General features: G+C 60.5%; 100 protein-coding genes and 2 pseudogenes (1 of these 102 only partly in view). 42 read left to right on the top strand and 60 right to left on the bottom strand.

Going from position 1 to position 115343, the window contains the following annotated elements; translation table 11 throughout:
• Positions 1 to 120: 120 nt before the first annotated feature.
• The 6 genes from DFO46_RS20040 (at position 121) to DFO46_RS20010 (ending at position 10175) form a co-directional block, all read left to right on the top strand.
• Positions 121 to 1599, top strand: a complete 1479-nt coding sequence (locus DFO46_RS20040; RefSeq protein ID WP_210210644.1) for an aldehyde dehydrogenase — start codon at positions 121 to 123, stop codon at positions 1597 to 1599.
• Positions 1600 to 2461: 862 nt separating this feature from the next.
• Positions 2462 to 4171 (top strand): potassium-transporting ATPase subunit KdpA, encoded by a 1710-nt coding sequence (gene kdpA / locus DFO46_RS20030; RefSeq protein WP_120278782.1) that lies wholly within the window; start codon positions 2462 to 2464, stop codon positions 4169 to 4171.
• Positions 4172 to 4181: 10 nt separating this feature from the next.
• Entirely contained in the window at positions 4182 to 6218 is a 2037-nt protein-coding gene (gene kdpB / locus DFO46_RS20025) for a potassium-transporting ATPase subunit KdpB (RefSeq protein ID WP_120278781.1), read from the top strand.
• A 2-nt stretch (positions 6219 to 6220) separates the two neighbouring features.
• The gene (gene kdpC, locus DFO46_RS20020) at positions 6221 to 6784 is read left to right on the top strand and encodes a potassium-transporting ATPase subunit KdpC (protein WP_120278780.1); all 564 of its coding nucleotides are present in this window, start codon (positions 6221 to 6223) and stop codon (positions 6782 to 6784) included.
• A gap of 14 nt (positions 6785 to 6798) precedes the next feature.
• Positions 6799 to 9489 carry a sensor histidine kinase KdpD gene (locus tag DFO46_RS20015; RefSeq protein WP_120278779.1) on the top strand — a complete coding sequence of 897 codons (2691 nt, stop codon included), beginning with the start codon at positions 6799 to 6801 and terminating at the stop codon, positions 9487 to 9489.
• Positions 9486 to 10175 carry a response regulator gene (locus tag DFO46_RS20010; RefSeq protein ID WP_110792710.1) on the top strand — a complete coding sequence of 230 codons (690 nt, stop codon included), beginning with the start codon at positions 9486 to 9488 and terminating at the stop codon, positions 10173 to 10175. The genes DFO46_RS20015 and DFO46_RS20010 overlap by 4 nt, the downstream gene beginning before the upstream one ends.
• Positions 10176 to 10217: 42 nt before the next feature.
• Here the strand turns inward: DFO46_RS20010 and DFO46_RS20005 are convergent, their stop codons facing one another.
• From DFO46_RS20005 to DFO46_RS19975, 7 genes are all read right to left on the bottom strand, one after another.
• On the bottom strand, positions 10218 to 11105 hold the full coding sequence (locus tag DFO46_RS20005) for an SMP-30/gluconolactonase/LRE family protein (RefSeq protein WP_120278778.1): 888 nt from the start codon (positions 11103 to 11105) through the stop codon (positions 10218 to 10220).
• Between the two features lie 24 nt (positions 11106 to 11129).
• Positions 11130 to 11897 (bottom strand): 2-oxo-tetronate isomerase, encoded by a 768-nt coding sequence (otnI, locus tag DFO46_RS20000; RefSeq protein WP_120278777.1) that lies wholly within the window; start codon positions 11895 to 11897, stop codon positions 11130 to 11132.
• Between the two features lies 1 nt (position 11898).
• Positions 11899 to 12813 (bottom strand): L-threonate dehydrogenase, encoded by a 915-nt coding sequence (gene ltnD, locus DFO46_RS19995; protein WP_120278776.1) that lies wholly within the window; start codon positions 12811 to 12813, stop codon positions 11899 to 11901.
• Positions 12813 to 13787: an ABC transporter permease gene (locus DFO46_RS19990; RefSeq protein ID WP_120278775.1), complete on the bottom strand. Its 975-nt coding sequence runs from the start codon at positions 13785 to 13787 to the stop codon at positions 12813 to 12815. Before DFO46_RS19990 ends, ltnD begins: the two co-directional genes overlap by 1 nt.
• The gene (locus tag DFO46_RS19985) at positions 13784 to 14752 is read right to left on the bottom strand and encodes an ABC transporter permease (RefSeq protein ID WP_120278774.1); all 969 of its coding nucleotides are present in this window, start codon (positions 14750 to 14752) and stop codon (positions 13784 to 13786) included. The genes DFO46_RS19990 and DFO46_RS19985 overlap by 4 nt, the downstream gene beginning before the upstream one ends.
• Positions 14749 to 16269 carry a sugar ABC transporter ATP-binding protein gene (locus tag DFO46_RS19980; protein WP_120278773.1) on the bottom strand — a complete coding sequence of 507 codons (1521 nt, stop codon included), beginning with the start codon at positions 16267 to 16269 and terminating at the stop codon, positions 14749 to 14751. Before DFO46_RS19980 ends, DFO46_RS19985 begins: the two co-directional genes overlap by 4 nt.
• Positions 16270 to 16342: 73 nt before the next feature.
• Positions 16343 to 17461: a sugar ABC transporter substrate-binding protein gene (locus DFO46_RS19975; RefSeq protein ID WP_183041970.1), complete on the bottom strand. Its 1119-nt coding sequence runs from the start codon at positions 17459 to 17461 to the stop codon at positions 16343 to 16345.
• Positions 17462 to 17659: 198 nt separating this feature from the next.
• Here DFO46_RS19975 and DFO46_RS19970 point away from each other — a divergent pair, with 198 nt between their 5' ends.
• The 5 genes from DFO46_RS19970 to DFO46_RS19950 all read left to right on the top strand — a co-directional run bounded on the left by DFO46_RS19970 (position 17660) and on the right by DFO46_RS19950 (position 22842).
• Positions 17660 to 18661 (top strand): LacI family DNA-binding transcriptional regulator, encoded by a 1002-nt coding sequence (locus DFO46_RS19970; protein WP_120278771.1) that lies wholly within the window; start codon positions 17660 to 17662, stop codon positions 18659 to 18661.
• Positions 18662 to 18690: 29 nt separating this feature from the next.
• Entirely contained in the window at positions 18691 to 19956 is a 1266-nt protein-coding gene (gene otnK, locus DFO46_RS19965; RefSeq protein WP_120278770.1) for a 3-oxo-tetronate kinase, read from the top strand.
• Positions 19953 to 20594, top strand: coding sequence for a 3-oxo-tetronate 4-phosphate decarboxylase (gene otnC, locus DFO46_RS19960; RefSeq protein ID WP_120278769.1), 642 nt, complete (start codon positions 19953 to 19955; stop codon positions 20592 to 20594). Before otnK ends, otnC begins: the two co-directional genes overlap by 4 nt.
• Positions 20595 to 21085: 491 nt before the next feature.
• Complete coding sequence (locus DFO46_RS19955; RefSeq protein ID WP_120278768.1) at positions 21086 to 22114, top strand: four-carbon acid sugar kinase family protein; 1029 nt, start codon at positions 21086 to 21088, stop codon at positions 22112 to 22114.
• 2 nt (positions 22115 to 22116) lie between these two features.
• Positions 22117 to 22842: a FadR/GntR family transcriptional regulator gene (locus tag DFO46_RS19950; protein WP_120278767.1), complete on the top strand. Its 726-nt coding sequence runs from the start codon at positions 22117 to 22119 to the stop codon at positions 22840 to 22842.
• An 81-nt stretch (positions 22843 to 22923) separates the two neighbouring features.
• On the opposite strand, the gene DFO46_RS19945 is transcribed toward DFO46_RS19950, so the two are convergent.
• Genes DFO46_RS19945 through DFO46_RS19935 form a run of 3 tightly spaced genes read right to left on the bottom strand, consistent with a single transcriptional unit; the run spans position 22924 to position 26190 of the window.
• Positions 22924 to 24045: an iron-containing alcohol dehydrogenase gene (locus DFO46_RS19945; protein WP_120278766.1), complete on the bottom strand. Its 1122-nt coding sequence runs from the start codon at positions 24043 to 24045 to the stop codon at positions 22924 to 22926.
• The gene (pdxA, locus tag DFO46_RS19940) at positions 24042 to 24998 is read right to left on the bottom strand and encodes a 4-hydroxythreonine-4-phosphate dehydrogenase PdxA (RefSeq protein ID WP_110792696.1); all 957 of its coding nucleotides are present in this window, start codon (positions 24996 to 24998) and stop codon (positions 24042 to 24044) included. Before pdxA ends, DFO46_RS19945 begins: the two co-directional genes overlap by 4 nt.
• Before the next feature lies 1 nt (position 24999).
• Positions 25000 to 26190 (bottom strand): exo-alpha-sialidase, encoded by a 1191-nt coding sequence (locus DFO46_RS19935; RefSeq protein ID WP_120278765.1) that lies wholly within the window; start codon positions 26188 to 26190, stop codon positions 25000 to 25002.
• A 233-nt stretch (positions 26191 to 26423) separates the two neighbouring features.
• Between DFO46_RS19935 and DFO46_RS19930 the strand changes: the two genes are divergently transcribed.
• The 6 genes from DFO46_RS19930 (at position 26424) to DFO46_RS19905 (ending at position 33276) form a co-directional block, all read left to right on the top strand.
• Positions 26424 to 27299, top strand: coding sequence for a DMT family transporter (locus DFO46_RS19930; protein ID WP_120278764.1), 876 nt, complete (start codon positions 26424 to 26426; stop codon positions 27297 to 27299).
• 23 nt (positions 27300 to 27322) lie between these two features.
• Positions 27323 to 28822 (top strand): ABC transporter substrate-binding protein, encoded by a 1500-nt coding sequence (locus tag DFO46_RS19925; protein WP_183041969.1) that lies wholly within the window; start codon positions 27323 to 27325, stop codon positions 28820 to 28822.
• Positions 28823 to 28904: 82 nt separating this feature from the next.
• Positions 28905 to 29819, top strand: coding sequence for an ABC transporter permease (locus DFO46_RS19920; protein WP_110792692.1), 915 nt, complete (start codon positions 28905 to 28907; stop codon positions 29817 to 29819).
• A gap of 10 nt (positions 29820 to 29829) precedes the next feature.
• Positions 29830 to 30747, top strand: a complete 918-nt coding sequence (locus DFO46_RS19915; RefSeq protein ID WP_120278762.1) for an ABC transporter permease — start codon at positions 29830 to 29832, stop codon at positions 30745 to 30747.
• Positions 30740 to 32359, top strand: a complete 1620-nt coding sequence (locus DFO46_RS19910) for an ABC transporter ATP-binding protein (RefSeq protein ID WP_120278761.1) — start codon at positions 30740 to 30742, stop codon at positions 32357 to 32359. Before DFO46_RS19915 ends, DFO46_RS19910 begins: the two co-directional genes overlap by 8 nt.
• A 26-nt stretch (positions 32360 to 32385) precedes the next feature.
• The gene (locus tag DFO46_RS19905; RefSeq protein WP_120278760.1) at positions 32386 to 33276 is read left to right on the top strand and encodes a dihydrodipicolinate synthase family protein; all 891 of its coding nucleotides are present in this window, start codon (positions 32386 to 32388) and stop codon (positions 33274 to 33276) included.
• A 40-nt stretch (positions 33277 to 33316) separates the two neighbouring features.
• Here DFO46_RS19905 and DFO46_RS19900 read toward each other — a convergent pair whose 3' ends face one another.
• The 7 genes from DFO46_RS19900 to DFO46_RS19870 are packed head-to-tail and all read right to left on the bottom strand — an operon-like array spanning position 33317 to position 41074.
• Positions 33317 to 34810: a M81 family metallopeptidase gene (locus DFO46_RS19900; RefSeq protein WP_120278759.1), complete on the bottom strand. Its 1494-nt coding sequence runs from the start codon at positions 34808 to 34810 to the stop codon at positions 33317 to 33319.
• A 21-nt stretch (positions 34811 to 34831) separates the two neighbouring features.
• Positions 34832 to 35779 (bottom strand): ABC transporter ATP-binding protein, encoded by a 948-nt coding sequence (locus tag DFO46_RS19895; protein ID WP_120278758.1) that lies wholly within the window; start codon positions 35777 to 35779, stop codon positions 34832 to 34834.
• The gene (locus DFO46_RS19890) at positions 35776 to 36741 is read right to left on the bottom strand and encodes an ABC transporter ATP-binding protein (RefSeq protein ID WP_120278757.1); all 966 of its coding nucleotides are present in this window, start codon (positions 36739 to 36741) and stop codon (positions 35776 to 35778) included. The genes DFO46_RS19895 and DFO46_RS19890 overlap by 4 nt, the downstream gene beginning before the upstream one ends.
• Complete coding sequence (locus DFO46_RS19885; RefSeq protein WP_245422662.1) at positions 36738 to 37619, bottom strand: ABC transporter permease; 882 nt, start codon at positions 37617 to 37619, stop codon at positions 36738 to 36740. The genes DFO46_RS19890 and DFO46_RS19885 overlap by 4 nt, the downstream gene beginning before the upstream one ends.
• Complete coding sequence (locus tag DFO46_RS19880; RefSeq protein ID WP_120278756.1) at positions 37616 to 38542, bottom strand: ABC transporter permease; 927 nt, start codon at positions 38540 to 38542, stop codon at positions 37616 to 37618. Before DFO46_RS19880 ends, DFO46_RS19885 begins: the two co-directional genes overlap by 4 nt.
• Positions 38543 to 38570: 28 nt before the next feature.
• Positions 38571 to 40154 (bottom strand): ABC transporter substrate-binding protein, encoded by a 1584-nt coding sequence (locus DFO46_RS19875; protein WP_120278755.1) that lies wholly within the window; start codon positions 40152 to 40154, stop codon positions 38571 to 38573.
• Positions 40155 to 40189: 35 nt separating this feature from the next.
• Positions 40190 to 41074, bottom strand: a complete 885-nt coding sequence (locus DFO46_RS19870; protein ID WP_110792683.1) for a MurR/RpiR family transcriptional regulator — start codon at positions 41072 to 41074, stop codon at positions 40190 to 40192.
• Between the two features lie 159 nt (positions 41075 to 41233).
• Between DFO46_RS19870 and menC the strand changes: the two genes are divergently transcribed.
• Both menC and DFO46_RS19860 read left to right on the top strand, forming a co-directional pair.
• Positions 41234 to 42376, top strand: coding sequence for an o-succinylbenzoate synthase (gene menC / locus DFO46_RS19865; protein ID WP_120278966.1), 1143 nt, complete (start codon positions 41234 to 41236; stop codon positions 42374 to 42376).
• Positions 42373 to 43080: a GNAT family N-acetyltransferase gene (locus DFO46_RS19860; protein ID WP_120278754.1), complete on the top strand. Its 708-nt coding sequence runs from the start codon at positions 42373 to 42375 to the stop codon at positions 43078 to 43080. Before menC ends, DFO46_RS19860 begins: the two co-directional genes overlap by 4 nt.
• A gap of 722 nt (positions 43081 to 43802) precedes the next feature.
• Here DFO46_RS19860 and DFO46_RS19855 read toward each other — a convergent pair.
• Entirely contained in the window at positions 43803 to 44630 is an 828-nt protein-coding gene (locus tag DFO46_RS19855) for an SDR family oxidoreductase (RefSeq protein WP_120278965.1), read from the bottom strand.
• A 267-nt stretch (positions 44631 to 44897) separates the two neighbouring features.
• Between DFO46_RS19855 and DFO46_RS19850 the strand changes: the two genes are divergently transcribed.
• The 6 genes from DFO46_RS19850 (at position 44898) to DFO46_RS19825 (ending at position 51564) form a co-directional block, all read left to right on the top strand.
• Positions 44898 to 45152, top strand: a complete 255-nt coding sequence (locus DFO46_RS19850) for a WGR domain-containing protein (RefSeq protein WP_120278753.1) — start codon at positions 44898 to 44900, stop codon at positions 45150 to 45152.
• Positions 45153 to 46162: 1010 nt separating this feature from the next.
• Positions 46163 to 47761 (top strand): ABC transporter substrate-binding protein, encoded by a 1599-nt coding sequence (locus DFO46_RS19845; protein WP_120278752.1) that lies wholly within the window; start codon positions 46163 to 46165, stop codon positions 47759 to 47761.
• A gap of 171 nt (positions 47762 to 47932) precedes the next feature.
• Entirely contained in the window at positions 47933 to 48937 is a 1005-nt protein-coding gene (locus DFO46_RS19840; protein ID WP_110792679.1) for an ABC transporter permease subunit, read from the top strand.
• A 14-nt stretch (positions 48938 to 48951) separates the two neighbouring features.
• Positions 48952 to 49860 carry an ABC transporter permease subunit gene (locus tag DFO46_RS19835; protein ID WP_110792678.1) on the top strand — a complete coding sequence of 303 codons (909 nt, stop codon included), beginning with the start codon at positions 48952 to 48954 and terminating at the stop codon, positions 49858 to 49860.
• Position 49861: 1 nt separating this feature from the next.
• Positions 49862 to 50710 (top strand): ABC transporter ATP-binding protein, encoded by an 849-nt coding sequence (locus DFO46_RS19830; protein ID WP_110792677.1) that lies wholly within the window; start codon positions 49862 to 49864, stop codon positions 50708 to 50710.
• Complete coding sequence (locus tag DFO46_RS19825) at positions 50707 to 51564, top strand: dipeptide ABC transporter ATP-binding protein (protein ID WP_120278751.1); 858 nt, start codon at positions 50707 to 50709, stop codon at positions 51562 to 51564. Before DFO46_RS19830 ends, DFO46_RS19825 begins: the two co-directional genes overlap by 4 nt.
• Positions 51565 to 51619: 55 nt before the next feature.
• On the opposite strand, the gene DFO46_RS19820 is transcribed toward DFO46_RS19825, so the two are convergent.
• Positions 51620 to 52084, bottom strand: coding sequence for an Lrp/AsnC ligand binding domain-containing protein (locus DFO46_RS19820; protein WP_110792675.1), 465 nt, complete (start codon positions 52082 to 52084; stop codon positions 51620 to 51622).
• Between the two features lie 173 nt (positions 52085 to 52257).
• On the opposite strand from DFO46_RS19820, the gene DFO46_RS19815 reads away from it, so the two are divergent.
• Together DFO46_RS19815 and DFO46_RS19810 are read left to right on the top strand one after the other, a co-directional pair.
• Entirely contained in the window at positions 52258 to 53430 is a 1173-nt protein-coding gene (locus DFO46_RS19815) for an amino acid aminotransferase (RefSeq protein WP_120278750.1), read from the top strand.
• A 4-nt stretch (positions 53431 to 53434) separates the two neighbouring features.
• Positions 53435 to 54064, top strand: coding sequence for a YitT family protein (locus DFO46_RS19810; protein ID WP_120278749.1), 630 nt, complete (start codon positions 53435 to 53437; stop codon positions 54062 to 54064).
• Between the two features lie 15 nt (positions 54065 to 54079).
• On the opposite strand, the gene DFO46_RS19805 is transcribed toward DFO46_RS19810, so the two are convergent.
• The 4 genes from DFO46_RS19805 to DFO46_RS19790 form a co-directional block, all read right to left on the bottom strand.
• Positions 54080 to 54832, bottom strand: a complete 753-nt coding sequence (locus DFO46_RS19805) for an ABC transporter ATP-binding protein (RefSeq protein ID WP_120278748.1) — start codon at positions 54830 to 54832, stop codon at positions 54080 to 54082.
• Positions 54826 to 55893 (bottom strand): iron ABC transporter permease, encoded by a 1068-nt coding sequence (locus DFO46_RS19800; RefSeq protein ID WP_110792669.1) that lies wholly within the window; start codon positions 55891 to 55893, stop codon positions 54826 to 54828. Before DFO46_RS19800 ends, DFO46_RS19805 begins: the two co-directional genes overlap by 7 nt.
• Entirely contained in the window at positions 55893 to 57026 is a 1134-nt protein-coding gene (locus DFO46_RS19795; protein WP_120278747.1) for an ABC transporter substrate-binding protein, read from the bottom strand. The genes DFO46_RS19800 and DFO46_RS19795 overlap by 1 nt, the downstream gene beginning before the upstream one ends.
• 67 nt (positions 57027 to 57093) lie before the next feature.
• Positions 57094 to 58239, bottom strand: a complete 1146-nt coding sequence (locus DFO46_RS19790; protein WP_110792667.1) for an ABC transporter substrate-binding protein — start codon at positions 58237 to 58239, stop codon at positions 57094 to 57096.
• A 109-nt stretch (positions 58240 to 58348) separates the two neighbouring features.
• Between DFO46_RS19790 and DFO46_RS19785 the strand changes: the two genes are divergently transcribed.
• The 5 genes and pseudogenes from DFO46_RS19785 to DFO46_RS19765 all read left to right on the top strand — a co-directional run bounded on the left by DFO46_RS19785 (position 58349) and on the right by DFO46_RS19765 (position 62545).
• The gene (locus DFO46_RS19785; RefSeq protein WP_120278746.1) at positions 58349 to 59152 is read left to right on the top strand and encodes a class I SAM-dependent methyltransferase; all 804 of its coding nucleotides are present in this window, start codon (positions 58349 to 58351) and stop codon (positions 59150 to 59152) included.
• A 14-nt stretch (positions 59153 to 59166) separates the two neighbouring features.
• Positions 59167 to 59351: pseudogene (locus tag DFO46_RS24170) on the top strand (AbrB family transcriptional regulator).
• The gene (locus tag DFO46_RS19775) at positions 59348 to 59692 is read left to right on the top strand and encodes a type II toxin-antitoxin system VapC family toxin (RefSeq protein WP_120278745.1); all 345 of its coding nucleotides are present in this window, start codon (positions 59348 to 59350) and stop codon (positions 59690 to 59692) included. Before DFO46_RS24170 ends, DFO46_RS19775 begins: the two are co-directional and overlap by 4 nt.
• Before the next feature lie 205 nt (positions 59693 to 59897).
• Positions 59898 to 61418, top strand: coding sequence for an aromatic amino acid ammonia-lyase (locus tag DFO46_RS19770; protein ID WP_245422661.1), 1521 nt, complete (start codon positions 59898 to 59900; stop codon positions 61416 to 61418).
• Between the two features lie 206 nt (positions 61419 to 61624).
• Positions 61625 to 62545, top strand: a complete 921-nt coding sequence (locus DFO46_RS19765; protein ID WP_120278964.1) for a sugar kinase — start codon at positions 61625 to 61627, stop codon at positions 62543 to 62545.
• 12 nt (positions 62546 to 62557) lie between these two features.
• Here DFO46_RS19765 and DFO46_RS23965 read toward each other — a convergent pair whose 3' ends face one another.
• The gene (locus tag DFO46_RS23965) at positions 62558 to 62713 is read right to left on the bottom strand and encodes a hypothetical protein (protein WP_183041968.1); all 156 of its coding nucleotides are present in this window, start codon (positions 62711 to 62713) and stop codon (positions 62558 to 62560) included.
• A 271-nt stretch (positions 62714 to 62984) separates the two neighbouring features.
• Between DFO46_RS23965 and DFO46_RS19760 the strand changes: the two genes are divergently transcribed.
• Entirely contained in the window at positions 62985 to 64094 is a 1110-nt protein-coding gene (locus tag DFO46_RS19760) for a PAS domain-containing protein (protein WP_245422660.1), read from the top strand.
• Positions 64095 to 64159: 65 nt separating this feature from the next.
• On the opposite strand, the gene DFO46_RS19755 is transcribed toward DFO46_RS19760, so the two are convergent.
• Both DFO46_RS19755 and DFO46_RS19750 read right to left on the bottom strand, forming a co-directional pair.
• Positions 64160 to 64426, bottom strand: a complete 267-nt coding sequence (locus DFO46_RS19755; protein ID WP_120278743.1) for a PepSY domain-containing protein — start codon at positions 64424 to 64426, stop codon at positions 64160 to 64162.
• Between the two features lie 161 nt (positions 64427 to 64587).
• Positions 64588 to 64813: pseudogene (locus tag DFO46_RS19750) on the bottom strand (helix-turn-helix domain-containing protein); the annotation flags it as partial.
• A gap of 185 nt (positions 64814 to 64998) precedes the next feature.
• Here DFO46_RS19750 and DFO46_RS19745 point away from each other — a divergent pair.
• The 5 genes from DFO46_RS19745 (at position 64999) to ggt (ending at position 69725) form a co-directional block, all read left to right on the top strand.
• Positions 64999 to 65670 (top strand): GntR family transcriptional regulator, encoded by a 672-nt coding sequence (locus tag DFO46_RS19745; protein ID WP_120278741.1) that lies wholly within the window; start codon positions 64999 to 65001, stop codon positions 65668 to 65670.
• 92 nt (positions 65671 to 65762) lie between these two features.
• Complete coding sequence (locus DFO46_RS19740) at positions 65763 to 66614, top strand: transporter substrate-binding domain-containing protein (RefSeq protein WP_120278740.1); 852 nt, start codon at positions 65763 to 65765, stop codon at positions 66612 to 66614.
• 74 nt (positions 66615 to 66688) lie between these two features.
• Positions 66689 to 67402, top strand: a complete 714-nt coding sequence (locus tag DFO46_RS19735) for an ABC transporter permease subunit (RefSeq protein ID WP_120278739.1) — start codon at positions 66689 to 66691, stop codon at positions 67400 to 67402.
• Positions 67399 to 68091, top strand: coding sequence for an ABC transporter permease (locus DFO46_RS19730; RefSeq protein ID WP_110792658.1), 693 nt, complete (start codon positions 67399 to 67401; stop codon positions 68089 to 68091). Before DFO46_RS19735 ends, DFO46_RS19730 begins: the two co-directional genes overlap by 4 nt.
• 38 nt (positions 68092 to 68129) lie before the next feature.
• The gene (gene ggt / locus DFO46_RS19725; RefSeq protein WP_120278738.1) at positions 68130 to 69725 is read left to right on the top strand and encodes a gamma-glutamyltransferase; all 1596 of its coding nucleotides are present in this window, start codon (positions 68130 to 68132) and stop codon (positions 69723 to 69725) included.
• A 262-nt stretch (positions 69726 to 69987) separates the two neighbouring features.
• On the opposite strand, the gene DFO46_RS19720 is transcribed toward ggt, so the two are convergent.
• From DFO46_RS19720 to DFO46_RS19570, 29 genes are all read right to left on the bottom strand, one after another.
• Complete coding sequence (locus DFO46_RS19720) at positions 69988 to 70959, bottom strand: acetylxylan esterase (protein ID WP_120278736.1); 972 nt, start codon at positions 70957 to 70959, stop codon at positions 69988 to 69990.
• A 409-nt stretch (positions 70960 to 71368) separates the two neighbouring features.
• Positions 71369 to 72172 (bottom strand): ABC transporter permease, encoded by an 804-nt coding sequence (locus tag DFO46_RS19710; protein WP_110792654.1) that lies wholly within the window; start codon positions 72170 to 72172, stop codon positions 71369 to 71371.
• Between the two features lie 2 nt (positions 72173 to 72174).
• Positions 72175 to 73065, bottom strand: a complete 891-nt coding sequence (locus DFO46_RS19705; RefSeq protein ID WP_120278733.1) for an ABC transporter permease subunit — start codon at positions 73063 to 73065, stop codon at positions 72175 to 72177.
• A 5-nt stretch (positions 73066 to 73070) separates the two neighbouring features.
• Positions 73071 to 74138, bottom strand: a complete 1068-nt coding sequence (locus tag DFO46_RS19700) for an ABC transporter ATP-binding protein (protein WP_120278732.1) — start codon at positions 74136 to 74138, stop codon at positions 73071 to 73073.
• A gap of 22 nt (positions 74139 to 74160) precedes the next feature.
• Positions 74161 to 75264, bottom strand: coding sequence for a polyamine ABC transporter substrate-binding protein (locus DFO46_RS19695; protein ID WP_120278730.1), 1104 nt, complete (start codon positions 75262 to 75264; stop codon positions 74161 to 74163).
• 313 nt (positions 75265 to 75577) lie between these two features.
• Positions 75578 to 76000 carry a MucR family transcriptional regulator gene (locus DFO46_RS19690; RefSeq protein WP_120278728.1) on the bottom strand — a complete coding sequence of 141 codons (423 nt, stop codon included), beginning with the start codon at positions 75998 to 76000 and terminating at the stop codon, positions 75578 to 75580.
• 16 nt (positions 76001 to 76016) lie between these two features.
• Positions 76017 to 76955, bottom strand: a complete 939-nt coding sequence (rfbD, locus tag DFO46_RS19685) for a dTDP-4-dehydrorhamnose reductase (protein ID WP_120278727.1) — start codon at positions 76953 to 76955, stop codon at positions 76017 to 76019.
• 62 nt (positions 76956 to 77017) lie between these two features.
• Positions 77018 to 77590 carry a dTDP-4-dehydrorhamnose 3,5-epimerase gene (gene rfbC / locus DFO46_RS19680; RefSeq protein ID WP_120278725.1) on the bottom strand — a complete coding sequence of 191 codons (573 nt, stop codon included), beginning with the start codon at positions 77588 to 77590 and terminating at the stop codon, positions 77018 to 77020.
• Positions 77580 to 78917 carry an O-antigen ligase family protein gene (locus tag DFO46_RS19675; protein ID WP_120278723.1) on the bottom strand — a complete coding sequence of 446 codons (1338 nt, stop codon included), beginning with the start codon at positions 78915 to 78917 and terminating at the stop codon, positions 77580 to 77582. The genes rfbC and DFO46_RS19675 overlap by 11 nt, the downstream gene beginning before the upstream one ends.
• Complete coding sequence (locus DFO46_RS19670; protein ID WP_120278721.1) at positions 78914 to 80062, bottom strand: hypothetical protein; 1149 nt, start codon at positions 80060 to 80062, stop codon at positions 78914 to 78916. Before DFO46_RS19670 ends, DFO46_RS19675 begins: the two co-directional genes overlap by 4 nt.
• Positions 80055 to 82328 (bottom strand): polysaccharide biosynthesis tyrosine autokinase, encoded by a 2274-nt coding sequence (locus DFO46_RS19665; protein WP_245422659.1) that lies wholly within the window; start codon positions 82326 to 82328, stop codon positions 80055 to 80057. The genes DFO46_RS19670 and DFO46_RS19665 overlap by 8 nt, the downstream gene beginning before the upstream one ends.
• A 140-nt stretch (positions 82329 to 82468) precedes the next feature.
• Positions 82469 to 83212, bottom strand: coding sequence for a polysaccharide biosynthesis/export family protein (locus DFO46_RS19660; RefSeq protein ID WP_120278718.1), 744 nt, complete (start codon positions 83210 to 83212; stop codon positions 82469 to 82471).
• Between the two features lies 1 nt (position 83213).
• Complete coding sequence (locus tag DFO46_RS19655) at positions 83214 to 84023, bottom strand: CpsB/CapC family capsule biosynthesis tyrosine phosphatase (protein WP_120278716.1); 810 nt, start codon at positions 84021 to 84023, stop codon at positions 83214 to 83216.
• Positions 84024 to 84086: 63 nt separating this feature from the next.
• Positions 84087 to 84560, bottom strand: coding sequence for a hypothetical protein (locus DFO46_RS19650; protein WP_120278714.1), 474 nt, complete (start codon positions 84558 to 84560; stop codon positions 84087 to 84089).
• Positions 84557 to 85684, bottom strand: a complete 1128-nt coding sequence (locus DFO46_RS19645) for a DUF1972 domain-containing protein (RefSeq protein WP_120278713.1) — start codon at positions 85682 to 85684, stop codon at positions 84557 to 84559. The genes DFO46_RS19650 and DFO46_RS19645 overlap by 4 nt, the downstream gene beginning before the upstream one ends.
• A complete protein-coding gene (locus DFO46_RS19640; RefSeq protein WP_120278712.1) occupies positions 85681 to 86793 on the bottom strand; it encodes a glycosyltransferase family 4 protein in 1113 nt (370 codons plus the stop codon). The genes DFO46_RS19645 and DFO46_RS19640 overlap by 4 nt, the downstream gene beginning before the upstream one ends.
• A complete protein-coding gene (locus tag DFO46_RS19635) occupies positions 86790 to 88190 on the bottom strand; it encodes a hypothetical protein (RefSeq protein ID WP_120278711.1) in 1401 nt (466 codons plus the stop codon). Before DFO46_RS19635 ends, DFO46_RS19640 begins: the two co-directional genes overlap by 4 nt.
• Entirely contained in the window at positions 88187 to 89191 is a 1005-nt protein-coding gene (locus DFO46_RS19630) for a glycosyltransferase family 2 protein (RefSeq protein WP_183041967.1), read from the bottom strand. Before DFO46_RS19630 ends, DFO46_RS19635 begins: the two co-directional genes overlap by 4 nt.
• Positions 89188 to 90411 (bottom strand): glycosyltransferase family 4 protein, encoded by a 1224-nt coding sequence (locus DFO46_RS19625; RefSeq protein ID WP_183041966.1) that lies wholly within the window; start codon positions 90409 to 90411, stop codon positions 89188 to 89190. The genes DFO46_RS19630 and DFO46_RS19625 overlap by 4 nt, the downstream gene beginning before the upstream one ends.
• Complete coding sequence (locus DFO46_RS19620) at positions 90408 to 91688, bottom strand: hypothetical protein (RefSeq protein ID WP_120278706.1); 1281 nt, start codon at positions 91686 to 91688, stop codon at positions 90408 to 90410. The genes DFO46_RS19625 and DFO46_RS19620 overlap by 4 nt, the downstream gene beginning before the upstream one ends.
• Positions 91685 to 92608: a glycosyltransferase family 2 protein gene (locus tag DFO46_RS19615; RefSeq protein WP_120278704.1), complete on the bottom strand. Its 924-nt coding sequence runs from the start codon at positions 92606 to 92608 to the stop codon at positions 91685 to 91687. Before DFO46_RS19615 ends, DFO46_RS19620 begins: the two co-directional genes overlap by 4 nt.
• Positions 92602 to 93780 (bottom strand): phosphotransferase, encoded by a 1179-nt coding sequence (locus DFO46_RS19610; protein WP_120278703.1) that lies wholly within the window; start codon positions 93778 to 93780, stop codon positions 92602 to 92604. Before DFO46_RS19610 ends, DFO46_RS19615 begins: the two co-directional genes overlap by 7 nt.
• A 262-nt stretch (positions 93781 to 94042) precedes the next feature.
• Entirely contained in the window at positions 94043 to 95668 is a 1626-nt protein-coding gene (locus DFO46_RS19600; RefSeq protein ID WP_210210643.1) for a hypothetical protein, read from the bottom strand.
• Positions 95669 to 95786: 118 nt separating this feature from the next.
• Complete coding sequence (gene rfbA / locus DFO46_RS19595) at positions 95787 to 96659, bottom strand: glucose-1-phosphate thymidylyltransferase RfbA (RefSeq protein ID WP_110792633.1); 873 nt, start codon at positions 96657 to 96659, stop codon at positions 95787 to 95789.
• Between the two features lie 69 nt (positions 96660 to 96728).
• The gene (gene rfbB, locus DFO46_RS19590; protein WP_120278698.1) at positions 96729 to 97778 is read right to left on the bottom strand and encodes a dTDP-glucose 4,6-dehydratase; all 1050 of its coding nucleotides are present in this window, start codon (positions 97776 to 97778) and stop codon (positions 96729 to 96731) included.
• A 98-nt stretch (positions 97779 to 97876) separates the two neighbouring features.
• On the bottom strand, positions 97877 to 99160 hold the full coding sequence (locus DFO46_RS19585) for a sugar transferase (protein ID WP_120278697.1): 1284 nt from the start codon (positions 99158 to 99160) through the stop codon (positions 97877 to 97879).
• Between the two features lie 96 nt (positions 99161 to 99256).
• Positions 99257 to 99712, bottom strand: a complete 456-nt coding sequence (locus DFO46_RS19580; protein WP_120278695.1) for a hypothetical protein — start codon at positions 99710 to 99712, stop codon at positions 99257 to 99259.
• Positions 99709 to 100899 carry an EAL domain-containing protein gene (locus DFO46_RS19575; RefSeq protein ID WP_183041965.1) on the bottom strand — a complete coding sequence of 397 codons (1191 nt, stop codon included), beginning with the start codon at positions 100897 to 100899 and terminating at the stop codon, positions 99709 to 99711. The genes DFO46_RS19580 and DFO46_RS19575 overlap by 4 nt, the downstream gene beginning before the upstream one ends.
• 346 nt (positions 100900 to 101245) lie before the next feature.
• A complete protein-coding gene (locus tag DFO46_RS19570; protein ID WP_245422673.1) occupies positions 101246 to 103972 on the bottom strand; it encodes an autotransporter domain-containing protein in 2727 nt (908 codons plus the stop codon).
• A gap of 796 nt (positions 103973 to 104768) precedes the next feature.
• On the opposite strand from DFO46_RS19570, the gene DFO46_RS19565 reads away from it, so the two are divergent.
• A complete protein-coding gene (locus DFO46_RS19565; RefSeq protein WP_110792627.1) occupies positions 104769 to 105386 on the top strand; it encodes a recombinase family protein in 618 nt (205 codons plus the stop codon).
• A gap of 217 nt (positions 105387 to 105603) precedes the next feature.
• Here DFO46_RS19565 and DFO46_RS19560 read toward each other — a convergent pair whose 3' ends face one another.
• The 5 genes from DFO46_RS19560 to DFO46_RS19540 all read right to left on the bottom strand — a co-directional run bounded on the left by DFO46_RS19560 (position 105604) and on the right by DFO46_RS19540 (position 111812).
• Positions 105604 to 106287 (bottom strand): recombinase family protein, encoded by a 684-nt coding sequence (locus tag DFO46_RS19560; protein ID WP_348627758.1) that lies wholly within the window; start codon positions 106285 to 106287, stop codon positions 105604 to 105606.
• A gap of 442 nt (positions 106288 to 106729) precedes the next feature.
• The gene (locus DFO46_RS19555) at positions 106730 to 107587 is read right to left on the bottom strand and encodes an alanine racemase (RefSeq protein WP_348627757.1); all 858 of its coding nucleotides are present in this window, start codon (positions 107585 to 107587) and stop codon (positions 106730 to 106732) included.
• A gap of 305 nt (positions 107588 to 107892) precedes the next feature.
• On the bottom strand, positions 107893 to 109182 hold the full coding sequence (locus DFO46_RS19550) for a D-arabinono-1,4-lactone oxidase (RefSeq protein ID WP_120278688.1): 1290 nt from the start codon (positions 109180 to 109182) through the stop codon (positions 107893 to 107895).
• 64 nt (positions 109183 to 109246) lie between these two features.
• A complete protein-coding gene (locus tag DFO46_RS19545) occupies positions 109247 to 110662 on the bottom strand; it encodes a coniferyl aldehyde dehydrogenase (protein WP_120278686.1) in 1416 nt (471 codons plus the stop codon).
• Positions 110663 to 110666: 4 nt separating this feature from the next.
• Positions 110667 to 111812, bottom strand: coding sequence for an MFS transporter (locus DFO46_RS19540; RefSeq protein ID WP_120278684.1), 1146 nt, complete (start codon positions 111810 to 111812; stop codon positions 110667 to 110669).
• Between the two features lie 243 nt (positions 111813 to 112055).
• Here DFO46_RS19540 and DFO46_RS19535 point away from each other — a divergent pair, with 243 nt between their 5' ends.
• From DFO46_RS19535 to DFO46_RS19525, 3 genes are all read left to right on the top strand, one after another.
• Entirely contained in the window at positions 112056 to 113096 is a 1041-nt protein-coding gene (locus DFO46_RS19535) for an AraC family transcriptional regulator (RefSeq protein WP_110794047.1), read from the top strand.
• A 108-nt stretch (positions 113097 to 113204) separates the two neighbouring features.
• Positions 113205 to 114803 carry an FGGY-family carbohydrate kinase gene (locus DFO46_RS19530; RefSeq protein ID WP_120278683.1) on the top strand — a complete coding sequence of 533 codons (1599 nt, stop codon included), beginning with the start codon at positions 113205 to 113207 and terminating at the stop codon, positions 114801 to 114803.
• Positions 114796 to 115343, top strand: the 5' portion of a protein-coding gene (locus DFO46_RS19525) for a class II aldolase/adducin family protein (RefSeq protein ID WP_120278681.1). Its footprint extends 106 nt past the window's final position; 548 of the gene's 654 nt are visible here — the first part of the coding sequence; its start codon is at positions 114796 to 114798; its stop codon lies off the right edge, out of view. Before DFO46_RS19530 ends, DFO46_RS19525 begins: the two co-directional genes overlap by 8 nt.

Raw genomic sequence — 115343 nt, 5'->3', positions numbered from 1 at the left:
ACGACCGAGGCAACGGCCTGAGCGAGGGAAAGTTACCGCTTGAACGCACCGGCACGCGATGGTATCAAACTCCATAAAATAGAACAATGGTCTGTCTGATAGAACATTTGGGAGCCGATGATGGTCAAAGCGTATTCGATGCTGATCGACGGAAAATGGGTGGCCGCCACCGGCGGCGCAACGCTGGACAGCTACAATCCCTACAATCAGGAGGTATGGGCAACGATACCCGATGCGCAGCCCGACGATGCAAGACTTGCCATCAGCGCCGCCCACGACGCCTTTCACAACGGGTGGAAGCAAACCAGCGGCCAAGATCGGGCTGAGCTTTTGCTGAAGCTTGCCGATTTGATCGTATCGGAAGGTCCGGAGCTTGCCAGGGTCGACAGCACGGACAACGGAAAGGTCATCCGCGAAACCAGCGCCCAGATGAAATTTGCGGCACGCAATTATCGGTATTTCGCGGGGATGGCTGACAAGCTGCAGGGCGCTGTCGTGCCATTGGATAATACAGAGATGTTCGACTACACGCTGATCGAGCCTCTGGGAGTCGCAGTTCTGATCACGGCGTGGAACTCCCCCATCCCACTGCTTGCAAACAAGCTCGCCCCGGCCTTGGCTGCCGGCAATTCGGTCGTGATCAAGCCATCGGAATATGCCAGCGCTTCAACGCTTGAGATGGCAGCACTGATCGAAAAGGCAGGCTTCCCCAAGGGAGTTGTGAACGTCGTGACGGGGGGAGCACAGGTCGGCGCAGCTTTGACACGCGATCCCCGGGTGAAGAAGATCAGCTTTACGGGCGGCCTCTCGACGGCGCGACACATCCTGCGTGACGCCGCTCAGAACCTGACACCTGTCACGACAGAACTTGGAGGGAAATCACCGAATATCATATTCGCGGATGCCGATCTGGACGCTGCCGCCACCGGAGCGGTCGCCGGAATTTTTGGTGCCGCCGGGCAGACTTGCATCGCGGGATCACGATTGCTCCTGCAACGTGAAATCTATGACGCCGTATGTGACAAGATCCTAGCCATCGTTAAACGCATTGTCCTTGGCAATCCATTGGATCCGGCAACAGAAATGGGTCCCGTGGCAAACCTTGCCCAGCTCGAACGGATCTCCTCCATGGTAGATGAGGCCCGTGCCCAAGGGGCCAAAGTCGCAATCGGGGGAAAGCCCGCATCACGTGAAGGCTTGGGCAATGGCTACTTCTACGAACCGACCGTTATCGTTGATGCAGACCCCTCTCTGCGCATATGCCAGGAGGAAGTGTTCGGCCCGGTTCTCTGCGTCATTCCCTTCACCGATGAAGCGGATGCGTTGCGTATCGCAAACGCAAGTGACTACGGCCTCGCTTCTGGTGTTTGGACCAGAGACGTCAAGCGGGCTCATCGCATGGCCCGAAGGCTGGAGGCAGGCATGGTGTGGATCAACACGTATCGAGCCTCATATGTTGGCGCACCATTCGGAGGCACCAAGCTCAGCGGTCGCGGACGCGAGCGCGGGCTGCAAACCCTGATGGAATATTCACAGGTCAAGAATGTGATGCTCGATCTGTCAGATGAGGTCCGCGATCCATTTGCCATGAAACTGTGACCCGGTGATCAATGGGTGAGACGGTAGCGCAGACTGGAGTTGCCGACCTCAATGTGGTCGGCGCCTTGGTCTCGCTGCGCCCAAGGTCAGGTCGACCGGATGAGGTTATCGACGCACAGCTGCGTGTCGCCGATATTTGAAATTTCAACACTGGCAGCGATCGGTTCTCCCAAGCCCCCCGCGCCCGGCAGGTGCTGCCTCCCATAACCTGCCGGGCAAGATCTTGTTTAACAGCACGTTTTTTTCCAGGATGAGGTCAGTCGACACGTCCTTCATGGCGCGGCTTTTGCGCACAGCGCATTCACCTCGTCGCTCCTCGCGAAACGGGTGAAACCACCGGCAAGCGGCTCAGTGACTGCTTGGTCAATTCCTTCGACCAGCTGAAATTCAGCCTCCCGAATATCCCCGTTAGACTGATGAAGACGGTCCTCGTCACCAGGGCCAAAAACGGTTTTTATCCTTGGCAGGGTGATGCTTGCGGTCCATCCCCGACATGATGTCGTGCTGGGCATCCGACACAGCTGCGCAGCACCCGGCCGGGGGTGTTCATGCGTTAGTCCGGCGCGCTTCCTTATCTTTTCTTTACGTCCGGCATCACTCTTCGCAATCGAAGTCTGACCCGAAGAGCCCTTAATCCTGTGTCTGTATCAACAGGAGAAACGGACATGTCCGACTTCATCTTCATCGCGCTGGGCGCCGGCACGCTTCTCGTGCTTGCTTTTTACGCCCGCGCGCTCGACCGGCTGTGAGGGCAATGCAAAATGCTTGAACCCCTTTTCGGCCTCGCCGTTGCCGTCGCCCTTGGCATCTATCTCGTCGTGACGCTTCTGCGTCCCGAGCGTTTCTGATCGGGAGCAGCTCCATGACCATTGTCGGATGGCTGCAGATCAGCCTCCTCTTCCTCGCCGTTATCATCGTCATCAAACCACTCGGCCTCTACATGGCGCGGGTGTTTTCCGGTGAGCGGACCTTTTTGTCCCCCGTACTCGGCCGCGTCGAGCGCGACCTCTACCGGGTGAGCGGCATCAATCCTGAAAAGGAGCAGAGCTGGCTTGGCTATACGCTCGCCATGCTCGCCTTCTCGCTCGCCGGCTTCGTGGCGCTTTATGCGATGCTGCGGCTTCAGGCCTATCTACCGCTCAATCCGCAAGGCTTTGCCGGCATGGCACCGGATCTCGCCTTCAACACGGCGGTGTCCTTCGTCACCAACACCAATTGGCAGAACTATGGCGGTGAAACCACGCTCAGCCATTTCAGCCAGATGGCCGGCCTCACCGTGCAGAACTTCCTCTCGGCCGCGACCGGCATGGCGCTTGCCGTTGCTGTTACCCGAGCGCTCGCCCGCTCCAAGGTCGCAACGCTCGGCAATTTCTGGGTCGATATGACGAGAGCCACGCTCTACGTGCTGCTGCCGCTCGCCATCGTCGTTGCGCTCGCCTTCGTCGCCATGGGTCTGCCCCAGACGCTCGATGCCTCGGTCACGGCCACGACGCTCGAGGGCGCCAATCAGGTGATTTCGCTTGGGCCCGTCGCCTCGCAAGAAGCGATCAAGCAGCTCGGCACCAATGGTGGTGGCTTCTTCAACGTCAATGCCGCGCATCCCTTCGAGAACCCGACCGCCTGGTCGAACTATCTCAACATCTTCGCCATGCTGTCGATCTCGGCCGCCATGGCCTACACCTTCGGCCAGATGGTCGGAAACCGCAGACAGGGCTGGGCGCTGATCTCAGCCATGGCGTTTCTGCTCATCGCAGGCGTTGCGGTCACATACTGGGCCGAGGCCCAGGGCAACACCATCCTGACGGCAATTGGCGTCGATCCTGCGCTCGGCAACATGGAAGGCAAGGAAGTCCGCTTCGGCCAGGCCATGACGGCGCTCTATGCGGCGGTCACCACCGGTCTGTCGGATGGCGGCGTCAACGGCATGCACGGCTCGTTCACGGGCTTGGGCGGTCTCGTGCCGATGTTCCTCATTCAGCTCGGCGAAGTCCTGCCCGGCGGCGTCGGCTCCGGTCTCTACGGCATGCTGGTCTTCGCGCTGCTCTCCGTCTTCGTTGCTGGCCTCATGGTCGGCCGCACGCCGGAATTTCTCGGCAAGAAGATCGAGGGCCGCGAGATGAAGTTTGCGATGCTCGCCGTGCTCATCCTGCCGCTGGTCATCCTCGGCTTCACATCGGTCTCGGCCATGCTGCCCTTTGCGGTGGCAAGTGTCGGCACCGCTGGTCCGCACGGCCTGTCGGAAATCCTCTATGCCTACACGTCGGCAGCCGGCAACAACGGTTCGGCCTTCGGCGGGCTTACAGGCAATACGCCTTGGTACAACACCACGCTTGGCATCGCGATGCTGCTTGGCCGCTTCGCCTATGTCGTGCCGGTCATGGCGATCGCCGGATCGCTCGCCGCCAAGGTGAAGTCACCGGCCTCTGCCGGCACCTTCCCGACCGATGGCCCGCTCTTCGTCGGCCTGCTGATCGGCATCATCCTCATTCTCGGCGGCCTGCAATTCCTGCCCGCATTGGTGCTCGGCCCCATCGTCGAACACTTCGCCATGCTCGCCGGCCAGACCTTCTAAAGGACCCATCATGTCAAAAGACCACAAGGCTCCCGGTCTTCTCGACCCGTCGATCCTGTTTCCGGCGATGCGCGATGCCGTCGTCAAGCTCGATCCGCGCAAGCTGTTGCGCAACCCGGTCATCTTCGTGACCGAGATCGTCGCCGTTGTCGTGACGATCCTTTTCATCCGCGACCTCACTGGCAATCCCGGCGAGGCAGGCTTCTCCGGCCAGATCGCCGCCTGGCTCTGGTTCACCGTGCTCTTCGCCACCTTCGCTGAAGCCGTGGCGGAGGGCCGGGGCCGCGCCCAGGCCGACAGCCTGAAGAAGACCAAGTCCGAACTCGTCGCCCGTCGGCTCGGTGCCAGCGGCCAGACGGAGATGATCCCGGCCTCCAGCCTCAAGGTCGGCGACATCGTGCTGGTCGCGGCCGGTGAACTCATCCCCGGCGATGGCGAAGTGATCGAAGGTGTCGCCTCGGTCAACGAAAGCGCCATCACCGGCGAATCCGCCCCCGTCATCCGCGAATCCGGCGGTGACCGTTCGGCCGTCACCGGTGGCACGCAGGTGCTCTCGGACGAGATCAAGATCAAGATCACAGTCCAGCCGGGCTCCTCCTTTGTCGACCGCATGATCGCGTTGATCGAAGGCGCCCAGCGTCAGAAAACGCCGAACGAGATCGCCCTGTCGATCCTGCTCTCGGGCCTGACGCTGATCTTCCTCTTCGTCTGCGTCGCGATCTGGGGCCTCGCCGGCTATTCCGGCACGGTACTCTCGGTCACGGTGCTGGCCGCCCTTCTCGTCACACTGATCCCGACCACGATCGGCGGTCTGCTCTCGGCCATCGGCATCGCCGGCATGGACCGTCTGGTGCGTTTCAACGTGATCGCCACCTCCGGCCGTGCGGTCGAGGCCGCAGGCGACGTCGACACGCTGCTCCTCGACAAGACGGGCACGATCACCTTCGGCAACCGAATGGCCAGCGACTTTCTCGCTGCCCCTGGTGTCACAGCCACGGAACTGGCGGAAGCTGCGCTCATCGCCTCGCTGTCCGACGAAACGCCGGAGGGCCGCTCGGTCGTGGCGCTCGCCACCGGCGAGTTCGGCGTGCCCATGCCGAAGGCCGAGTTCGATGCCGTGATCGGCTTCACCGCCGAAACCCGTCTCTCCGGCGTCGATATCGGTCAGCGCCGCCTGCGCAAGGGTGCCGTCGATGCGGTGCTGAAGTTCGCCGGCCTCACGGATCAGGATGCGCCGGCCGAATTCCGCCGTGCCGTCGATCAGGTCGCGCGCACCGGCGGCACACCGCTCGGTGTTGCCGATGGTGACCGCCTGCTCGGCGTCATCCACCTCAAGGATGTCGTCAAACCCGGCATCAAGGAACGTTTCGCGGCCCTGCGCGCCATGGGCATTCGCACGGTCATGGTGACAGGCGACAACCCGGTGACGGCAGCCGCCATTGCCTCGGAAGCCGGCGTCGATGATTTCCTCGCCCAGGCGACCCCCGAGGACAAGCTCGCCTATATCCGCCGCGAGCAGCAGGGTGGCCGCCTGATCGCCATGTGCGGTGACGGCACCAACGACGCCCCGGCGCTCGCCCAGGCCGATGTCGGTGTTGCCATGCAGACCGGCACCCAGGCCGCCCGCGAGGCTGCCAATATGGTGGACCTCGATTCCAGCCCGACCAAGCTCATCGAGATCGTCGAAATCGGCAAGCAGCTCCTGATGACGCGCGGCTCGCTGACGACGTTTTCGATCGCCAATGACGTGGCCAAATACTTCGCCATCATCCCGGCCTTGTTCGTGGCCACCTATCCGGCGCTCGAAGCCCTCAACATCATGGGGCTGACATCACCGCAATCGGCCATCCTGTCTGCCGTGATCTTCAACGCGCTGATCATCGTGGCCCTGATCCCGCTGGCATTGAAAGGCGTGGCTTACCGTCCGTCCGGTGCAGCAGCACTCCTGCGCCGCAACCTGCTGGTCTACGGCGTCGGCGGCCTGATCCTTCCCTTCGCCGGGATCAAGGTCATCGACATCGCCGTCAGCGCTCTTCATCTGGTGTAATCATGCTCAACCATATCAGACCTGCACTCACCCTCGTTGTCGCCATGACCGCTCTCACCGGGCTCGCCTATCCGCTCGCGATCAACGGCATTGCCCAGGCGGTGATGCCGGCCAATGCCAATGGCAGCCTGATCGAACGCGACGGCAAGGTCATCGGCTCAAGCCTGATCGGTCAGGCCTTCACGTCAGACCGCTATTTCTGGCCGCGCCCCTCGGCGACGGGCCCAGATCCGTACAACGCCGCGGCCTCCTCGGGCTCCAACCTCGGCACGACCTCGGTCAAGCTGAAGGATCGTGTCACGGCCGATGTCGCGCGGCTGACAGGAACCGGCATCGCGCAGCCGCTGCCGGGCGATGCCGTCACCACCTCGGGCTCCGGTCTCGACCCGCATGTCTCGCCGGCCTTCGCCGAAGCCCAGGTGGCGCGCGTCGCCACGGCACGGGGCCTTGAACCCACGGCGGTCGCAGCACTCGTTTTGCAACATGTCGAAAATCCCGACTTCGGCGTTATCGGCGAAGCAAGAGTCAATGTGCTAGGGCTGAACCTGGCTCTTGATGCCCTTTGATATGTGAGACCTAAATGGCGGATGACGACCGCAGGGACGCCAGGCGTCCCGATCCCGATGCCCTGCTTGCCCTGGCGGATAAGGACCGCCGGGGCAAGCTGACCGTTTTTCTGGGGGCCGCTCCCGGCGTCGGCAAGACCTATGCGATGCTGTCACGGGCAAAACGCCTGAAGACAGACGGTGTAGACGTGGTCGTCGGGTTGGTGGAGACCCATGGCCGCAGCGAGACGGCAGCACTCCTCGATGGGCTCGAGATCCTGCCCCGTCGCAGGGTTGCCCATCGCGGCCGGATGCTGGAGGAGTTCGATCTCGATGCTGCGCTCGAACGCCGCCCGCGCATCGTCATCGTCGATGAACTTGCCCACACCAATCCGGAAGACAGCCGCCACCCGAAACGTTACCATGACATTGAGGAACTGATATCAGCCGGGATCGATGTCTGGACCGCACTCAACATCCAGCATCTCGAAAGCCTGGCCGACCTCGTCGCCCAGATCACCGGCGTGACCGTACGGGAACGTGTACCAGATATCGTGCTTAAGCGGGCTGACGAAGTCCTGTTGGTCGATCTTGCGCCGTCCGAATTGATCGAGCGGCTGAAGGAGGGCAAGGTCTACCTGCCCGAAAGCGCCAACCGCGCCGTCGACCGTTTCTTCCGCCTCGGCAACCTGACAGCGCTGCGTGAGCTGGCGCTCCGCCGCACCGCCGACCGCGTCGACGACCAGATGGTCGATTATCTCAAGCAGAATGCGATCGACGGCCCCTGGGCGACCGGCGAACGCCTCATCGTGTGTGTGGGCTCGGACTCGCTGTCGGAGAAGGTCGTACGTGTCGCGAGCCGGCTTGCTTCGGGGCTGAATGCGCCCTGGCTGGTTGTTTCCATCGAGCGGGCCGACCGGGAAGTTGAAACGCCGGAACGCCTGCAGCGGATTGAGACCCTCTTTCGGCTGTCGGAACAGTTGGGGGCTGAAACGCGCCGCGTCATTGGCAATGATTTTGTTGAAGAGATCCTGAAGCTCGCCCGGCGCGAACATGCCACCCAGATCGTGATCGGCACGCGCAAGCGCAGCCGTTGGCAGAAGCTCGTCACCCGGTCGCTTCCGGATTCCTTGGCGCGCAAGGCCTCTGGCCTTGGCGTCCATATCGTTACCCCGGAAGGCGGCACACCGGCGGAAGCACGGCGGCTGCCGTTCCGGTTGCCCAAGACGACAGCGCTCACGCAGGCTGCACAGTCGGCGATTGGCTTCGTGATCCTGACGACGCTGATCGGCATGGGCATAGACTATTTCGTCGATCTGCCGAACATCTCGCTCCTCTTCCTGCTCGCCGTGCTCGGCGCGTCGGTGACCGGAGGCTATGTCGCTGCCTTCCTCGCCGCCGCCCTCTCTGCGCTCGCCTACAACTTCTTCTTCATCGATCCCATCCACACTTTCACGATCGCCGCTCCCCACGAGGTTTTCGCGCTCTTCATCTTCTTTGCGGTCGCGATGATCGCCGGTGGATTTGCCTCTCGCATCCGCGAGCAGGCGGAGATCGCGCGGGTCAGAGCAACGGCGCTGCAGTCGCTCTTTGATTTCTCTCGAAAACTGGCGAGCACGGCCAAGGGCGAGGACGCAATCTGGCTTGCCGTCTCGCAGCTGCAGGCGAGCCTGAAGCGCAAGGTAGTGCTGCTGGTGCCACGCAAGGGCGATCTGGCCGTCGCCGCCGCCTGGCCACCTGACACCGAGCTCGATGTAACCGACGTGACGGCGGCCCGCTGGGCCCACGACAAGCGCGAGGCAGCAGGTCATGGCACCGGCACCCTGCCCAACAGCCGCTTTGAATTCCGGCCGCTGCTCGGACCACACGGCATTGTCGGTGTCTGCGGCATCGAACACGCCGGCGAGAGGCTGGACCTGAATGCCGAGCGCTCCTTGACCGCAATCCTTGACCAGACGGCCATCGCGCTCGACCGGGCCCGGCTTGCGGACGAAACCGTCGAGCAGGCGGCAAGGTTGGAAGGCGAACGTTATCGCGAAGCGCTGCTGTCCTCGATCTCGCACGACCTTCGCACGCCGCTTGCGACGATCACCGGGGCCGTCACCGGACTTCGCCAACTCGGCGAACGCATGACGCCTGAAAACCGGGATGACCTGCTTCAGTCGATCGAAGAGGAAAGCGGTCGAATGAGCCGCTTCGTTGCAAACCTGCTCGACATGACCCGGATCGAGGCGGGCACATTGAAGCCGAAACAGGATTGGGTTGACATTGCCGACGTGGTGCAGTCCGCCGTCGAACGGACCCGCAAGCATGCACCCGGACGGGGTATCGAGACCGGAATCGCGGCGGATCTGCCTCTCATCCGCGGTGACAGCGTGCTGATCGGTCAGGTCCTCTTCAATCTTCTGGACAATGCGGTGAAATACGGTGGCGACGAACCAGTCAACGTCTATGCCCGTCGCGATGGCGGCGACGTGCTGATCTCTGTTACCGATCTCGGCAAGGGCATTCCGCCTGAAGATCTGGACCGGATCTTCGAAAAATTCTACCGCAGAGGAAAACCGGATGGACGCGCACCCGGCACCGGGCTTGGGCTTTCCATCGCCCGTGGCTTCGTCGAAGCCATGGGTGGCCGAATCCATGCGGAGAGCCCGGCTCTGAAGAAGAAAGGCACGCGTATCGTTATGCGGTTCCCAGGAAGCGAAGCAAGAGGCGAGATCAGATGAACCAGTCTCGAATCCTGGTCGTCGATGATGAGCCGCAGATTCAGCGCTTCCTGAAACCATCGCTGACTGCGGCGGGTTACGAGGTGGTTGAGGCGGGTACGGGTGCCGAGGCCTTGAAAGCGGTCTCGACGCAGGCACCGGACCTCGTCATCCTCGATCTCGGCTTGCCCGATATGGACGGCAAGGACGTCATCGCGAGCCTGAGAGCCTGGTCAGACATTCCGATCGTCATTCTTTCGGCGCGCGACCGGGAGAGCGAGAAGATTGCAGCTCTGGATCTCGGGGCCGACGACTACGTCGAAAAACCCTTCGGCATTGGAGAGCTGACGGCTCGCATCCGCACCGCATTGCGCCATCGCGGGCGTCGTGACGCGATACCCGTCGTCACGGAAATCGATGGCCTCACAGTCGACCCGATCAAACGGCTTGTCTCGCGAGACGGCGAGACCGTGCATCTGACGCCGAAGGAATACGACCTTCTGCTTCTTCTTGCCCGGCATGCCGGTCGGGTGGTGACCCACCGCACCCTATTGACGACCGTATGGGGTCCCGCACACGGCGACGACCTGCACTACCTGCGCGTTTTCATTGGTCAACTCCGCCAGAAGATCGAGCGCGATCCGACGCAGCCACGGATCGTGCGAACGGAACCTGGCGTGGGCTATCGCATGGCCGAGCAGGAGTGAAGCCGCAAATATCGCCGTGACAGGTGAAAGACGCCTGGGATGTCATCCCGTCACGTTGAGATAGACGGCAAAGAGAGAGCGCGTTGCGGTGATGAACAGGCGGTTGTGCTCCGGTCCGCCAAAACAGACATTGCTGACGGTTTCCGGGATCAGGATTTTACCGATCAGCCGGCCATCATGATCGAGGCAATGCACACCATCCCCCGCACTGGTCCAGATGTGCCCTGCCTGATCGATGCGGAGGCCGTCATACATGCCATCCGTGCATTCGCTGAAAATGCGACCCTCATGAAGATTGCCTGCCGGATCAAGGCGATAAGCCATGAGCCGAGCCGGCTGGACGCCGCTGTCGACCACAAAGAGGGTTTGTTCGTCACGCGAGAGGGCAAGTCCATTGGGTTGCTGCAGATCGGTCACCACAGCATCCATCCGCCCGTCAACTTTGAGCCGGTAGACATTGCGGCTTCCGATTTCGCTTTCTGCACGCGATCCTTCGTAAGGCGTGGAGATGCCGTAGGTCGGATCCGTGAACCAGACAGTGCCGTTGCTGTCCGCAATGACGTCGTTAGGCGAGTTCAACCTTTTGCCACCAAAGCTGTCAGCAAGCACCGTCAGGCTGCCTTCGTGTTCACGGCGGGTGACCCGGCGCTCAAGATGCTCGCAGGATATCACTCTCCCTTCGCGGTCGAGTGTATGGCCATTGGCAAAGTTGGATGGGGCTTCGAAAGTCGCGACAGTGTCGTTGACCTCGTCGTATCGCAGCACCCGATTGTTCGGGATGTCCGAGATGAGCAGATGCCGTGCCGCCGGCACATAGACCGGCCCCTCCAGCCAGCGTCCGCCGGTATAGAGCAGGTCGACATGCACATTCGGCAGGATCAGCGATTTGAAGGCCGGGTCAATGATCTCAAACGAATCCGTGTAACGCATGCAGCCCAAGCTCCCCTGATGCGATCAAACTTTTGACATCCAGCCCAGCCCCTCGCGGGTGCCGGCGGCCGGGCGATATTCGCAGCCCACATAACCCTGGTAGCCGATCGCATCGATCTCCGCGAAGATCCTGCGGTCGTCGAGTTCACCGGTGAGCGGTTCGTGGCGATCGGGCACCGAGGCGATCTGGATATGACCGATGATCGGCGCCATCTGCCGGAGCGACATGATCACGTCGCCATGCAGGATCTGCCGGTGGTACACGTCGAACTGCAGTTTCACATGCGGTGCGTCGACCTCGGCGATGAAGTCCAGGGCGCGGTTGAAATCGTTGAGGAAGTAGCCCGGCATGTCGCGGCCGTTGATCGGCTCGATGACGAGCCCGATACCGGCTTCGCCCGTGCGGTCAGCAGCACGCTGCAGGTTGTCCCGATAGGTGGCGATGGCTTGCGGATCCGTCGCCGGCGCCAGACCGGCCATCATATGCAGGAGCGGCGTGCCGATCACCTTCGCATAGGCGATGGCCGTATCCAGCGCGGATGCGAAATCGGCTTCGCGTCCCGGCAGCGCTGCCATGCCGCGCTCGCCTGCCGCCCAGTCTCCGGGCGGCATGTTGAACAGCGCCTGGGCAAGGCCAGCTGCTTGCAGCCGCTCGGCGACGATCTCGGCCGGATGGTCATAAGGAAAGAGATATTCCACCGCCTTGAAGCCGCTCTCCGCTGCGGCCGCGAAACGATCGAGGAAGGGTACCTCATTGAACATCATCGACAGGTTGGCGGCGAATTTCGGCATGTCAGTCCTCGTCCTCCATGCCCGGCAGTTTGAGGCCAGCGACTTTCGCCAGCAGGCGGGCGACCGAGCTGTCGTCGTCGCGCCCCATGCCGGCGGCTTCGGTCATGATGAAGAGCTGAAGCGCTGCACTGGCGATCGGCAGAGGAAATTTCGACTGGCGGCCGATATCCGAGACGATGCCAAGATCCTTCGTGAAGATCGCGACCGCGCTGTGCGGCGTGTAGTCTCCTTCCAGCACATGCGGGATGCGGTTTTCGAACATCCAGCTGTTGCCGGCAGATTTGGTGATGACGTCGAAGACGCGGGAAATATCGAGATCCATGCTCTTGGCGAAGGTGATCGCCTCGCAGGCGGCGGCGATGTGCACGCCGGCCAGCAGCTGGTTGACGATCTTGAAGGAGGAGCCGATGCCCGGCTGGTCACCGAGTTCGTAGACCGTACCGGCCATGGCATCGAGCGCCGAACGGGCGGCAGCGAAAGCGTCAGACGAGCCTGAGGCCATGAAGGTCAACTGTCCGGCTTCGGCCTTTTTCGAGCCGCCGCTGATCGGGCCGTCCACATAGAGCAGGCCGGCTTCCTCGACGCGGGCGGCAAAGCGCTTCGCTTCTGCCGGCGAGATCGTTGCGCAGGCGATCACGACGCCACCCGGTTTCATGGCGGCGACCACGCCGTTTTCGCCGAAGAGCACCGTTTCCGTCTGCGCAGCGTTCACCACCACGATGACGGCGACATCGGCGCGGATGGCAGCATCACCGGGATTGCTGGACGCACTGCCGCCGGCCGCCTCAAGCGCTTTCAGGGCGTCGGCACTGATGTCATATCCCCGCACGGCATGTCCGGCCCGCAGCAATGAGCGGGCCATGCCGAGGCCCATGGAACCGAGGCCGACCACGGCGACGGACGAATGATGAGACATCAGCGAAAGCTCCTTTTGTAGCCACGGATCAAAAGCATGGCCAGAATGATGGCACCGAAGACGATCTGCCGAAAGGCTTCAGGCATCTGCAGCACCGAGAGGATCGAGGACAGCAAGGTGATGAAGATGGCACCGACGATCGTGCCACCATAACCACCCTGCCCGCCCATGATCGACGTGCCCCCGATGACCACGGCGGTAATCACTGGGAGCATATAGGGGTCGCCCATGCCCTGATAGGCCTGGTTGGCATAACCGGCGAGCAGGATCGCGCCGATCGCGGTAAAGACGCCGGCGACCACGAAGGTGAGCGTGGTGACAAGCCGCACGCGGATACCGGAGAGGTAGACGGCCTTTTCCGAATTACCCATGGCAATCAGATACTTGCCGTAGACGGTCCGGTGCAGGAGATAAGCCATGGCCACCATGACCGCCAGCCAGAACAGAAAGGCGTTGGGGATGCCAAAACTGCGCTCCAGCGACAAGGTGATGGAGAGCGGAGGGGCAAGTCCGCGCGGCTTGAAGCCACCGGTAAAGAAGACCACGGAGCCGATCAACATCGAGTTCATCGCCAGTGTCCAGACCATTGACGGCAATCGCAGGAAGGCAACGCCAATGCCGTTGATCAGGCCAATCAGGGCACCGGTGAGGAGGCCGATGGGGATGGCCAGCGTGGCCAGTGCAGGGTCCTGCGAGCCGGCAATCGTCGTTGTCACGATGGCGATCGAGGTAATCGCTGCCGGCACCGAGAGGTCGATATGCCCGAGCAGGATCACAAGCGTAGCGCCGGCGGCGATGATGCCGAGGAAGGAGGCGATCTGCAATTGCTGCAGCAGGTAACCTGCGGTCAAAAATGCCGGCAGGATGATCCCGCCTACGGCGAGCAAAAGACCGCAGCCGATTGCGACGACGAGGACAGCCGGATCGACGGGTAGGCTCGGCCTGGATGGCCTTGAAAGCGCGCGGTCGGTCATTGGGCGAACAACTTCAGTTTGTTGCGAACGCGCAGCACGCCGATGGAACCGAAGGCGATCGCGAGCGCAAGGATCAGCCCCTCGAAGAAAGGCTGGGCGAGAGGAGGAAGGCCGGAGAAGAACATCAGCGAAGCGACGGTCTTCAGAAGCATGGCACCGACCGCGACGCCGATTGCCGTGCCGATGCCTCCGGCAAGCGAAACGCCGCCAAGCACGATCGCTGCGATCGAATTCAGCGTATAGGTCGGGCCGATGCCGGCATCCCCTGTCATGGTGACCATCGAGACATAAAGGCCGGCCATTCCGGCCATAAGACCTCCGAGCACGTGGGCCGAGATGCGCATCGACGTCGTGTTGATGCCGGTCAACTGGGCGGAGTGTTCATTTGCCCCGAGCGCCTTCAACGCCATGCCGAAACTCGTCTTTCGCAGCACGATGGTGATGATCAGCACCGTGGCGATGATCAGCAGAAGCGAGGTGGGAACCGGACCGATTGCATAGGTGAAGGCATCGGAGAGTTCCGAATTCACACCGCCGCCTGGCGTGGGCCGCAGATAAAGCGCGATGCCGGAATAGATGGCCCCTGTGGCCAGCGTTGCAACGATCGGCGGCACGTTGCCGAAACAGACAAACAGCCCGGTGAAGAGCCCGCAGGCCATGCCGACCAGGAGCACGGCAGCCATGCCGAAGACAAGCGATCCACCTTCGCCGGCCAGTACGAAGGAAGCCGTGACGTTGGTGAGTGCCACCACCGCACCGACCGAGAGATCGATGCCGCGGACCAGAACCACGAAGAACTGGGCGAAGGCGGCAAAGACCAGGAGCGCAGACTGGTTGGACCAGATCGTCAGCACATAGGTGGAAAGACCGCGCGGATGGGTGGCGATGTAGAGCACAAAAAGTGCGATGAAGGCGATGGTCGGGATAATGACGCGCAGGTTGCGTCGGATGTAGAGCGCGGTCATGACACGGTCTCCGGCGCGGGTGTGGCAGTGCTGAGGCCCATGGCCGCTGAAATCAGGTTTTCAGGCGTCAGCGTGTCTGCGCTCAGTTCGCGGGCAATCCGGCCGCGATAGAAGACCGCGACCCGGTCGCAGAGATGCACAAGCTCCTCATAGTCCGTCGATTGCATGACGATGGCGATGCCCTGTCCGGCAAGGTCGGTGAGCAGGCGGTAGATCTGTGCCTTGGTCTTGACGTCGATGCCGCGGGTCGGATCGAGCAGCAGCAGGCAGCGTGGGCCAAGCGCCAGCCATTTGGCAAGCAGCACCTTCTGCTGGTTGCCACCCGACAGCGACATGACGGGATCGGAGAGCTGGCCATAGGTCAACTCAAGCCGCTCAAGAAGGGCGAGGCAGCGGGCGTCCAGCGCTTCGCCGTCTGCGTGAAGTCCGATGCCGGCAAGCCGCATGTTGTCGGATATCGACAGCGGCTGAATCATGCCTTCTGTCTTGCGGTCCTCGGGTACCAGCGCGATGCCGATATCCGGCGACTTCGACCGATGCGGCGAGCGGTGCTCGTAGGGCTTTCCAGCAAGTTCGATCGAGCCACCGACGCCCGACAGCGTGCCGAAGATCGCTTCGAGAACACGCTGCTGGCCCTGCCCTTCCAGGCCGCCGAGACCATAGATCTCACCGGGCCTTACGGTGAAGCTGACATCGAACAATTCTCCGGCGAAGGACAAGTCCTTGACGGAGAGAAGCGGAGCAAGACTTGCCGACACCGCCGGGCGTGGCGGTGGGAAGAGGCGATCCATGGTCTCACCGATCATCAGTGAAACGATACTCTGGTTGTCCAGGCTGCCAGCCGGGAACGTGCGGACATGCTGCCCGGCACGGAAGACCGAGATCGTGTCGGCGAGTGCCTCGACCTCGTGAAACCGATGGGAAATGAAGAGGATGCAACACCCCTCGTCGCGCAGCTTGCGAATAACCGTGAACACCTTTTCGACGGCTGAGGCGCCGAGTGCAGATGTCGCCTCGTCAAGGATGAGAAGCCGTGGCTTCTGATAGAGCGCCTTGGCGATCTCCACCCGCTGCCGATCGGCGAGCGACAGTTCTTCAACCGGCGTATCGAGGGAAATGCTCTCGGCACCAATGAGGTCGAGCGCCGCGCGTGCTTCTTCATAAGCCCTGGCCAGCATGAAGCCGAGCCGCGTCTGCGGGCGGGCAAGCGTGATGTTGTCGCCGACGGAGAGTGTCGGCAGCAGCGACAACTCCTGGAACATGCAGACGATACCGGCGGCCGAGGCCTGGCGCGTTCCGGAAAACCGGATGGAGCGGCCTTCGAGGCGGATCTCGCCCGTCGTCGGCTGGATGGCCCCGGAAAGCAGTTTCATCAGGGTCGATTTGCCGGCGCCGTTTTCGCCAAGAATGGCGTGCACGGAGCCCGGCCGGGCGGAGAAATCGATCGTCTTCAGGGCCTGGATCGGCCCATAGGATTTGGAAATCCCCGATAGCTCGATCAGTGGAGCTGTCGTCATTCTGGCATGTCCTGGTAGGGGTCGGGCGGCGGCGCCCTATGAGGTATCAGGCACCGCCGTCTGACTGGGAGGATCAGGTGTTATCGGGGGTCTGGCCGAGCAGTTCTTCCGGTGTGAAGACCGGGAAGCAGTTCGCGTAGCCTGTCGTCGTGTAGAACGTGTCCGGCAGGTTCGGGAAGTAGTCGGTACCTTCCTTCAGTTCCGAATTGTCCTTGTTCGGGATCGGCAGGAAGACCTTCTGCGGCAGGGCATTGCCTTCGAGCAGCGAGACGGCGGCTTCGAGTGCGACGGCGGACATGACCGGCGCCTGGGCTGCAGTCACGCCCGGATACTTGCCTTCGGCGATCAGCTTGCGGGCACCATTGCCGGCATCGCCACCGATCGGAACAACCGGATGACCGGCATTCTTCATGGCGTTCAGTGCACCAATCGTGCCTTCCTGAACCATGACGCCGTCAAAGTTGCCGTTGGTGGCGATGGCGTCTGCAGTCACCTTCTGCACGGTGCCGGCGTCCCAATTGCCGACCACCTGGACGACCTTGAGGCCCGGATGCTTGTCGAGCACGGAACGCATGCCGAGATGGTTGTCACGATCGGTCGCATTGCCCGGCAGGCCGGAGACCTCCAGCACGCTGCCTTCGACCTTGCCCTTGGCCTTTTCGATTTCGCGCACGACAGCTTCCGCCTTCATCGCGCCGAGCTCGAACTGGTTTTCGTTCACCTGCACGATGGCATCGGTGTCGAGCACGTTGTCGAAGGGCACGAGCACGGTGCCAGCCTGTTCAGCGCGCTTGATGACGGACGAAAATGCGGTCGGATTGACGGCGATGAAGCTGATCGCGTCGTAGCCGGCGGCGATGAAGTTGTCGATCGCGGCGATCTGGGCAGCGCTGTCATTGCCGACAGAAACAACGGTGAATTCTGACAGCTTTGCCTTGTTTTCCGGACGAGCAGCCCAAGCCTTGGCGCCCTGGATGGCGGTGACGCGCCAGTCGTTGCCGGCAAAGCCGTTGACGAAGGCGACCTTGTAGGGGCCGTCGCGCCTTTCGTACTTGATGACCTTGGCATTGTCGGGTGCTGCAGAGAAGCACTCCGGACGATAGGTCTCCTCGGCACGGACGGCCGAAGTGAAACTGAAGGCGCAGAGCATCGCGGCCGACGCGGCAAGCGCGGCCTTGTTAAAGGTTCTCACGGTGAACTCCTCCCGAAGTGAAATCTCCCAGAAAGCGCTTATCTCAGCGCTAACATAATTTTTTAAGCACATCCTCTAGCCAGGATCAAGCGAAATATGTTAGCGCTGAGATAAAGTTTGTGACACCATCGCAAACTGCATGATCAGGTGCCGCCTTGTTGCGAAATTGAACAATGCGGCAGTGGGGAGAGGGAAACGATGCAGCCGGAGACGCCGACGCTGACGCATGTGGCTCGGCTGGCGAATGTCAGCGAGAACACCGTGTCGCGGGTCATCCGCAACAAGGGATCGATTGCGGAGGAGACCCGCAAGCGCGTGCTCGATGCCATCGATACGCTGGGATATGTGCCCAATCGAGCGGCGGGCTCCCTCGCCTCCTCGGCCTCGCTGATCATTGGCGTCATCCTGCCCTCTCTCTCCAACATCGTTTTTCCCGAAGTGCTGCGCGGCATTCATGCCGCTCTCGCCGACACACCGTTCCAGCCGATGATTGGTGTGACCGACTACGACCTCCACAAGGAGCAGCAACTCGTCTCATCCCTGCTCGCCTGGCAGCCGACGGCCCTGATCACAACCGGCTTCGAACACACAGACGCTGCGCGCCGGATGCTGGAAAACAGCCGGATCCGGATCGCCGAACTGATGGACATCGACGATACGCCGATCGATCTTGCCGTGGGCCTTTCCCATCGCCGCGCTGGCCGTGCAACAGCCGAGCATCTTGTGCGTCGGGGCTACAGCCGGATCGGCTATGTCGGTCACGACTGGACGGCCGACCGGCGTGCCCGGGCCCGCTATGACGGCATATGCGAGGCGCTGTCCGAGGCAGGCCTTTCGCTCGCCGTCGAGAAGCTTCATGACGGCCCGAGCTCGACGATTGCGGGGCGCGATACGCTGGCTGCGCTCTTGGCCGATGGCGCAATGGCCGATGCGATCATCTTTTCCAACGACGACATGGCGGTTGGCGGCTTCATGCATTGCCTGGCCGCCGGGATCCCGGTGCCGGAGCGGCTCGCGCTCTTCGGCTTCAACGGGCTGGAGATCGGCCAGGCCCTGCCGAAACCGCTCTCAACCGTACGCTCGAACCGCTTCAACATCGGCAAGACGGCCGTCGAAGCACTTCTGTCCCAGGCCGAGCGACCGAGCGTGCCCGAGATCATAGACACCGGATTTGCCATCATCGACGGCGCGACGGCCTGACGCCGCGCGCCCCTTTACCGGAGACTGCCATGCTTTTGGGCGCCATTGCCGACGACCTGACCGGAGCCACCGACCTTGCGCTCATGCTGTCGCGGGAGGGCATGCGGACCATCCAGACGATCGGCGTCCCGCCGGCCGGGCTTGATCTTGCAGACGCCGACGCTGTCGTGGTCGCCCTGAAGTCGCGCACCAACCCGGCCACTGAAGCCGTCGCCATGTCGCTTGAGGCGCTCGCCTTCCTGCAGTCGGCCGGCGCACGACAAATCCTGTTCAAATACTGCTCGACCTTCGATTCCAGTCCGGCCGGCAATATCGGCCCCGTGACCGAGGCGCTGATGAAGACACTCGGCACGGATCTGACGATCGTCTGCCCGGCCTTTCCGGCGAACGGCCGTACGATCTACAAGGGCCATCTCTTCGTCGGCGACCAGTTGCTGTCCGACAGCCCGATGCGCAATCATCCGCTCACCCCGATGACCGACAGCTCGCTGGTTCGCCTGATGGCGGGCCAATCGCAGCTGAAGGTGGGATTGGTGACCCGCGAGACGGTCGCCCAGGGGGCATCGGCAGTTTCCAAGGCCTTCGCGGCGGCGCGTGGCAAGGGCGAGCAAGCCCTGGTCGTCGATGCGCTGACCGATGGCGATCTGAGGGTGATCGGCGAGGCTGCAGCAGGACTGAGCTTGATCACCGGTGGCTCGGGCGTCGCGCTTGGCCTGCCAGAAAATTTCCGCCGCGCTGGACTTCTGCGACCTGCCGGCGACCAGTCCGCCTTCACGGCACCGCCCGGCCGGTCGATGATCCTTGCCGGGTCCTGTTCGGAAGCAACGCGTGGTCAGATCCGCACCGCGATCGAGGCAGGGGTTCCGACGCTCAAGCTCGACCCGATGGCGATTGCCGAGGGGCGTTTCCAGGTCGAGGAGGCTCTTTCGTGGGCGTTGGCTCAGTCGGCAAGGGCGCCGCTGATCTACTCGAGTGCGGAGCCGGACGAAGTAAAGGCCGCGCAGGCCACGCTTGGCCGTGAGAGAGCCGGTTCGCTGATCGAGCATTTCCTGGCCGAGACGGCGCTCGGCCTCAAGGCTGCCGGGGTCCGGCGCCTGATCGTCGCCGGTGGCGAAACATCCGGTGCTGTCGTCGGTGCGCTGGCGCCCGCTGCACTGTTCATCGGACCAGAAATCGATCCTGGTGTGCCCTGGACGCTGACCCTCGGGCAGACAGAGCCGATGGCTCTGGCGCTCAAGTCCGGCAACTTCGGCGCGCCCGATTTCTTCCTCAAGGCCTGGGACCTCTTGTCATGACATCAGTTCTTTCCGAAGAAACCCGCCTGCGCGACGAGATCGCCGAAGTCGGCAAATCCCTCTTCGACCGCTGCTTCACCTTCGGCTCGACCGGCAATATCAGCGCGCGCCTGTCGAGCGGCGAGATGCTGATGACGCCGACCAATGCCTCGATGGGATCGCTCGATCCGGCTCGGCTGTCGAAGTTCTCTGCCGAAGGCGTGCATGTCGGCGGCGACAAGCCGACCAAGGAGGCCTTCCTGCACCAGTGCATGTACTGCGCCCGCGAAAGCTCGGGCGCTGTCGTCCATCTGCACTCGACCCATGCCGTGGCTGTCAGCATTCTTGATGGTCTCGATCCCGAGAACGTTCTGCCGCCGCTCACCGCCTATTACGTGATGCGTGTCGGTCGACTTCCGCTTGCACCCTACTTTCCGCCTGGCGACGTGGCTCTCGCGGAGGCCGTTCGCGACAGGGCCGCGCAAAGCCACGCCGTGCTCCTGGCCAATCACGGCCCGGTCGTTGCGGGCAAGACGTTGAAAGAAGCCCAATATGCCATGGAGGAACTGGAGGAGACCGCCAAGCTCTTCCTGATGCTGCGCGGCGAGAAGACGAGGCCCCTGACGGCGTCACAGGCCGATGCCCTGCGCTCGTCATAATGCTCCCCATAGCAGCCTAAACCTCGACGCTGCCCGGACGCGTTTGCGGCAAGACGCAGATTGACACCGCGTCCGACATCCAGACGATCAGCCTGACATCCGCGAGGTGGTTTTACCATTCGAGCCCGTCAGGCGCCCACCCCCGAGCCAGCAAGGCGGGTCACGCGCAGATCTCCAATCTGCTCGGCCATTCCGATCAAAGTCGCCCAGCCGGCATAACAGACATTCGGGACTTCAGACGGTGCATCGCCTCACCTCTGCGCAAAAGCGCGATATCGGCGAAGGCTTGACATCATCGCAACCAAATTTCGGCTTCGCTGAATGAGCGGGCGTGCGCGGCTTTGCCAAGATGCTCATCCCGCTGCTCCGCCTTCATTCATTCCCACGATCAGAGTAGGACACCATCGGTCTAAATTTGTTATTGATCTGTTGCATCATTCTGAAAACACGTTCATATTTCTCTACAGAAGATAACAACAAGGAGATTTCGGGTGCTCGTCATCGTTGCCGACGATCTCACAGGTGCCCTGGATACAGCCGCCCCCTTTGCCGCAAGGGGACTGCACACAGAGGTCGTGCTGAACGCCGCCGCAGTCGCCCAGAGGCTGCCCTTGTCGCCGGATGTTCTCGCGATCAATCTGGCATCACGTGAGCGATCTTCAGAAGAGGCGTTTCAGTCGATGCGCCATGTTGTGCAACAGCTGCCTCCGCATGCTCGCCTGTTCAAGAAAATCGACTCCCGCTTGAAGGGCCACATCTCCCCGGAGCTGGACGCCATTTCCTATCGAAAAGCCCTGGTCGCACCCGCTATCCCGGCATTCGGACGGATGGTGCGGAACGGTCATGTCGAGGGCTTTGGCGTTGCGAACCCGATTTCGATCGTCAATGTGCTTCGGCACCACGCCGCCTGCGCAACCGTTCCCGATACGTTAAAGGACGATGATCTGCTGGCCGCATTGGAAACGGCCGAAGCCGGCGGCGTCGATCTTCTCGTCGGCGCACGGGGGCTGGCTGAGGCGCTGGCGCGCCAGATGACGGGGCAGTCCGAGGCCGGGTTCGTCGCTCCGCCGGAAGGGCCGGGCCTGCTTGTCATCGGCTCGCATGATCGGATCACGGTCGAGCAGGTGGAGCAATTGCGGCAACTCGATACGGTTGCCTATCACCCCGCTCCGAACGGCGTCATGGCGCCGGCCACATCGAATTCGGCGCAGATTGCCGTGGTGCAGGCGACTGAGGGCGCGGTTTCCATTTCCTCGGAAGAGGTTTCGGACAACCTTGCAACCAGTGTCCATCCGCATATGACCCGGACGGCACGGACCTTGCTGTTGTGTGGCGGTGCGACAGCCGAAGCCGTTCTTGCGCGCATGGGAATCCACTCCTTTCGGCTGCAGGGAGAATGCTTGCCGGGGCTCGGGCTGGCCTATGCCGACAGTCAATGTATCATAGCCAAATCCGGCGGATTCGGGGGGCCGGACACACTGGTAACGCTTGCGCGACATCTGGGCGGAGGCAGGGGCTGACAATGGGACTGCAAAGCGGAACTGCACGAAAGAGCCTGGCGGATCTTGTATTTGAGCGCATGCACCGCGCGATCAAGTCAGGCTCCTACCAGTCGGACGAGCGACTACCCACAGAACATGATCTGGCGATCGAGTTCGAGGTTTCGCGGCCGATTGTTCGAGAGGCTCTGCGCCGACTTCGCGAGCAGGGGTTGATCTATTCGCGCCGCGGGGCGGGCAGTTTCGTGCGTTCCGTCGGCATGAAACAACCATTGGGCTTCGGGCAACTCGAGAACGTGGCCGATCTCCTGAACTGCTACGAGTTTCGCATGACGCTGGAGCCGGCCGCCGCCGAAGCTGCCGCCATGCGCCACACACCCGGTGCGCTTTCCGCGATCCGCGAAGCGCTGGAGCTGATGCGGGACGCGACCAACAGGCAGGCACACCGCGAGGATGCCGATTTTCAGTTTCACCTCGCTATCGCACGGGCTGCCAACAACACCTATTTCTCAACCGCCATGGAAGCCCTGAAGGATCACATCGCGGTTGGCATGCGCTTCCATGGTGTTTCGGTCAAACGCGACAATGCGGGGCTTTCGCGGGTATTTGCCGAGCACGAGGCAATTGCCGAAGCAATCGCTTCGGGACAAGGAGCGCGCGCGAAAGAGCTGATGCACGCGCATCTCACAGGCTCCCGTGCCCGTCTTTTTCAGGCGAGCGCATCGCTGGCGCCGGTGAGCGATGAATGAGCTGATCTCGTCCCGGCCCCATGTCCGGGAACGCCAGAGGACTGCGTCGTCCGTGATCCACTTCAGCGTCGATGAATGCCGTCAGTAGGCGGCCTTGTAGACAGCCAGCACATCCGCAACCGACATTTCCGCCGGATTGTTGTCCATCAGGCGACGATTGGCATGGGCTTCCGCAGCGTAACCTGCCAGGTCGTCTTCCTTCGCGCCATGGCGGGAGAGTTGCATCTCGATGTTCAAATCCGTGCAGAAGCGGCAGGCCTGTTCCAGGAGAGCGTCGGGCGAGCTCGCACCGAAGCCGAGGGCCTCGGCCACCTCTGCCGTCTTGTCGCGCACGACCGGCTGGTTGAAGGCGAGCACATGCGGGAATACGATGGCGTTGGCCAGCCCATGCGGCAGGCCAAGGCGGGTGCCGAGCGGATAGGCGATGGCGTGGCCGGCTGCGGTGTTGACGGGGCCGAGGCAGATGCCACCGTAATAGGAGGCAAGCATCATGCCTTCACGGGCCTCGGTGTCCGATCCATCCTTGACGGCCCGAGCGAGATATTTGCCAACGAGGCGGAAACCCATGCGGGCAAAGCCGTCGATCATCGGATGCGCGCGCTTGTTGGTAAAGGCCTCAACGCAATGGGCCATGGCATCGACACCGGTCGCGGCAGTGACGGCGGGCGGAACGGTGAAGGTGAGTTGCGGGTCAAGCACGGCCACATCGGCAATCATGTGCGGGCTTTCGACCGCAATCTTCGCGCCCTTGACCGGATCGGTGATGAGGGAGCGAATGCCGGCTTCGGATCCGGTTCCGGCTGTGGTTGCGACCTGGATCAAGCGGACATTGCGACCGGCGACCTTGTTGGGGCCAGCAACATCGGCCAGAGTCTGCTCGCTGTCCCAAAGCACAGCGACGAGCTTGGCCACATCAAGGACCGAGCCGCCGCCGAGGCCGACAACGACCTGGGGCTTCACCCGGCGAGCAGTCGTGAGCGCCGCTTCGAGAGTGGCCACGTCCGGTTCCCCCGGAATCGCATCGAAGATCTCGATCTTGCCCGGCAGTTTCAGCCGGTCAATGAAGCCTGCGGTGATTGGGGTGGCGATGACCAGAGTGGATGTGGCGTCGGAAACGAGGCCGCCGACGTCTCCGATCGTGCCTGCGCCGACGATCAGCCGGCGTGGCTGGTGAAGGGTGATGGATGCGGTCATCGAGGTCATCCTTGCTTGGCTTTGCCGGCGACCAGCTTGCGGGCATAGGCGATGGCAGAATTCATGTTGCCGTGGTTGGCGATACCCTTGCCGGCGATATCGAAGGCAGTGCCATGGTCGACTGAGGTGCGGTCGATCGGCAGCTCGACCGAGACGTTGACGGCCGTATCGAAGGCGACGAGCTTAATCGGGATGTGGCCCTGATCGTGATATTGCGCGACCACGAGGTCGAAAGCGCCGGAATAGGCGCGGTGGAAAACGGTATCGGCAGAGATGGGACCGTGGACGTCGATGCCCTCCGCGCGTGCGGCCGCGACTGCCGGTGCGATCTGGTCATCGTCTTCGGTGCCGAAGAGGCCGTTTTCGCCGCAATGCGGATTGACGCCGGCGACCGCGATGCGTGGTTTGTCGTAGCCGATGCGTTTCAAGTGGTCATTTCCGGCCTTGATGGTGGCCAGCACGCGCTCGGTCGTTGCCCGGCGGATCGCTTCCTGCAGCGAGACATGGGTCGAGACATGGATGACCTTCAGGCGCTCAGAGGCGAGCAGCATATAGGCGGCTTTCGAGCCGGTGAGGCTGCGCAGCATGCCGGTGTGGCCGTCATAATGGTGGCCGGCCAGGTTCAGGGCTTCCTTGTTGATCGGGGCTGTCACGATGCAGTCGATCGTTCCAGCCTCGGCATCGCGGACTGCCTTTTCGATGAAGCGAAACGCTGCGTCGCCAGCAACCGGGCTCAGGGTTCCCCAGGGGAGCGGCGCGCCTTCCACCTCGATGTCGACGACATTCGGCACGAGATCAAGGGTGAGGCCAAGCGCGTCCCGCGCTGCATTCAAGGTCGCGAGATTGCCGTAGATGCGCGTGGCCGCACGATCTTCCGCAGTCATCTCGGCCAGGGCGCGGACCGAGATCTCGGGGCCAACGCCGCAAGGATCGCCCATGGTGATGCCGATTATGCCGCTCATGTCATTCTCCGTTTTCGGGACGATCCCAGCCGGGGGCCAGCCGGACATATTTGATCGCGCGTCGGTGATAGGTGTAGGCGATATGGAGCGATCCATCCTGGCCGGCCAGCAGCCAGGGATAGGACATTTCCTTGTTTCGCCCATCGGTGGAATCGTTCGACAGACAGGTTCCTGGTCCATCCTCAATCACGATCCGTTGCGGGAAGGTCAATCCGCCATCGCTTGAGATGCAGACAGTGACCGGAGCACGCGGCACTCCCCAGATGGGGGCGCAGCCCCCGGTCGGGTCCGCCTCCGGCCTGTCGTCTTCCTCTCCGAGTTCGTCGTAGAGGGAGGTGCGACGGTCCGGGGAGGCCGCGGCATTGACGGGATTGCAGATGATTGCAACGCGTCCGTCGTTCAAAGCAATCGCTGCGATGGAGGAATTGTTGTTCGGCAGGTCGGTCGGTGCCGGATTGCTCCAGCTCCGGCCTTCGTCGGCGCTCTCCGTCCGGTAGACGAAGTCTGCCTGGCGACGCCGAAAGAAGGCAGCGATCGTGTTTTCGCCGAGCGTGACGGGCGACATGTGCACGCAGCCGGTCGACTGATCGAGTTCCTCCAGCCGCCAGCTTGTCCCGCCATCTTCGCTTACGCCGACGGCGGCGGTGTCATGGCTGCCGTTCCACTTCTGGCCGGGTCGGGGGATGCAGCGGAAGATCGGCAAGAGCCAGGCGCCGTCGGTCCGGATGACCACCGGAGCCCGCACGAAGCTGCCGCGCGGCAGATCGAGATAGTGGCCTTCAGCTGCGGTCAATCGGGTCGGGTCGGCGGCGTCGGTCGTGACCTCGGTCATGCGGATCCGGCACTCGTCCTGGTTTCCCGAAGGCTGCGAGGTGTGGAACAGAAGTAGCCGCCCATCGGGGGCTGCAAACAGCACAGGGTTCTGCTCGGAATGGTCAGGGTCGCCGCTCAATCGTTGCGGCGGGCCCCAGCTGTCCGCGCCTTGCGCGAGGACCGAAGCGTAGATCGAAATGTCCGACTTTCCTTCGAGTGATCCTCCGAACCAGGCGCAGATCAGGCTGCCATCCGCCTGCACGTGCAGGAAGGATGCATGGTTCTGCACCATCGGAGACGGAAGATAGGCTTCCGTGCGTACGGCATCGATGGTTGCAAGCGCGCCGGTCATGCGCCGGGCAATATCATCAGGGGTCATGAAGTCGCTCCTCTTGCCCATCGAGATCGACTTTTTTCGCAAAGTTGTCAAGTTTGCTTATGTTGTAATTTGCGGGATTTGATCTCCGTGCGATTTTTATCTCTTTGAAAAAACGTGATTAAATTTGATGTTTGGATTTTGCATATTTTTACATTGGGAAATCATTTGACAAAGATTGCTGGAAGTTGGATGTTTTATGCATGCCGACGTGGAGGTCGGTCCGGGAGGATTGCATGCGTGCAGAAGGGAAAAGCGAGCGGGTGACCGCTGCCGTGCTCTTCGCAGTCGGGGCTGCGGCGCTGGCTGCATCCGATGCCGTCATCGTGCGTGCGCTGGATGGTGCCGTGCATCCCTTCGTGATTGCATTCTTCCGGGCGTTGTTTGGCGTCCTCATGCTCTTGCCCTTCGTTGTTCTGCGGCCCCAGGTTCTGCAATCGACGCATACGCTCGGCCAGCACGCCGTTCGCGCGCTGTTCAAGCTTTTCGCAATGGTCGCCTTCTTCGCCGCCTTCAGCATGGGGCCGCTCGCGGACGTTACGGCGATTGCCTTCATGTCACCGATCTTCGTTGTGCTTGGCGCTGCGGTTCTTCTGGGAGAACGGCCCGGTCTTTCGATGTTTCTTGCCGTCGTGGTTGGCTTCTCGGGTGCCATGGTCATTGTCGGCCCGTCGCCGTCGGGATTTACGCTCGCGGTTGGGCTCGCTCTGGGTGGCGCGCTTCTGCAGGCCGCCATCCAGCTGATCCTCAAGTCCATGTCACGCGGTGACACGACGTCGACGCTGGTCGTCTGGAATCTTCTGTTGACCGTGCCGATTTCGCTGGCGCTCGCCGTGCCCTTTTTCGCCATGCCGGGAAACCGCGAGCTTGCGCTGCTCGCCCTGCAGGGCGTGGTCGGTACCAGTTGCATGGGCCTGATGACGCATGCCATGTCGCTTGCCCCCGCCAGCATCGTCGCGCCGGTCGACTTTCTGCGGCTGCCACTGGTGGCCTTCGGCGGTTTTGCCTTGTTCAACGAAACCATCGCCCTGACCACCGTGGTCGGTGCGGTCCTGATCTGCCTCGCCGCGCTTATGGCTGCGCGCTCGCGAGGCGTGAAAGCTTCAAACTGAATTCATCTGGGAGGAGAATGAAAATGAGAAAGACTGCATTGCTTTGTGCCCTCGTCATGGGCACGTCCCTGTCGCCAGTCTATGCCGGTTCCGGCCCGATCAAGGTCGTGCTCGCCGAAGAGGCCGATCTTCTTGAGCCTTGCATGGCGACGCGCTCGAACATCGGCCGTATCATCATGGAGAATGTCAGCGAAACGCTGACTGAGCTCGATGTGCGCGGCGGTACCGGCGTTCAGCCGCGTCTCGCCGAGAAGTGGGAGCAGAATGCCGACGGCAGCTGGCGCTTCCATCTGCGTCAGGGCGTCAAGTTCTCCGACGGCACCGCCTTCGATGCCAAGGACGTCAAGCACAGCTTTGACCGCATCATGAGCGACAAGAACACCTGCGAATCCCGTCGTTACTTCGGCGGCATGACGGTCACGCCGACCGTCGTCGACGACTACACGGTTGATTTCAAGGCCGATCCGGTCCAGCCGATCCTGCCGCTGCTGCTCACGCTCGTGACCATCGTGCCTGAGGAAACGCCGCTTGAATTCGTTCGCGAACCTGTGGGCACCGGCCCGTACAAGCTTTCCAACTGGACACCCGGCCAGCAGATCGTTCTGACCAGCCGCGACGACTATTGGGGCGCGAAGCCCGAGGTGACCGAGGCAACTTACCTGTTCCGTGCTGATCCGGCTGTTCGCGCCGCCATGGTTCAGGCCGGTGAAGCCGATCTTTCGCCGTCAATCTCTCAGGTCGAGGCGACCAATCCGGCAACCGATTTCTCCTATCTCGATAGCGAAACCGTCTATCTGCGCATCGATCACAACATCGAACCGCTGAACGATGTCCGCATCCGTCGGGCCTTGAACCTTGCTATCGATCGCCAGGCCTTCCTCGGTACACTGCTGCCGGAGAGCGCTCTGCTGGCAACCGCCATCGTGCCCCCGCCGACACTCGGCTGGAACAAGGACGTCAAGGTTCCGGCCTATGATCCCGAAGCGGCCAAGAAGCTGATCGAAGAGGCGAAGGCTGATGGCGTGAAGGTTGATACGCCGATCACCATCATCGCCCGCTCCGCCAACTTCCCGAACGTCACCGAGATCATGGAAGCGATCCAGCAGCAGCTGCAGGAAGTCGGTCTGAAGGTCGAGCTGAAGTTCGTCGAAGTCGCCGAGCACGAGCAGTATTACTCGAAGCCTTTCGCTGAAGGCCGTGGTCCGCAGCTGGTTGCAGCCATGCATGACAACTCGAAGGGTGATCCGTCCTTCTCGATGTTCTTCAAGTATGCGACTGAAGGTACCCAGTCGGGCTTCTCCGATCCCAAGGTCGACGACCTGATCAAACGTGCGTCGGCTGCCGTCGGTGACGAGCGCGCGAAGCTCTGGTCGGAACTGATCGCCTATCTGCATGACGATGTGGTTGCCGATGTGCTTCTCTTCCATATGGTCGGCTTCTCGCGTGTCTCCGAGCGCCTGGACTTCAAGCCAACGATGGCGACGAATTCCATGCTCCAGCTCTCCGAGATCAAGATCAAGTAATTGTCGGGCGGCAATCGCCGCCCGTCCCAAGGCAAGTCATGCGGCGGGATGATCCCGCCGCATCGTTTTCTTCGAGGGCGCCATGCTGAGCTTCATCCGAAAACGCGCCGTGGCCAGTCTGATCTCTCTGATCGGGCTGGTGGTCATGGTTTTCTTCCTCTCCCGTCTGACCGGTGATCCGGCAGCGCTCTTCCTGCCGGTCGAGGCATCGGAAGAGATGAAGAACCAGTTCCGGGAACTGCATGGCCTGAACGATCCGCTGCTGGTGCAGTTCGGTCGCTATGTCGGCGACGTCGTGACCGGCGATCTCGGCGAGTCCCTGCGCAAGGCACGACCGGCGCTCGACGTGGTGCTTGAGGCCTTCGTCTGGACGCTGTGGCTTGCCGTCATCACCATGAGTCTCGTCACCGCAGCCGCCATCGTTGTCGGCTCGCTCGCCGCCTTTCGCGCCGGTGGTTTCTTCGATCGCTTCTCGTCGATCGTCTCGCTGGTCGGTGCTTCCGTTCCGGATTTCTGGCTGGCGATCGTCGCGATCGTCATCTTCGCGGTGAACCTCTCCTGGCTGCCGACCTCGGGCACGGGGTCGATCTGGCACTGGATCCTGCCGATCGGCGTGCTCTTCGTCCGGCCTTTCGGCATCATCGTGCAGGTGGTGCGGGGCTCGATGATCTCGGCGCTCTCATCCGCTTACGTGAAAACCGCGCGTGCCAAGGGCGTGAAATCGACCCCAATCATCTTCGTCCATGCACTGCGCAATGCCATGCTGCCCGTCATCACCGTCATCGGCGACCAGGCGGCCAGTCTGCTCAACGGCGCCGTCATCATCGAAACCATCTTCGGCTTTCCGGGCGTCGGCAAGCTGATGATCGATTCCATCCTGCAGCGCGACTTCAACGTGGTGCTGGCTGCAATCCTCGTGACGGCTCTCGCCATCTTTCTCATGAACCTGCTGATCGATCTCGCTTACGCGCTTCTCGATCCGCGTATCAGGAACTGAGGAGAAGACGATGTCCCTCGACGCCACCGCCGTCATTGACGAGCCTCCCTTCTTCAAGCGCATGGTCCGCATGTTGCTCGCCGACAAGTTCGCACTCTGTGCTGCGATCTTTCTGCTGATCATTGTGCTCATGGCGATCATTGGCCCGAGCTGGCTTGGTGATCTCGCGACGAAGCAGAACCTGCGCGGCCGCAACGCAGCACCCTTCGATTTCGACAAGGCCTGGGTCTGGTGGATGGGCGCTGATGCGCTCGGTCGGCCGCTGCTGGCACGTATTATCGTGGCCACGCAGAACACGATCATGGTCGCGGCCGGTGCCGTGTTGATTTCGGCGGTGACCGGAACGGTTCTCGGCCTGATCGCCGGCTTTTCCTCACCTCGGATCAGTCAGATCATCATGCGTCTTGCGGACGTGATCATGTCCTTTCCCTCGCTGCTGATTGCGGTCATCGTGCTCTACATTCTGGGCTCGTCCATCCTCAACCTGATGATGGTGCTCGCCATCACCCGCATCCCCGTCTATCTGCGCACGACACGGGCCGAGGTGCTGGAGATCCGCGAGCGCATGTTCGTGCAGGCGGCGCGCGTCATGGGCGCGTCCAGCAAGCGCATCGTCTTCCGGCATATCCTGCCGGTGGTGCTTCCAACGCTCACCACGCTCGCCACCCTCGACTTCGCTTATGTGATGCTGGCGGAAAGTGCGCTTTCCTTCCTCGGTATCGGCATTCAGCCGCCGGAGATCACCTGGGGTCTGATGATCAGCCAGGGACGGCAGTACCTTACCAATGCCTGGTGGCTGTCCTTCTGGCCGGGGCTCGCGATCATCCTCACGACGATGTCGCTGAACCTTCTGTCCAATTGGCTGCGGATTGCGCTCGATCCGGTGCAGCGCTGGCGTCTGGAAATGAAAGGGGCCAAGAATGGCTGACCACCTTCTCGAAGTCCGCAACCTCTCCGTCGAGTTCCATACAGCCGTCGGCGTGGTCAAGGCCGTGCGTGATATGTCCTATCATCTCGACCGCGGCGAGACGCTGGCGATCCTGGGTGAAAGCGGTTCGGGCAAGTCGGTCTCATCGTCGGCGATCATGAACCTGATCGACATGCCGCCGGGGCGTATCTCGTCCGGCGAAATTCTCCTCGACGGCGTCGATCTTCTGAAGATGCCACTGGCTGAGCGGCGCGAGATCAACGGGCGCCGTATCGCCATGATCTTCCAGGATCCGCTCAGCCATCTCAATCCGGTCTACACCGTCGGCTGGCAGATCCGCGAGGCGCTGACGACGCATGGCACGGACAGCACAAAAGCCCAGGCCGAGGCGCTTCGGCTCCTCGGACGCGTCGGCATTCCAGAGCCGCAACATGCGCTCGACAAATACCCGCATGAATTTTCCGGTGGCCAGCGACAGCGCGTGATGATCGCGATGGCACTTGCGCTTCGACCCGATCTTCTGATCGCGGATGAGCCGACCACCGCGCTCGATGTCACCGTGCAGGCCGAAGTGCTGGCACTTCTCAAGGAGTTGCAGCGCGAAACCGGAATGGCCGTTCTCATCATCACGCATGATCTCGGCGTCGTCGCCGAGATCGCGGACCGTGTCGTGGTCATGGAAAAGGGTGTTCTGGTCGAGGCCGGCACGGTGCGCGAGGTCTACAAGAACCCGCAGCATCCTTACACCAAGAAGCTGATCGCGGCAGCGCCGGGCAAAGGCGAAATGCATCAGCCGCTGAAGGGTGCCGAACCCGTGCTCAGCGTGCGGGACGTGCACAAGACCTACGGCGCGTTCGCCGCGCTGAAGGGCGTGTCCTTCGATCTGCTGGCGGGCGAGACGTTGGCCGTGGTGGGCGAAAGCGGCTCGGGCAAGTCGACGCTCGCCCGCATTCTTCTGCGACTCGATGAGCCGGATTCCGGCTCTGCACACTGGAAGGGCCGCGACCTTTTCACCCTGTCGCCCGCCGAACTCTACAAGCTGCGCCGCGATCTGCAGATGGTGTTCCAGGATCCGACGCAGTCGCTGAACCCGCGCATGACGGTCTATCAGCTGATCTCGGAAGCCTGGATCATCCACCCCGATATCCTGCCGAAAGCGAAGTGGCGGGAGCGGGTCGCTGAACTGCTGACCCAGGTCGGGCTCGGCCCGGAGCATATGGGTCGTTATCCGCACCAGTTTTCCGGTGGCCAGCGCCAGCGCATCGCCATTGCCCGGGCTCTGGCGCTCGAACCGCAGCTGATCATCTGCGACGAGGCCGTGTCGGCCCTCGACGTGTCGGTCCAGGCGCAGGTCATCGCGCTCCTCGACAGGCTGCGCCGCGACATGGGCATCGCCTTCATCTTCATCGCCCATGACCTGCCCGTGGTGCGCGACTTTGCCGACCATGTGATGGTCATGCAGAAGGGCGAGGTCGTCGAACTCGGAACGGTGCGCGAGATCTTCGAGACCCCGCAGAAACCCTATACCCAGGCGCTGCTTGCTGCAGGGCTTGATCCCGATCCCGACGTTCAGGCGCAAAATCGCGCTGCCCGTCTCAGCCGCGCCTCGTAAGTCAGACAATTCCGGAGAACACCACCATGTCGAAAAAGGCCTTCGTCGCGCTCGTCACCTGCTTCAACGAGAACGAGACGATCAATTACGAAGCCACGCGCGCGCAGGTCCGCCGTCAGGTGGCCGCCGGCAACAACATCATGTGCGCCGGCACCAATGGGGATTTCACCGCGCTCACCTTCGAGGAGAAAGTGAGGCTCGCGGAAGCTGTGATCGACGAGGTCGGCGGCAAGGTCGACGTCATCGTCAATGCGGGCATGCCGGCCACTTTCGAGACGATCAAGCTTGCGAAGGAATTCGACCGGATCGGCGTGACGGCCATCGCCGTCATCACGCCCTTCTTCATCGCCTGCACGCAGGATGGCCTCATCCGCCACTTCTCGACGGTTGCCGATGCCGTGAACACGCCAATCTATCTCTACGATATCCCGGCCCGCACGCAGAACCACATCGAGCCGGAGACGGCCCGCAAACTCGCCGCCCATGGCAATATCGCCGGAATCAAGGATTCGGGCGGCGCGAAGGAAACGCTGGAAGCCTATCTCGCCGTCTCCCGCGACATACCGGGTTTCGACGTCTATTCCGGTCCTGATCACCTGGTGCTCTGGGCGCTACAGAACGGTGCTGCCGGCTGCATTTCCGGTCTCGGCAATGCGCTGCCGGAGGTTCTGGCTGGAATTTTGAAAGGCTACAACACCGGCGACATCGCGGAAGCCGAGAGACAGCAGGCGGTCTTCACAGCCTTCCGCACCGATCTCTATGCGCTCGGCTTTGCCCCTGCCATGGTCAAGCGGGCGCTCTTCTTGCAAGACGCCTCGGTCGGTGCCAGCCGCCAACCGGCGCTTCTGCCGGATCCGGAACAGGATGCGAAGATCGCGGAAATCCTGCGTCGCTTCGGTATGACCGCGAACGCCTGAAGTGCGCTTGCGGCATCCGTCGGCTCGCTGAAGAATTTGCTTACTTGTCCAAGGGCCAAATCGGTCGTCGAACGCGGACATAGGGGCGAAGTTCTGCCCGCGGTGTCGCAAGGGCGCCGCTATCGCAGACGATCACCTTGGCCGCGAGAGGCTCGAAAGCAGCGCGGAAGTGCTGCATCGACTTGACCACCAGGAAGCGAAGGCGTGTCGGCTCGATGCCGAAAGCGCGGACCTGTTGCAAATCAAGCATCTGACCCGGAATGCTCACCACGAGAATGTCGATGCCGGCGACCCTGAATACGGCTGTGGGTCCAAAGCTGTGTGTGATCCCGCCCAGGATGGGCCCGTCACCAGTGTAGGAACCATCGGACAGACACATGATCTGGCCGGTCAGCGTCAGCGGCCCGCCCCCGAAGGTCGGGTCGACCTTGCCGCCCAGTTCCAGCGTTACGGTATCGCACGCGCGATGGCGATGCAGAAGCGCTGCCGCCTCCGGATCAATGATCGGAGCAAAGGCGCCCTGTGTTGCACCTGCCGCCAGCAATGCCTGAAGCAGGGCCGTGGCGTCCCCATAGGCCCCTGCCCCGGGATTGTCAGCGTAGTCGGCGATGACGAGAGGGCGGCCCGACAACTCAAAGTCTTTGGCGATGCCTGCCGCGTCCGCCGGGGACAGAAAGTCATTGGCGACCTGCTCACGCTGCTCCCAAATCGTCGCCGCCAGACCATCGGCGATAACCTGGGCCCGTGTTTGTGTTCCGGCTGTGGCTTCATCATAGGTCACCAGCACGGTTGCTCCGGCTTCCTCGATGTCCGCCTCGGCAAATCCGGCATTGATCGATACCGCGAGGATTCCGGGCTCTTGCTCGTGCAATCGAGCGCGGTCGTAAAGAGCCTTGGTTTCCGTCACGTCCGTGCGCCCAGCATTCGCTTCGTCGAGCATCGGGATATGAACGCGCAGCGTTCGTGGGTGAATGGTACCGGCCAGGACCCTGTGCAGCAGTCGCCCGGCCTGGCAACCGATCTCGCGCATGTCGATATGGGGATAGGTCTTGTAGGAGACGAAGATCTGCGCCTGGCTGACCATCAGCGGTGTCGCCATCGCATGCAGATCGAGCGTGACCGCGATGGGCAGGTCCGGTCCGACGATCGCTCGAATCCGGCTGAGCAGTTCGCCTTCACCATCCTCGCAAAAATCCGGGACCATCGAACCATGCAGGGCAAGCAATATGCCGTCCAGATCCTCGCCTTCCTCGCGGGCCGCATCGCAGATCAGCCCGGCAATATGATCAAACGCCTCTCGCGACACGCGTGCGCCCGGTGTGGCATGGGCAGACACCACGTGCCTTATACTCCAGCCTGCCTCGCGTCCTGCATCGAGGAAGCCCGCAATCTCTGCATTGACGTCGCCGAATCTCTCGATTGCAGCTCGGCCCAGGTCGAGCGTTTCGCGTCGAAAGGCATCGAGATCAGTCTTACCCTTCTTGAAGGTATTGCTTTCATGGACGAATTCGGCAGTCAGGACGCGAAAAGACATGAGGATATCCAGCTTCAACAGTCAAAGGGGGTGCAGGCAGGCGAAGGCATGACCATCGTGGCGCTCAAGACGAGGCACCTCGTCGTGACAGTCGCTGCTTGCGCGGCTGCACCGTGCTGCAAAGGCACAACCTTTGGGCAGACTGAACGGAGAGGGTATTTCGCCGGAGAGGGGTGCGATCGTCCTGCGGAGGCTCGGATCGGGCGCGAAGCTCGAATCCATCAGTGCTCGGGTATAGGGGTGACGCGGTGGCGTGCGGGGAGACGGGAGCACTTCGACCACGGAGCCGAGATACATGACGACGATCCGGTCGCAGAAGTAGCGAACCAGGCTGAGGTCATGGGAAATGAAGAGATAGGTGAGACCGAAGCGATCGCGCAGCGTTGCCAGAAGTTCGATGATCTGTGCCTGAACCGACACATCGAGGGAGGCCGTCGGCTCGTCCAGGATGACGAGAGCAGGCTTAAGCGCAAGGGCCCGAGCTATGCCCACCCGCTGGCGCTGGCCACCGGACAACTGGTGCGGATAACGTTGGGCGGTGGAAGCCGGAAGCCTGACACTGTCTAGCATCGCGCCAATCTCGTCAGGCGAGACCTGGCGAGACTGAACCGCGAACGGCTCCTCCAGGCTCCTGGCAATGGTGAACCGCGGGTCAAGCGATGAATAGGGATCCTGGAAGACCATCGCCATGCGTCGTCTGATCGCCTGAAGGTCGCGCCGATCCAGGTTGCCGAGGCTGACGCCATCAAGCGTCACGTCTCCTTCGCTCGGCTCGATCAACCGCATGATCAGTCGGGCCAGGGTCGACTTTCCACAACCCGATTCACCGACAACGCCGACCACTTCACCGCGTGACAGAGAGAGATCCACGTTTCGCACGGCTGTCATTTCGCGCGGTCGGGTGAACCAACCGCCGGCCGTTGCAAATCGCTTTGTCAGCCCCTGTATCGACAGCAACGGATCTGTCATGCGGGTTTTCCTTCTACCAGAAAACAGGTGGCCGCTCCGCTGGGGGAAAGAGGGCGAAGGAGAGGTTGCCTCGTCCGGCACGTTTCAAGGACCCGGTCGCAGCGCGGATGAAACCGGCACCCGGATGGAAAGTGAGCGGCGCCCGGAACGGTCCCGGGAATTCCGCGCAGTCCGCCGGCTTCCATTCCATCCCGCGGAATGCAGCCGATCAGTGCCTTGGTGTATGGATGGGCCGGCCTTTCAAAAAGTGATCCGACCGGCTGCTCTTCCGCAAGCCGGCCAGCATAGAGGACGGCCACGCGGTCGCATGCCTGGGCAACGACGCCCATATCGTGGGTTATCAGGAGCAGAGCGAGACCACGCTCCCGCACGAGGCCGGTCAGGATCTGGATAATCTGCGCCTGAACGGTTACGTCCAACGCTGTCGTGGGTTCATCCGCAACGATAAGGTCAGGATCTCCGGCGAGCGCCATGGCGATCACAATACGCTGCTTCATGCCGCCAGAGAGTTGATGAGGATAAGCTTCGGCAATCGCGCTTGCCTCGGGAATACGCAACTGCGCCAACAGGTCGAGGGTACGGGAACGGGCCTCCTTGCGGGAAAGACCCAAGTGGAGCCGCGAGACTATATCCACCTGTTCGCCGATCCGCTGGACCGGATCGAGCGCCGTCATGGGGTTTTGCATGACAAATCCAATTCGTCGGCCACGCAGCTTACGCAGGCCGGTTTCCCCCAGCCTCGCCATGTCCGTGCCATCGAACATGACGCGACCGCCGGTGATGCGTCCGCCGATCAAAGGCAAAAGGCCGGTTATGGTCAGCGCGGTGAGCGATTTTCCCGATCCGCTTTCACCGACGAGACCCAGGATTTGCCCCCGCTCGACGGAAAAACTCACCTCATCCAGCAAGGCGGCATTTCCGATGCTGACCGACAGGCCTTGCACGTCGAGAAGCGCGCTCATGGCTGGCTCCGGCGCGGGTCGCGAATATCCAGGGCGGCAATCAACGCGTCCCCGAAGAGATTGATGGCGATGACCGTCGACGCGACGGCGAGACCGGGAAAGATGATGATCCAGGGGGCCTTGAACAACAGTGCTGAGCCTGAAGACATCATCGACCCCCAGCTTGGCATGGGTGGTTGAGCGCCAAGGCCAAAGAAACCGAGGGTGGCTTCCAGAATGATCGCATCGCCGGTCGCCAACATGGCACTGACCAGCACAGGTGCGAGCGCGTTGGGGATCAGGTGACAGAAAAGCAGATGGCCGTGACCAGCGCCGAGACTTCGGGCCGCCTCGATATAGGTCTCGCCTTTCAGGGTCATGATCTGCGCACGCGCGAGCCTAGCGAATTGCGCGAGATAGGCAACCGCAATTGCCGCCATGGTGCCGCTGACACCCGGGCCTATGATTGCCACGAGGATAAGGGCGATCAGGATTTCAGGAAAAGACCAGGTGAGATCCACCATGGCAGTCACAATGCGGTCGAAGACACCGCCGAAATAGCCGGCCGCCGCCCCTATCGTCAAACCGGCGGTGACCGATATCAGGATCGAAATGCTGCTGACGGCCAACGATGTGCGGGCGCCCTGAAGGAGCCGCGTCAACAGGTCCCGACCAAACTCGTCCGTCCCCAGGAAATGCCCGGCTGAAGGTGGACCAAAAGCCTCCTTCAGCACTTGCGCATCATAGGCATAAGGGCTGAGGATCGGGCCGAATACGGCTCCGAGCACGACGAGTATCAACCAAGCACCTGCCAGAGCGCCGGATGGCCGGGAGAAGCTACGCCGCATCGGGCCGAGAACGGAGTGCCGCAGACCCTCAAATGTAATCCGGGCTGTCATGCCACAGCTCCCCTGACGCGCGGATCCATCGCCGCCTGCAGCAGATCGCCGAGCAGGGTTCCAAGCATGACAGCCATGGACAGCATCAACAGGCTCGCCTGTACCACGGGATAGTCGTGCTGGCTCAATGCCTTGATCAACAGGGTTCCCAATCCCGGTCGCGCAAAGACGACTTCAACAGTAACCGCACCGCCCAATATCCATCCGATCCGGAGCGCCAGAATGGTCACGACGGGGATCAGGGCATGCCGCAGGACATATCTGAGCTGAATTTCAAGGGGTGACAGGCCCTTTGCGTGCAAGAGAAGGACAAAGTCTCGCGATGCTATGTCGATCATCGAAATCCTCGTGATCCGCGCGACAAGCGCCGTACCACCAAAGCCGATGGTCAGCACCGGCAGTACGAGGGATGACCAAGTGCGTGCACCCGACACCGGGAACCAGCCCAATCCGACGGAGAAGGCGAGGATCAGCAGCAGACCAAGCCAGAAGCTCGGCAGCATCGATCCGAAGAGAACGCCGCCCATGACGAGACGATCGAGCCATCGGTCCTTTTGCAGGGCGGCGACAACGCCGAATGCAATCCCAAGAAGGGACGAGAAGGCAAGTGCCACCCCGCCGAGAAGCAATGAATGGGGAAGGGCTTGGGCGATGAGATCGGCGACCGGTCGACGCGCCACAATCGCGGTTCCCAGATCCCCCGTCAAAAGTTTGGAGAGCCACATCGCATACTGCACAGGCAGCGGCCGATCCAGGCCGTAGCGGGTCATCATTTCGGCCCGCTGTTCCGGTGGGGCGCCGACCTTCAGCAGATTGTCGATTGGATCCCCCGGGATGAAATGAAGGATCAGGAATATGACGACGGACACCGCGAGGAACACGGGAACGAGCATCAGCACGCGTCGAAGCGCATAAGCCAGCATGTTTACGTATCCCCCGCGGTCCTGTCCCTTACTCCTTGACTTCCATGTCCATGATCACGGTCGCGCCGACAGTCGGAGAGTGGATCTCTGCCGGCAGAACCAGTCTGTCCTTGTTGTAGGCGACGGAATTCACCGGCTGGTAGATCGGCGCCATCGGGTACTGCGAAAGGACATATTCGTGGTAGGCGGTGAAGTTCTTCACCCGTTCCGCCATGTTCTTCGAACCGCTCATCGCGCGCTTCCTGAGCTCCTCTGCCTTCGGGTCGTTGAACATGGAGATGTTCGGATAGCCGAGGCGGTCGCCGCCGAAGAACCAGTCGACGATATCAGCATTGTCCCAGTTGTAGGACCGGACTGCGAGCTGCTGATTGCCGCTCTTGTACTGGTCACGGATTGCCGAGCTGTCGAAGGTGGTGATTTCGCTGTCGATGCCGACAGCCTTGAGCTCGGCCTGGACGACTTCGGTCAGGCGGCGGAAGCTGGAATCGCTCTGGGTCCAAAGCGACACGCGAAGCGGCTTGCCGTCCTTCTCGCGGACCCCGTCTGCGCCCATCTTCCAGCCGGCCTCGTCCAGCAGAGCCTTGGAGCGATCCGGGTCATAGGAGATCTGGTATTTCGGATCGACCTTGGATTCCGGCAGGGCAGAGATCAGGAAGGTATTGGCCACTTCGCCAACGCCGCCATAGACGGAGTCCAGAATTTCCTTCTGGTTGATGGCCTTGGCTGCGGCTTCCCTGACCCGGATGTCGGTGAAAGGTTCCTTGGTCACATTGATAGGCATGTAGGCCACGTCCTGGCCCGCCAAGGTCACCACTTCCAGATTGCTCTCGCTCTTGAGTTCGCCGAGGAAGTCGGTGGGTACGCTGAGCAGCATGTCAACGCCACCGGACTTCAGCTCAAGGAAGGCTGTCGAATCTTCGGCGATTTCACGCAGGGTGATCTTGGCAATCTTTGCCTTGCCCCGGTTCTTGGCGAGCGACGATGCCCAGGCATAGTCCTCGTTGCGCACGAGCACGGTTTCCTGTCCGATCGTGAAGCTCTCAAGCTTGAACGGACCGGTGCCATAGACCTCGGTCACGCCATAGTTGTCGCCCAGCGCTTCAAAGGACTTGGGCTCGATGACGGAGAGATAGCTCGAGGAAAAATTGTAAAGCAGGTTCGGCTCAGGCCGGGACATCACGAACTTGACGGTCGCATCGTCGATCACCTCGACGGTCTGGATCGCCTCCGTCATGTAGGCGTTTTCCGAGGCCTTGAAGAGCTCAAGCCACTTTGCGACAGTTTGTGCATTGAAGGGCTCGCCGTTGTGGAACGTCACACCCTTCTTGAGATGGAAGATCCAGGACATGCCATCGGGAGCCTCCTCCCAGCTTTCTGCGAGCCAGGGATGGAAGGACAGATCTGCATCCTGCGCCACAAGACGGTCAAAGATCAGCGTGCTGCCGATGCTGAGGTTGGCGGCCTTGATCGGATTGTAGGTTGGCGAGCCAACCTCGTTGGAGGCCATGACAAAAACCGCCTCCTGGGCCAATGAAGGGCCTGCGGCGACCACGAGTGCCGCCAGGCTGACACCTGCGGCGATGATGGATTTGCGAATGTTCAGACGTGTCATTTCGGTCCTCTCTGCAGGTTATTGTTCTTGTGAAGTCATCGATCCCAGCGACGCTGCCGGTCAAACTGGCCGGTGTGGCCGATGAAATCGTCGTAATAGGCGGATATGCGCGCCATGCGTTCTTCGACTTCGGCGCCAAGTTCATTGAACACCCCGTTGACCAATAGGCCGATCAGCGAGGACATGGCCGATGTCGTGTCCCAGAAGTGGTTGAGGTCGGTTGGCACGGCGAAGATTTCTTCGACGACCCCAGTCGCCCAGTCGCAGTAGGGGTCCGTGATCAAACTGACGGGAATTCCGACTTCGTGCGCTGCGGTGGCGAGATCGCGGGTCAGCCGCGAGTAACGCCGCCCATCAATCAGGACGAGGGTCGTATCTTCTGGGGGTGAGAGCAGTACCTCTGCAAAATGCCCCCCTGCAATGTCGGCAAGCTGCACGCCCGGGCGCAAATACTGGAGATTGTGGACGAGTTCGGCGGCATGTCCCCGTTCGGTCTGAAACCCCGCCACGAACACATTCGGGCAGCGCGCAAGCCGCTTCACCGAGGTCTCGAACTCCGGGGTCGACGCGACCTCATAGACGGTGACGAGTGCCGCCATCTCCTTTTCGAGGGCGCGGGCAAGCTCGCCTTTGTCTGACTGACTGCGGCGATGGAAATCCTGCAGACGATCCCCGATCAACCAAGGCTGATCACCAAGATCCTGCTGCAGCCCGCCTTTCAGATCCTTGAGGCTTCTGTAGCCGATCGCGCGGCAAAAACGCCCTATCGAGGCCTCGGAAACCCCGACCTTGGCGGCAACGGTAGCGGCCGTCTCAAAAGGGAGAGACTGCAGATTGGACAAGAGGTAGGAGGCGATCGCCCGCTCGGCAGGCGTTCCGGAGGCAGCCTGCTGCTGCAGGCGCTGGCGCAGATCACTCATCTGGCTGCTCCCGCTGCTGTGCTGCATGTCCCCGTCAGTTCCAGACATCGTTATCCCCTCTGGTTAAAGAAAGACTGACAGAACTCTTTCATAACGTCAATCTTGCAAGAAAACTAAAATCAACATAGGTTCGGCTGAGCAGATTCAGGGATGCGCCACATGACTGAAAGACCGAGCGAGACTGAACCGCGTGCGCCACTGCGGATCGACGGAGCCGAACTTCGTCTGGTCCGTCTTCCCCTTCTCGTTCCATTCACGATCGCAACCGGCACCCTGCATGAAAAGGTGTTTCCTCTCCTGACGCTTTATTCGGCTGGCCTTCAGGGACACGCGGAGGGGGTCATGGACCCCCTGCCGGACTATCTTGAGGAGACGGTGGCTGGCGCCATGGACCTCACGCGGACAGTCTTGCTTCCGCAAATTATGGGGAAATCCTTCGATAATCCTCAGGCTCTTCACCGGTTGCTTGCACCGTGGCGGGGAAACGCCATGACCAAGGCCATGGTCGAGATGGCGTTCTGGGACCTGTGGGCAAAATCGCTCTCCTTGCCGCTCCAGACACTCCTCGGTGGATCAGGGGACGCAGTGGATGTGGGCGTCTCGCTTGGCATCATGCCCATCGATCAGACCCTTGACCGCGTCGAAAAACATGTCGGTGAGGGTTACAAGCGGATCAAGCTGAAGATCAAGCCCGGGCATGATCTCGAAGTCCTGCGAGCAGTTCGTGCGCGCTTTCCAAACGTGCATCTGACGGCCGATGCCAACAGCGCCTACACGCTGGCGGACAGTCCGTTGCTCGCGCGCCTGGACGAATTCGACCTGGACTATATCGAACAGCCGCTGGCCTGGAATGACATTCACGATCATGCCGTCCTGCAGAAGCGGCTAAGCACACCGGTCTGTCTCGACGAGAGCCTGAGGAGCCCCGAGGATGCCCGCAAGGCGCTGCAGTCCGATGCCGCACGCGTGATCAACATCAAGGTTGGGCGTTCGGGCGGATATATAAATTCGCTGCGGATCCACGATCTGGCTGAAGTCTTTTCAGTCCCGGTCTGGTGTGGAGGCATGCTCGAAAGCGGCATTGGCCGTGCCCACAATATCCATCTTTCGACCTTGTCAAACTTCCGAAAACCCGGCGACACATCCTCCGCAAGCCGCTACTTCCAGCGAGACATCATCGAGCAGAAGCTGGAAGCGAAAGACGGGCGGATGCCTGTTCCGCCAGGAACCGGGATCGGCGTATCGCTCGACCGGGCTTTCCTCGACCAGGTGACGATGGGGCTGGAAAGCTTCCGGCCATGACGAGCGTGCACATTCGCGACCTCAATGGAATTGCCGAATTCCGCCAGGCCGAAGCCCTCCAGGCTGAAGTCTGGGGTCATGGCGACACACCGGATGCTGCGGACCTGATGATGGTTATCCAGGCCGAGGGTGGACTTGTCGCAGGAGCATTCGTTGACGGACGTCTGGCCGGGTATGTCTTCGGCTTCCCGACCCGGGACCCAAACATTCAACACTCCCACCGGCTCGCGGTTGCTCCAGGCTTGCGGGGCAAAGGGCTCGGCGCAGAGCTCAAATGGTATCAGCGTGACTGGTGCCTGCAGCGCGGTATCCGGCATGTCCGCTGGACCTTCGATCCCTTGCGGATCACCAATGCGCGCCTCAACCTCAATCGGCTGGGTGGTCGCTCGTCGACCTACCTCGTCAACTACTATGGCGACATGGGCGGCATCAATACGGGGCTTCCTTCCGACCGGCTTCTTCTGGACTGGTATCTTGACGATCCGAAAGTCGCGCGGCGCGCTGAGGGCGAACTCCTGGACGATCACAGCGCGCATAGGCTCCTGGTACCGATTGACGACGGGAGCGGAACGCATATCGCAAAGGCGGAAGGGGCCGACGATCTATCGAGCCTTCTTGATCTTCGATCACGACTTCAGGACGCCCTCTCTCAAGGCTTTCACATCGTCGGTGTTGATAGCGGGCGTTATGTCCTCGACAAGTGAGGCCCTGGTCGCGGGCTTGGCGACGGCACGGAGCCTAGCCGCTCGTTCTGCGTGGTCGAAGAACGTGGTGGTAGAGTAGCGCCCGCCGGGCAAGGCCAACGCCGGTCAAGGGAACAGCGCGTTTCATTCCACTTGCATCGAGAGGACAGTGATTTCCGCAAAACCCGTCATCCAGGCGCGTGCGCTCGGAAACTCGTTTGATTGAACCCTCTCAAGGGAGCGTTCGCAGACCGAACCACTGTCAGGAGTGCTCAATCACGGGGCGGCATAGGCAATTCGCTGCTTTTGCAAGCCATTGAAATCATAACAGACAAAAAACATAACGAACGCCAACCCAGGCATAAAGTTCGCCACTGGTGATTCAACGCTCAGGGAGAAGCAGGAGACCGCTTCTGATGAGCAACCCGCACGACATCATATTACCCGGATCAGCGAACTGAGGGAAGGGTCACTTGATCGATAGAGCCGCTCATCGAGTTCATTCCACAGATTTGCAGCTCTTGATCCAATGTCGCACAGCCCCTCCCCGGCTGAGTGAATGCTCTGACGAAATCACCCCCGCTCCTTCGTGCCATCCCTTCCCACAGGACGCGCCTCGAACGGTCAAGTGAGGCACGCGCGGGATCGAACGAAATCGACGCGCCACCAATAATTTTGGCACCTTGGCTGCATGCTCTCCTGTCGTCAGGATTGGGAGCCCCCCTGCCCTACCGCCCTTCCAGTCAGAGTGTCATCGCTGCGCCAGGATGCGGGCTGTCCTCATAGGCTCCCCAGATCGACTGGTCGAAATTGATCGTCGCACCAGTCATCAGGCCGGATTCGTCCGAAGACAGGTAGGCGCAGGCACGGGCCACTTCGGCCGGATCAACGAGCCGGCCGAAAGGTTGACGCGCCGCAGCCTTCGACAGCCAGTCGGCGTCCGCGCCATGGTGCTCTCGCTGAATCCGATCTTCACCGTCGCTCGCCATCCACCCGATATTGAGTGCATTCACACGTATGCGATTCCTGAGAAGGGCAAAGGCGGTATTGCGAGTCAGCGTGTCGACAGCTCCCTTCGAGGCGCAGTAGGCCGCGATGAAGGGCTGACCCGCCATCGATGACATCGAGGAGATGTTGACGATCGTTCCTTCAACCTGCGTCTCTATCATCAGCTTGATGGTGTCCTGCATCAGAAAAAATGGCGCGCGCGTATTGATGGCAATCATGCGATCGAAGAGCGCCGGGTCGGTATCGAGGATCGTGCCGCGATCGGTGATGGCCGCGACATTCACCAGCGCGTCGACACGGCCGAATTTGGCTTTGGCAACGGCGATGACCTTGCGGCATTCGTCGACCTCCGCCAGGTCGGCCGCGACAAATTCGACTTGGCACCCATAGCGGCGACGGAGGTCATCCGCCCTCGCCTGCCCCTTGTCCACGCTGCGGCCGCAGATAACGAGACCACTGGCGCCGCGCTCAGCAAAAAGGCGTGCGACTTCGGCTCCCAGCCCCTGGGTGCCGCCCGTGACCACCGCAAACTTACCATCCATTCTTCCCATGACACTCCTCATTTCTGCATGGCCAACCAAGCTCTCGGGTCCCACCATTGCCCGCTTCAAAAGCCGCCGCCATGTTCCTCTTCCTCGATGGCAGCGCAAGTCCCCGAGCGACATCCGGCAGCGGCATTGTCTGGAACCCGTCGGTTGACAGCTGTCAACACCTGGCGGTGGACGACAGACGAAACGCACCGCAAACCATCAGCGGCATGAATCGATGGTGCCAGACCGATTCCATTTATGCGTTGGACCTGACACCTCAAGGTGTCGGAGACTCTGCGCATGACACAAGCGCCCTTTGACTGCGTCCACCTGCACCGCATAGATCCCTCCATCAACATGGCACGCTTCTATCGCGTCACGATGGAAAAGACCTTGTTCGGCGAAACGGTCATCCGCCGCTCGTGGGGACGTATCGGCACACGAGGGCAGAGCCTCACGCTTACGCTCGCGACAGACGCGGATGCCCAACGAATGGCCTGCGAGATGGAGCGCAGAAAGCGTCGGCGCGGCTACCGCGAGCCAGGCGTGTCGTAACTCACCGACCCAACTTTAGGGCAGGGGCAGGGGCAGGGCGCGACAGCCGAAGGATGTTGACAGCTGTCAACAGGCCCCGCGCGGCGTCGTAAGACATACCCAAACAGCACCATTTATCCGCAGCCACCAAAGGACCCTCGTTCCAAACCCCGCAAGCCGAACTCCCTTCAACTCGCACCAAAGACATCCGGCGACGCCCCTGCCATCTCGCCGACGCGACTTTCATCAACCGATGGGGCGGGGCAGGGATAGGGTAGGGTAGGGTAGGGTAGGGTAGAAGACACCTACATGGTCGAGTGCATCAAGAGGCCAGCCCGCGGCGCGATGGCCGCCCCTCTGTCGCTTCACCTGCCTGCCGGACCACGATGAATTCACGCACCATCAGCGATCAAACAAGATCGGCTTCCCAAGGACATACCACAACCGCCATCTCCGTTCTGAAGGACAGCCTTCATTCGACATGAATGGGAAAGCAGGCAACGTAGCATTGCAAGGCACCACTGCAACCGCCCACGCAACACGGTGCTGGGCCAAGGCGCGGCACAGAATACCGTAAATCCGGAGACAGCCTTTGCGCATGACGTTATGCCCATAAAAGCATCAACTTTGCCTCATCCCGCCCTTTTCTCGTTGCGACGCAGGGCGGATAAAGACGCTAAACGCTCGGCGAATTTGGGTTATCGCCATTTCCGGATTTTTTAAATGACCAGACGGAAAACGCCGAATGATTGTGCGCAACATCTACATTTTGCCGAAATCTGGACCGAATTGCAGGGGAAATGCGGCAGAATTTCTCTTTACAACATTTTCGAAGCCGATAAGACAATGCGTTAGTGATCTAACAGGCGGGGCTGGACGGTTGTCATTTTGCGACTTTCCCAGCCCTTGGCGATCGATCGCCGGATCTGGCTTGTCGCCCGATCCGAAAAAAACACGGGCGCGAAACACGCGCTGCGGAACCAAAAGAACCGGCGAGACGGGTTTCCGTCTTCGCCTTTGGGAGACTGTTGATGAAAACCAAATTCGCCTTTGCTGCTGCGGCACTTGCTGCGGCGACCTTCCTGTCGGGTGCTGCGAGCGCCAAGACCTTTGTGTATTGCTCGGAAGGTTCGCCGGAAGGCTTCGACCCCGGCATGTACACCGCCGGCACGACCTTCGACGCCTCCGCCCATCCGGTCTACAGCCGTCTGATGGAATTCAAGCCGGGCACCACGGAAGCTGAAGCCGGCTTGGCTGAAAGCTATGAAGTCAACGCTGAAGGCACCGAATACACCTTCAAGCTGCGTCCCGGCGTCAAGTTCCACACGACCGAATTCTTCACGCCGTCGCGTGACCTCAACGCCGACGACGTCATTTTCTCGCTGGAACGCCAGATCAAGGCCGACCATCCGTGGGCCCAGTATGTCGCCGGCACGTCCTGGGAATATGCTGCAGGCATGGGCTTCCCGGAACTGATCAAGTCGATCGAGAAGGTCGATGACCTGACCGTCAAGTTCACGCTCAACCGTCCGGAAGCACCGTTCCTCGCAAACCTCGCGATGCCGTTCGCCTCGATCCTGTCGAAGGAATACGCCGACAAGCTCGAAGCCGAAGGCAAGAAGGAACAGCTGAACCAGATGCCGGTTGGCACCGGTCCGTTCATCTTTGTCGGCTATCAGCAGGATGCCGTCATCCGCTTCAAGAAGAATGCCGACTACTGGGGTGGCGCACCGAAGATCGACGATCTCGTCTTCGCGATCACCACGGATGCCGCCGTTCGTTACCAGAAGCTCAAGGCTGGCGAATGCCACCTGATGCCGTTCCCGAACGCTGCCGACGTCGAATCGATGAAGGCTGATCCGTCGCTCACCGTGATGGAGCAGGAAGGCCTGAACGTCGCCTACCTCGCCTACAACACGACCCAGGCTCCGTTCGACAAGCCGGAAGTCCGCAAGGCGCTGAACAAGGCGATCAACAAGGCCGCCATCGTTGACGCCGTCTTCCAGGGCATGGCAACGCCGGCGAAGAACCCGATCCCGCCGACCATGTGGTCCTACAACGAAGCGACCGTCGACGACGCCTACGACCTCGACGCCGCCAAGAAGGAACTCGAGGCCGCTGGCGTGAAGGATCTTTCGATGAAGATCTGGGCGATGCCGGTGTCGCGTCCCTACATGCTGAACGCCCGTCGCGCGGCTGAAATCATGCAGGACGACTTCGCCAAGGTCGGCGTCAAGGTCGAGATCGTTTCCTATGAATGGGCCGAATACCTCGACCGTTCGAAGGCCAAGGATCGCGATGGTGCCGTCATGCTCGGCTGGACGGGTGACAACGGCGATCCGGACAACTTCCTCGACACCCTCCTGGGTTGTGAAGCTGTTGGCGGAAACAACCGTGCGCAGTGGTGCAACGAAGAGTTCAACGCGCTTGTGAAGAAGGCCAAGGTCACGTCCGACCAGGCTGAGCGCACCAAGCTCTATGAAGAAGCCCAGACCGTCTTCAAGCGCGAAGCGCCTTGGGCGACGATCGACCACTCGCTCTCGGTCGTGCCGATGCGCAAGGAAGTTTCCGGCTTCGTTCAGAGCCCGCTTGGTGACTTCACCTTCGAAAACGTCGATATCGCCGAGTAATCGGACCGATCATTCTTTCGCCGCGGGCCATTGCGCCCGCGGCGATTGTCGTTGAAGCTGCCGACGAATGCGGCCGCGCCTCGGTTCGATATCCGTCGCGGTCAAGCGAGCAGCCCCGGAATGCCGTGCGCACCGGGATTGACCATCACAAGAAAAAAAACAGGTCCACATATGTTTGGCTTTCTCCTGCGCCGGCTTGCCGTCCTGATCCCGACTTTCGTCGGCGTCTCGATCATTGCCTTCGCCTTCATCCGGCTGCTGCCGGGCGACCCCGTCGCACTTCTCTCCGGTGAACGAGTCATGTCGCCAGAACGGCATGCCGAGATCAGTGCCAATCTCGGCCTCGACCGGCCGCTGGTGGTGCAGTATTTCGATTACCTCGGGGGCGTGATGAAGGGTGACTTCGGCACCTCGATCGTCTCGAAGAGCCCGATCATCGATCAGTTCTTCGCTCTTTTCCCGGCAACCGTCGAACTGTCCTTCTGCGCGATCCTGATCGCCATTGCGATCGGTGTTCCAGCCGGCATCATCGCGGCCATCAAACGAGGTTCGGCTTTCGACCAGACGATGATGGGCATCGCACTCGTCGGCTACTCCATGCCGATCTTCTGGTGGGGCCTGCTGCTGATCATCCTCTTTTCCGGTATCCTGCAATGGACTCCGGTTTCGGGCCGCATATCCCTGATGTTCTTCTTCCCGCCCGTCACCGGCTTCATGCTGATCGACAGCCTGTTGTCGGGCCAGAAGGGGGCTTTCGCCTCGGCCGTCAGCCATCTCATTCTGCCGTCGATCGTGCTCGCCACCATTCCGCTCGCAGTCATTGCACGTCAGACCCGCTCCGCCATGCTCGAAGTGCTGTCGGAAGACTATATCCGGACCGCCCGCGCGAAAGGTCTTTCGCCCTTCCGCGTCGTCAGCCTGCATGCGCTGCGCAATGCCATGATCCCGGTCATCACCACGATCGGCCTGCAGATCGGCGTCATGCTTGCCGGCGCCATCCTCACCGAGACGATCTTCTCCTGGCCGGGCATCGGCAAGTGGATGGTCGACAGCGTCTTCCGCCGCGATTACCCGGTCATCCAGGGGGGCCTCCTCCTGATCGCCGGCATCATCATGGTCGTGAATCTGATCGTCGACCTGCTCTACGGCCTGATCAACCCGCGCATCCGCCACTAGAAGGATAAAATCCCATGGCAGAGACAACATCCAGCCAGCCGGTCACCAGCGCGCAGATGCGCCGCCAGATGCTGGCCGAATTCTGGTTCTACTTCTCCGAAAATCGCGGTGCGGTCATCGGCCTTGTCGTGTTCATCGCCCTTGTGCTGATCGCCGTCTTCGCCAGCGTGATTGCACCTCATTCGCCGTTCGAGCAATATCGCGACGTGGTTCTCCTGCCGCCAGCCTGGCTCGAAGGCGGCAATTGGAGCTATCCGCTCGGCACCGATCCCGTCGGTCGCGACATCCTGTCCCGACTGATCTACGGCTCGCAATATTCACTGTTCATCGGTGTGTTCGTCACGACGCTGTCGCTGACGACGGGCATCGCGATCGGTGTGATCGCCGGCTTTTACGGCGGCTGGCTTGATACGGCGATCATGCGCTTGATGGACATCATCCTGGCCTTCCCGTCCTTGCTGCTGGCGCTGGTTCTCGTCGCCATCCTCGGCCCGGGACTGACCAATGGCATGATTGCCATCGCGCTGACCCTGCAGCCGCATTTCGTTCGTCTGACTCGTGCAGCAGTCATGTCGGAAAAATCGCGTGACTATGTCACGGCAGCCCGTCTTGCCGGCGCAAGTCCGCTCCGCCTGATGTTCAAGACGATCCTGCCGAACTGCATGGCGCCGCTGATCGTCCAGGCGACGCTGTCCTTCTCGAATGCCATTCTCGATGCAGCCGCCCTCGGCTTCCTCGGCATGGGCGCGCAGCCGCCGGCTCCGGAATGGGGCACGATGCTCGCAGAAGCGCGCGAATTCATCCTGCGCGCCTGGTGGGTCGTGACCTTCCCAGGTCTCGCGATCCTGATCACGGTGCTTGCCATCAACCTGATGGGCGACGGCTTGCGCGACGCGCTCGACCCCAAGCTGAAGAGGTCCTGATATGGCGCTTCTCGATATCAAAAACCTCACCGTCGAATTCGAAACCTCGACCGGCTGGTTCAAGGCCGTGGATGGCATCTCACTGTCGATCGAGCCGGGCGAAGTTCTCGCCATTGTCGGCGAGAGCGGATCCGGCAAATCGGTCGCCATGCTCGCCGTCATGGGCCTCTTGCCCTGGACCGCGAAAATCACGGCCGATCACATGCTCTTCCAAGGCCGCGACATCGCCAGGATATCGGCCAATGAGCGACGCAAGCTGATCGGCAAGGACGTGGCGATGATCTTCCAGGAGCCGGTCGCCAGCCTCAATCCGTGCTTCACCGTCGGCTTCCAGATCGAGGAAGTCCTGAAGCTCCATATGGGATTGGGCAAGGCCGAGCGGCGGGCGCGCGCCATCGAGCTTTTCAAGCTGGTCGGCCTTCCGGATCCAGCCGAACGGCTGAACCATTTCCCGCACCAGATGTCGGGCGGCCAATGCCAGCGCGTGATGATCGCCATCGCGATCGCCTGCAATCCGAAGCTCCTGATTGCCGACGAGCCGACCACCGCACTCGATGTGACCATCCAGAAGCAGATTCTCGACCTTCTGATGAAGCTGCAAGCCGAGACCGGTATGGGGCTCATCATGATCACCCATGACATGGGCGTGGTCGCCGAGACCGCCGACCGCGTCATCGTGCAATACAAGGGCAAGAAGATGGAGGAAGCCGACGTGCTCTCGCTCTTCGAAAGCCCGAAAAGCGCCTATACCCGGGCATTGTTGTCCGCGCTTCCGGAAAACGCCACCGGCGACCGCCTGACCACGGTCTCCGACTTCCTGGCTGCCGCTGAAACAGGAGGTGCCGCATGACCGCCACAACGCAGACCCCGATGCTCGAGATCCGCGACATCAAGCGTGACTACCGCGTGCCACAAGGTGTTTTCAAAGAGGACAAGATTGTCCATGCGGTGAAGGGCGTCTCCTTCAAACTCGACAAAGGCAAGACGCTTGCCATCGTCGGCGAAAGCGGTTGTGGCAAGTCCACGCTCGCGCGCATCCTGACCTTCATCGACGAGCCGACAGCGGGCGACCTGCTGATCGACGGTCAGAAGGTCGACACGCGTCCGGGTCACCTGACGGCCGATATGCGCCAGAAGGTGCAGATCGTCTTCCAGAACCCCTATGGTTCACTGAACCCGCGCCAGAAGATCGGCGACGTGCTCGGCGAACCGCTGCTCATCAACACCAAGATGAGTGATGCAGAACGGCGTGAACGGGCAACGGAGATGCTGATCAAGGTTGGTCTCGGTCCTGAGCACTACAACCGCTATCCGCACATGTTCTCCGGCGGCCAGCGCCAGCGCATCGCGATTGCGCGTGCCTTGATGCTCAATCCGAAGCTGCTCGTGCTCGACGAGCCTGTCTCGGCACTCGATCTCTCGGTCCAGGCCCAGGTCTTGAACCTGCTTGCCGACCTTCAGGAAGAGTTCGGCCTGACCTACGTCTTCATCAGCCACGACCTCTCCGTCGTGCGTTACATCGCCGACGAGGTGATGGTGATGTATTACGGTGAAGCGGTCGAATACGGCACACGGGACGCTGTCTTCTCCGATCCGCAGCACGCCTATACGCGCACGCTCTTTGCTGCGACCCCGAAGGCGGATGTCGAATCCATCAGGGCCCGGATGGCCAAGCGCGGCAAGATCGCCGCTGTTGCCGGCTGAGGTTGTTTCCATCCTCAGCAGGGCAGGGGAGGGGCGCTCGAAGGCGCCCCTTTTCTCATTCCGGCAGATAGCCGTAAGAGATCTTCGGACTGTCGAAGACCATGGTCGAGCGGATCGTCTTGATCTCCGCCAGACGATCGAATTCCTGCCAGATCAGCCGCTTGAAATCGGCCATGTCGCGCACCGAGATCTTGAGAAGAAAATCGAAATCACCGGCAACCGCGTGGATCTCGACGACCTCCGCGAGCTTGCCGACATGCGCGATGAACCGTTCGCCGACCTGGGGGGTGGTGCGGTCAAGGGTGATCTCGACAAAGGCCTGCAGGCCGAGGCCCACTTCACCAGGATCGATCACGATCCTCTGCCGGATGACGCCGGTCGCGTAGAGGCGTGACAGCCGCCGGGAAAGAGGGGCAGCCGTCAGACCGACGCGGTCGGCAAGCTCCGCATTGCTGAGACCTGCGTCCTCAAGCAGGCAGGCGATGATCCGGCGATCAATCCTGTCGAGTTCCAAAGTCAAAGTCTACGTTGCTCCATCCAATCAAGCGAATATGCGCACCATTATTGCGCCATGAGAGATATGTGCGCAATCCTCTGCAAGTGGGCGAAGGGTAGGCCCGCAAATCCGCAGAGACTTTGCGCGCGAAACTTGCTATTTTTCCGTCACCTCAACACCCATGGCCAAGGTCCATCATGTTCGACAAGCTCGCTTCTCAGCCGAACGATCCGCTGCTCGCCCTGATCGGGCTCTATAACGACGACAGCCGCACGGACAAGATCGACCTCGGCGTCGGCGTCTACCGCGACGACATGGGCAACACTCCGGTGTTACGCTCGGTAAAGGCGGCCGAAAAGCTGCTATTGGAGACCCAGTCCAGCAAGTCTTACGTGGCACCGGAAGGCGACCGCGTGTTCCTCGACCTGCTCTGGGACCTGGTGGGTGGCAAGGCAACGGGCAGGTTTGCAGCCGGGGTTCAGACGCCCGGTGGGTCCGGCGCGCTGCGTCTCGCTTCCGACCTGATTGCAAGGGCAGGCACAGGCCGCCTGCATCTCGGCCTGCCGAGTTGGCCCAACCATGCCGGCATTTTCGGGGCAACCGGCCTCAATGTCGAAACGCATGTCTATTTCGACGTGCCGACACAGGATGTGCGTTTTTCCAGTGTGATGAAGGCCTTCAGCGAAGCTCAGCGCGGTGATGCCGTGCTCATTCATGCCAGCTGCCACAATCCAACGGGGGCAGGGTTCACGCCTGCTCAATGGGCGGAACTCGCCTCGGTGATCGCCGAGAGGCGGCTGGTTCCCCTGATCGATTCTGCCTACCAGGGTTTTGGTGCAGGGATCGAGGAAGACGTGGCGGGTCTGCGCACGCTGATTGCGGCAGCCCCTGAGGCGCTGGTTGCTGTCTCCTGCTCAAAGTCCTTCGGCATCTATCGCGAGCGCACGGGGGCAATTTTCGCGGTCGCACAGACGCAGGCGGCGGCGGACACCGCCCGATCCAACCTGGTCACTCTGGCTCGCACAAGCTATTCCATGCCGCCGGATCATGGAGCGGCCGTCGTGCGCACCATTCTTGCTTCAGATGTCCTGCGGAAGGACTGGATGGACGAGCTGAACGCCATGCGCGGTCGTCTTCAGGGGCTGCGCCGCGAACTCGCAAGCGCTCTTTCCGACGGCTGGCAACTGGCCCCACAACTCGCCGAGCAACAGGGCATGTTCTCGCTGCTTCCGCTGAAGGAGGCCGATGTGCTGACGTTGCGCAAGGCGCACGGCATCTACATGCCGACCTCCGGCCGCATCAACATTGCCGGCCTGAAGAGTGCCGACATCGAGCGCGTTGCAACCGTACTGACACCGCTGCTCGGATAAGACCATGACCACCACGACCGCGACGAATGTGGCGCGTGCCGAGCGGCACCGCCTCTATGAAGACGTGCTTGCAATGATTTCCGGAACGATGTTCGTTTCCCTCGGCACGCTGATTTACGCAAAGACCATGCTGACGGTTGGCTCGAGTGCCGGTCTGGCGCTGCTTTTGTCCTATGCGAGCGGCTGGGGTTTCGGGCTGATCTTCTTCCTGATCAACCTGCCTTTCTATATTCTCGCGGTCAAACGCATGGGCTGGCCCTTCACGCTTCGCACCTTCACGGCAGTCGCTTTGGTCTCGGTTCTGTCGAAGTTCAACAGCCAGTGGATTGATTTTGCCCATCTCGACCCGCTCTATGCCACGGTGATCGGCGGCGGGTTGATCGGGACAGGCTTGCTAGTGCTGTTTCGTCACCGCACGGGACTCGGCGGCATCAACATCCTGGCCATGTATCTGCAGGAAAAGATCGGTCTGCGCGCCGGCTACTTCCAGCTCGGCGTTGACTTCTCGATCCTCGCCGCCGCCTATTTTGTTCTGCCGGCCGACCGGCTGGCGCTGTCAGTGCTGGGCGCTGCGATCACCAACCTGATCCTCGCCATCAACCACAAGCCCGGCCGCTACATGGGTTTGAGCTGATCGCTCTGCTCCATCTTATCCCAGCGCCGCATCCACAATCACCATCGGGCGTCCCTGGGTGCAGGCCTCGATCCGCGCTTCCACATGGTAGACCTCGCGCAGTAGGGCAGGGGTGATCACGTCGAGGGTTGCGCCGCTGACCACCAACCGACCATCGGCCACCACCAGTGCGTGGTCGCAGTAGCGGATGGCGTGGTTGAGATCATGCAGGGCGATCAGCACGGCGATACCCGTCTCCCGGGCAAGCGTGTGCATGAACTGCAGCACCTCGATCTGGCGGAAGAGATCAAGCGCCGAAGTCGGCTCATCCATCAGCAGAATCTCCGGCTTCCGTACCAGGGCTTGCGCGATTGCCACCAGTTGCCGCTGGCCACCCGACAACTCGCCGAGATCGCGAAAGGCAAGATCCGTGATGCGCAAGGCTTCGAGGATCCGGTCGATCTCGACCAGTTCATCCTCGGCAACCTTCCAGCCAGAACCCTGTTTGGACGCGAGCAGCACGCTTTCATAGACGGTGAGAACGGCATTGGCGCCGGTGTCCTGCGGCATGTAACAGATTGGCCGCAGGCTTTCCTCTCCGCTCACATGCACGACGCCATCGCCTTTCAAAAGGCCGGCGATACGCTTGAACAGGGTGGACTTACCCGCCGCGTTGGGGCCAATCACGGCGGTCAGAGCGCCGCCTGATATCTCGGAGGTGGTGATCTCTGAAAAAACCCGATGGCGGCCATACTGGGCGCCGACGGCTTCGAGCCTGAGGGCTACCATGCGCGCCTCCTGTTGGTGAAGATGAGCGAGAAGAAGAAGGGAACCCCGACCAGTGCCGTGATCACGCCGATCGGCAGGATGGCGCCGGGGATCAGCATCTTCGAGACGACCGACGTGACGGATAGGAGCAGCGCGCCGCAGATCACCGAACCGGGCAGGAAGAAGCGCTGGTCTTCGCCCACCAGCATACGGGCGATATGGGGACCGACAAGGCCGATAAAGCCGATGGTACCGACAAAGGAAACCGGGATCGCTGCGAGCAGGCTGACCAGCATCATGGTCTCGAGCCGCAAACCCTTGACGTTGACGCCAAAGGAGGCGGCCTTGTCGTCACCAAGTCGAAGTGCCGTCAGCGCCCAGGCGCGACGGGCAAACAGCGGAACGCAGAGGACGAGCACGGCGAAGGTGACGGCCACCTTCGGCCATGTCGCCTTGGTGAGCGAGCCCATGGTCCAGAAGACGACGGCCGCCAGCGCCTGCTCGGAGGCCAGATATTCGAGCAACGACAAAAGCGCGTTGAAGGTAAAGACGAGCGCGATACCGAGCAGCACGATGGTCTCGACCGTCACGCCCCTGAGCGTCGAAACGCTGTAGATAAACAGCGAGGCAAGCATGGCCATCAGGAAGGCATTGACCGGCACCATGTATTGCACGGCAGCGGGGAAGACCGCGACGCCGGCGACGAGGCCAAGCGCGGCCCCGAAGCCAGCGGCGGCCGAAATGCCGAGTGTGAAAGGACTTGCAAGCGGATTGGCAAGGATGGTCTGCATCTGCGCGCCCGCCAAAGACAGACACGCCCCGACCGTCACCGCCATCAAGGCGATCGGCATGCGGATATCCCAGATGACGACGCGCAGTTGGTTGCTGGCGCCGGCCGGGTTCCAGATCGTCGAGATGACATCGGAAAGGCTGTAACGCGCCGGACCATAGGCCATGTCAACGGCGATGCTGACGAGCAAGGCCAGGACCAGCAAGCAGAGAATGCCCGTACGGCGTGCGGCAATGGCACGGTAGCGCGTGCGCCCCTCCGCCATATCAGCGCCTTGAATTGCGACCGCCATCAGTTCGTCTCCCCCTTCAGCGAGGCAAAGTATCCGGGCTTGTAATCGACCGGCAGGAATTTTTCGTGGAAGTCGCGGAAGGTCTGATCCGGATCAAGGTCGGCAAAGAGTTCCGGATGGAACCACTTCGCGAACTGCTGGACCGCCACGAACTCGTAAGGCACGCCGTAAAACTGATGCCAGACGGCATGGACATTGCCGGTCTTCACCGCCTGCAGGTCGGAAAAGCCCGTGCGCGCCATCAGTGAGATGAGCTTCTGCCGGGCGGCCTGCGGATCGGCGCCGCGGCCAACATGGACGAAACGGTTCGTCTTTGACTCGGCTGCCCAGTTCGACCCGGTCGCGATGTAATGCTCCGGGTTTTCGACAATGAGCTGCTCAAGATTGAGGTCCCCGAAGGTGGTCTTGATCACGTCGGCTGCGATGTTGTGGCCACCGGCCTGCTCGACCATCTCACCAAAATTATAGGGCCCGAAACTGCGGCAACATCCGTTTTCCGCATCATTTCCCGGGGCCCGCTCGATGAAGACCTTGGGACGAACGAGAGCTGTCACCTTCGCCAGCCGATCGGTAACCCGTGCCAGTTGCTCGTGGCGATAGGAAATCAGATCCTTTGCCCTATCTTCGGCGCCAAAGATCTGTCCAAGGATGCGAATGCTGTTTTCACTGTTCTTCGTCGCATCGACGCGGAAATCGACATAGACGATGGCAATTCCAGCGGCGGCGGCTTTCTCCTCGATGCCGCTTTCGGCGGCTACTTTCTGAGCTTCGAGGTTGAGCGTGATCACGTCGGGTGAAAGAGCGATTGCGGCTTCAAGGTCAAAGGTGTTGTTCGGCACGTAGCCGAAGCGGGGCAGGGAGGCGAGCGCCGGAAAGCGCTCCACATAAGCCTCATAGCTGTCCGGGTCCTTGGTCAGGAAGTCGTCGCGCCAGCCGACGATGTGGTCGACTAGGTGATCGCCGGTCAGCGCCGCGATGGTATGGATCTGCCGGGCCTCGCCAACGAGCACGCGCTTGGCCGGCAGGTCGATCTCGACCTTGCGGCCGGCAATGTCAGTGATTTCAGCGGCGAGCAGCGGTGAACCCAGAACGCTCGACAGGGCGATCAACGCCCCGAGAAACTTCGTCAGCATCAAAATTTTCTTCCTCGAAAGAAGACCGGCATCCCTGAATTCGGCGGGATGCCGGCCGCTTGACCGATCAGGATCCGGTCTTCAGCGAAGCGAAGTAGCCCGGCTTGTAGTCGACCGGCAGGAAACGGGTATGCAGTTCCTCGAAGGTCTTGTCGGCGTCGAGGTCCTTGAACAGATCCGGGTGCAGCCACTTGGCAATCTGCTGGATGGCAACGAACTGGTAGGGGCTGTTGTAGAACTGGTGCCAGATGGCGTGGACATTGCCGTCCTTGACCGCCTTGATGTCGGTAAAGGCCGGACGGGCCATCAGGTCAGCGAGCTTGCGCTCGGCTTCTGCCTTGTCGGCTCCTGGACCGACACCCACCCACTTGCCACCGGGGACATAGAGTTCCCAGTTGGAACCGGTCACGATGACCTGATCCGGGTTCGACGCGATGATCTGTTCCGGGTTGACGTTGCCAAAGGTGCCGGGAATGAAGTCCTTGGCCATGTTGATGCCGCCGGCGAGTTCGACCATCTTGCCGAAATTCTCATTGCCGAAGGACATGCAGCAATCATCGGAATAGCCGCCGGCGCGTTCCATGAAGACAACCGGCTTCTTCAGATCCGACTGCTTGGCGAGCACGTCGGTGACGCGGGCGATCTGCTCGTCATGGAACTTGACGAATTCCTCGGCGCGCTCTTCCTTGCCGAACAGCTTGCCGATGATGCGCATGGAATCATCCGTGTGCTCCATCGGCTTTTCGCGGAAGTCGATATAGACAAGCGGAATGCCGACAGCGGCGAGCTTCTCGATATAGCCGCTTTCTTCCGTCGCGGACTTGGCTTCCGTGTTCATGATGATGACGTCCGGCTTGAGCGTCACGGCCTGCTCGATGTCGAAGGTGCCGTCCTTCATGCCGCCGAAGGTCGGGATCTTTGCCATCTCCGGGAACTTCTGCAGATAGATGTTGTAACCGTCGAGATCGGCCTTCTTGAAGTCATCGCGCCAGCCGACGACACGGCCGAAGGGCTTGTCCGTGTCGAGCGCTGCGGTGAAGTAGATCTGCCGGCCTTCGCCGAGGATCACGCGCTCGACCGGAACGCTGACTTCGACCTCGCGGCCGGTGATATCCTTGATCTTCACGGTCTCGCCGGCGAAAGCGACACCCGAAAAAAGAACGAGCGAAATCGCGGCGGCGGAGGCCACCTTCTCCATCTTGAACACGGTCATATCTCCTGTTTGCGATTGTGCCGTGATCTACGTTTTTATGACTTTCCCAGTCAAGAAATATCTTTTAGAAGTGTTCCAACCTCGCGATCCATCTTGAAAGAGTCATTTGATGCAAGCCTTTAGCCCGCTTTCCAACCACGACCTGCGCGACGAGATCAAGGCGTACTGGTCGCACCGCGCCGAAACTTTCGATGCGCAGCCCGGACATGAGATTTTTTCAGAAGATGAGCGGGCCGCCTGGCATGCGCTGCTGAGGAAACATCTGGGCAACGGAGAGGGCAGGGCGGCGCTCGACCTCGCTTGTGGCACGGCCGTGGTTTCACACCTGCTCGATGATCTGGGATTCCAGGTGACGGGGCTCGACTGGTCTGAGCCAATGCTGGAGCGGGCGCGTACGAAAGCAGCCACGCGGGGACGCAAGATCCGCTTTCTCATGGGTGACGCGGAGCGGACCATGGAGCCGGACGCGTCCTATGACGTCATCACCAATCGGCATCTGGTCTGGACCCTTGTCGATCCGCTGTCCTGTTTCCACGAATGGCATCGGGTGTTGAAGCCCGGTGGCCGGCTTCTTGTCGTTGATGGCGACTTCGTCAACCCATCTGCTTTGACACGATTGCTGAAGCGGTTGGCAAGCCTTGCCTCTCATATCGGTCTGGCCCGGGATGCGCTTCATGGAGCGCCCAATCCGGAGATGGCCGAAACCCATAACCGCATTCTCTCGGCCGTCTACTTTTCCGGTGGCGCGCGTTCTGACGCGGTTGCCGCCCTTCTGAGAGAAGCGGGCTTCGCCAAGGTGACGATCGATACCGATATGGCGGCCATCCATCGCAGCCAGCGGAAGAATTTCTCGCTGCTCAAGGGGCTGGAGCGCGCGACCCAGCATCGTTTCGCCATCTGTGCGGAGAAGTGAGGCGACCAAGCCGCATGACGTGCATCGTGCCCGGCAGTGAAGTCGAGTTCGAGTTCCACCGCGCGAGCACGGTAGCATCGTCCTGACACGAGCCGATGCGCAGCCGACCAAAAGCCGGTTTGCACGTTTGCGCGGGCATGCGGGGAAGAGGCTTTCCACCGACGAGATCATGGCGCTGACCCGGGGCGAAGAGGCATGATTCTTGTCGATGCCAATGTCCTTCTCGACCTCGTGACCGACGATCCGGTATGGGCGATGTGGTCGATTGAGCAGCTTGAAAGCGCTGCCATTAAAAGTCCGGTGCTGATTAACGACGTGATCTATGCTGAACTCGCCGCGCGTTACGGCACCATAGAAGAACTCAACGCTTTCGTCGCAGAGGCGGAGTTGACCCATGTGTCCATGCCTAAGTCTGCCCTTTTCCTAGCGGGTCAGGTATTCAAGCGATACCGCAGGGCTGGCAGACAGCGAAGTGGGGTTCTTCCGGATTTCTTCATCGGCGCGCATGCTTCTGTCGAAGGCCTTTCACTTCTCACTTGAGATCCCGGTCGCTATCGAAGCTACTTCCCAAAACTGCATCTGATTTCGCCCGATATATAGTCGACACTCGCGTATCGTCGTGTCGCGGCCGGGCTTAAAACCTGCGATTTTGGCCGCTCGCGTGGCGCAAGGTCCCTGTAGCATGGTGCAGCCATGCCATGCATTGCAGGCGACCATCCCCTTCCTTCCGGAGCCAGTCCCTTCTGTGACCCCTGTTCTTCTTGATGCAAAGCCACTCGATTTTGCCTCCCTCGACGCCATCGGCAGCGGCACGGTTCCCGTGTCCATCAGCCCCGAGGGCATGGCTCGCGTGCGCGAAGGCCGGCGGGGGTTGGAGGCGGCGATCGCCCGGGGTGAGACGATTTACGGCGCAAACACCGGCGTCGGCGCGATGAAGGACACCGACTGGAGCGAAAGCGAACTCGGGCAGTTCAATCTCGGCCTCGTTCACGCTCACCATTTCGGCACGGGTGCGCCCTTTCCCCTTCCGACCATCCGCAAGGCGATCGCTATCCGCATCAACACCGCGCTGACGGGTTATTCCGGCTGCTCGCCGCAACTGGTTGAAGCCTTTGCGGCGCTGCTGGAAAAGGATGTGGTGCCGGTGGTTCGCCGCACCGGTTCCATCGGATGCGCCGATATCGGCTTGATGGGCCAGATCGGCTCAGTCCTGACCGGCGTCGGAGAGGTCTATTATCGCGGGCTCCGCCGCAAGACCTCGGACGTCTTTGCGGAACTCGGCATGACGCCGATCAAGCTTGCGCCGCGCGACGCGCTGGCCTCGCTATCGGTGAACGGCGTGGGGTATGCCGCAAGTGCCGTTGCAGTACGCGATGCAGCGCGCGTGTTGCGGGTGCTTATGGCGACGGCCCTCATGTCCTCGGCCACACTTGGCGCCGCGCGCGCGCCTTGGCGCTCCGCCATAACCGTTGGCTGCAACATGCAGTCCGACGTCGGACGCTGGCTGACGGAAACCTCGGCCGACTGGCACTGGCACGATGCCTCCCATGTCCAGGACCCGTTGAGCCTGCGCATGCTGCCACAGATCTTCGGCGTCGCCATTGCCGAAATCTCGCGGATCGGTGCAGTCATCCTGAAGGCAACCGGTCGCAGCGACGACAATCCTGTCGTGGTCGATGGCGAGGTGCTGACATCGGGCGGATCACTTCCGCTCGAGGTGGCGATTGCCATGCAGGCGGGCCAACTGGTCATCGCCCATGTCGCCCGCAACGTCTTCAACCGCTGTGTCCTCCTGGCCAATGGCGGCCGACGTGACCTGCCCGTCAATCTGGTGCCGGGCGGTGCGGTCGCGACCGGCTTCGGCCCGGCCCTGAAACTGGTCGGGGACCTCTACATGCGAGTGATGTCGATGACGGCGGCGCTTTCCCCGCAGTCGCTCGTCGTTGCCGGCGGGATAGAAGACGAGGCCGCGTTCCTGCCTCTGATCGTCGAACGGTTCGAGCGTCAGGTGGAAGCGCTGAAGCGCATGGCCGCACTCGAAGCTCTCTTTGCAGCGCAAGGCAACGACATTCTCGGGGACCAACCCGAAGGCATTGCCAGCCTGTTGCAGGAGGTAACGCGGGCTCATTCCGCCTTCTACCGCTCGGATCGACCGCTGTCTTCGGAAGTGGAGGCCCTGGAAGAGGATCTCGCCGCCCATTCCACCATGTCACGCATCGTGTCTGCAGCCCCGCTGCCTTTCTTCGACAGCTTTTTTGCCCTCTAGTTTCCAACTGTTTCGTGGCGGATGCTGTGCCTCGTCCGCCTGGGAATAGCCGGTTGAACATATGGGTTGAGCACCATTCACGCTGCGCTTGCCCTGCTTGCAATTTGACGTCGACAGACCAGCAAATATGCGTTCAGCGCGAATTGCTGTCGACGGCGGCCAGCGTGCGCATTATCACCGGACGCAAGGCACAGGAGGAGCAAGACATGGGACGGATCGTCGCGATTGGCGAATGCATGGGTGAGCTTTCGGAGACGGGCGAGCCGGGTTTGCTATCGATGGGTTTTGCCGGCGACACCCTGAACACAGCCTGGTATCTGAGACGCAGGCTCGGGACCGACTGGCAGATCGACTATCTGACAGCCGTGGGAACGGACACCCTTTCCGGACGACTGCTGGACTTTCTGGCGGGCGAGGGGATTGGAACGGCGCATGTGCAGCGCCTGTCCGACAAAACAATGGGTCTCTACTACATCAGCCTCAAGGACGGAGAACGCAGCTTCACCTATTGGCGCAATGACAGTGCCGCGCGGCGACTGGCACGCGATCCGGCGCTCGTCGACAAGGCACTCCAGGGAGCCGATATCGCCTATTGGTCCGGCATCACGCTTGCCATCCTGCCCCCGGAAGATCGTGCATCGATGATCGAGGTCCTTTCGCAATTTGCCCGGCGCGGCGGTCAAGTGATGTTCGACCCCAATCTTCGTCCTCGTCTCTGGGACAGTGCAGACACTATGCGCAGCTGGATCCATCGGGCCGCTGCAGTCAGCGATCTTTGTTTTCCGTCCTTCGATGACGAGGCATCGCATTTCGGAGATGCGAGCCCGGCAGCCACGGCCGAACGCTATCGCCAGCATGGTGCTGCCCGTGTCGTGGTCAAGAACGGACCCGGTGACATCACTCTTGTCCATGCGGCGGGAGATTTGGAAACGGTCGCCGTTCCGGCCGCAGCGTCAATCGTCGATACAACCGCTGCAGGCGACAGCTTCAACGCCGGCTATCTTGCAGCCGAGCTTTCGGGCGAGACGATGCGGAGCGCTGTCCAGGCCGGGGCCGCATTGGCCGGCAGGGTCATCGGCGCGCGCGGCGCCCTGGTTCCCCAGGCGGTGCAGGTGGACGACAAGTGATCAGGTCTGCGCTCAACCACCGAAGATGGTGAAGTAGCCCCAGGCGGCGATGAAGGCGATGACGACGCCTGCCCAGATCATCCCTTTGCGAAGGGCCGGGGAGACCGTTTTCTTCGGCTTCGGCGCCTTGGGCTCCGGTGGGCGCTCGAACTTGATGACGTTCGACATTCCATTCTCTCTCAAAGACGACGCAGCTTTTCGACAACCTGACTGTCGCACTCCTGCCATGATGAAGGCTCCATCACAAGTGTCGGATCCCACTCTTCGCAATGAAGAGAAGGCAATGCATCTACACTATGCCCGAGTTGGAATATCTGTGTTGCATGAAATGCAGGCTCATCAACGTGGCAAAGGGCTTGCCGCCACAATTGGGCCGCGCTAGCAGTTTTAGCTGCAAATCCTGCAAAGATCCTTTGTCCCTCGGACGGGGAAGTAAAACATGAATGCCAACCCTTTCGAAATGCTTTCCCAATTTGCCTCCGAAACCGGGATTACCAGAGACGGCGGGCAGCCGGACAACTGGAACACTGCAACGCTCGCCCGCGACGCTGTCGTAACCCACTATTTGAAGTTGGCTGAAGACCGCGGCACCATGGGATTCTGGTCCTGTGACACCGTGACCGGCGCCTGCTGCCCAAGTTCGGGACTTTTGCGATTGCTGGGGCTGGAGCCGACGGCGCATTTTCGGATTGCCGAATTTGGCGACTTCGCCCATCCGGAGGATCGGTCGCAGGCCGAAAACATCTGGCTGATGATCCGCAGCGGCATCCCGGTTGAACGCAGATTCCGCATTGTCCGAGCAGACCGGACCGTGCGCTGGATCGACTTTCGCTCGGAAGTTGTTCTTGACGACAATCAACAGCCGAGTCGAGCCGTGGGCATTGTCATCGACATGACCGCGCAGCACGAGAGCCGGGAGACAATCGAAGATACGCTCGGGCGATATCGTGCACTGGTCAATTCTCTGGCCACGATGGAATGGCGCGCGACGGCTGATGGCGTACCCATCTATTCCCAGGGTTGGACGGCCCTGACCGGACAGCTGGAAATTCATGTTGCCCGTGGCGCCTGGATGGACGTTATACACCCCGAGGATCGGGAGCGTGTCGCGGCCGCCTGGGGGCAGGCGGTCAGAACGCTTTCGCCTTATATGGTCAATCTTCGCCTGCTGCGCGCGAATGGCGATTATGAGTGGTTTCACAGCCGAGCCGTGCCGATCATCAAGAAGGGTGGACGGTCGCATGAGTGGCTGGGGATCATCATGTTGCATGACGACCTCACCAATCACGGCCTTCCGACACAGAACGACTGGCATGACCTGACCCCCATGCAGATCCGGGCAGCCCGTGCGATGCTGCAGTGGACGCTTGGTGACCTGTCCGCTCTGTCAGGCATCTCCGTCTCGTCGATCCGCCGCATCGAGGCTGAAGGCGAAAGGTCGACACGTCCCGCGTCGATCAATGCGATCCGCAAGGCATTCGAAGATCACGGCCTGAGCTTCGGCGACGGAAACAGGGTATGCTTCCAGAATGCGGATTCCCGGATATGACGAAGGCCAGGCCCTGTTCGATACCCCATGCTGAATGACCCCCCTGGGCAGCGAACGCCGCGGCTTTAGTCGCCGCTCTTGACTTCGATCGCGCGGAAACTGTGCGGGTCGAAATGGGCGATCACCCGCCGCCCGGTGCCATCGGTGGCAGCGGCTTCGTAACACCCATCCTCGGCCTTGATCGACCTTACCGTCCAGCCATGACCTTCCAGCTGCGCCTTCAACGCTTCGCGCGGCCGCCATTCTGACAGTGGAATCTCGCACCCCTCGGCAGCATCAACGACATCGCCCGCACCGGCAAGAAAACACAACGTCACAAGAAGATGTCGCACAGCGGGGTCCTTGTCCTAAGGTTCGGACAGACCATGCGTATGAAACCTGACGCACAGCTGAACCTTGCGCGCCTTCAGTGACACTCGCGGGGAGGATGGCTTTGCCCTTAAGACAATTGGCCGAAGCTCTGTTCCGCAACGTTCCGCCGCGAGAGCGCTTTCTTCCGCCTTGCAGTCACCGCCAGATCATTGGCAAGGGTGCAGTCGTAGCCGTCGTAGTCAGGCAGCTCGCGTTCCGTGGAACGTGTTGCGCTTGATCTCACCACAGACCGTCGAGCGGTGACGTCCAAGAAGATGCGCTATCTCATTGACGGGCAGTTTCGCTGCAATCAGCTGATGAAGCCGTCGGCGTTCGGCGTGTATGATTTGTGTATAGCATCGGGACATGCCGAAATTTCCATAATGAAGCCATTGAAATCATTGGCATGTCGCACTTCATCCTTGAACTCCCCCGGCTACAAACAAAAATCGCGTAATATACATTATGGAACCTTCATCAAAAATTAAAACCCGCTTGACGGCATTCAAACAAGGTGATTGTATGATTGGATACAAAAATTCAGTGAGACAAGATGTCAGGGTCTTTTGCCAGCAACACGCAATTTGCTTCAACAGCTGAGCAGGAAGCCTATCTCCATCTTCAGAAGGCGCTCCGCCTCGGCCGCTACAAGCCCGGTGATCGATTGATTCCGGAGGAGATCGCGGCGGAAATCGGCATGAGCCGCATGCCGGTTCGAGAAGCGTTTCGACGACTGTCAGCCGATGGACTGGTGACCTTGCGGCCCAATCGCGGATGTGTCGTTGCCGGTCTTACACTTCAGGAGATCCATGAGACGTTCGAGATTCGCTCCGTCTTGGAGGGCCTCGCAGTCAGGCTCGCCATGCCGCGAATGAATGCCGAGACCTTCGAGGAGTTGGAGCGACTACTCGACAGAATGGAGCGCGACGGGCAGTCGGGTAGCGGAGATTGGGTGTCCAGACACCAGCAATTCCACGCTCTGATCTTCAATCTCAGCGAACGGCCCAAGCTCATCCGTCAGATCACCGCACTGCATGTGGTGATCGAACCCTATATGCGCATCTGGTTCGACTATGTGAACAAGCCACTGTCAGCGCGCGAGGAGCACCAGACGCTGATCGATGCCTTGCGTTCCGGTGATCCGGAGCATGCAGAGGCGGTGATGCGCGAACATATCATTGCGACGCCGAGCCTGCTGGCAGAATACGCCAGTCCAGGCCGCTAGCACCATGTCAGAAATTGCCCGTAGCCGGAGGCACATCCGGCACGGGTGGGGAACCGCCGTACTCCACGGCTCAACAACGAAGAGGAAAAGTCATGACGATCCGTCGCATGGCAGCCGTTGCGGCTGCCCTAACCACACTCGCTTTCGGCACTGTCGCGTTTGCCGAAAGCGCGCCGACCGAGATCAAGATTGCCACGGAAGGCGCCTACGCGCCCTGGAACTTCACCAATGCGAACGGTGAGCTGGACGGTCTCGAGATCGAGCTTGCCAACGATCTCTGCGCCCGCATGAAGATCAAATGCACCATTGTCGCGCAGGATTGGGATGGCCTGATCCCCTCGCTGACCGTCGGCAAGTTCGACGTCATCATGGCCGGCATGTTCATCACGCCGAAGCGTCTGGAGACCATCGATTTTACGCAGCCCTATGCGGTTGATCCCGGTGGTTTTGCCGTGGCCAAGGACAGCGAGCTTGGAAAGCTCGGCCTCTCCGCAGAGCGCTTTGACATGAGCAATGAAGCCGAAGCGACTGCCGCCATCGACAAGCTGAAGCCCTTGCTCAAGGGTAAGGTCGTCGGCGTCCAGGCGGCGACCACCATGCTGGACTTCGTCAAGAAGTACTTCGGCGACACCGTCGAGATCCGCGAATACAAGACGACCGAGCAGCACGACCTCGACCTGGCGGCCGGCCGCATCGATGCAATCTTCGCCCAGCAGACGGCACTTGCGGCCACGCTCGCCAAGCCGGAGTTTGCCGACTACACGATTGCCGGCCCCGGTTTTGTTGGCGGTCTCTTCGGCATGGGCACCGGGGCGGGCCTGCGCAAGGAAGATACCAAGCTCAAGGGCATGCTCAACGCCGCAATCGACTCGGCCATCGCCGATGGAACGATCAAGCGCATTTCCGAAAAGTGGGTTGGTACCGACGTCACCCCAGTCAAGTAACCAAGGCGGACCAGATGCGGCCGGAGTTCTTGGCAACTCCGGCCGCATGAATGAGTGAAAGGGGTTTCGCCCGCATGCTTGAAAAAATGTATTTGCTCGGTTTTGCCGAAGGCGGCTGGGGAACTGCCCTGCTCGGTGCAGCCGCGGTGACCCTTTTTCTGTCGGTACTGGGCTTTCTGCTCGGAGCGGTCTTCGGTGCCCTTGGCGCCAGCGGCGGACTGTCCTCCAGGCGGATCCCGAGATCGCTCGCCTCGGCCTATGGCACCATCTTTCGCGGCGTCCCGGATCTCCTGACCATTTACCTGTTCTATTACGGTGGCAGCGTTGCCCTGACGGCCATTGCCCGCGGCTTCGGCTCCGAAGATTTTGTCGGCCTGCCCTCGCTCGCGACCGGTATCCTGGCCATGGGCATCATCTCAGGAGCCTATCAGGCCGAAGTTTATCGCGGCGCCTATCTCGCCGTTGAACCCGGACAGTTTGATGCTGCCAAGGCGCTTGCTTTGTCGAGAATGCAGATGCTCCGCTTCGTCATCATCCCGCAACTTCTGCGCCATGCGATCCCCGGCCTCAGCAATGTCTGGCAGCTGGTGCTGAAGGACTCGGCGCTGATCTCCGTCATCGGCCTCGTTGAGCTGATGCGCCAGGCCCAGGTCGCTGCCGGTTCCACCCGCGAACCCTTCCTCTTCTATCTCGCTGCAGCCAGCCTGTATTTCGTGATCGCCGGGATCACCGGTCAGGTGTTCCGCGTCGCCGAGGATCGCGCATCTCGGGGGCTCGCCCACCGATGATCGACTTTGGCTTCTTTATCCAGATCATCCCGCAGCTCTTGTCCGGCCTGCCGCTGACACTGAAGCTCGCCGGGACATCCGTCCTCTTGGGATTTGGCCTGGCGCTCGTCCTGGCACTTGCCCAACAGGGTGAGCACAAACTGGCCGTCTGGCCGATCCGCACCTTCGTCGCAGTCTTTCGCGGAACACCGCTGCTGGTCCAGATCTTCCTGATCTATTACGGCCTTGGCCAGTTCCGCCCATCCCTTCAGGCGATCGGCCTTTGGGGGCTTTTCCGCGAACCTTACTGGTGCGCGATCCTGGCCCTGACGCTCAATACGGGAGCCTATGGCAGCGAGATCCTGCGCGGTGCGATCAAGAACGTTCCCCGCGGGCTGGGAGAAGCAGCACAGGCGCTGGGCATGTCACGTCTTCTGACACTTCGACTGGTCGTTCTCCCGATCGCGTTCCGCCAGGCGATTCCAGCCTATGGCAATGAAATCATCCTGATGGTGAAGGGCACCTCACTCGCCTCGATCATCACCCTTCTGGAGGTCACAGGCATTGCCCGGAACCTGATCTCCGAGAGCTACCGCGCCATCGAGGTTTTCATGGCAGCCGGCGCGATCTACCTGTTCCTGAACTTCCTGATCGTCCGGGCAATTGCCGCTCTCGAGGTCAGGCTGACCCCATACCGGTCCCGCAGCTGACGGGCGGTCAAAATGAGAATGCGAGGAGACTGACAAGGATGCGCAACTTTGAGAAGCCGACACGCTCGGTGGCCGTTTCGGCCAAGGCCATGGCCGCAACCTCCCACCCCTATGCCACGCTGACGGCAATCAACATCCTGCAGGCAGGCGGCAACGCTATGGACGCAGCGATTGCCGCTTGCGCCGTGCAATGCGTTGTCGAGCCCGGCTCCACCGGTATTGGTGGCGACTGCTTCGTGCTCTATGCACCGAAAGGCGGCGACGAGGTCATCGCCTATAACGGCTCCGGCCGTACACCGAAGGCGCTGACGGTCGACTGGTTCGAAGAGCGTGGCATGACGGAAGTCCTGCGCCAGTCCCCCTCCGCCGTCACCATCCCCGGCGCCATCGACGCATGGACTCGTTTGCATGCGGATCATGGGCGCCTGTCTCTCTCCGAAGTGTTTGCACCCGCCATCCGCTATGCGGAAGACGGTTATGCCATCACACCACGGGTCCATCGTGACTGGCAAAAGGAGGAGCAGCTACTGGCGGCGGACAAGGCAGCCGCAGAGATCTTCCTGCCGGGTGGACGCGCGCCACGCATCGGCGAGATGCACCGTCAGCCGAAACTGGCCGCCACGCTCCGCAAAATCGCAGCCGAAGGCCGTGACGGCTTTTATAAAGGCGCAGTCGCCGAAGACATGGTGGCGCATCTGAACGCCCATGGCGGCCTGCACACGCTTGAGGATTTTGCTGCGGCCAAGGGTGAATATGTCAGCCCGGTCACGACAACCTTCCGTGGCCGCACCATTCACGAATGCCCGCCCAACGGCCAAGGCATCATCGCGCTGCTCATCCTCAACATCCTCGCCTGCTTCGACACCAAGCTCGCACCGGCATCGCCGGATCGCCTGCATCTGGAAATCGAAGCAACCCGCCTCGCCTACGCAGCGCGTGACGCTTGGATCGCAGACCCGGCCAAGGCAGAGGTTCCGGTCGATGAACTGTTGTCGGAGCGCTTTGCCAAAGAGCTGGCGGACCAGATCGATCTGACGCGTGCCCTGACCGAACTGCCAGACTTCGAAATGCCGTTGCATCGCGACACCGTCTACATCTCGGTCGTCGACGAAGACCGCAATGCCGTGAGCTTCATCAACTCCATCTTCGACAGCTTCGGCACCGGTCTGGTGGCGCCTGAATCGGGCGTCATCCTGCACAATCGCGGCCAGAGCTTTTCCCTGAAACGCGGTCATCCCAATATGATCGCACCCGAGAAACGGCCCCTACACACGATCATTCCCGGCATGGTGACGCGCGATGGACGCACAGAAATGTCTTTCGGTGTCATGGGCGGCTATTATCAGGCCATGGGACATGCTCATCTGATTTCGAAGGTCTTCGACTACGACATGGACATGCAGGATGCGATCGACCTGCCCCGTCTGATGCCCATCGGTGGCAAGGAACCGCGCGTCGAGGTCGAACACACGCTGCCGCCGGAAACGGTGGCGGAACTCACCCGGCGCGGTTTCGAAATCGTCGCTGCCGAAGATCCGATCGGCGGCGCACAGGTCATCCGTATCGACTGGGAAAACGGCACACTGAAGGGCGCGTCAGAATCCCGCAAGGATGGGATCGCCCTGGGATACTGAAAATATTCGCCAAGCGATCGGTTTCATCAAGCAAAACGCTGCGATCCGGAAAGGGTCGCAGCGTTTTTGCGATGGATTGACCGTAGCCGTTACTAGAGCAATTCCAGCAAAAGTGCGAAACGGTTTTGCGTCCGGAATTGCGTGAAAACAAAGACATAGAGCATTGAAGGCGACTCCGTTTTCGCCGGAAATGCTCTATGTCACACCGATCTGACCGACTTTACCGGGGGCGGCAATGCTTCCCCGCTGTTCCGCCGAAACGTCACAGCATCTGAAAGAGTTGACCGAGCCATTTCATCTGCTTTCGCTCCTGATAGGCCTGTCCACCTTCGTGATTGTTGAAGTCGTATTCGACCATCTCCTTCTCACCGGCATAGGCATTGAATGCCGCATAGACGGTGGACGGCGGGCAGGTCTCGTCCATCATGCCGACGGAGAAGAGAGCCTTCGCCTTGGCAAGGCGGCCAAAATTCACACAGTCGAAATAGGCGAGTGTCTCGAAGACCTTCGTATTCTTGTCGCGTTGCTGGGCGAGGAACTGCGCGATCTCGGTATAGGGCTCCCGAAAAGCCAACCGGACAGCACGCGGAAAGTCGCTGAGGAATGGCACATCCGGCATCGCGGCCTTGACCCGCATGTCAAGCCCGGCCGTGGCGATCGACATTCCCCCACCCTGACTGTCGCCGCAGACAGCGATGCGGTCAGCGTCGATGAACGGCAAATCCACCATGGCATCGATTGCCCGTACGCAATCTGTCAGCAGACGGCGATAGTAGTAATCGGCACGATCGAGCACACCGCGTGTCATGAAGCCTGGAAACGAAGCCGTCGACCCGACCGGATCCGGCGTATCGCCGGCGCTCCACACACTGCCCTGCCCACGCGTGTCCATCCGGAAATAGGCGTATCCGGAAGCAGCCCAATGCAACTGATCGTGTGGCTGGCCGCGGCCGCCGCCATAGCCGATATACTGGACCACCAGAGGCAGTCGCCCGTCCCTCTGCGTCGGCAGGATCAGCCACCCCTTGATCGGATGCCCGCCGAAGCCGGGAAAAGTTACGTCATAGGTTTCGATCACCTTCAACGACGTGTCGGCCTTGACGATCTCCACCTTTCCGCCGGCCGATCGAGCCTCCGAGAGGGTGGCGTTCCAGAACGCTTCAAAGTCGTCCGGCATGATGACGCTGCTTCGATAGGCGCCGAGTTCTGGATGAACGAGATCGGAGATCGGCATATCTGGCTCCTTGGTCGGAAGATCATGAAAAGGTAGGGGCGAAAACCGGCAACTGGGGCCTCAGGGGGCGGCGTGCACTTCGGGGGCCTTGGAACGGGCTGCTTCCAGCCTAGGTGCACCTGAAAGTCTGCTCCCGCTCCGCCCCAAACCTGCAAAAAGTGCCTCCGAGGCGATACACTTCGAACAGACCGGCCGCAACGCCTTCGGTAGAAAGGCCACGCGCCTCAATGCTTTCAAGCAAAGCATCGGTCACGGTTTGCAGGATCCTTGAGTGTATGGTCACCGTATTGGCGCGCAGGCTTGACTGGTACGCTCCGAGGCCCGCTGTTTGTGGTTTGGCGCCCCACGAATTCATGGCGCCGCCCGGTCGGACAAAGTCTCTCATGGCGCGTCTGCATCCGGGCCATCTTCAATGCCCCCGCAAAGACGTTTCGGACTTTCGGGTCGTCACTGCAGCGACGAGAAGCCCGAATGCGACGACGCCGAGGATCATGGTCGACACCGCATTGATCTCAGGCGTTACACCGAACTTGATCTGGGAGTAAATCTTCATCGGTAGGGTCGATGCACCCGGTCCGGTCGTGAAGCTGGAGATGACGAGGTCATCCAAGGACAAGGTGAACGAGAGCAACCATGCAGACGCAAGGGCGGGAAGAATGTTGGGCAACGCCACTTTCAGGAACGCGATGACGGGGGGACATCCAAGATCCCTTGCCGCCTCTTCCAGAGACGGGTCAAGCTCGGCAAGCCGTGACTGCAGAACAACCGTGGCGAAACACATGGTGAAGGTGGCATGCGCGAGTGTGATGGTGAGCGGCCCTCTGTCGATACCGAGCGCGACGAACATCAAAAGCATCGACACCCCCAGGACCACCTCCGGCATCACCATAGGCGCCGCCAGAAGGCCCATAAAGATCTGTCGCCCGCCGAACCGTCGGATTCGGACCATCACCAGAGCCGCCAGGAGACCTAACGCTGTCGCGATCGTCGCGGAGACCGCAGCAACCAGGAAGCTGACACGCGCGCCATCCAGCAGAGCCGCGTTGGAAAGAGCTGCCCCATACCACTGCGTCGAAAATCCGCCCCAGACTGTCACCAGCTTCGACTTGTTGAAGCTGAACACGATGAGGATGAGAATAGGCAGATAGAGGAACGACATGACGAGGAGGATCGAAAGTCGGTTGAAAAAGCTCGGACCACTCGAGTGGCTCATGGTCAGACCCTCATCTTGGAAAGACGCGATTGAAGAAACGTGATCGGAACGACGAGCAACAGGACAAGAAGCAGCGTCACTGAGGCTGCGACCGGCCAGTCGCGATTGTTGAAGAACTCGATCCAGATCGTACGCCCTATCATCTGTGTGTCCGCACCTCCGAGGAGGTCGGGAACGACGAACTCGCCAACCACCGGAATGAAGACGAGAGCGCTCCCCGCAAAGACCCCGGATAGGCTGAGCGGAAAGGTCACGCGCCAGAATGCAGACAAGCGACTGCATCCAAGATCGCGGGCCGCCTCCAGGAGAGAGTGGTCACGATCCGCCAGGTTCGAGTAGATCGGCAGCACCATGAACGGGAGGTAGGTATAAACGATGCCGATGTAGACGGCCGTCTGCGTGTTCAGGATCTGCAGGGGATGAGCAATGACTCCGGATGAAAGAAGTACGCTGTTGAGCAGACCGTCATTGCTGAGAATGGCCATCCATGCGTAGACGCGGATGAGCAAAGAACTCCAGAACGGCACGATAACCAGGAATACGAGGATCGAACGCCAGGGACGCCGGCAGCAGGAAATGCCGTAAGCCAGCGGATAGGCGATCAACAACGTGAGCAGAGTAGCGATTGCCGCCACTTTGAGACTGTTGACATAGGCCCGCGCATAGAGCCCGTCGCGGAGCACGAACTGAAGATTTTCAAAGTTGAGTTTGACGGAGAGCAGCGCGCCGTCCCAGGTGAACAACGGCTCGTAAGGTGGCATGCCCACACGCGTAGACGACAACGCAATGGCGAGCACCAGCAGCGTCGGCAGAAGGAACATGATCGACAGCCATAGAAACGGCGGAGCGATCAAAAGTATCCGGCGCGGCAAAATTGATTTGAATGAAGTCATGCCCCTCACTCCGCCAGAAGGTGGGCAGCCTCATCGGCCCATCGGGCGACCACGGCGTCCCCGACATGGAAATCGTCACCTCCGCCGTTCACCTTCACCACGTCGAGCGTGGCATTTGTCGGCAGTCGAAGCCTGTAACGCCTCTGCGCGCCCGTGTATGTGACCTCTTCGACCACACCTCGAATGCCTGCCCCGTCGCGCCCGAGTTCGATCCGTTCGGGACGAACGGATAGCCAGAGCGAGCCATCGATCGAAATGCCGGCCGGAATCCTCGCCCTGAACGGCGTATCGAAACCAGAGAGGCTGACGTTAGCCCAGCCGTGATCTTGGCTTGCGCTGGCCACGTCGAAGATGTTTGCCTCGCCGAGGAATTTGGCAACATAGCGCGAGATCGGCGCCTCATAGACCGTTTCGGGAGCACCGACTTGAAGCACGCGCCCTGACTGCATGATGGCGATTCGGGACGATACGGTCATCGCCTCGTGCTGGTCGTGCGTCACGATGATGAAAGTCAGCCCCAGTTCCTTCTGCAGCCGAACCAGTTCGTCCTGCGTCTCCGACCGCAGGTTCTTGTCGAGCGCGCCCAAGGGCTCGTCGAGCAGGAGAACCTTCGGACGCTTCACCAGTGCACGCGCGAGCGCCACACGCTGTCGCTGGCCGCCCGAGAGTTGCGAAGGCTTCCGCTCCAGCAAGGCTTCGAGCTGCAGCTTCTTAGCCACCTCGGACAGTCGGGCACTGATCTCGTTTTTTGGCAGTCGCTCTTGTACAAGACCGAACACGATATTTTTCGCCACACTCAGATGCGGAAACAGGGCATAGGACTGAAACATCATGTTCGTGGGGCGCCGTTCGGGTGGAAGCGTCGTAACGTTGGCGCCATCCAGGAACACGTTGCCGGACGTCGGATTTTCAAAGCCTGCAATCATCCGCAGAAGCGTGGATTTGCCACATCCGGATGGGCCCAGAAGAGAGAAGAACTCCCCTCTGCCAATCTCGAGCGATATGCCGCTGACGGCGATGAAGTTTCCATAGGTCTTACTCAACCCGTCGACCGTCAGAAATGGCTTCTGCATGTGACGTCCCACTTTCCTGTCTTTACTGTCCAGCCCGGAACGTCGTCCAGATCCGCGTGCGTTCACGGTTCTGGCGCGGCGGCACCGACCTGTCACTGAACAGCTTCGCCTGGACTTCGGCAGGGGGATAGATGTTCGGATCCTTGGTAATTGCTTCGTCGACCAGAGCGGTCGCTCCAGCATTGGCATTCGCCAGGAAGACGGAGTTGCTGATATCGGCGACGACCTTGGGATCCAAAATGTAGTCTATGAATTGGAGAGCCTGATCGACATTTGCGGCGTCCGCTGGAATGGCCATCGTGTCGAAGGAGACGATCGTGCCTTCCTTGGGAAGCGAGTAATGGATCTCCTGTCCGGTTTTCGCTTCATCCGCCCTCGCGGCAGCAATCCCGACATCACCGCTCCACATAACGGCAAGGCAGAGCTGGCCCGATGCCATATCGGCAATCAGCTTGCCACTTTGCATGTGGCGAATGTTGGGGCGGAGCGCCATCAACAGATCCTCGGCCTTTTTTAGGTCTTCCGCATTGGCGGAATACGGATCGAGTCCGAGATAGTTGAGCGCAATTGGAATGATTTCATTCGGGGCATCAACGATACCGATACCGCAGTCGGCAAACTTCGCCGCGATCTTGGGATCGAAAACCATTGCAAGACTGTCGACCGGAGCATCCGGAAGACGCTCCTGGATCATGGCCTTGTTGTAAGCCACACCGGTGGTCAGCCACATGTACGGCACGAGATACGTGTTGCCACTGTCGTGCTCACCCAGCAGTTTGAGAAGCTCGGGGTCCAGATTGCCGTAGTTTTTCAACTTGCTTTTGTCGATCGGCTGCAAGGCACCTGACGCAACAAGTCGCTCTCCAACGGTGGCACTCGGGAAGACAACATCGAACCCACTGCCGCCTGCCAGGAGACGCGTTTCCAGGATTTCGAGTGAATCGAAGAAATCGACCCGTGCATCGATACCGGTCTTTTCGATGAATTTGGAAATCGTATCCGGAGCGAAGTAGTCGGAAAAGTTGTATATGAAGAGCTGGTCGGCATGCGCTGTGGCCGCTGGCATCACGAGGCAGCTGGCCAGCAGCAGTGCGCGGCCAAGATGGCTGGTCTTTTTCTGTTCCATTGTAACGCCCCCAAAGCTGCAATTGCAGCGCTTATGTTTTTGTCCTGTCCAGCAGGACTACAGGAGTTGAACTCGCCGATCCTTCGAGATTTCGCGAAGTGAACCCGAACACATCGTCAACCATAGACCGAAGGTCAGGCGACCCGCACGGGTGGCTTCTCAATCCTGCCTTTGATTGCATCCATGAAGGCCCGAACGCCTGACCGGCTTTTCCAGTCCTCCAAGGTTGCAACCTGCAATTTTGCTTTCTAGGAAAAAAGCTTCGGCCGGATTAGACCCATACGGCCGGAACGAACGAATTGTGCGTCAGGCATTATTTGCGGGCCAGTCTGCCGAGCCCCATGTCCTTTGCCAGCTTCGAACGGGCCGCCGCATAGGCCGGGGCAACCATGGGATAGTCGGCTGGTAGATCCCATTTTTCCCGGTATTGGTCGGGGGTCATGTTGAAGCTCGCCTTCAGGTGGCGTTTCAACGACTTAAACCTGCGGCCATCTTCCAGGCAGATCAGATAGTCCTGTTCGATGGACTTTCGCACCGGAACCGGCGGTTTCGGCTTTTCAACGACGGGGGCGGCAGGCGTGGTGTGAGACACGCTTAGCAAGGCGTTGAACACGCTGCCAATCAGCTTCGACAGATCCGTCGAAGGAACAACGTGATTGGAAACATAGGCGGAAATCACGCGAGAGGTGCATTCGACGAGCAGCAGCTCGCTCTCTTTTTGTGCCGTATCAATCATGAATGGCTCCTTTCCTTTAAAGCTTGCTGGGGTTTTGGTGATTGTTGTCGCGAAGAGGCAAGCAGCGTGAAACCACCGTCCGCATGGAGCTCTGCCAATCCGGCAGGGTGACCCCGTGCACAGAGGCCAGCTTGGCGGTGTGCAATCGAGAGTTTGCAGGGCGCCTTGCCGCTGTTGGATAATCCGCACTGGTGATGCGGGCGAGTTCCGCCGATGGACCGCCCATCAGGCGCGACGTTTCAAAGATTCCCGCCGCGAAATCCGCCCAGCTGGCAGCACCTCGGCCTGCGAGGTGGAAGGTGCCGCGCAACGTGCTCGCCCGATCCTGCAGAAGGTTTCGTGCAACCGTGACGATCGCATCGGCGATATCGAGCGCCGATGTCGGATTGCCCTGCTGGTCATCGACCACACTGAGACGGTCTCGCGTCGCCGCGACAGTCAGCATGGTCTTGACGAAATTCCGGCCGAACGGGCTGTAAACCCAGGCCGTGCGCAGGATCACATGATCATCCGTCGCGGCTGCGAGCGCATGTTCGCCTTCGAGTTTCGACCTGCCGTAAACGCCCACCGGGTTTGTGGGATCAGTCTCCTCGTAAGGGGAAGTCTTGGTGCCGTCGAAGACATAGTCGGTCGACAGGTGGATCACCGGGATACCCAGCCTCGATGCGACCCGTCCGATCTCTCCGGGCGCCACGCCGTTTACGGCATGGGCGCTCGCCGTGTCCGTCTCGGCCTGATCCACGGCTGTATAGGCGGCCGCCGAGACGATGATGTCGGGCTGCCGGGCCGTGATCGCACCATCGATCGATCGCGTGTCGGCAAGATCGAGGTCCGGTCGACCCAATGCCAGAATTTCAAACTCCTCTTGATGCCAGCCAAGTTCGACCAGCGCGCTTACCACCTGTCCCTCACGGCCGGTCACCAGCATCCGGAGCGGTTTACGGCGCGCCTCCATGTCTTGGTTGCCGAGGGATGAAAGTCGTGACCACGGCAATGAGTTATCCGCAGACGAGCCGCTCATGTTGTCGGCCCTTCGTGACGGAAGACCTCACCGAGTTCTGCAAGGAGTGGCTGCCTTGCGTCCTTCTCCGAGAGACGAGCGGAAACGCCCTCGAGAGGCCACCCAATGCCAATCTGCGGATCACTCCAGAGCAGCCCCCGGTCATGTTCGGGGCTGTAATAGTCAGTGACCTTGTAGGCCACGATCGTATTCTCGGTCAGGGTGCAGAAGCCGTGCGCAAAGCCGGGCGGGATCCAGAGTTGCTGGCCGTTATCGGCGGAGAGTTCGACCGAAACATGCTGGCCGAAGGTCGGAGAACCGCTCCGCAGGTCCACCGCAACGTCGAAGATGGCACCAGTCAAACAGCGCACGAGCTTTCCCTGCGCTCTGGGCGCGAGCTGAAAATGCAATCCCCGAACGGTGCCCCTCTCCGCCGACAGGGATTGATTGTCCTGGACGAAGTGAAAGTCACCGACGTTCTGTGAGAAAATGTCCTGTCGGAACGTCTCCGAGAAATATCCGCGATCATCGCCAAAGCGGCGTGGCGACATCGTGAAGACGCCATCGAGTTCCAGTCGTTTAACGTGCAATTTGGTCTCCTTCTGATGTCGGCGTGGCCGCTTGAACGGCCTCGATAAGTCTGGGCGGCGCAACTCCGATCGCTCGACCAGGTACAGCCGAGGAACCCGGTGCGCGGGCAAACAGGAGAGCGGCAAAAAAAGCGAAGAGCGAGGCGATCCCCATCGTGCGCAGCGGGTAATCGACCGTGGAATGGACGAGGATGATGAGGATCGCGATGAAAGCCGTGCGCGCCGAATCCCGATGGCGGACGCGGTTGAAACGCATGACGATGGCAGCGAGACACCCCGCGAGAATTAGCGTTCCCGCAAGCCCTCCCTCCAGGATCAATTCGAGGAAATCGTTGTGCGCGTGGTTCACGAAGGCCGAATAGACCTGTTCGAGCTTTTCGTAGCGCGGATAAACGATATCGAAGGTGGAGAAGCCTGTTCCAAGGGGCCACTGATCACGAATGGCGTCCCATGTGGTAAGGGCATAGTCGCGACGATCGAGGATCTGGTCGCCTTCCACCTCCGTAAACTTGATCCATAGCCCATAAAGATAGGCGGCCGCGACGAGGCCCAGACCGGGCGCGAGAATGACTGCGGATCTCGACCCACGTGCGATCATCACGAAAGCGAGCAGCGAGACGAACAGCCCGATCAGCACGCCCGCGCGCGATCCTGCGGCGAGAAGAAACAGGAGGACCAGCGTGACAAGCAGCAGATTCCAGACCCGCATATAACCCTGAGGGCGCATGGTCAGGGCCGCGAGGATGCCGACAGCGACGTAAACGGAGTAGTGATTTTCGTTCTGAAATGCGCCGAGCTCCGCCTGATAGCCCAGCAGATCGGACATCCAGGACATATCCGATTGCGAGAAGGTCACGAACGACAAGGCGAGATTGACCAGCACTCCTGCGACCACGAACCGTCCAAGAAGGCCCAATTCCGACTCGTCGAACTTGCTGAGCGCCAGAAAAAGAACGATCATGGTCAGACATGAAATCAAGCCGGATATCGTCCGGTAAGACGAGAGGCTGATCGTCGTGGTCGAGCAGGATCCGATCGCCGGCATATAGGGCTGCGGCCGCAGGCTCTCTAACCACTCACAGGGCAAGGGCATGATCTGGATGCAGCCGAGCAGCGCGATGGCTCCAAACAGGGCAAGGCCCGCAGTGGAGACGGAACGATCCCAAAGCGTCACAATGACATAGGTGGACGTGGCGATGATGAGGGCCTGCAGGACATGGTCCATGAGAAGACCGCGCTCGGTCCCACCGCCCATGATCTGGCATGCCAACACGGCAAGACCAATGACGAGCCGTACGAAAGAAGAAGAAGAGGACGTCCGGATCATGGCGCGCTCACGATCCGGACGTCGTCAAAGCGGACCCTGCCGGAATATCGGTCGTTCCAGCTTCCCGTCATGGCACGCGTCCCGAGCCGCAAAACCTGCAGCCCGCAATGATCCGGGGGAACAACAAGCTCGGCCGAAATCGCCGTTATCGGATAGGTCCCCTGCTCGACCGGCAGTGTGCCCAAAACCGTCCCCGGCTTGAAGCAAGCAATGCTCCAGAAGAGGCCCTTGGGCAAAACCGCGCCCTGCGCTGATGCCTTCACCGACAGGCGGTAACGTCCGGACGCCAGGTTGAGAAACTGGCGGATACCCGGGTCTCTGACCGGCGCCTGCAGGAAATCGATCGAAAGGCCAGGAGTGGAGGCGCCGTCACCCGGTTTTGCCATGGACGTTGCCAAGCCCGGTTGCCGTTTGACCATCCAGTCGAAGGGTGACCCGCTTGGAGCGTCCAGAAACGAGCCGTTATAAACATTGCCTGCGAGTTTCTGCCGCTCATCGTCCAGGGTGACGAGGAAAGTCTGATAGGCTTCGTCGTAGCGGCCTGCCGCCAAAAGGGCCCCCAGCACTTGGTTGATCTCGCCAGCGTTCTGCTCGCCCTGCCCTTGCGCCAGATCCCACAGGAGATCGGCCGCAAACAACGCGCCGTCCGGTGACTTGCTCAAACTGCTGATGAAGTTCACGCGCCATGGCGGCGCCATCTTGAGGCGTTGCACGAGCAGGCGTCGCTGGTCGGCTCCCCGAAAAATCTCGGGCAGACGATCAGCGTAGACCGGGATCTTGTCGGGCCACCGACGGAAGAGAGCATCGACGCGATCGACCACGGTCGCCTGGTCATTGTGTTCCGCCGAATATCCGATCATCCATTGCAATGCCTGCAATTCCGTCGGCGCCAGGACAAGGGCATGCCGGAAAGACGTGAGTGCGTGCTCCACATCCCCCTTTTTCGCCTCTGCGACACCTCGCACGCTATACAAACGGGCATCGCCCGGCGCCTCCGCGACCATCCGTCCCGCAGACGCCATCAGCTGATCGATGTCAGCCTTATCTGCCGGACCGCCAAGTCGTTCTTCAGACAGCGTGATGAATGCATCCACGTTGAAGGGATTCAAGCGCAGTGCGAGCTTCGGGTCCGTGTCCTCAAGCAATTGACTTGATGCGATCAAGGATATTGTCGAAATGCTGGCGGACGCGAAAAACAACAAAACCCACCGACCAATTCCAGACATCTCGATCTTGCCCCTCTGTATTCGACGACACTTCCGGCAAGAGATTGCTGGACGAGGAATACGTGTAGTATTTATAGTTCAGGTTTCCGTACCTGTAGTTGTGCTCGAACTTTCCGACGGTGAACATTGTCAGCGCAACGCCGACCACATTTGCACCCGCAGAGGTCAGGCGCCGGACTGCCATGGTCACGGACTTGCGGGACACCTTGCTGGTCGAAACGATGAAGAGCGTCGCGTCCGCAAGGCGGCTCAGGATCGGGACGTCGGCAATCCCGATGACAGGCGGCGCATCAATGATGATCATGTCGAACTGCTTGCGCAGACTGGACACGATCAGGCTCATCCGGGGGGACGACAGAAGGTCCGCCGGGTTCTGCGGAACGGTGCCCGCCGAAATGAAGAAGACATTCGAGGATTTGCCGCGCCGGACGAGACGCGCAAGGTCGCCGCGCCGCACGGTGTTGGTCAGCAGGTTGCTCAGACCGATGACATTGTCCTCGTTGAAACGGCGGTGAATGCTGGGCTTGCGCATGTCGGCATCGATGATCAGCACCCTGCCCCCCAGTGAGGCGAAGTCTTCCGCAAGCTTGATCACGGTGGTCGATTTGCCTTCACCAGGCTCCGAACTCGTCACCAGAAGTGTCGCGGGCGCGCCCTCGGCACCGGAGAACTGCAATGAGGTGCGCAGGGACCTATAGGTTTCGGAGAGAGCGGACTGCGGGTTCGTCAGCTGCTGCTCAAGGTCGATCTCGGGCACAAGTGGCAAGACGCCCAGGACCGGAAGACCAAGCTCCTTTTCGACCTGGTCGGAATTGCTGAAGGCATTGTTGATCAGTTCCGCCACATAGATGACAGAGGCAGCCAGCAACAGGGAAATGATGGAACCGATCGCAATGTTGATCGGAAGGCTGGGCGAGAACGGCATGGTCGGGCTGACCGCCAGATCCACCACGGCGGCGTTCTGCGTCTTGAGTTCCGATCCGACAGCGACGTCGTTGAGTTTGCCGATCAGGCTATCGTATTGCGCACGGTTGGAATCGACCTCACGCTTCAGGATCGTGTACTGGATGTTCTTGTCCTGGTAGGTCGACTTCTCGGCCTCCAGCTCGGTTATCTTCTTCTGAAGATCTGCGACCTTGGCCACCGTCTCCTGGTGCTTCAGCCTGATGGAGTCCGTGATGGCGAGGACACCCATCTTGAGTTGCTTTTCCGTCTCGCGGATCTGCGACGCCAGCTGGCGCATCTCCGGAAAGTCTGGCTTGAAAAGCAGCCGCTTGCTCTCGTAGTCCCCCTTCAGATCAATGAGCGTGCCGCGCAGCTTGTCGAGTGCAGCGCTGCCCAAGACCTGTTCAAGACTGTCCCCCTGCCCTGCATCGATCTGCTTGACCAATCGGTCAAAGTCGAGGTTTTCCTGGACCGCCTTTGAGAGGGCGGCGTTGATATCGGACAGGTTCGTATCGAGAAGCGAACCTTCGTTCCCCGTCACGGTGATACCTGCGGTTTTCGCATAGGCGACCAGGGCCCGCTCAGACTCCTGGAGCCTTTCCTTCACCAGAGCCACCTGCTCCTGGATGAACTCCCGCGCCTGCACGGAGGTCTTGCTGCTCTGGTCGATCCGCAGATCGATGAAGCTCTGGGCAATCTGGTTGGCGATGTCGCGCGCATAGGCCGGGTTCTGGTCGCGGTAGTCGATGGTGAGCAAGCTCGTGTTGGGAACAAGCTCGACCTTCAGGTTGGACATCACCCGGGATGTCGCTATACGCATCAACGCATCCGGCGGCAGGGAGCTGTCCGTTTTCTGAGGTTCCGAACCGAAAGCCCGGTAGAAAATGTTGAGCGGCGAAATGCGGGCACGGGGAAAGAGGAAATCCTCCCGCTCCGTCAGGTTGAGGGCGTAGACGACCCGTTCGGCGAGCGCACGGCTCTTCAGCTTTTCCCGAGCCGTCTGGAAAGCCCTGATGTCACTGCTTTCGCTCGTCAGTTCCAGATCCTCGAAAACCCGTGCCGAGGGCACCAGGACCTCCAGCTTGGCGATTGCCTGGTATCGGGGCGTCTGCATCAGCGTGAGCAATCCGGCCAGCACTATCCCGGCCGCCAGGAGGCTCAGGATCAGCCAACGATACTGAAGCACCCGGAAGAAGAGACCGATCATGTCGAGGCTGGTCGCCCGTGGATAATAATCCACGCCGATATCCCGCCCCCGTTGGTAACCTGCATAAAACGCATCCGAGGGAGGCGTCATCGGATGGTAGGGATCCCCCGCGGCAGCCGGCTGATTTCTATCGAACATCTTCAATCCATTCCTAAATTGCCAAGGCGAGGAGCTCAGGGAATTGCAGCAATTCCCGTTGCGACCCGGGCCGAGAGGCCGAGCGCTTCTTTGAGGCTGTTGATTGCAACTAGGCTCTGCGACCTGAAGACGACGACGACGTCGCCGCCATAGATGCGCGGGTTCTCCGCATGCCCGTCGCGAATTGTGCCGACATCGTAGTTGGCGACCAGCTTTCGCTCGCCAAATGCGCGATACACGTAGACCTTGCGCTGATCGGCAATCTCCCTCAAACCACCGGCGAGAGCGATCGCGTCGAGAAGCGTCGTGCCGGGTGAAACGGGATACAACCCCGCCTTCGCCACCTCGCCATCGACCGTGACCCGTTGGCCCGACGACTCCTTCAGGAAGATCGACACCTCGGGGTTCTGCAGGTACCGCGCGCCATACAGTTGCTCGAGTTCCAGTTCGAGCGCACGAATGCCCTTGCCCGCCGCATTCACCGGGCCGACCAAAGGCAGAGAAAAGGCGCCGCGGGAATCGATTTGTACGGTTCGACTGAGCTGTTCCGCTTGGAACACATCGATGGTGAGCACGTCGCCCGGAAGAAGAGGCTGATCAATGCCACCGGCCGTGTTGACCGGCGCGGGCAAAGCCCGAACAAGTTGCAGATCTCCGGACGCTGTTTCAGCCTGCCCCGGGGATGTGGCCACGGGTGAACCTGAACTGCCGCACGATGCAAGCGCGAGCAACCCGACCGACAGGAATGTTGCGAGAAGGAGGCGGGAAATCGTCAGCATCTTAGAGCCCTGCCCGCAAAAGCGTGAGGAGCCGACCGACGCCGCTCCCTGAGGTCATGGGTCGGCGTGGAATGAGGTGCTGACGCGCAGCATCCGGAAGCATTCCGTCTGAAAGAATGATCTGGGGGATCTCGACGAACATGCGCTGTGCTGTCTCCTCCCCCCATCGGCTGGCAACCAGCTTCATGGCGGCTGACATGCGCGGGGCACGAGCGCGTGGGCTATGGGCATCACTTGCCACGAAGACGAGGAGGCCGGCATCGACAAAGCCCGCAGCCTGCGCCTGCGCGGTCATGCCGAACCGCCCCAGAAGCGAGTCCGCCGTCAGTTGCAGCGGGCAACCAAGCTCCGCGATCTTGACGAGAAGCTCCGGGCGGCGCTCCGCCCAGCTGAGCCTTTCCGGGTGGGTAATGACGGGAATGAAGCCGGCGTCCTTCAGGCGTAGAACGAAATCGTGCAGCCTCGGCGGAACCACGAGATGAGGAAGCTCAAGCAGGAAATAACGCGAGTCATTGAGTGTCGGGATATCGCCCCGGAGAAGCCTCTCGGGCAAATCCCAGGCGAGATGGGCTTCAGCTCCACAAAACAGCGTGAGCGGAATACGCAGTTCGCGCAGCGCCTGTTGCAGGACCTCGAGCACCGGACGGATGGTCGCCCAATCATTCGGATAGACACCCTCTTGGACATGCGGCGTGCAGGCCATGTGGGTGATGCCGTCCGCCACAGCGATACGGGCCATCTCGATGGAGATGTCGAGCTCGCTTGCGCCATCGTCGAGGCCGAAGAGGATATGCGAGTGGAGGTCAATCATGCTTTGACTCGTCCTTGCTGGAAATTGCCACCTGCGCTGAACACATGCCGGAGCGCGCGGCTATCAACGGCTGACCCGCTCGTCTTTCCGGGCGATCGAAATCATCACTTTGCCGCCGGCCAGAACACTGAGGACGCTGATGGGCACCGGTGACTGTGGAGCCGGTTGCGTCGGTCCGGCTGCGCGGGCAGCTTCAGCGCGGACACACCAGGACCCATGCTCGTCCTCGATACGGATCAGTTGCTTCTCCGATACCGAGAGCGTGCAGGTGTTGCCGATCTTGAGGATCGTCGCCGACGACGGTCCGGTGAGCAGGCGTCCCGGCAAAGGGACTTCCATGTCTGCCCGCGCCGGCCGCATGCCTTCGGCCTGGGAAACGAAGACCTTGCCCGTAACTTCCCGAAGAATCGCTGTCGATGCCAGCGGCGCGCGGCAACCACAAATGGAAGGTGGAACCGCATCAGGCGGCGCGTCCAGTCCCAAGGAGGTGATCGCTATCAAGCAGAACGCTGCGGATGTCTTGAAATGACCATTCATTGTTGTTTTCCTTGATTGACTGTCAAAAGGGTCGCACTGGTCTGCCGCTGAGCAGAAAGCATCTCGAAGTACTGGTCCGCCACGATGCTCCAGCGGTATTTCCTGTCGGCAATTTCCTTCATCCGCGCCCCGGCATCGGCACGTATTTCGCCTGCAACCAGGGCGCTGAGATCGAGAGAGGAGCGGAAATAGTCTGCCCGGCCTTCGGTCGTATGCCTGTTGTAGACACAGTCGAAAGCGACCACCGGCAGTCCGAAATGCATCATTTCGACCAGCGAGGGATTTGTGCCCCCGGCCGAATGCCCGTGTACGTAAAAGCTCGCAGCGATCCGGACGCGATAGAGCTCATCCGGATCGTAGATCGGATCGAGGAGATGCAGATTGGCACAAGCAGCATATTTGCTCCGCAACCGGCGTCCGTAGTCGCTGCTATCCCAGTTACCGACAAAGACGAGATTACGCTGACTGGAGGCGAAGGCCTGCAGGATCATGTCGATGTTGTTTTCCGGCTCGATGCGGCAGAGCGCCAGCGCGTAGCCAGGCGAACAAGGGAGGGAACGCACGGCAGAGCCTGCATCAGACGGCAGGTTGACGGCGTGATCGCCGCCATAAGCGATAACCTTCGGGCTGATGCCATAGGTATCACTCAGGTAATCCGCGATACCCTGATTGTCTGCGACGACCTCATGCGAGAAGCGGACAGCCATCCATTCGGAGAAGCGCAGGAAGTGGCGGGCAAAGCCTTTCCACTTGTCCCTTCGCCACTCTATCCCATCGACATTGGTGACGATCCGCATGCGCGAAACGAGCCTGATCACAGGCAGGATCGAGGCTCCCGAAACGCCGAGAAGCAACACGACATCACAGCCGCGCCAGACGCACTGAAGAAGCGTGGTCGCATCGTAGAGCACGCTCTGAAGACCGTTCGCCTTCCAGCGCGAATAATAGAGGCTGGCACCAAGATAGTTCGATGGCTGCACATCATAGGCCGGGGCGCTGCAGTAGACGGCAAGATCCGTCCCCGAACCGCGTGCCTGATGTTGGCGTACAAGGTTTTCCGCAAGCGTTTCGAAGCCGCCATAGCGACCGGGCACGCCCACCGTGCCGAGGATTGCCGCCTTCATGCGCGGATCTCCCTCTTCTGGAGGCGACTGAGGTGATCCTTCAGCAGAACCGCAAAATTGGCCTGGCTGTAGCGATCAGCTTTCCGGCGGGCCGCTGACGACAGCTCCAGACACAATGTCGGGTCACTGGCGAGGCGGCAGACGCACTCCGTGAGATCAGCCAGTTGCCGTGAATCGATTAGAAATCCGTCTTCGCCATCACTGACGATCTCGGCCGGCCCGCCGACGGGCGGTGCAATCACCGGAATCCCAAAGGAGAAAGCCTCGGTGATGGTAAGCCCGAAGGTTTCAACACAGAGGTCGACCCGAGACAGGTTCACGACGAGATCGGCCAACGCATAGAAGCGCGCAGGATTGTTGACCTTCGGATAGATCCGCAGGTTGGACGGAATCTGAATGTCCTTCAGGTACTGTGCGATCTCGTCGCTCTTGGCATTTAGGACGAGATCGAACGCGATATCGTCCCGCCAGAGCAGCATGCCGGCGAGATTGATGAATTCGGGAACGCCCTTGAAGTCACGCGGCGATGCAAGCATCAGAACCCGAAACAGGCCGCTGCGGCGAGGCCAGAACGGCGTGTCCCGCCCCTTGGACTGCAGCGAAGGCGACACCGGGTTCGGGATTACGACCGATCGGTCGGGATCAGTGGGCAGCCGGCTGCGATGATCTTCCGACACGTAGATCAGGAGATCCGCAAAGCGTGTGGCCGCAGCTTTCAAGAGCCACCGCAGCGGGGCTGGCGACAGCGACACTTCGTGCAGGTGCCACACCAGACGCCGCTTCTTCGCCCATGCCCAAAACGCCGCGCCGACAGGCAAGAGTGTGTTCACATAGATGATCGCATCCGGAGCAATGTCCCTGGATTTCCCCAGCATGCGAAAGAGGCGAAACTGGCTACCGATCAGCGACGCCAGTGTCAAAAGACGGAAGCGGCTGCGACGATACCCATAGCGTCGCATCGTGACGTTGGCGTTGTCCAGCAGACCACTGCCGGCGGAGCCGACATAAAGCAGGCTCCCCTCGTTCGAAGGCGCCAACGCTTCGATGGCGCTGAGCAACACGCGCGGGCTGCCGGAATTGTCGTTGAGCAGGTGGCAAAAGACGATCATCGCACCGCCACCCGCAACTTCGATCTCGCGACCCTGTCGCGGTCGGCGAAAATATGGTCGACAATCGCGGCGGCCGCTTCTTCGGCAAGCCCGTTGTTGGGCACTTCCGTCATGGCGCCGCGTTGAACCAGGTAGCCATATGCCAGGTTGAGTTGGGTGATCTGGCCGAGCGTCAGTTCTTGCTTGCGTGCATGCGCAACCTCGGGCCTAACGCTGATGAAGAAGCTGTAGGTCGGCAGTGGGATGACCCGGGCGAAAGCACGTAGCAGCCACTGGGGCAGGCGAATACGGCTGCGACCGGGATCGGCAATCACATCGTGATAATAGCGATCGAACAGGACGATCCGACGGTCGATAAGCGCTGGCCGGACGAGGCGGAAATAGCCATGGACATAATCAGCGACATAGTAAGAGAGCCTGGCCAGAGACCCGAGGAAACCGGAAGCAGGGCTGCGATGCGGCCGCGCGTAGTCGGCATCCACCACCTGCACTGCACCGGTTGCCTTGGCCAGTTCAGCAATGCGCGGCAGAACGGACGGCCTGAAATGCCCCCTGTGGGCCAGCGCATCTCCACCAAAGACCCGAGCCAGTTCGGCGAGAACAAGTTCGATTACCGTCGTTTTGCCCGCACCATCGGGACCGCTGATCGAAAGCCAGAAACCATGTGGTCTTGCGCGGTTCAGCAAACGATGCAGCGTAAACCGTGGTAACAGAAGATGCGCACCCGCGCGTTGCGTCTTCCAGGCTCTGAACACCATCCGACGCCGCTGACGAGGCGGCAGCACGGCAATGGAAGAGGCATGCCCTGACCGGATGGTATCCAACTGCCGGCGTGCCTCGCCATAACCGACGAGGGGGATGAGCTTATCCAGGAGAGCAGACCAATTGCGGCTGACGATAGCCGCAAACGCCGTATCGTATTTGGGATGCAGCGGCTTGCCGACCGCAAGGTGGAACAGCCATTTGTCCAGCAGCATCACCCGCTCGGAGACGACAGGGATGTGATTGTGCCAACGCAAGTTCTGCAGCATCTCTTCAGCTGAAAGCAGCTCGACGCCATAGACCTGGCTGCAGGTAAAGAAGTCGATCTGCAGGCCGAGGATGCCGCTCGGTGTCCGTTTCACCAGCGCAAGCTGCGTCAACCGCTCATCGGCATAGGAATTGGCAAAGAGATATCCGAAGTCTCGCCCAAGACGCGCGACGACACGAACCGCCTCATTGAGGTGCTTCGGATGGACGACAATATCGAGGTCCCGCGCGCCAAGCTCACAAGGAAGCTGCTCATGGTTTCGCATGACCGCATGGTCGATGCCGGCGATGCTGAGATCGAAAAACAGCCGCACGAGCAAATCGGTCTGGGGCGTCGGCACGCGTACGGGTAACGGGATCGAAGTCATGACTGCACCGACTGTGTCTTGAGTTTCTGCAGGATGAGCTTCGGCGAGGTGACTGCGACGAGGCCGAGGAGGACGCCCATCCTGAGGTAGCGGCGGCTCGCATGGGCGAAGCCGGCCCTTTTGTAGAAAGCCGCCGCGAGATCCGAGCGCCGATCTGACAACCGCTGAAAAAGCGTTCGCGATGCGAGGAACTCTGCAAGTCGACGCTCGCCGAGCCCCTTGCGTCGGCGGATCATGCAGTCCTTGATCCAGCGCATCTTGAGCTGCATGACCGCCACATTGCGCGTCGACAGAGAGCCCGCAGGCTTGCGGTAGAAGAAAAGTGGTTCCGGGATCGTGATGAAATGTCGACCGCTCGCGCCGAGGTCGGCCATACGGCACCACAGGTCGAGATCCTCGGCATAGTCCTCGTAGCGGAGACCCTTGGAATTCGGCAGCAGGTCCTGCCGGTATCCTCCAACGGCTAATGCGTCACGACGCCAGATAAGCGTCACCACCGTCATGAATACGAGTTTGTTTTGCTGGAATTGTTTGAGAGCGGCCGCGCGATTGGTGGGCCCAACCTTCAATAGCCCCAAGCTCTTTGGTACATCTGCCTCAGATTCGAAGTAGTGTGCATAGCAGCCCACCCCCAACAACGACGGATCCGATTCGAGTATTCTTGCCTGCCTCTCCAACAGCCTTGGCTTGGCAATATCATCGGCATCAAAAAACAGAATGCACTCACTGTGGGCCTCTTCCAAACCAAGTTGCCGGCAGAATGCGGGTCCTCTATTTCGCGAATTCCGCAACACCCGCACACTTCTGAATGTGGCCGCGTAGTCTCGCACGAGTTCGTACGAACGATCACTCGAAGCGTCGTCGATGACGAGGATTTCTTGAACTGGATAAGTTTGCTGGCGTAGCGACTCCAAGGTTCTGGTGATGGTGCGTTCCGCGTTGTAGCAACATACAACTATCGTCACCTCCAGCGCCTGTTTTCTATTCAAAAAATCGGTCAAGAGCGGCTCCCGGTATCTTGGTATATTTGGTCCATGAACGATGCGAGCGCAGCATAAGCGTGGCGCTTCCGGGCGATCGTCTGTGCCGATCGAGCCAGTGACTGTCTGTAGGTTTCATCAAGGGCGAGCCGCCGAATGGCAGCGGCAAGGTCGGCAACCGGATCCCGATCATGTCGGAGAGCCACCGTGATGCCGGCCTCCTGCTTTACCGTGCGGCCGGTGGCGTCACCCTCCAAGCAAACGACTGGCAACCCTGTCAGCATGGCCTGCAGCACGACAGTCGACAGTCCGTGATGGAATGAGGGATAGAGGAAGACGTCGCTGCGATTGAGCGCCTGAACCAATCCCGCCATGTCGAGACGGCCCGTAATCACCACCCGATCGCCCTGGGGATGCGCTGCAACCATCCGGGCGATTTCGGAGCGCAACGGGCCATCACCCACCATCGTCAATCGAGCGGAAGGGTCGTTTTCGAAAAACCGCAGGGCTGCCTGAAGCGCAAGGAGTGCACCTTTCCAGTCTTTGAATTCACCGGCGAACAGAAGGCGCAGTTCCCCTCCCCGCGACAGATCGGCCTTCGGCTGCACCATGGACGGTGTTTCCTCGATCCCGGTCTGGGTGAAAGGCAGCATTTTGCCCGCCAGGTGTCGCGGCATGGTTTCCGGCGTGTGCGACAGTATCCGGTCGGCTCTCCGCCCTGATATCAACACCAGCGGATCCAGATACCGCATCGCATAGCGAGCAATCACCCGCAGCCGATCCTTCAGCCGGGATGTCGCTGATAGCCTTCGACGAAGGACAGGATGGGTGTCCTCGCTTCCGACCGGACCCCACAGGAAGGGGCCTTGAGCAAGCGCCAGCCCTGCCGGCATCCAGTCCATGCCGCCCGTCAGGTGATGGCAGAGATCGTATGCTGTTGCCCTCTGCAAACGCCTGGCAAGCAAACCCGATCCGACCTGCCACAGGTAGTAGTAGAGCAGGAAGAACCGCCTGCCCTTCTTGTAGAAACGGAAGATCCAAGGGAGATCGAAGTAAATGAACTCAAGGTTGGGCGGCCGACCATAGCGTCGGAAGGCCTCTTCGTGGATGGGGCGCAGATTGGCGCGGGTGATCACCGAAATTTCATGGCGCTTGGCAAGCTCAAGAACGAGCCTCCACGCGATCTCCCCTTCGCTGCCGCGACCGGTTTCACAGGCATAGGCTGAGATGAGGACCTTCATCGGGGGCCTCCTCGGACAAAAGCAAAGCTGTCTGTCGGGGATGCCTTGGCGAAGTGATGAACGGCCCGTAGCAGAAGCAGGCTGTACCAGAAGATCTGGCTGTTCCATGCGGAGTTGCCGAGAACCGGTCCCCAGAGGAGGATCAGAGGCAGTGTCTGAAGATTGGTGAAGCGAAGCAGATAGGCGCGGAGAAACAGGGTCGTACCGATGATGCCGGCAATCATGATGTAACCGGGAATGAAGCCGGCCATGGCCGCATCTTCGCTCACCCCCACCAGACGTCCTTGAACATACTGGGTGACGATCTGGTATCCGCCTCCCAACCAGACGGACGGGTCATCCAGACTTGCCGACTGCAGGAAGAGGATCAATGGCATAACGCGCACTGCGCCGCTCTGGTCCGCCTGGACCAGCGCCATGATGTCCATCGTCGGCAAGGCCGTGAGGAAGCCAACGAGACGATGGACGGATTCCAGCTCGACGGATTGGAGGATGGGCCAGGTCATGATCAACAGCAGGGTGCATCCGACGATCCACCGCAGTCTCAGCGCAAGGACGATGGTCAGAGGCAGAAGCGCGACAGCAAGCGAGCTGCCTGTCAGCGCCTGACTCACGGAAAAGGCGACCAGAACCCATGTCTCCCGCTGCCAAAGTTCGCTGAAGCTCAGGGTCGGAGCGCCACGCCGCGCGAGGATGAGATAGGAAAGCATGGTGAAAGACAGCGCGCGCGCCGCATGGGATGGCTCCACGGCAAGAGAGTTGTAGCTCCACGCGCCCTTGGACAACATGCCGTTCAGGATCGGCAGGCCCGCCAACGAGCAAAGCATCTGCACCACGGAAACGGCAGCGAAGGCGAAGACCAGCTGGCGCAGAAGTTCGATCAATCGTTCGCGATTGACGAAGCCGCTCTCAAGCGTCCCGGCAAAGGCGATGTATGAGAGCGCGAACATCCCAGTATATCCGAGGCTGGTGATGTTGGTGGTGCCACCGTGAGCGAGTTCGACAACGATGAGGTATGCAATCGCCGCCGCAGACGAGCCGAAATCGCGCTCCAGCGGCAACCGCAAAACGATGATGGTCGGCAGAGCGAGAGCCGCTACGAGAATGACCAACACGTTGCGCTGATCTCCTAGAACGAACAGTGAGATGGCTGTGCCGAAGGAGACGAGCAGAACCCTTGCGACCAACCAATGCGGCGTGGCCCGCATCGGGCGTGCACCAGCCCAAGCGGGCATGGCCAGCTGCCTGCCAGAACGCGGGGAGAAGACTTCGCTCATCGGAAGCCCCCCTGCACCCAGGCACGCATCCGGGCCATTGCAAGCATCACCCCATAGGAGATTCGCAAGGCCACCAGGGATGCCCTGCCCGTACCGCGATACCGCGCGTGATAATATCTGCGGCTTTGCGCCCAAAGGGACAGGCGGCGCACGGGATCGCCTTTCTCGGCGGTACGATGCGCGTGAACAGCCGAGATCTCTCCGGTGTAGACGGAATTCAGACCCGCCCGCCGAACCTGCTCTGCAAGAATCGCCTCTTCGCAGTAGAGGAAGACGTTCTCGTCGAAATAGCCGATGCGCTCCAGGAACGTGCTGCGAACCAGGAAGCAGCATCCGCTCAACTTGTCATTGCCCGTCGGTCGACCCGGCTTCGGATTGCCGCCAAAGCGTCTTCGCGACAGGCCGGCGAGAAGCATGAAGACCGGGGATAGAATTTCCCTGACAAAGCCCGGCTCGAACATGGGGTTTTCGTTGACACCAGCGAGGCTCCAGATGGCGGAGGCAGCAACCGCATTCCGATCCGATCGAAAGAGGGTCTTGGCCAGTGTCAAAAGGTAGTCGCGGTCGTCGATACGGATGTCCGGATTGACGATGAGAACAGCCTCGCAACCGAGCGACACGGCAAGGCGCGCGCCGATATTGTTGCCTGCGGAGTAACCGGCATTGCGATCGTTCAACACGAAGAGCCCGTCACCGTGCCGGTAGCCAGAGGGAATATCGACGCCGGCGCGAAGCTCCCAGACATCCGGGAGGGCGTCCCGAACGTCCTGGCGCATGCGTGCGCGGCTGGCACTATGAGATCCGTTGTCGACGACAATGATGTCCACAGCCACGCCTTGCTGTGACAGGATCCCATCAAGGCATACCGGCAGGTCGCGGTCACTGTTGTAAGTGAGGATGACAACGCCCAGCTTCAGCATGCTGTTGTCCACCACTGATGAAGGCAAGCATCGATCAGGCGACCGCGCCGATCACCATCCGTCCAGCCATCAATGCTTCCGGCATAGTCCAGCTGCCGCCGCAGGTAGAAGGCGGCATGAAGGAGCAGCGAGACGAGCACGCAGGTCCGGACGGTCTCCGGATGCAGATCGGAAAAAAGCGCCCCAACGCGCTGGTTCAGGTCCGAGATAACGTCTGCCGGATCGGCGCCATGGCCTGTTGCCAGCAGGTAGTGAACGAGATCATAGCCAAGCGGCAAATCGTCGGCTGCGTATTCCCAATCGAAGACATAGAGCCGAGGCTCAAGCATGATGCAGTTCCAGGGTGTAAAATCCCCATGCGCTAAGGCGACCGGAAGCCTATCGACAAAACGGGACGCTCTCGCTGCACCGGACAGCAAACGTCTGGTCCAGGCTGCAGGCAACCGGGTCTCGTTCGCCAAAGACGGCACGCTCTCGAACGCGCGATGAACCCCATTGCTGCGCGTTCGCGACGCCAGCTCACTCAGGAAACGGAGATGGGCCCCACCCGGACGGACGCTGCTTTTGGCGCCAATTGTTTTCCGACTGTCGGTGACAAGCACGCTTGGCCGCACCGCACTGCCGGGATCGAAGGCCAGGACCGCGGGCGTGTCGGCGGTCGCCAGCGCAAGGCGACCGATGCGCCGCAACATCTCCGCCTCACGAGCCAGATACGGCTTCACCAGCGGTCTGCGGCTGACCTTGGCGTAACCGAGAATATCGCCATCCTCCGCCATCAGCTGGATCGCAGTCTTGCGGTGAGGCCCGGCGGTTCCCGTAAAATACGCGCAATGCGCCAGCCCTGCTGGCTGCTTCCCCGGCAAATTTGGAAGGGCGCCAAAGCGTAAACGGCCCGCGCTCCAACCGCTGGAAACGCCCAGTCGAGCCGCAGTAGTTACCCCGGCTTTGATGATGGTGGCTGCGAGAGACACAGGCTGGAACATCGCCATTGCGGCTGCCGATGGCCGCCCGCCGCTGATGGGGATCACCCACCAGCGATCATTGGTTCGCGCTTTCAGGAGCCCATAGGGCAGGCCGCCATCCGACACGGGCGCGACGCCAAGAGCGGCCAGATCTTCCAGGAACTCTCCGAAGGAACCTGAGGAGGAGGTGAATGAAACATGCGTGTTCACCAGATCCCCCTATAGTCACGAAGGACACTCAGGACACCACGGCTCATCCGCGAGTGGTCGCGATTGAAGAGCGCGCTGAATGCCCTCTTTGCACGGCGCAAGGCGGCCCAGGTCGTTGGAAGACGGGCTTGCCGAAAAAGGCTACCAAGTTGCTGGCCCAGGTACTGGACACCGTTGAATGTTGCCATGGCGACAGAGATCGCCGATCTAGCCGAACCGGACGGACTGCAGGTCATGCCGAGACTGTGCAGCAGGACATCGCTCATGTGCGCCGCCTCGCAACATGTTGGAACCGGCTGGTGACCGTAGCCCCCAGCCAGAGGCGTTCCGAGTCCGAGAATCCGAAGACGTAAATCAGGCCGGCGGTGATCACGGCTGTACCAGCAATACTGCAGATCTCACCCAACCATAGGCCGGCCAGAGCCATGCTCAGCAACTCGCCCGACGCGAAGGATAGTGCGGTCACCAGTATCGCTGGCCAAAGGACGTCGGTGGCGAATTTGCCTGGCACAAGCCCGACCAGGTGCCGAGCCATCTGCACTCTAATTGCAAGGGCAACAGCGGAAAGCAGCAGCAGAAACCAATAAATCGAAAGAGGTCCTGCCCCGAACGAAAGGAGCAGAGCGCCGATGGGCACCGAGGTCAGCAGGAGCCCGCCGACGATCAGTTGGTACCTCCGAATCCGGCCTGTCGCCTGGATGGCGGATACCAGGGGAGATGACATGCTGTTCACCAGGCCGACAAGCAGGAGCAAGCGCACCAGGCCGACGGCATGGTCGGGAACCGTGCCCAGCCACAACGTCAGGACTGCATTGGCTTGCAATGCAACAGGCACCACCAGCACAAGCATGAGGAAATAGGCCGCCTTGGCATTTCGCTCGATGAGGATCTGGAAAGAAGCCACATCCTGCGTGAAGAACGATTTCATAATGCGCGGGCTCGCCGTGAGCTGCAGATTCGAGGCCAACGTCGAAGTCGCGTTGACGAGTTGTGTGGCAATGCCCTGTGAAGCGTTGACCACTGGCCCGAAATGGAGGTTCAGCAGCAACCCGAAACCGTGAATGTTCAGAATCAGGGAGAACCCCTCAACAAGGCTCCATCCAGCGAAGGTAGCGAGACGGCGAAGAATGCTGAGATCCGCGCAAGGCCGATACCGACTGCCCTCGAAAGCCCAGAGGCAATAGCCAACCTTCGCAACAAAGATGACGCAGGTCGCTCCCACTAATAAGGATGCGAAGACCTCCAACCGGTCGCCCAGCGGCAAGAACAGAGCGAATGCGACGAAAAGCTTCAGAAGAGCGTGCGCAATATCGAATGCTGCAAAAACGGAAAATCGTTCAGTCGCGGTCAAGAGCGCGTTGTACGGAACTTGAAACACCGTCAAGGCGACGGACAGGGCTGCACATTTCAATGCCCAACTACCAGCCTGCACGCGCTCCGGTGGGATGACCATATGGTTGTGCAGGAACCACAGCCCAAAGGTCTGCGAAGCGAGGAGAATGGCCAGTGCGATTGCTGCGTGAATTTGCAATGATGCGCTGAATACCGAGCGCAATTGTGCCATGTCCCCCTGCGCAAGGCCGACACTCAGATGACGCTGGGTACTGGTTGCCAAGGCCGAGTTCAGAAAAGCAATGACGAGAGTGACGCCGGCAACCGCGAAGTAGATCCCGTAGTCCACAGCTCCGAGCTCGGCCAGAACGATGCGTGAGGAATAGAGGGAAACGGACATCGTCAGAAGTGTTCGCCCATACATGATGAGCGTATTCGCCAACAATGAACGGGTCTCATGCTGGTTTCCAGGCAAAGGCCGAGCCAAGGACGGGGTCCCCTCTTCCCCGAATTCCGCCCTGTTGGCGGGTTGTTTTGCAGCGAGAGCACTGGTCAAACAGACACCTCCGGCTGGAGTACGCATTCGAACGCAACAGCACCCGCAGCGCGTCCAGAAGACAGGCCGCAGCCGAATGGCCCAGAAAAATTGCCGCTGCTGATACCCGCCGACATCATCATTTCAGCAGCCCCGCCAGATAGCGGCCATAGTCGTTCTTGCCGAAGAGGTTTACGCGCGAGACGAGGGCGTTCTGATCGATCCAGCCCTGGTCGAAGGCGATTTCGTCAGGGGATCCCACCTGCAATCCCTGGCGCATCTGCAGCGTGCGGACGAAATTGCCGGCATCCAGCAGGCTGGAATGCGTGCCGGTGTCGAACCACGCATAACCGCGGCCCATCTTTTGCACAGTGAGCGTTCCTTCTTCGAGATACTGCTCGAGCAGGGACGTAATCTCGAGTTCGCCGCGCGCAGATGGGACGACCCTGCGTGCTTTGGCCGGAGCGGTGCCATCCATGAAGTAGAGGCCGGTGACCGCATAGTCCGACAGCGGAACCGGCGGCTTTTCGACGATGCTCGATACGCGCCCGCACTCGTCGAAGGACACGATTCCATAGCGCTGCGGATCGGCGACGCGGTAACCGAATACAGTCGCACCTGTGGTCTGAGAGGCGGCCTCCGCCAGAAGAACCGGCAGACCGTGACCGAAGAAGACATTATCGCCCAGCACCATCACCGAAGGTGCGCCGGCAAGGAAATCCTCCGCGAGGATATAGGCCTGTGCGAGACCATCCGGCGACGGTTGCTCGATCCAGGTGAACTCGATGCCCCATTGGCTGCCGTCACCCAGCGCCTTCTCGAACTGCTGGCGGTCCTGCGGGGTGGTGATGATCGCGATTTCGCGGATGCCGCTCAGCATCAGGATGGAAATCGGATAGTAGATCATCGGCTTGTCGTAGAGCGGCAGCAATTGCTTCGAGAGCCCCACGGTGATCGGGTAGAGCCTGGTGCCCGAGCCACCCGCAAGCACGATCCCCTTACGAGACGACATGTCGAACCTCCGGCGTGGCATAAGAACTTGAGAGACGTCCGCTTTCAGCGGGATGAAGAGCCGTGTCGGTCATGCGCGGCTCCCGATGCGTGCAGTTGCGCCCTTCCGATCCATGAGCGGGCGCCACCAGGCTTCATTCTCAAGGTACCAGCGCACAGTCCGGCGGAGCCCTTCTGCAATGGTCACCGAAGGCTGCCACGAAAGCTCGGTACGGATCCGTGTGGCGTCGATGGCATATCGGACGTCATGCCCCGGCCGATCGGCAACGAAGACGATCTGGTCGGCATAATTGCCGGAAGATTTTGGTTTCTCGCTGTCGAGAATGGCGCACAACGTCCGAATGAGCTCGAGATTGGTGAGCTCATTGTCTCCGCCAATGTTGTAACTGGAGCCGACCGTCCCTTTCGCGAGCACCGTCATCAGGGCTTCAGCGTGGTCTTCGACATAGAGCCAGTCCCGCACATTGCTGCCGTCGCCATAGATCGGGATCGGCTTCCCCGCCAATGCCCTGAGGATTGCGAGGGGAATGAGCTTTTCCGGAAAATGATACGGCCCGTAATTGTTCGAGCAGTTGGTCAACAGGATCGGCATGCCATAGGTCTCGTGCCATGCACGCACCAAATGGTCGGAAGCAGCCTTCGAAGCCGAATAGGGGCTGCGGGGGTTATAGGCGGTGGTCTCGGTGAATTTGACCGAGGGATCGCGCGGCAAGGAGCCGAAAACTTCGTCCGTGCTGATGTGCTGAAAGCGGAAGCTCTCCGGCTTTCCACTGTTCAACCAGTATGCACGGGCAGCCTCCAGCAGGCAGAAGGTCCCAACAATATTCGTCTGGATGAAATCGTCCGGACCGTCGATCGATCGGTCGACATGGGACTCTGCTGCCAGATGCACGACGGCATCAGGATTGAAACGCGCGAATATCCGGTCGAGAGCCGCGCGATCCTGAATATCGACGCGCTCCAGGGCGTAGAGCGGATTGTCGGCAACCGTGCTGACATTCTCGATCCGGCCCGCATAGGTCAAGGCATCGATGTTGACCACCGAGTGGCCCGTCTCGACCGCCATCCGGACCACTGCGGAGCCTATGAACCCCAGCCCTCCCGTCACGAGCAGCTTCATCGATTGATACCTTTCCATTTCATGCTGCGGCCCTCGACGGACCTGCAAGCAAATGCCGTGATTTCGAAAATATAAATAGGCGAATCGGCCTGATTTTTCTATTTTGCGCCGAATCCATTTATGATTATCGCTACGGTCTTGATGTATACAATGACGTCCATCCAAGGAGAAAAGTTCTTTACATAGTAAAAATCGTAGTGAAGCTTCTGCCTCACATCCTCAACCGCTGATACATGCCCCTGATTGACTTGAGCCCAACCTGTAATTCCGGGCCGAACGATGTGCCTGTATCGATAAAATGGAAGCTTTTCTTCGTACCATCTGGACAATGGCAGAGCCTCGGGCCGTGGGCCCACCCAGCTCATTTCGCCACGAAGGATGTTCAGCAACTGCGGCAGCTCATCGATGCGCGTGCGCCTGAGGAAGCGACCGAGCCGGGTGATACGCTGGTCGCTGTCGGCTGTAACGGCACGCTCGCGGTCGTCCTTTTGGTGGTGCTGCGCCACACGCATCGTGCGGAATTTGTAGATCGTGAAAACCTTGCCCTGGTAACCACGGCGCTCCTGGCAGAAGAGCGAAGGCCCGGGTGAGTCCATCTTGATCAGCAGGGCCACGACCAGCAGGAAGGGCAGCAGGAGCACCAGTGCGATCGCTGCGGAGACGCTGTCGATGGCATGTTTGATCGCGAGATAGGCCTGGTTCGGATTGAGCGAGCCGAGCGTGTTTTCCGAGAGATGGTCGATGGCGACCCGGCCTGTCAGGGACTCGACAATCTGCTTCACATGATAGACCGGGATTCCTGAGAGCGCGCAATCGGCGATGAAACGCTCCCACGGGGCGGAAATGTCCGCACGCAGGTCGGCAACCACACCCTGGATCCGCTCTGGCGGCTGGTTTGGCGAGGTGAGAACACGCCAGGTCACGTCACCGATCGATGTGACCTGGCTGATATCACCCGCCGGGACCACGGCAAGGCGTGTCGGCTTCAGCTTGCTGACAAGGAAGCTCCAGCCAAAATACCAGACGGTCGACAGAGTGAAGGAGCCGGCCGCCTGGAAGCGGCTGTAGTCAAACCGGAAGAAGAAGATGATGACGAAGACCGTGCCATACGTCAGCGCAAAGGTCGGCAGGATTGCACCCGCAGCCGCAAAGCCGGGATACGTCCCGAGGCGGCGATAGAGCACATAGCCCGCGAGATGCGCGACAATTGCGGCCGTTACCGTGATCTGGTGATTGGCATTGGATAGAACCTCCGGCACGAACAACATGCGAAGGATCAGCGGAATGCCGATCGCGAAGAGGAGGCCACCCACCAGCTGGTAGCGAACCCGCAAGGCGATATGACGAGGTCCGTCCCAGAACCCCACAGCTTGCTTATACATCGACGCCTCCCTGATGAAGCAGGTCGCTGCGCATTGCACGCAGGAAGAGTTTTGGGGTGGCCGTGCGAACAGACGGCGAGAAGGAAAGCTTGCCCATCATGGCTGGCGGTCTCCGATTAGGATGCTCACCAGATGGCCGTATGCTCGCCAGCGTCGGCGAATTGCGTCGCCGTGCCGCCATGCCACGGCGTAGATGCAGGCGGCATCTGTGGGGGAAAAGCCTTCGGCTTCCTGGTCAGGAACCTCGTTCGTGACGGCGTCGTAGCCATTCAGAAGTCCCGCCTCGTAGACGGAAATGACGACCTGCATTTGCCTGTCGGAAAGCTGGTATTCGTGGCTGGATGCCAGATCGCGTGCCGCCTGCGCGCAATCGGTCAGATGCCGGAACGGGTGCTCGAAGGGTGCAGAAAACGGGTCCAGACCTTGGAACGCGGCGAGAAGGCTGGTGCGCTCGACCTTGCCCGCACCCTGCGCCAGATCGGCGAGAGAACCAGCAATCCTGACCGAAGCGCCGGCATCCAGCAGCACCCATGAACTCGTGCGAAGATTCAACGCAGGGTCTCCTCTGCTGCCAGAGGCTGCCGGATGACGTGACGTCGGCGCGGACGATCGGTATTCGGCAGGCGAACCGGCGGCGTGGCAGCCGGTGAACGGTCCTGCGGGATTTCCGGCCTGCCGAAATGATAGCCTTGCAGCCACTGCGCGCCGGCAAGCTGGGCAACGGCAAGGCAATGAGCATCTTCAACGCCCTCGACGACGACCAGGCTGGACATGCAGGACGACATGGTGATGAGGCTCGAGAGCATCTCGCTTCCGAAGATGGTCTCCGATGTCTCACCCACGAAAATCGCATCCAGCTTTATGATGTCCGGACGCACGACGCGGGCAAACGCAATCGAGCTGTAGCCAGACCCGAAATCATCAAGCGCGATGCGGCAACCGGCATCCTTGAACGCAAAGAGCAGATCGGTGGCTGTGCCGATGTCTGCAGGAAGGGCTGTCTCCGTCACCTCAATGACAAGACGCCTTGCCACATCTGGCTTTGCCCGCAGGCCTCGCAGGCAGGAATTCCAGCAGCCGTCGGCACTCAACGACATGGCCGACACGTTGCAGCCAAGCAGAAGGTCCGGATTGATTTCCAGCTCTCCTAGGGTGTCCATGATCACCCAGCGATCGAAAGCACCGGTCAAGCCGAGCCGTTCGATCGCTGGCAGGAACGCACCGGGCGCAATGCCGCCACCGGCGGCGTCGGCAAGGCGGATCAGACGCTCCCGATAGAGAAGTTTCTCCGGCGAATCCGTCGCGACGATCGGCTGTTCAGCAAACCGGACTTTGCCAGACTGAAGGGCAGCGTAAGCGACAACCGCCGCGTCCATGTCCGCTCGGTATTGCGCAATGTTCAGATTGCGGTTGATGTAGCGGACGGTGGCGGCCCCTTCATTCTGAGACAGCCCCAGCGCCACCACCAGCTTGACTTTGCCGACGGTCAACGGCGTGAGCGCGGCCGATTGCACGACCTCCTCAAGTTCCTCAAGACGCGCCTCATCGAAGCGAGGCCCGACGAAGCGGAGCGAAAGCCCGTAGGGCTCCTCCTCCCTTTCCCAGTCGGAGACCGGCAAGGCCGCATCGAAACGTCGCCAGATTTCGCTCAACACACGCCCGGCAACACCGTCGGAATAGGCCGCTGCGATGCAGGCCAGATTCTCGATCACGATCATGAACTGTAGGTGGCTCTTCATAGGTAAGCTCCGCCGTGAATGCGTTGAATGGGACATCGTTCGATCATTGCTGCGACAACACCTGCTGCGAGGCCGGCGCTCATTGCGGTTGCAGTTCGACTGGCCTTGCAGACGCCCGCAGAGTGCCCGGCGATGTTCGGTTTCCAGCAGCCGGCTTCAGGTACAATTCGAAGGAGCGGCACAGTGTGTAGAGTTGGGCCGGGACGACGGTCCCAGCCCATAGGCCCTCGCTCATGGCGGCGAACGCGGGCCTCTCCTCCTCCAGGCCGGACACCACAAGAGCTTGGGGGTGTGTGGTACGGCTGAAGAAGCTCAGGGGCACGAAGTCGGACTGAAACCCACGTGGTCAGTAACTGACGTCAAACCGCACCTTCACACCACTCTCGTTGACCTCCTTCCCGAACTGCCCGGAATAGGCGAGGCTCAGGCGTGCGTTGGACCCGAGATCCGCTGTCAAACCGGCCTCGACGAAACCGACGTCACGGCCAAGAGACGCGGACGAAACGGCGAAGCTGTTGCCGATGTCGAAACCCTGGATCGAGCTTATGCTGGTGTCGCTGAAGTTGTGACGCCATCCCATGGAACCGGTGGCAGCCAATGGCACGCCAGCGACCTCGAAATGACCGCTCGTCCGAAGGCCGAGGGTGGAATAGGTGGCGTCAGTATCCACACCTGCCCCACGAAGTGCGGCGATCCCGCCGTCTTCCACGAAGGCATCGGTGTCGGCGTTGACATAGGCGAGACCGGCAAAGGGCTCGAATGCGACCGGACCGGAATCGAGCCGGTATCCGAGTTCCGCAAAGGCTTGCGCCGTACGACCATTGTAATCAGCCGTAAGCTGGTCCTGGAATTCGTCGAACCGCACGCCGCGCTGGGAACCCAATTGGTGCCAGCTCTGCGCGACGCCCATGCTGAAGTTCAGCCTGTCCCACGTGCCGGCGCCGTAGAGGCCAACGCTGTAGCTGTCGATGGACACCGCCCCCCGACCCTCTGCAAGGCTGAGAGACGTGTTGCCATACCCGCCCACAAAACCCAGACGGAACGCATCGGTGAAGTCGCCCTCGGCTCCAAAGAAGACTCCACCCGAATTGCGATCGAAACCGGCCCCGTTGCCATCGCTGTCGACCTTGGCCCAGCTGCCATATCCCTGGCTCCAGAAAGCCGGTCCTTCACCGTCGGTCTCTGATGCCACCTGTCGACCGATCGCTTCGCGCAGAAAACGGCTATCCTCGAGGAGAACGGCACCTGCCGAAGCATGAACCTCGCCCGACAGTTGATCAAAAGCCAGCCGTGCTTCTTCAGCAGACTGCACGATGCCCACAGCCCCGCGGATCTCGGCAGCCGAGTCCAGGGCTTCCAGAGTTTCGGCGACCGCAAACTGGTTGAACGTCAGGGCGGCACTGTCAAAGCTCGATGTTTGCGTGGATATCAGCGACACAGAACGAGGCTGATAGTCGGCCAGCAAGTCGTAGAATTGCGATACGCGCGTATCTCCCTGAACCTTAAAGGTACCAGCGACACCCTCATCTGCCGTCAGGATCTCGTAGCGTGCATCAAGCCTGTAGCGATCGCTGCCATCCTTCACCACGTCGAGAATGGCACCGGATTCCAGGGTGGCTTCCCCACCGATGACAATGAGGTCATTGCTCGCGCGGTTGGGAACGGGTCCGGCGCGATTGCTCCTGCCAACCGTCGGGATGGTCGAGCTACCAGGCACCAGTTCGGCACGGTAGATCGAGCCGTCCGCCTGCCTGTAGTCACCGGTAACGGTCAACGTGCCAGCGCTATTGCCCGGTGCGACAACCGACTTTGCGCGCGCATCGACCGAGCCAACGGTACCGCCACCCTTGAGGGTCGCGCCGTCCATCACGACGGCTGCCGCGCCGCTCGCGCCCTTCATGTCAAGGACACCGCCCGTGACATTCAAAGTTCCGGTAAAGTCGGAGGAATCTCCGGTCAGGATCGTGGTTCCGGCCTGCGCCGTCAGGATGCCAGCCCCTGAAAGGGCAGCAGCGAATTCGTAGTCCGAAGACGTATGGTTGAAGGCGAGTTCACCATGACCGTCCCCGAAGACAATCTTGTCAGCAATCACCGTCCCGGCAGCTTCGGCATCCAACAGCCCGCCGATGACCAGCACACCACTGGATCCATCCAGCCAGCCAATGCGGACTTCGTTATCGGCTTCAAGAACAGCACCATCGGATACCGCAATGATGCCCATACCAGCATATCCGGCATAGACGTTCCCCATGGCATTCAGGCTGGTATTTTCCCGTGCGGAAAGCTGGCTGCCTTCGCCGGCGACCTGTATGAGCCCGAAAGATCTGGGATCCATGCCGGCACCGACTGAGGCCGAGGTCACACTGGCACCATTGGAGATCGCCAGAACCCCATTGCCGTTCATAGGATCGACATCCCGAAAGCCATTTTGACCGCCCACATAGATCCGCTCCCTCGTCTCAACGACGGTGTCCGGACCCGTTACGGTCATAGTCGTCAGGTTCGATCCGTCGGGACCAATGTAAATTCCACTGGCGTAGAGATAAGCACCGTCCGACACCGTCACCGAGCCTCCGGATGGGCTCAACCAGGCCGCCTGCGCGGTATCCTCCGGGTTGCCGATCTCGACATGGGTCTGGTCGCCCGTAATGGTGATCGCAGCACCTGCACCGGTGTAAATGCCCGTATTGCGGATATATGCTGTCGCACCATCTGAGATTGTCAGGGAGCCGTGCGATCCTTCTGTACGGGCAATGTCAACGCCACCGGTGCTGGTCCAGACCGTGCCTGCGCCCGTCACTTCCAGCGTCCCATCGCCACCCGCGCCCTGCTCCCAACTCGCCGTGGACAGCGCAAGACGTCGCGTGGTCAACGAAGCACCGTCAGAGACGGTGATGTTGCCGCTACCGCCGTTTGAGCCGACCGTCAGCTCAGAGCTGTTGGACCACGTCGAACCGGCGCCACTCAGCTCGACACTGGCCTCGCCCTTGTCCGGCGTGCCGATTGTCGCATTCACGCTCGTCAGATCTGCGGATTCATTGATCACGAGGGTCGCGGGACTGGAACTGCCCACAGTCAACGTGCTGACATCCAAAGCCTCGTCCGAGAGCGTCCTCGTGTCCTGCTCAACCCAAAGGTCGGACGGACCCTGGCCACCCCCACAGGGCTGCAAGCAATCGGCCGCAGCGCGAGTCGCACCCAGGCCGAAGTTTGACCCCAATGCCAGCGAGAACAGGCATACGCCTGCGGCCAAGCGAAGCCGGCGCCCTGACAGGCCAGAGAAAGCCGTCGAACGCTCGCCCTTCAACGATGAAAGCAAAGCGCGATTTTGATGATGTGAAACCACGTTCAGTCCCCCTAAAAATTCCACGAAATCGATTTGAAAAGAAGCTCGCCGCTCCGCCTCACCCAGTCGGCGAGCGCTCCCGAACACGCAGATCTTCACGAAAACCCGGCGCGCGCCGGGAGCTAATCAAGCTCGACCGCGCCCAATCGGCGGTCGGAACGATGCATTTCGATGAGATGGATCGATTATTCTTCCGAAGCCAAATCGGAGAATATCTTGAATATAGACTCAATAAAAACGAGCAAAAATCCGCATTTACTCTAGAAAAATCGCCTTTACGCACCAATATATTCGTGCATAAATTCGAATATAATGAATATGAACGGTGCATTAAAGGGTCCCTTCACGTAACAAGACTGCGAAGGACGGCAGATTCGAATCTACACTGAAAATTTTGGATTTTTTTGATTTAAAATGCGGAAAAAAATCCCGGACGAAAAGGACCCCTTATTGTCAACGCAGATGATACGTCGGCCCAAACTTGGTCCAACCTGGAGAAATCCGGATTAGATGGGAATTGATTATGAATATTGGCTACGCTCGCGTTTCGACCGAAGACCAGAAGCTGGACCTACAGATTCAGGCACTCAAACAGAGAGGCTGCACAAAGATTTATTCGGATCACGGTATTTCGGGGCAGGATTTCCACCGTCCTGGCCTGGATGCACTTACAAAAGTACTGAAGCCGGGCGACACCTTGATGGTGTGGCGCCTCGACAGGCTGGGGCGCTCCTTGATGCACCTCGTGAGATTGGTTGATGAGCTTGGGAGGCGTGGCATCCATTTTCTCTCTCTCTGCGAAAACATCGACACGAGTTCTCCAGGGGGAAGGCTGATTTTCCACATGATGGCCGCGCTCGCAGAGTTTGAGCGCTCACTGATCAGCGAGAGAACACGTGCCGGTATGGCTGCAGCTCGCAATTTGGGTAGACATGTCGGACGCAAGCCTATCCTCAGCGATGAAGAACTGCTGTGTGCCGCGCACGCCCTCGAATCTGGCGAAGCGACGATCTTCGATTTGGCCAAAGCGCATGGGCTTGCGCCACACTCTCTACGTCGCATGATCCGAAATCGCGTGGAGAAACGGCGCGATGCAATCCAGACCTTGACCATCTCGGTAGGTGGCAAGCAGCAGGCATAGAACGATATCGTGAATTTGTGGAACCAAGATTGGAAAGGCAGATAGCACGGCGTAGGCGCGGTGCGCGTCGGGGCTGAGAGTGGTCCTCCAGACCCTGTAGGCTTGGCTTCCGAGAATATCCCGTACCGGGAGGTCCTCTGAAGCCAAGGCTTAGCGGCGATTAGCCAATTGGCGGCACAGCCGCCGAGTGATCATACCGGAACGTGTCAGTCTGCACTCAGCGGTTGTCGCGCGTCAACATCGCAGCGCTGTCAAAACCAACAGGCTTGGCCCCCTCCGGCATCGCTACCGCGCTGCCGCCGCAGAGGCCGTCGATCGGCATCAGCGAGAGCACGGCAATCACCGACATCGAATGCTTGAGATACCTTCTAAGGGTGCGCTCCGTAACGCCGAATTTATTGGTCAGCGTCGACAGTTCAGCGCCCGCCTTGTGCGCGTTTTTCAATTGGCAAACATCAAGAGCCGACAAGGCGGACCGCCTTCCGAGCCGCGCACCTCGGACACGGGCGGCCGCCATACCAGCTCTCGTGCGCTCGCTGATGAGATTCCTCTCGAACTCGGCCAGAGCACCCATGATGTGAAAGATCAAACGTCCACTTGACGAACTGGTATCAATATTCTCCATCAGCGAGTGAAACTGTATGCCCCGGGCTCCCAGTTCGTCGATCAGCTTGATGAGGTGAGGCAGAGAACGCCCTAGGCGATCCAACCTCCAAACCACCAATTTCCCCCCCGCTGTGGCGGCCGCCATTGCCTGAGTGAGGCCAGGGCGCTCCGTCGTCTTGCCAGACATCCCCTGATCCGAGAAAACCTGCTGGCAGCCAGCAGCCTTGAGAGCGTCCAATTGCAGATCCAGACTCTGCTCTTCCGTTGAGACACGGGCATATCCTATGTTCACCATGCGTCACCCCGCCGAACTACGCCGCCTACATTACGTCGCACGCAGAAGCGCCCCATGTACTGCAGGGGCCATAGGAAAGGCGGTAGTTATGTAATATTATCAATTTATTAATTAAAAATGCGATAATTTATATCAAATGCATCTAATAATTAATAAAAATTGCGCGCTGCAGAATATAAATTTTATTCTTTTATAATATAATTTAGTATTGACTTTCATAAATCATACTTTTTAACAAAACAAGAATCCCAAATCCAGGAACAGGCCTGGAACGCTTCCCTTGTAATCCATTTGCGTCACCGCTTTTTCTAAACGCGCCGCATCTTGCGGGAAAACGGAGCTAGAGAAAAGATGCACGATACTTGATCGTGCGACCCGATTCAGGTGCATTGGCAACTGGCCCTTCCCCAGGTCTCGAACTAGAATTGACCGCAACCGGCCACTATCCGGCCGGCAAGACGGGCCATCGTTCCTCAATCCGCCCGCCTGACATCACGTACAAGCCGTCGAAATGTTGCAGGACCGCTTCACTTTGTGTCGGGCGGAAAATGGCGAAGTCGTCAGGCCTTGCATCGGTGTCGTGCGGCAACGCCATCATCTGCTGGTTCGAAGAATGCCCCCACAAACGGTTCTCTTGCAGTCCCCGAGGATGGACAGGCTCGGCCATCCATTTCCCGCCATAAAGGAAGCAACCTTTTTTGGGGAGACTGCCGAACGCCTGCGTCAGGTAGGTCAGGAAAGCCGGACCGGGAAGGCGCATGTCGCCGACCTTCAGGATCGGCGTTGCGATGAAAGCCGCAGGCTGGAGAGAACACAGCGTCTCAATTTCGAAATCCGTGGGCTTGAGGAAAGCCGAGCCCATCGACACCTCGGTGATGGTGCCTGCGTTCCCATAGGTCAAAGCCGTTTTGCTGCCACCGGTATTGACGATGTTGCGCGCCTTTGGCGGCAGGGCGGCAACGACGTCGTTGAGCCTTGCTTCGACCCGAACCTGTTCATACGCCCCACCGAAAAGACGCGGCAATTGCGGTATATGCGCCTCATAGGCCATCACGCCTTCCAGCCTGAGGCCGGATGCCTCTCCTGCCCGCGCCACGGCCGCCAGCAGCGTCTGCGGGGTTTGGAAACCGCCGCGATGCATGCCGACATCCACCTCGAAGGCAATTCGGATGGTTTTGCCGGAACTGTGCGCGAGCGCCGCATATTGCTCGAGGCGAGCCATGTCATCGATGAGGAAGACACACCGGCGCAGAACATCATCGACCATCTCAGGTGGGGAATGATTGAGGCTCGACGTCAATGTGGCGATCGGTACGGGCTTGCCGAAAAGGACTTCCGCTTCGGGAAAGGCTGACAGCATCGCAAGCGTCATCGGGAGATGAAAGCTCATGATGCGCATGGTGTCGCACCGGGAAAGAATATGCTGCATCAGCGGAATCGAGGATAGAGACTTGTCGACGATCCGCAGCCCAAGGCCGGGTGCCAATCGCTTTCGAACCAACTCGATATTTCCGTCGAGCCGGTCGCGGTCGATGACAAGAACCGGTCGATGCAGTTCCGCCTGGACAAGGGCGGTGGAAAGCCTCTGGTAATACGCCGCTCCCGTCATGGCGCGATACCGAGCAACCGGGCCATGTAAGGAGAGATGAAGCGATTGTCGGGATCAAGGTCCCGCCTCACCTCCATCGCATCACGAAAACGGGGATAGGACGCGGCCAGATCCGAGGCGGTGAGATTGTGCATCTTGCCCCAATGCGGCCTTCCGCCCCGGCGTCGAAAGATCGCTTCCGCGGCGCGGAAGAAGGCTGTGGGATCTTCAGCCGCATCATGATGGACGGCGATCGAACACGTGTCCCGCCTGTAGAAGGGACTGAGCCAGAACTTGTCTGCCTGCACACTCCGCACTTCCACGGGAAAATAGACCTGCGGGAAGTGCTTCTCGATCAACGTGATGATTTCCGTGAGCGCTCCCGAACCCTCCTCGAAGGGGAGGTGGTATTCCATTTCGTTGAACTTCATCTGCCGGTCTGAGACGTAGATCTTCATCCACTCGCCCACGGCCTCTTCGTCGGAGAGTTTGGCCATCGCGTTGCCGATCAGCAGGCGCCGAAGGCTCGGAAGCCATTTCAGATATGTCCGCAGCATCTTCAGCGTCGCGAGGCCGGCCTCGTCTTCCGAGGTCATGTGGAAATCGCCGCTCTCCTCGGTCATGTCGAGTGTCTGAATGAGCGCATGCCGCGCAAAGGGAACGAAAAAGACCTCAGCCGAGCGGTGTGCGGCCATGAGCGTTTCGAAGTTGTCGAGAACCTGGCCGAGCGGCTGCATGCTTCGCTTGCGCCGCAGATTGTAACGGGGAACGTTCTGGAAGGTGACGGCGGTGAGCGCACCGAACACACCGAGCGTGACACCCGTTGCCTCGATCATCTCCTGATCGCGGTCCACCAGAAACTCCCGCTCCGCTCCGCGTCCCTCGAGAAAGCGCATCATCCGCAATTGGGTGTGGTAGGCGCCAAGCCCAAGGCCGGAACCATGGGTCGCGGTTGCGAGCGCGCCGGCGACGGTCTGCTTGTCGATATCGCCCATGTTCGGCAAAGCCTGGCCAAGGCCGGCAAGCAGCTCGGTCAGCTGTCCCAGCTTGGTGCCGGCGCCCACAGTCGCTGTCGTCTGAACGTCATCATGACCGATGAGCCCCGAAAACGCCGCGAGATCGACGACGGTGCCGGACGTCGCGACGAGCGGCGTGAAGGAATGCCCGGAACCGACAAGCCTCAGGGGGCCGGGCGCCTGCTGGATCGTCTCGCGCAATTGTTCTTCGTCGGCTGGTCGCGCAATTGCCTGAACCTCCGCCCCCACGCTACCGGACCAGTTGCGCCAGGATACCCCCTCACCCGCCATGTCGGCCCCCTTTTTGTCCTCTTGCCTGCAGCGAGCCCTTCTCCACGGGGCAGCGCCACCTGATTCAGCCGCGTCCCATGACCTTGGCCAGAAATTCTGTCAGGCGGCCATATGGCGGCATGGCCAGGCGTGCAGGATTGAAGATCCTGACCTTTGTGGTGCCGCGGGCATGCGAAAAGCGCTTGAAACCGTCAAGCCCGTGGTAGGCCCCGATCCCGCTCGGCCCCACTCCACCAAACGGCAAATCGTTCTGTGCCACGTGCAGCAGAGTGCCGTTGATCGTGACATTGCCGGAAATGGTCCCAGCCAGCACCTTGCGTTCGATCTCGGAGTTGCCGGTAAACAGGTAGAGCGCAAGCGGTCGCGGGCGGGCACGGATGAAGGCGATCGCATCGTCGAGCGTATCATACGGTATGATCGGCAGGATCGGCCCAAAGATTTCGTCCTCCATCAGGCGGCAGTCGACCGGCGGATCGATCACCAGCGTCGGCGCGATGCTGAATCCCGTCTGTGGCAATGCGATATCCGCAGAAACGACCCGGACGCCGCGGTCGTGGCATTCCTGGAGCCCGCCTAAAAGTCGCTCGTGCCCCCGTTCGCCCACGATACCGGTATACTGCGTGGCCGAAGTCTGGCGGGGGTAACACCGCTTGATTTCAGTCACCAGCGCTTCAACGAGCCGATCCATCCGGCTTCTTTCGACGAGGACGTAGTCGGGTGCGATACAGGTTTGCCCTGCATTCATCAGCTTGCCGAAGACGATGTCGCGTGCGGCGGAGGCATGGTCATATTCGGGCGCGATGATGGTCGGCGACTTGCCGCCGAGTTCCAGCGTCACTGGCGTCAGATTGGCGGCCGCAGCTGCCATGACCTTCTTGCCGACGGCGGTCGAGCCGGTAAAGATCAGGTGGTCGAACGGCAACGCAGAGAAGGCCGCCGCCACGTCGACGCCGCCTTCGATCACGGTCACCTCATTGGGTGCGAAATATTCGGCGATCAAACGCGTGAGCAAGGCTGAGGTTTGCGGCACAAGCTCGGACGGCTTGATGATCGCCCGGTTTCCGGCAGCGAGAATATCGATCAGAGGCCCAAGCGCCAGAAACACCGGATAGTTCCAGGGCACCATGATGCCGATGACACCGAGTGGCTGGTACTGAACCCAATTCGACAGCTGCAGGAATTCGAGGGACCGGCCGCGTCGCTCCGGTTTCATCCAATGTTTCAGATGGGAGCGCGTGTGGCGGAGAGCGCTCATCAGCGGCACGATCTCCAACATGGTTGTCTCATGCAGAGAGCGATGGCCGAAATCACGTGAGACTGCTGCGCAGATCTCTTGTTCCCGCTCCTTCAGCAGGCGGGCAATCCGGTCCAGCCTGTCACGGCGCTGGCTAAGCGTCGGAAAGGGATCAGACTCGAATGCGGCTCGCTGTCGGACGAGAGCGTGGGATAGAAGGCTCTCCGCAGAATTGTCTTCGCTCAAGGCCTTACTCCGTCATACCTGATTTTGCCGCAACCGGAAGGCCACGGTGGAGATGACCGAATACCATGACGGCGCATATGGCGGCCAGTGCCAGCGGCAGGAGGCAGGACCAGGCAAAGGCAGCCGGGCCGGCTGAAACGAAGACCGGGCCGGCAACTGCGGTACCCAACGTCGCCCCGACAATTGCGATCACCAGAATACGCGACATCAACGACCCATCCGGGTCATTTTCCGTCAGAACACCCGTGACGAAAGGCGTCACGATGAAGAAGCCGACATTGACTAGGATCTGCGTGCTGATGAACACCACCGGCGTGAAAATGTTGAAGAGATAATAGACGGAGACCGCCATGACGAGGAAGCCAAGCATCACGAACGGAAGCCGCTTGGACTTGTCTTGGGTCATGGAAGGCACGATGGCACCGACGAAACCCGCAAGCGACGAGACGGCCAGATAGAAACCGACCTCCGCATTGCTCAAGCCGACGCGCTCACCAACATAGCCGCAGATCGCCCACTGTCCCGCCTGAACGGCATAGACCATGAAGACGATGACCATGGTGAGAAGCATTTTCGAGCGGTCGAGCTTCGAATGAGCGGTCGCTCTCTCCATCGCCATCGGACGCTTGGCGATGAGTAGAAAGAGCGGTGCCATCAAGGCGGCAAAGAGCGTGAGCGTCAGGAACACGGGCGCTTCCGCCTCCTGATGGGGCATCAGCGAGACGACAAAGAGAAGGATGCCCATGGCGGTGCCACCGATCAGCGCAAGTGCGCCCCAAAGTCTTTCGGCATTGGCGAGCGAGGCAAGATTCATTGCAACAATGCTGAAGATCGCTCCCTCGCCGAGACCGGTGACGAAACGTGCACCGGCGAGCAAGGCCGGGGTCTGCTGCCAGAAGCTTGCAGCTTCCCCCAGGATGACCGCCAGCAAACCCACGATGGCAACAGGGCGCCAGGAGCGAACCGCGAGCTTGGGCAGAAAGATGCCGTAGATGGCGACGCCCGCGAGTTCTGCACTGGCAACGACCGTCGCCAGCCCTTCATCATAGCCGGCGAGTTTGCTCATCGCCAGGACGACGACCGGCATCACCATGGTGCCGTTCAGCGCCACGGCATAGGCCGCACTCAATCCGAGAATCCACAAGATCATTGCAGTCGCCCCCCAGGGTTTCCGCGCGGCGCTGCCCATTCCGGTCCTTCTGTCGCCGTCGCGATGACGAGAATATGACGCAGCCGTTTGGCGACAAGGGATTTCAGGGCCTCTTTGGGGTCTTTTCCGGCCAATCGAAACGATATGCGACCAAGTTGGCTTGACGAGTCGCAAACCGAAGATGTGTCATCGGTATCAACGGAAAGACGCCCAAGCGCGCCGATGGGGAGGCAGAAGCAGCGCATGAAGCAAACCGATTCCCGCTACATGACGGCAAATATTCCGGCCTTCATGCTGAGAAGCCTGGCCATGACGGTGGCCGCGTCCGGTTTGGATGCCAACAGGATCCTGGTCGGCCTGGGCCTCACGCTCGACGACCTCCAGGATCCCGGGTGCCGCGTCTCCTTTCGCCAGGGACGGGAAGCGATCCTGCGTGCGCTTCAGATGGCCGAAGGACGCGCGCTCGGTCTGGAAACGGGGTTCCGGCAGAAGATCAATTCGGTCGGGCTCGTGGGTTACGCCATGCTGACGGCGCCCACCGTCGGCGAGGCGGTCAAGCTGGGCCTGCAGTTCCAGAAGGACACAGGCAGCATGCTTGAGTTCGACACACGCGCGAGCACAGACGGTGTTGCGGTGACGGCCGCCAGCCGGTTTCACGAGCCGGGCATCTACACCTTTCTCGTCGAGGAAGCCTTCGCCAATTTCATGAGTATCGGCATTGCGCTGATCGGAGAAAACTTCAAACCGTTGCGGATCGAACTCGCCTATCCCGCACCCGTGCATGCTGCGGCCTATCATGAGATCTTCGGCTGCGACATCCGCTTTGGTTGCGTGGAAAACGTCTTCTTCTTCGATCCGGCTCTGTACAAGCTTCCCCTTGCGACTGCGGACCCTTTCAGCCACCGGCAGCTGTGCGAATTCATCGCCTATCACCGGACCCGCTCCCGGGAGGCAGCGGAAATCACGGAGTCGGTCGAACGCGTGCTGCGTCAGAAACTCCAGGAAAGGATCAGCATCTCCAAGATCGCCAAGGCACTGGGCATGAGCGAACGGACTCTCAGGCGGCGCCTGGCGGAAAGCTCGGTGTCGTTCCAGGGCCTGCTGGATGACCTGCGTAAGAATCGGGCGCTGGAGCTTCTGGCCAATCCGCACATGTCGGTCGAGCAGATCGCGTTCAATGTCGGCTTTACGGACCCTCACAATTTTCGCCGCGCATTTCGTCGCTGGACTGGCACGACACCGGGCGCTCTGCGCAACGACGTATCGTCGATTTGGCCGGAATAGACCCTCATTAGGACAGCTCGACCGCTTCATGCGGGTCGGGACGCGGGTCTATCCTCTCTTACAAGCACAACAGGCCGGACAATACCGGTCGATGTCGGCTGAGGGGCCATGGCAAACGCAGAGCAATATGTACTGTCCATCGATCTTGGGACCAGCGGCTGCAAGGTCGGGCTGGTTTCGCTGACTGGCGACGTCGTGGCCTGGGCCTTCAGGCCGGTGCAACTGCTCGTCGTCGACAGCATCGGTGCGGAACAGCGTCCGCAGGACTGGTGGACGGCCTTTGTCGAAGCGGCCCGTGAGGTTCTGAGCTTTGGCAACGTCTCCCGTTCGGACATCGTGGCAATCTGCTCCTCCACACAGGGCGAAGGCACGGTTCCGGTCGACCGTAATGGCCAGAGCCTGATGAATGCGATCCTGTGGCTCGATATGCGCGGCGCCCGCTATCTCAAGCGCGAGATGCGCGGCGCGCTGAAAGTGGCCGGCTACAATGCGATCAAGCTGCAGAAATGGCTCCGCCTCTGTGGCGGTGCCCCTGCCCTGTCCGGCAAGGACCCCGCCGGCCATATGCTGCTCGTGCGCGATGCCTTTCCCGAGATCTATCAGCGGACGTACAAATTCCTCAACGTACTCGACTACTTCAATCTGCGCCTGACCGGGCGCTTCTGTGCCACGCAGGATTCCATTCTCACCTCCTGGGTGACGGACAATCGCGATCCCAACAACATCCGATACGATGATGATCTGGTCGCGATGAGCGGTATCGACCGTGACAAGTTTCCCGATCTGGTGCGCTGCACGGATGTGATCGGGACGATCCTGCCAGACGTTGCCGAAGCTCTTGGTCTGTCGCCGAAGACACCGGTGGTGGCCGGCGCAATCGATAACACCGCAGCTGCAATCGGCGCCGGCACGATCGACGATTACGACTGCCATCTCTATGTCGGTTCGTCTTCTTGGATCGCAGCGCACGTGCCGTTCAAACGCACGAGCGTTCTCGATCAGATCGGCTCGATCCCCTGCGCCGTTCCTTCGCGATATCTGATGATCGCCCTGCAATCGAGCGGGGCCAACAATATCGCCTTCCTGAAGGACAGGATCGTCCTGCACGACGACGGGCTCGTCCAGGGAGAGCCTTCCGCCGACACCTACCGCGTCCTCGACGAGATCGCCGCGCGTCAGCCGATGGGTGCTGACGGGGCCATGTATCTGCCCTGGTTGTTCGGCGAGCGCTGCCCGGTGGACGATCAGTCGCTCCGGGCGGGCATCTTCAATTTGAGCATGGAGCACAACCGGGAAACCATCGTCCGCGCCGTGTTCGAGGGCGTGGCGCTGAACACGCGTTGGATGATGAAGCCGATCCAGCGCTTCATGCGCAGAAGGCCTGAGACGATCACGATGATCGGCGGGGGCGCCCTGTCGAATGCCTGGTGCCGGATTTATGCGGACGTGCTGAACGTCACGATCCACCAGCCGCACGAACCGATGAAGGCGAACGCGCGCGGAGCAGCCTTTATCGGGGCCCATGGCCTCGGCCTGATGCGGCTCGACGAAGCCGTGCGACACGTCAAGATCGAGCGGAGCTACGAGCCATCACCGCCTGCCACGCGCTTCTATGACGAACGCTTCGGCATCTTTACCGAACTGCACAGCAGACTGGCGCCGCTCTACCAGAAACTCAACGGCTCGAAGGGCAGCAAGAATGACTAGGTTCACCACGGCCCGCCAGGAGATCGTCGATATGTGCCGCCACCTCTCGGATCACGGCTATTTTGCCGGGACGGGTGGCAATATCGGCGTGCGACTGGATGACCGCCTGATGGCCGTCACCCCATCCGCGACGGACTACTATACGATGACCGCCGCCGACGTGCCGATCCTGGAGATCGCAACGCTTTCGGTTGTCGCCGGCGAAAAGACGCCGACGGTGGAAAAAGCACTGCATTCCACCATGCTTCAGGCACATCCCTCCCGCTATGCCAGTATCCATACCCATCAGCCGATCGCCAGCGCCGTTGCGCTGCTGCACGAGATGCTGCCCTGGGCGCCGGGTTGCGATCTCACGGCCCTCGGCCCGCATGTGGCGCTGGTGCCCTACCGTCCGTCGGGTACGAGCATGCTGGCCAAGGCGTTCGCCAGGACGATCCGGCCGGATGTCTACGCCTATCTGATGGCGAGCCACGGTGTGATCTGCGCCGCCAATGATCTCAAGTCCGCCGCCAGCATGCTGCGCCAGATCGAAGCCTCGGC

This window comes from Rhizobium sp. AG855 (assembly GCF_003610655.1).
In the GTDB taxonomy this organism is placed as follows: Bacteria; Pseudomonadota; Alphaproteobacteria; order Rhizobiales; family Rhizobiaceae; genus Allorhizobium; species Allorhizobium wuzhouense.
This window is presented reverse-complemented; position numbering and strand designations above follow the sequence as displayed.

What these genes read in the sequence shown, in the direction of transcription:
- DFO46_RS20040 (WP_210210644.1), top strand. Translation starts at nt 121, where the DNA reads ATGGTCAAAGCGTATTCGATGCTGATCGACGGAAAATGGGTGGCCGCC.
- kdpA (WP_120278782.1), top strand. Translation starts at nt 2,462, where the DNA reads ATGACCATTGTCGGATGGCTGCAGATCAGCCTCCTCTTCCTCGCCGTT.
- kdpB (WP_120278781.1), top strand. Translation starts at nt 4,182, where the DNA reads ATGTCAAAAGACCACAAGGCTCCCGGTCTTCTCGACCCGTCGATCCTG.
- kdpC (WP_120278780.1), top strand. Translation starts at nt 6,221, where the DNA reads ATGCTCAACCATATCAGACCTGCACTCACCCTCGTTGTCGCCATGACC.
- DFO46_RS20015 (WP_120278779.1), top strand. Translation starts at nt 6,799, where the DNA reads ATGGCGGATGACGACCGCAGGGACGCCAGGCGTCCCGATCCCGATGCC.
- DFO46_RS20010 (WP_110792710.1), top strand. Translation starts at nt 9,486, where the DNA reads ATGAACCAGTCTCGAATCCTGGTCGTCGATGATGAGCCGCAGATTCAG.
- DFO46_RS20005 (WP_120278778.1), bottom strand. Translation starts at nt 11,105, where the DNA reads ATGCGTTACACGGATTCGTTTGAGATCATTGACCCGGCCTTCAAATCG.
- otnI (WP_120278777.1), bottom strand. Translation starts at nt 11,897, where the DNA reads ATGCCGAAATTCGCCGCCAACCTGTCGATGATGTTCAATGAGGTACCC.
- ltnD (WP_120278776.1), bottom strand. Translation starts at nt 12,813, where the DNA reads ATGTCTCATCATTCGTCCGTCGCCGTGGTCGGCCTCGGTTCCATGGGC.
- DFO46_RS19990 (WP_120278775.1), bottom strand. Translation starts at nt 13,787, where the DNA reads ATGACCGACCGCGCGCTTTCAAGGCCATCCAGGCCGAGCCTACCCGTC.
- DFO46_RS19985 (WP_120278774.1), bottom strand. Translation starts at nt 14,752, where the DNA reads ATGACCGCGCTCTACATCCGACGCAACCTGCGCGTCATTATCCCGACC.
- DFO46_RS19980 (WP_120278773.1), bottom strand. Translation starts at nt 16,269, where the DNA reads ATGACGACAGCTCCACTGATCGAGCTATCGGGGATTTCCAAATCCTAT.
- DFO46_RS19970 (WP_120278771.1), top strand. Translation starts at nt 17,660, where the DNA reads ATGCAGCCGGAGACGCCGACGCTGACGCATGTGGCTCGGCTGGCGAAT.
- otnK (WP_120278770.1), top strand. Translation starts at nt 18,691, where the DNA reads ATGCTTTTGGGCGCCATTGCCGACGACCTGACCGGAGCCACCGACCTT.
- otnC (WP_120278769.1), top strand. Translation starts at nt 19,953, where the DNA reads ATGACATCAGTTCTTTCCGAAGAAACCCGCCTGCGCGACGAGATCGCC.
- DFO46_RS19950 (WP_120278767.1), top strand. Translation starts at nt 22,117, where the DNA reads ATGGGACTGCAAAGCGGAACTGCACGAAAGAGCCTGGCGGATCTTGTA.
- DFO46_RS19945 (WP_120278766.1), bottom strand. Translation starts at nt 24,045, where the DNA reads ATGACCTCGATGACCGCATCCATCACCCTTCACCAGCCACGCCGGCTG.
- pdxA (WP_110792696.1), bottom strand. Translation starts at nt 24,998, where the DNA reads ATGAGCGGCATAATCGGCATCACCATGGGCGATCCTTGCGGCGTTGGC.
- DFO46_RS19935 (WP_120278765.1), bottom strand. Translation starts at nt 26,190, where the DNA reads ATGACCCCTGATGATATTGCCCGGCGCATGACCGGCGCGCTTGCAACC.
- DFO46_RS19930 (WP_120278764.1), top strand. Translation starts at nt 26,424, where the DNA reads ATGCGTGCAGAAGGGAAAAGCGAGCGGGTGACCGCTGCCGTGCTCTTC.
- DFO46_RS19925 (WP_183041969.1), top strand. Translation starts at nt 27,323, where the DNA reads ATGAGAAAGACTGCATTGCTTTGTGCCCTCGTCATGGGCACGTCCCTG.
- DFO46_RS19920 (WP_110792692.1), top strand. Translation starts at nt 28,905, where the DNA reads ATGCTGAGCTTCATCCGAAAACGCGCCGTGGCCAGTCTGATCTCTCTG.
- DFO46_RS19915 (WP_120278762.1), top strand. Translation starts at nt 29,830, where the DNA reads ATGTCCCTCGACGCCACCGCCGTCATTGACGAGCCTCCCTTCTTCAAG.
- DFO46_RS19910 (WP_120278761.1), top strand. Translation starts at nt 30,740, where the DNA reads ATGGCTGACCACCTTCTCGAAGTCCGCAACCTCTCCGTCGAGTTCCAT.
- DFO46_RS19905 (WP_120278760.1), top strand. Translation starts at nt 32,386, where the DNA reads ATGTCGAAAAAGGCCTTCGTCGCGCTCGTCACCTGCTTCAACGAGAAC.
- DFO46_RS19900 (WP_120278759.1), bottom strand. Translation starts at nt 34,810, where the DNA reads ATGTCTTTTCGCGTCCTGACTGCCGAATTCGTCCATGAAAGCAATACC.
- DFO46_RS19895 (WP_120278758.1), bottom strand. Translation starts at nt 35,779, where the DNA reads ATGACAGATCCGTTGCTGTCGATACAGGGGCTGACAAAGCGATTTGCA.
- DFO46_RS19890 (WP_120278757.1), bottom strand. Translation starts at nt 36,741, where the DNA reads ATGAGCGCGCTTCTCGACGTGCAAGGCCTGTCGGTCAGCATCGGAAAT.
- DFO46_RS19885 (WP_245422662.1), bottom strand. Translation starts at nt 37,619, where the DNA reads ATGACAGCCCGGATTACATTTGAGGGTCTGCGGCACTCCGTTCTCGGC.
- DFO46_RS19880 (WP_120278756.1), bottom strand. Translation starts at nt 38,542, where the DNA reads ATGCTGGCTTATGCGCTTCGACGCGTGCTGATGCTCGTTCCCGTGTTC.
- DFO46_RS19875 (WP_120278755.1), bottom strand. Translation starts at nt 40,154, where the DNA reads ATGACACGTCTGAACATTCGCAAATCCATCATCGCCGCAGGTGTCAGC.
- DFO46_RS19870 (WP_110792683.1), bottom strand. Translation starts at nt 41,074, where the DNA reads ATGAGTGATCTGCGCCAGCGCCTGCAGCAGCAGGCTGCCTCCGGAACG.
- menC (WP_120278966.1), top strand. Translation starts at nt 41,234, where the DNA reads ATGACTGAAAGACCGAGCGAGACTGAACCGCGTGCGCCACTGCGGATC.
- DFO46_RS19860 (WP_120278754.1), top strand. Translation starts at nt 42,373, where the DNA reads ATGACGAGCGTGCACATTCGCGACCTCAATGGAATTGCCGAATTCCGC.
- DFO46_RS19855 (WP_120278965.1), bottom strand. Translation starts at nt 44,630, where the DNA reads ATGAGGAGTGTCATGGGAAGAATGGATGGTAAGTTTGCGGTGGTCACG.
- DFO46_RS19850 (WP_120278753.1), top strand. Translation starts at nt 44,898, where the DNA reads ATGACACAAGCGCCCTTTGACTGCGTCCACCTGCACCGCATAGATCCC.
- DFO46_RS19845 (WP_120278752.1), top strand. Translation starts at nt 46,163, where the DNA reads ATGAAAACCAAATTCGCCTTTGCTGCTGCGGCACTTGCTGCGGCGACC.
- DFO46_RS19840 (WP_110792679.1), top strand. Translation starts at nt 47,933, where the DNA reads ATGTTTGGCTTTCTCCTGCGCCGGCTTGCCGTCCTGATCCCGACTTTC.
- DFO46_RS19835 (WP_110792678.1), top strand. Translation starts at nt 48,952, where the DNA reads ATGGCAGAGACAACATCCAGCCAGCCGGTCACCAGCGCGCAGATGCGC.
- DFO46_RS19830 (WP_110792677.1), top strand. Translation starts at nt 49,862, where the DNA reads ATGGCGCTTCTCGATATCAAAAACCTCACCGTCGAATTCGAAACCTCG.
- DFO46_RS19825 (WP_120278751.1), top strand. Translation starts at nt 50,707, where the DNA reads ATGACCGCCACAACGCAGACCCCGATGCTCGAGATCCGCGACATCAAG.
- DFO46_RS19815 (WP_120278750.1), top strand. Translation starts at nt 52,258, where the DNA reads ATGTTCGACAAGCTCGCTTCTCAGCCGAACGATCCGCTGCTCGCCCTG.
- DFO46_RS19810 (WP_120278749.1), top strand. Translation starts at nt 53,435, where the DNA reads ATGACCACCACGACCGCGACGAATGTGGCGCGTGCCGAGCGGCACCGC.
- DFO46_RS19805 (WP_120278748.1), bottom strand. Translation starts at nt 54,832, where the DNA reads ATGGTAGCCCTCAGGCTCGAAGCCGTCGGCGCCCAGTATGGCCGCCAT.
- DFO46_RS19800 (WP_110792669.1), bottom strand. Translation starts at nt 55,893, where the DNA reads ATGGCGGTCGCAATTCAAGGCGCTGATATGGCGGAGGGGCGCACGCGC.
- DFO46_RS19795 (WP_120278747.1), bottom strand. Translation starts at nt 57,026, where the DNA reads ATGCTGACGAAGTTTCTCGGGGCGTTGATCGCCCTGTCGAGCGTTCTG.
- DFO46_RS19790 (WP_110792667.1), bottom strand. Translation starts at nt 58,239, where the DNA reads ATGACCGTGTTCAAGATGGAGAAGGTGGCCTCCGCCGCCGCGATTTCG.
- DFO46_RS19785 (WP_120278746.1), top strand. Translation starts at nt 58,349, where the DNA reads ATGCAAGCCTTTAGCCCGCTTTCCAACCACGACCTGCGCGACGAGATC.
- DFO46_RS19775 (WP_120278745.1), top strand. Translation starts at nt 59,348, where the DNA reads ATGATTCTTGTCGATGCCAATGTCCTTCTCGACCTCGTGACCGACGAT.
- DFO46_RS19765 (WP_120278964.1), top strand. Translation starts at nt 61,625, where the DNA reads ATGGGACGGATCGTCGCGATTGGCGAATGCATGGGTGAGCTTTCGGAG.
- DFO46_RS23965 (WP_183041968.1), bottom strand. Translation starts at nt 62,713, where the DNA reads ATGTCGAACGTCATCAAGTTCGAGCGCCCACCGGAGCCCAAGGCGCCG.
- DFO46_RS19760 (WP_245422660.1), top strand. Translation starts at nt 62,985, where the DNA reads ATGAATGCCAACCCTTTCGAAATGCTTTCCCAATTTGCCTCCGAAACC.
- DFO46_RS19745 (WP_120278741.1), top strand. Translation starts at nt 64,999, where the DNA reads ATGTCAGGGTCTTTTGCCAGCAACACGCAATTTGCTTCAACAGCTGAG.
- DFO46_RS19740 (WP_120278740.1), top strand. Translation starts at nt 65,763, where the DNA reads ATGACGATCCGTCGCATGGCAGCCGTTGCGGCTGCCCTAACCACACTC.
- DFO46_RS19735 (WP_120278739.1), top strand. Translation starts at nt 66,689, where the DNA reads ATGCTTGAAAAAATGTATTTGCTCGGTTTTGCCGAAGGCGGCTGGGGA.
- DFO46_RS19730 (WP_110792658.1), top strand. Translation starts at nt 67,399, where the DNA reads ATGATCGACTTTGGCTTCTTTATCCAGATCATCCCGCAGCTCTTGTCC.
- ggt (WP_120278738.1), top strand. Translation starts at nt 68,130, where the DNA reads ATGCGCAACTTTGAGAAGCCGACACGCTCGGTGGCCGTTTCGGCCAAG.
- DFO46_RS19720 (WP_120278736.1), bottom strand. Translation starts at nt 70,959, where the DNA reads ATGCCGATCTCCGATCTCGTTCATCCAGAACTCGGCGCCTATCGAAGC.
- DFO46_RS19710 (WP_110792654.1), bottom strand. Translation starts at nt 72,172, where the DNA reads ATGAGCCACTCGAGTGGTCCGAGCTTTTTCAACCGACTTTCGATCCTC.
- DFO46_RS19705 (WP_120278733.1), bottom strand. Translation starts at nt 73,065, where the DNA reads ATGACTTCATTCAAATCAATTTTGCCGCGCCGGATACTTTTGATCGCT.
- DFO46_RS19700 (WP_120278732.1), bottom strand. Translation starts at nt 74,138, where the DNA reads ATGCAGAAGCCATTTCTGACGGTCGACGGGTTGAGTAAGACCTATGGA.
- DFO46_RS19695 (WP_120278730.1), bottom strand. Translation starts at nt 75,264, where the DNA reads ATGGAACAGAAAAAGACCAGCCATCTTGGCCGCGCACTGCTGCTGGCC.
- DFO46_RS19690 (WP_120278728.1), bottom strand. Translation starts at nt 76,000, where the DNA reads ATGATTGATACGGCACAAAAAGAGAGCGAGCTGCTGCTCGTCGAATGC.
- rfbD (WP_120278727.1), bottom strand. Translation starts at nt 76,955, where the DNA reads ATGGAGGCGCGCCGTAAACCGCTCCGGATGCTGGTGACCGGCCGTGAG.
- DFO46_RS19675 (WP_120278723.1), bottom strand. Translation starts at nt 78,917, where the DNA reads ATGATCCGGACGTCCTCTTCTTCTTCTTTCGTACGGCTCGTCATTGGT.
- DFO46_RS19660 (WP_120278718.1), bottom strand. Translation starts at nt 83,212, where the DNA reads ATGCTGACGATTTCCCGCCTCCTTCTCGCAACATTCCTGTCGGTCGGG.
- DFO46_RS19655 (WP_120278716.1), bottom strand. Translation starts at nt 84,023, where the DNA reads ATGATTGACCTCCACTCGCATATCCTCTTCGGCCTCGACGATGGCGCA.
- DFO46_RS19650 (WP_120278714.1), bottom strand. Translation starts at nt 84,560, where the DNA reads ATGAATGGTCATTTCAAGACATCCGCAGCGTTCTGCTTGATAGCGATC.
- DFO46_RS19645 (WP_120278713.1), bottom strand. Translation starts at nt 85,684, where the DNA reads ATGAAGGCGGCAATCCTCGGCACGGTGGGCGTGCCCGGTCGCTATGGC.
- DFO46_RS19640 (WP_120278712.1), bottom strand. Translation starts at nt 86,793, where the DNA reads ATGATCGTCTTTTGCCACCTGCTCAACGACAATTCCGGCAGCCCGCGC.
- DFO46_RS19635 (WP_120278711.1), bottom strand. Translation starts at nt 88,190, where the DNA reads ATGACTTCGATCCCGTTACCCGTACGCGTGCCGACGCCCCAGACCGAT.
- DFO46_RS19625 (WP_183041966.1), bottom strand. Translation starts at nt 90,411, where the DNA reads ATGAAGGTCCTCATCTCAGCCTATGCCTGTGAAACCGGTCGCGGCAGC.
- DFO46_RS19620 (WP_120278706.1), bottom strand. Translation starts at nt 91,688, where the DNA reads ATGAGCGAAGTCTTCTCCCCGCGTTCTGGCAGGCAGCTGGCCATGCCC.
- DFO46_RS19615 (WP_120278704.1), bottom strand. Translation starts at nt 92,608, where the DNA reads ATGCTGAAGCTGGGCGTTGTCATCCTCACTTACAACAGTGACCGCGAC.
- rfbA (WP_110792633.1), bottom strand. Translation starts at nt 96,659, where the DNA reads ATGTCGTCTCGTAAGGGGATCGTGCTTGCGGGTGGCTCGGGCACCAGG.
- rfbB (WP_120278698.1), bottom strand. Translation starts at nt 97,778, where the DNA reads ATGAAGCTGCTCGTGACGGGAGGGCTGGGGTTCATAGGCTCCGCAGTG.
- DFO46_RS19585 (WP_120278697.1), bottom strand. Translation starts at nt 99,160, where the DNA reads ATGTATAAGCAAGCTGTGGGGTTCTGGGACGGACCTCGTCATATCGCC.
- DFO46_RS19575 (WP_183041965.1), bottom strand. Translation starts at nt 100,899, where the DNA reads ATGAAGAGCCACCTACAGTTCATGATCGTGATCGAGAATCTGGCCTGC.
- DFO46_RS19565 (WP_110792627.1), top strand. Translation starts at nt 104,769, where the DNA reads ATGAATATTGGCTACGCTCGCGTTTCGACCGAAGACCAGAAGCTGGAC.
- DFO46_RS19560 (WP_348627758.1), bottom strand. Translation starts at nt 106,287, where the DNA reads ATGGTGAACATAGGATATGCCCGTGTCTCAACGGAAGAGCAGAGTCTG.
- DFO46_RS19550 (WP_120278688.1), bottom strand. Translation starts at nt 109,182, where the DNA reads ATGGCGGGTGAGGGGGTATCCTGGCGCAACTGGTCCGGTAGCGTGGGG.
- DFO46_RS19540 (WP_120278684.1), bottom strand. Translation starts at nt 111,812, where the DNA reads ATGATCTTGTGGATTCTCGGATTGAGTGCGGCCTATGCCGTGGCGCTG.
- DFO46_RS19535 (WP_110794047.1), top strand. Translation starts at nt 112,056, where the DNA reads ATGAAGCAAACCGATTCCCGCTACATGACGGCAAATATTCCGGCCTTC.
- DFO46_RS19530 (WP_120278683.1), top strand. Translation starts at nt 113,205, where the DNA reads ATGGCAAACGCAGAGCAATATGTACTGTCCATCGATCTTGGGACCAGC.